The organism is Nonomuraea bangladeshensis (assembly GCF_039529455.1).
In the GTDB taxonomy this organism is placed as follows: Bacteria; Actinomycetota; Actinomycetes; order Streptosporangiales; family Streptosporangiaceae; genus Nonomuraea; species Nonomuraea bangladeshensis.
Window position 1 is genome coordinate 1 of record NZ_BAAAMV010000003.1, and the last position, 112,373, is coordinate 112,373.

Sequence of the window (112,373 nt, forward strand, 5' to 3'; positions counted from 1 at the left end):
TCCGCCAGTGGCAGACGCTCTTCTACGACCAGCGTTACTCCAACACCGACCTGCAGGCGACGCGCCGCATCCCGGACTTCGTCAAACTGGCGGACGCCTATGGTTGTGTTGGTCTCAGGTGCGAGCGTCCGGAGGACGTGGACGCCGTGATCAAGAAGGCCATGGAGATCAACGACGTGCCCGTCGTGATCGACTTCGTCGTCCACCAGGACGCGATGGTCTGGCCCATGGTCGCTGCGGGCACCAGCAACGACGACATCAAGATCGCCCGGGACATGGCGCCGAAGTGGGAGAACGAAGATGAGTAGGCACACGCTGTCCGTGCTCGTCGAGAACAAGCCGGGCGTGCTGGCACGCGTGTCCGCGTTGTTCAGCCGGCGCGGCTTCAACATCGACTCGCTGGCCGTCGGGCCCACCGAGCACAACGACATCTCACGCATGACCATCGTCGTGAGCGTCGAGGAGCTGCCGCTCGAACAGGTCACCAAGCAGCTCAACAAGCTCGTCAACGTGCTCAAGATCGTCGAGCTGGACCCGGCGCAGTCCGTGCAGCGCGAGCTGACGCTCATCAAGGTCAAGGCCGACGCCGAGAGCCGCTCGCACGTGCTGGAGCTCGTCCAGCTCTTCCGTGCCCGCTGCGTGGACGTGGCCGCCGACGCGGTGACGATCGAGGTCACCGGCACTCCCGACAAGCTCGACGCCTTCGTGAAGGTCCTTGAGCCGTTCGGGATCAAAGAACTCGTCCAGTCGGGCATGGTGGCTGTTGGCCGCGGTGCCCGTTCCATTACCGACCGGTCCCTCAGGGCACTGGACCGTACCGCCTGAATTCCGCCTGAAAGGTTCTAAGCAAGTGACCGAGATCTACTACGACGACCAGGCCGACCTGTCGATCATCCAGGGACGCCACGTGGCCGTGCTGGGGTACGGCAGCCAGGGCCACGCCCACGCGCTCTCCCTGCGTGACTCCGGCGTCGACGTGCGCGTCGGCCTGCCCGAGGGCTCCAAGAGCCGCGAGAAGGCGGAGAACGACGGCCTGCGCGTCCTCACCCCGGCCGAGGCCGTCGAGGAGGCCAACCTCACGATGATCCTCGCGCCGGACCACATCCAGCGCGACCTCTACGCCCAGCACGTGGCCCCCAACCTGGTCGAGGGCGACGCCCTCTTCTTCGGCCACGGCCTCAACATCCGCTACGGCCTCATCGAGGCCCCCGAGGGCGTCGACGTCTGCATGGTCGCCCCCAAGGGCCCGGGCCACCTGGTGCGCCGCCAGTTCGAGGCCGGCCGCGGCGTGCCCTGTCTCGTCGCCGTCGAGAAGGACGCCTCCGGCAAGGCGCTGGACCTGGCGCTGTCGTACGCCAAGGGCATCGGCGGCACCCGCGCCGGCGCGCTGCGCACCACGTTCAAGGAGGAGACGGAGACCGACCTGTTCGGCGAGCAGGCCGTGCTCTGCGGCGGCGTGTCCGAGCTCATCAAGGCGGGCTTCGACACCCTCATCGAGGCGGGCTACCAGCCCGAGGTCGCCTACTTCGAGTGCCTGCACGAGATGAAGCTCATCGTCGACCTCATGTACGAGGGCGGCGTCTCCAAGATGTACTGGTCGGTCTCCGACACCGCCGAGTACGGCGGCTACACCCGCGGCCCGCGCGTCGTCACCGAGGAGACCCGGCAGGAGATGCGCCGCATCCTCGGCGAGATCCAGGACGGGTCGTTCGCGCGCGAGCTGGTCGAGGAGTTCGACAGCGGGCAGAAGAAGTTCCAGCAGTACCGCGACGAGCTGGCCGAGGACGCCATCGAGAAGACGGGCGCCAAGCTCCGTCCGATGATGAGCTGGCTCAAGGGCTGAGCTCTCTCCGGCGTGAGACGCCCCCGGCGAAGCGGTCTTCGCCGGGGGCGTCTCGTGCGTAGGATGCCGATCATGGCAAGTCGCATATCCGAATTGATCATTCCTTGTCAGGACGCGAACGGGCTGGCCGCGTTCTGGTGTGAGGTGCTGGACTTCGTGGTGCTCGACACCGAGGACGACGGCTCGGTGGAGATCGGCCCGCGGGAAGGGTTCGGCGGGCTGCAGCCGACCCTGGTCTTCAGCCCCACCACCGAGCCCAAGACCGGCCCGCTGCGGATGCACTTCGACGTCAACGCCACCGACCGCGACCAGGACGCCGAGCTCGAACGCCTGCTGAGCCTCGGGGCGCGCCCGGCCGACGTCGGCCAGACCGGCGAGGAGTCCTGGCACGTCCTGGCCGACCCCGAGGGCAACGAGTTCTGCCTGCTGCGCGCCCGCCTGAGCTGAGGGCCGGGGTCAAGGGGCCGGCGAGCTGCATAACCATGCAGTGAACCGACTTGACTGGTGATCTTGCATGCACCAGATTGTTCGCGTTCCCGGAAAATCCCCCCTCAAGGAAACCATCAACCCATGAAGCGAACCATCGTCGGTGTCGCCGTGGTCGCCGGTGCGCTGCAGCTCGCCGTCGCCGCGCCCGCGCAGGCGGCGCAGAACATCGATCCGGTGAAGGTGCTCAAGTCCGAGCTGGCGCGGGGCAAGGGCGTCAACGTACGGGCCACGGCGAAGGTGACGTACTCGGCGGGCGAGTACATCTCCTCGACGCTCGACGGGACCGTCGAGTTCGACGCGCGCGGCGCGCGGGCGGCCGACACGAGCCAGAACCTGAGCTACAGCAAGAGCCTGCTCGCCAAGATGGCGAAGGTGAGCCCGCGCGAGACCGAGACGCTGCAGCACTCGCCGGTGCGGGTGCTCTCCTCCGGCCGGGTCAGCTACGTCTCCGGCGCGGTGGTCCAGGACGCCCTGCCCGAGGGGACGAGCTGGGTGCGCTACGGCGGCACCGACGTCCCGTCCGGCAACCTGCTGCTCGACGTCTTCGAGCCCGCCACGCTCAAGGCGCTCATGGACCACCGCGCGTCCTGGAGCGGCGGCGTGGTGAAGGGCACGATCAAGCCGCACGAGCTGGCCAGGGCGTCGGCCTCGTTCGTCGCCCGCTACGGCGAGCAGTGGATGAAGAGCCGTCCCGGCAAAATCTCCTACGCGCTGCGCCTCAGCGCGGGCGGCCGGGTGGAGCGCGTGTCGGTGACGGGTGAGCTGCCCTACGACAAGGGCTCGGTCCGGGTCCAGTCGGACACGACCTACACCGAGTGGGGCCGCCAGGTGACGGTCCTGCTGCCGCTGCGCGGCGAGGTCATCGACCAGCCGGAGGTCAAGGACGAGGTGCCGGCGCAGGCCCCCGCCCTCTGGAGCTGACGCTGCCGGTGCGCCCGGGGGCGCGGGACCCGCACCCCCGGGTTTTTTCTGTACGAAGATATATCGTTCGATATAGCATCCGACTCATGATGATGAACGCGCGCCGCGCCTCCGGCGGGTACGGACCCACCGGGCGCTTCTTCGGACCCGGCGAGCTGCGCCTCGCCGTGCTCGCGCTGATCGCCGAACGGCCCGGCCACGGCTACGACGTCATGAGCCGCCTGTCCGACCGCTTCAACGGCACCTACGAGCCGAGCGCCGGCTCCATCTACCCCACGCTCCAGCTCCTGGAGGACGAGGGCCTGGTCCGCGTCGAGCAGGACGAGGGCCGCAAGGTCCACCACGTCACCGACGACGGCCGCAGGGCCGTCGAGGAGCAGGCCGACGAGATCGAGCGGCTGTGGGGCCGGGCGGCCAGCAGGGGCGAGTGGGGCATGTTCCGCGACCCCCAGGCCGCCGAGATCGTCGCCCCCGCTCTGCGCCTGGTGAAGGCCGCGGTCAAGGCGCTGGCCCACACCCACGGCGATCCGCAGGTGGTCGAGCGCATCCAGCAGATCTTCGTGGAGGCCCGTCACCGCGTCGAGGAGCTGGACCCGAGGAGGGGGCGATGACCACGGCCAGGAAGAGCGTGGCCAGGCGGCTGCTCGGCCGCGTGTTCGTGGAGGGCGAGATCCTGGAGGTCGAGGAGGTGGCCCCGCGCATGCGCCGGATCAGGATCGGCGGCGAGGGGCTGGCCGCCCTCGCGTACGTGCCGGGCCAGCACGTACGCGTGCTCATCGGCGACGGCGGCGGCCTGGTGGGCGGGGTGCTGCGGACGTACTCGGTGTGGTGGTACGACCCGAGCTGGGAGTCCCTGGACCTGATCGGGCTCGACCACGGCGGCGACGCCCCCGGCGCCGTCTGGGTGCGCGGCGCCGCGCCCGGCCAGGAGGTCGTCTTCATGCGCCCCGAGGGCGGCTTCGTGCTGCGCGAGGACGCCCCCTACCACCTGTTCGCGGGGGAGGAGACGGCGTCGGTCGCGTTCGGGGCGATGCTGCGGGCCCTGCCGCCGGAGGCGGCCGCGTACGGCGCCGTGGAGGCCGAGCGGCCCGGCGACCACCTGGGCCTGCCGCGGGAGCTGACCCGGGTGTGCCGCGAGGGTGCCCCGGCGGCCGGCTCGCGGGTCCTGGTCGACGCCGTACGGGCGCTGGACCTGCCGGACGAGCCGGGCTTCGCCTACCTGGCGGGGGAGGCCCGCACGATCCAGGCGGTCCGCGCCCATCTGGTGGACGAGCGCGGCTGGAGCCGCAGGGACGTACGGACGAAGCCGTTCTGGACGCCGGGCCGCCGCGGCCTCGACTGACGGCGCCCCTGGCTCTCTCCTCGATAAAAATACCGGTATAGTTATCGCCACGCCGACCGGTGAACGACGAGGAGGGGCCCATGATCGAGCTGAAGAGCGCCGGGGAGATCGACGCGATGCGCGAGGCGGGACGGGTGGTGGCCGCCGTGCACGCGGCGGTGCGCGACCAGGCCGCCGTGGGCGTGACGCTCAGGCGACTCGACGAGGTGGCGCGGACCGTCATCGAGGAGGCCAAGGCCGGGGCGTCGTTCCTGGGCTACCACCCGTCGTTCGGCGCGACGCCGTACCCGGGGGTCATCTGCACCTCGGTCAACGGAACCATGCTGCACGGGCTGCCGACGGCCTACCGGCTGCGCGACGGCGACCTCATCAGCGTGGACTGCGGCGCGATCGTGGACGGCTGGCACGCCGACGGCACCGTGAGCTTCACCGTCGGCACGCCGCGCGCCGAGGACCTCAAGCTCATCCAGGTCGCCGAGGAGACGCTGGCCGCCGGCATCAGGGCGGCCGTGCCCGGCGGCCGGATGGGCGACATCGGCCACGCGATGTCCACCGTCGGGCGCGGCGCCGGCTACGGCATGCAGAACGACTTCGCCGGCCACGGCATCGGCCGGGCCATGCACGAGACGCCGTTCGTGCCGAACGAGGCCCGCGCGGGGCGGGGGCTGCGGCTGCGCCCGGGGCTGGTGATCGCGATCGAGCCGAGCCTGATGGCGGGCGGCGGCGACGACTACTACATGGCCGAGGACGGCTGGTCGGTGTGCTCGGGGGACGGCAGCCGCAGCGTCCACGTGGAGCACACCGTGGCCGTGACGGCCGACGGGCCCGTGGTCCTGACCCTTCCCTAAGCGGGGGTCAGCGAAGGGCCTGATGTCTCTCCGTAGCGCGCATGGTCGCGTCAAGGACGGCAGGGATCGGCATCGCTTCGCCCGGAGCGGGTGTTTGCCCTGGTCAAGGGTGAGATCGCTGGCGTTTGGTGCAAGAGGCCGTAGGGCAGATCTCTTCCCGGCAGCTACGGAGAGTAGTCGATAGGCATCAGAGGAGATACAAATGTACAGAGCAGGACTTGTCCTTGCCGGCCTCGTCGGCGGGATGGTTGTGTTCGGCGGCTCCGCGCTGGCGGCAACCAGTGGCTATGGCCCCGGCGGCTACGGCCCCGGCCACGGCCCCAGCTATGAGTGGGAGAGCGGCCAGTTCAACAACTTCGGCGACGACCGTGACCTCCTCGACCTGGACCTCCTGAACGGCCTCCTGGGCCAGGCGCTCAGCTGACGCCCTACGAGTCGTAAGCAGGGGCCCATCCTGAGGATGGGCCCCTTCGCTTTGTCCTGGGCCGGTGGGCGGGCCCGGCCGCGGTCCTATGCGGGGGGAGGCGCGGCCGAGCCCGCAGGGAGGGGAGCGCCGTGGGCGTGCGGTGGGTAACCGGCTCAAGGGTGAGGCCGGTGAAGGCCCGGGCGCTCCCGTGGTCCTCGGTGGGCTGTCCTGAGAAGGGATTCTGGTTCTCCGATGTCGGTCATGTCCTGAAAAGTCGGCCGATATCTGGAGCTCCAGGTAAACCCGCGTGCCCCCCTGGGCGTCAGGGGATCAGCACTGGACGGGCTTCAGCCACGAGCACTCCAGGTCGCCCGCCTGCCCCTCGGCCGCCGAGCGGAGCTGGGCCGGGGCATCGACGGCGGCGGCGCGGGTGAACTGCGCGAGCCGTACCGCGATCTTGTCCTCGATGTCCTTCGGCGAGCCCGACAGGTACTGGTTCAGCATGATCGAGAAGACCAGCGGCTCGCCGTCGGCGCTGGTGACGTAGCCCGACAGGGACGTCACGCCGGTCAGGGAGCCGGTCTTCGCGTGCACGTTGCCCGCGGCGGGGGTGCCCCGCATCCGGCTGCGCAGGGTGCCGCCCACGAAGCGGTCGGCGTCGCCGGCGATGGGCAGGGCCGCGTACCAGGTGGGGAACCACGGCTTGCCGCGTACGGAGGTCAGGAGCTGGACGATCGAGCCGGGCGAGAACCCGTCGCGGCGCGAGAGCCCGGAGCCGTCCCGCATGTTGATGACCTGCACGCCGTTCGCCTTGGCGAAGTCGGTCGCGACCTTGAGCCCGGCCGACCACGTGCCCTGGCCGGCGGCCTTGCGGCCCATGGCCTTGGTGAGGATCTCGGCGTGGATGTTGTTGCTCAGCTTCATGAAGGGCACCAGCAGCTCGCCCAGCGTCATGGACTCGTGCCGGGCCAGCTCCTTGGCCCCGTCGGGCGCGGCCCCCGTGGCGGTCGCGCCGAGCACCTTCACGCCGTGCTTGGCGAGCGACGCGCGGAACAGCGTCGAGACGTAGGCGGTCGGGTCGTCCACGGCCACCCACTCCTGGTACGGGTCCGCCACCGTGCCGGTGATGACGACCGTACGGGTGCCGTGCTGGCGCTCGATGAGCACGTCGGTCTCGGCGCCCGCCGTGGCCTTGTTGACGATCTTCAGGTAGTCGGTCTCGGGCGTCGTGGAGACCTTGACCTTGCCGCCGTCGGCGGCCACGGAGACGATCACCGATCCGGCGTCGTAGTCGCGGTCGGGCGAGGCGGTCAGCGCGGAGATCGGGGCCGCGTAGTAGGCGGTCTCGTCGTCCCAGGTCCAGTCGTTGCCGAGCCGCTGGGAGTCGAACCAGGTGTCGTCGGCCACGAGGCGGCCGGTGACGACCTTGACGCCGGCCGCGGCGACCTTGGCGGCGAGGGCGTCGTAGTCCTCGGCCAGCATGGTCGGGTCGCCGGTGCCGCGCAGCACGAGGTCGCCGGCGAGGACCGAGCCCGCCTTGCGTCCCGTGTTCAGCACGGTGGTCGGGAAGCGGTAGTCGAGGCCGAGGGTCTCCACCGCTGCGGCCGAGGTGAACAGCTTGGTGTTGGACGCCGGGATGAGCTGCTTGCCGGCGTCGGTGGCGTACAGCTCCTCGCCGGTGGAGGCGCTCTTCACCACGACGCCCGCGCGGGCGATGGTGAGCCGGGAGTCGCTGAGTATCTGGTTGAGGTCCTGGGTGAGGTCGGCCACGCCGGCCGTGGGATCCAGGGCGACGGCGGGTGAGGACGGGCTGGACGCCCACGCGAGGGACGCGACGAGCGCGCCCGCGACGAGGGAGGCTGAGGTGCGCCGCATGGGGTCTCCAAAGAAGACTGGGGGATCGCCTGAGAGCATGGATCAGCGCAGACAGCCTGTAATCCGCAAAATTCCGTATTTATTGGCCGGTCGGCACGCCGGACGTCAGCAGGAAACCGCAGTCCCCGAAGGACACCTCGTCGCCCGGCGTCACCCGCGCCGGCCCCACCAGCCGCCAGCCGTTGAGCCGGGTGCCGTTCAGCGACCCGAGGTCGACCAGCACCCACCGGCCCTTGTCGTCGCGCCGCAGCTCGGCGTGGACCCGGGAGACGGTCAGGTCGGACAGCACGAGGTCGCAGGCCGAGCCCCGCCCCACGACGTAACGCACCCGCTCGTCGTCGGGCAGCGCGAGCCGGGGCAGCCGGGGCCGCCGCCAGGCGGACTGCAGCTTGGTGGTGAACTCCGACACCGACGACACCGCGTCGGTCAGCCGCTGCCGTAACGTGGGCCGCTTCGGCAGGTCGGCCACCAGCTCGTCGAGCTCGTGCTGACTGCGGGCGCGCAGCGCCTGGTCGACGCGGCCGACGAAGGTGTCGTGGGAGATGCGGCCCTCCACCGCGCGGACCTTGAGCTCGTCGATCGCACGGTCGCGTTCCCCGTCGGAGGCGCGGAAGGGTGGATGGGTCGAGCTCATGTAGCGAGTATCGGCCTCAACCTCGGTTCGTGTCCAGAATACGCCGAATCGGGTGCCGCGCTCGGGTTCACGCGTCCGCGGGCGGCGCGACGGGTGGCGTGAGCCGGTACTTCAGCGTCACCAGCACCGACGCGAAGATGATCAGCGCGGGGATGGCGGTCTGCCCGATCAGCACGGCCGTCACGGCGCTGTCCGGCTGCCGTACGGGCGTGTCCGGCTGGGACTCGACGAAGCCGCCGATCGACAGGACGACACCGAAGATCAGCGCGCCGAACGAGCTGACCCCGCTCTCGATGGCCGTCCAGAGCCCGGTGAGCACGCCCGCGCGCCGCTTGCCGGTCTCCGCGGCGTCCATGGCGATGACGTCGGCCAGCATGGAGAACTGCAGCAGCTGCAGCCCGGCGTAGCCGACGCCGACGAACAGGATCGTCACGTGCGCCCACAACGCCCCGAACAGCGGCGTGGCCATGGCCGCTGCAGTCCCCGCGGCGAACAGCGAGGCCGCCAGCACCATCGCCCCGCGCTTGTCGAACCGCCTGGCGAGGCGCACCCACAGCGGCATGGTCAGCAGGATCGGCCCCACGAGCGCGGCGAAGAGCGTCTGCGTGGCCTTGGGATCGCCGATCGTGTACGTGGCGAAGTACGGCGCGGCGGCCAGCATCATGCTCACCGCCAGCATCTGCGTGCAGGCCAGCACGGTCAGCCAGAGGAACGGCCGGTTGCCCTTGATCGCGGCGAGCTGTTCGCGCCAGTCGCCCCGGTCGGCCTCCGGAGCGCCGGTCATGGGGGCGCGGGCGGTGCCGAAGAAGGAGCCGAGCATGGCGAGCAGCAGGATGACCGCGATGGTGAGCGCCATCGCCCGGTAGCTGCCCAGCGTCCCGTGCTCGCCCTCGCCGGTGGCGATGGCGGGGGCGAGCACGCCGCTGATCGCGGTGGCCACGCCGATGAAGACCATGCGCCACTGCAGCAGCGAGGTGCGCTCGTGGTAGTCGTGCGTCATCTCGCCGGGCATGGCCTTGTACGGCACCTCGAACAGCGCGTACGCCGTCGCCGTGGCGAGGAAGCACACCGCGACGTAGGCGGCGGCGGGCACCCCCGTCAGCGGCGGCCCCGCGAAGACCAGGAAGAACGCGACCGGCAGCGTGCAGGCCCCGGCGAGCAGCCACGGCCGGCGCGGGCCCCAGCGCGAGACGGTCCGATCGGACCACCGCCCGACCAGCGGGTTGATGACCAGGTCCCAGACCTTGGGCGCGGTCACCACCACGCCGGCCAGCCACGCGGGCACGGCCAGGAAGTTGGTCATGTAGTAGAGCAGCAACAACCCCGGCACGGCGTTGACCGTGGCCGTGCAGAAGGAGCCGACCCCGTAGCCGAGGCGCACGCCCCGGGGAACCGTGGCCGCGACCGGTGTGATCATCCCCACATTAGAGCCGAGCAACGGCTTGTTTGGGGAGACCCATTCGGCCGGCGGCGGCAGGATAATCCCGCCGCCGCAGGTCAGTCGTGCGCGTCGGCGCACACAGGTGAGTCATGCACGTCGGCGCGCACAGGTCAGTCGCGTACGTCGGCGCACACCACGTGCGCGCCGATCTCGATCATCCGGCGCTCGCTGCGCGCGTCGGCCACCCGGGCCATGAGGATCGGCGCGCCGCTGGCCGCGAACTGCGGCAGCCGGGCCCGCACCAGGCGGTGCAGGTCGCGTACGACGTCCTCGGCGGCCGACATGTGGACCTTGACGTGCAGCATGATCCCGGTGGCCCCGGAGGCGGTGCTCGCCTCGGAGATCCACACGTGGTGCACGAGCGGGAAGTCCATGAGCAACTGCGCGATCGCCTGCCGCAGCGCGGGCAGGATGGGATGGGTGCACCGGCGGTAGCCGGGGTCCACCTGCTGCATCGGGCCCGACAGGTGCGGCCTCGGCGCGGGCACCCACGGGAACGATGGCGCCTGCGGAGCCGGCGGGGCGACCTGGGCCAGCGCGGCACCCCGCGACACGGTGGCCATCGCGCCCGTCGCGTAGGCGGCGGGGGCCGCCCCCGACAGGACGGGCGTGGGCCCGGTCCGCGTCGTGGTGAGGAAGCGCTGGAGATCGTCGATGGGCACGGCCGCGGCGGCTGGTCCGGCCGCGTCGATCACGATCTCCCGCACGCCCGTGACGCGCTGGATGTCCAGGATGGTGTCGGCGTCGCACGCCGACAGGGAATGGCTGCCACGGTGCCGGGCGTAGGTGGTCGCGCTGGTGTAGCCGAGCAACACGCGGTCGCCGGCCTGGGTCGTCCCGAGGACGACCGAACGGTCAGGGCGCACTGCCACCAGGACGCCACCGTCGGCGAGGGCGCCCAGCAGCCGGTGGGGCGTGCCATGCTGGGCGAGAACGTCGGCAAGCGCAGGATTCCCGATGCTCATATGACGAACCATAGGTAGTCGGCCACGGCTTATCAGGCTAATGGCGAATAAATCTCCCGATCAAGACGAAGATGGCCCCGGAGTGGGTGACTTTGTCCTCTACCGGGTAGCCGCCCGTCCGTCTCACATCGTGGGTCCTTCGTGAATGCGTTCACAAGCGCCGGTTAGACTCGGTAGGACCGCCGGGGGATCCATGGACGTGTCCCCCTCATGACTCGCCGGAAGCCCCTAAGGATTCACCTGTGAACAAGCCCGTCGTACTGGTCGCTGAGGAGCTGTCCGAGGCCGGCCTCGCCGTTCTCGGCGCCGATTTCGAGGTCCGCCACACCGACGGCGCCGACCGTTCCCAGCTCCTGCCCGCCCTCGCCGACGTGGACGCCCTCATCGTGCGCTCCGCGACGCAGGTCGACGCCGAGGCCATCGCCGCGGCGCCCAAGCTGCGCGTGGTCGCCCGCGCGGGCGTCGGGCTCGACAACGTCGACGTCGAGGCGGCCACCAAGGCCGGTGTCATGGTCGTCAACGCGCCGACCTCCAACATCACCAGCGCCGCCGAGCAGACCGTCGCCCTCATCCTGGCCAGCGCGCGCAACACCGCCCAGGCGCACGCCGCGCTGAAGAACGGGGAGTGGAAGCGGTCCAAGTACACCGGCGTCGAGCTGGACGAGAAGGTCGTCGGCATCCTCGGATTCGGCAAGATCGGCCAGCTCGTGGCGCAGCGGCTGGCGCCGTTCGGCGTCGAGATCATCGCCTACGACCCCTACCTGCCGCCGGCCCGCGCCGCGCAGCTCGGCGTCAAGCTGGTGAGCCTCGACGAGGTGTTCAAGCAGGCCGACTTCATCACCGTGCACCTGCCGAAGACCAAGGAGACCCTCGGGCTCATCGGCGACGAGGCGCTGCACAAGGTCAAGCCGAGCGTGCGCATCGTCAACGTCGCCCGCGGCGGCATCGTGGACGAGGCCGCGCTCTACTCCGCGATCAAGGAGGGCCGCGTCGCGGGCGCCGGCCTCGACGTCTTCGCCAAGGAGCCCTGCACCGACAGCCCGCTGTTCGAGCTCGACCAGGTCGTCGTCACGCCGCACCTCGGCGCCTCCACCCACGAGGCCCAGGAGAAGGCCGGCACCCAGGTCGCGCGGAGCGTGAAGCTGGCGCTCGCGGGCGAGTTCGTGCCGGACGCGGTCAACGTCCAGGGCGGCGCCGTGGCCGAGGACGTCAAGCCGGGCCTGCCGCTGGCCGAGAAGCTGGGCCGGGTGTTCACCGCGCTGGCCGGCGAGGTCGCCACCAAGCTCGACGTCGAGGTGCGCGGCGAGATCGCCTCCCAGGACGTGCGGGTCATCGAGCTGGCCGCGCTCAAGGGCGTCTTCGCCGACGTCATCGAGGAGCAGGTCACCTACGTCAACGCGCCGCTGCTGGCCAAGGACCGCGGCGTCGCCGTCGAGCTGATCACCAGCTCCGAGAGCCCCGACTGGCGCAACGTGGTGACCGTCCGTGGCGTGCTGGCCGACGGCCGCCAGGTCTCGGTGTCGGGCACGCTGTCCGGTCCCCGCCAGATCACCAAGATCGTCGAGGTCAACGGCTACGAGATGGAGATCGAGCCGACGGCGCACCTCGCGTTCTTCACCTACGCCGACCGTCCCGGCATCGTCGGCGTGGTCGGCCGCCTGCTCGGCGAGCACGGCGTCAACATCGCCTCCATGCAGGTGGCCCGCGACGTCAAGGGCGGCAAGGCGCTCATCGCGCTGACCGTCGACTCGGCGATCCCGGCCGACATCGTCGACCAGATCGTGGCCGAGATCGGCGCCGAGAGCGGCCGTTCTGTGGACCTGGAGGACTGACACTCCCCGCCTCGCGCGAAAGGCCGCCGCCCGGATCGGGCGGCGGCCTTTTCGTCGTCTCAGCTGTCTCAGCATGCGGGATGCTAGGACATCCAACGAGATTCCTCGGTTAACGTGGAAGCACATGCGCCAGGTGCTCGTACTCATTACCTGCCGCGGCGAGGCCTGTTAGGGCAGGTCGGCGACTCGCCGCGGTGAACGGCGTCGCGTCGGCCGGTAAGTCCCTCCCGTCAGTAACGCCTCCTCGCGAAACGAGTTGACGATCATGTACGAGATGTACGCCTGGAACCGTGCGGAAGACCACAAGGACGAGGCCGCCGAGGCCCTGCAGACCGCGCTGGACCGCCGCGACAACGGCGGCGCCCCGCAGGAGTCCGGCCGGTAGGGCCCCGGCTCGCACATCAGGGACGTCGGTCAGAGCACCGACGCGACGGGCATGGGCGGTGCCGGCTCCTCCTGCCGCTCCGCCCACTCCCGCACGCCCTTGCGGTCGGGCCGGACGCCGCCGACGAAGACGCTTCTGCGCCAGCTCGACAGCTTCTCCTCCTTGATGACGTCGCCGGTGCGGGGCGCGTGCACCATGTAGCCGGGCCGGGAGATCATCCCGACGTGGCCGAGGTTGCTGAAGAAGACCAGGTCGCCGGGCTTGAGGTGGTTCCAGGAGACCTTCTTGTCGAATGCCGCGTACTGGTCGGCGGCGACGCGGGGCAGCTGGATCCCCGCCTTCTGGTACGCCCGGAGCATGAGGCCCGAGCAGTCGTAACCGCCCCTGCCGGTCCCGCCCCATAGGTACGGGATGCCCTGTTTTTTCAGGGCGAAGTTCAGTGCGATCTTCCAGGCGGGCCTGCTCTGCCGATCCCGGATCTTCTTGAGTTCCGGACCGGTGAGCGTGGTGGTGAGTGCGCGCTGGTCGAGGGTTTCGGCCTTGGGCGCGCGGCCGGGGTTGTTCTCGTCGGGGGTGGATGCCTGGGCGGGGGAGGCGAGCACGGCGAGGCCGGTCGCGCCCGCCGCCACGAGAATGGCGATGCGAGACAGGGGACTGTCCTTCCATACGGCCGACCGGGTTAGCTGACGGGCTCGGGCTTGGAAGCAGCCCTACGGCGCATGCCGATTCGCCCCTGGGGGAGAGTGGGTCCCCGGCTCCACGCGAACCGCCGCGTGGATTAGGCAGGGCACGGACGCTAACGAATCAGTCAAAAGATCGCAAACCTTCACAAATCGGACTTTTCTGGAACAGTCCGAAAAATGAGACCGAGTGTTCGTCAGGCGAGACGAGCCGGTAAGGTACCGGCATGGAGTCGCGTAACATCCGCTTGGCCGTCATCCCCGGCGATGGCATCGGCACCGAGGTCGTCACCGAAGGGCTCAAGGTCCTCGAAGCCGTCGGCACGAAGATCGAGCCCACGCACTACGACCTGGGCGCGGCGCGATACCACCGCACCGGCGAGACGCTGCCCGACTCGGTGCTGCAGGAGCTGCGCGGCTACGACGCGATCCTGCTCGGTGCGGTGGGCGACCCCAGCGTGCCGCCGGGCATCCTGGAGCGCGACCTGCTGCTGCGGCTGCGCTTCGAGTTCGACCACTACGTCAACCTGCGCCCGGTCAAGCTCTTCCCCGGCGTCGAGACCCCGCTGGCCGACACCACGGCCGAGGACATCGACATGATCGTGGTCCGCGAGGGCACCGAGGGCCTCTACGCGGGCACCGGCGGCGCCATGCGGCGCGGCACGCCGCACGAGATCGCCACCCAGGAGTCGCTCAACACCGCCCACGGCGTCGAGCGCGTCGTCCGCTACGCCTTCGACAAGGCCCAGAGCCGCCCGCGCAAGAAGCTGACGCTGGTCCACAAGACCAACGTCCTCACCTACGCCGGCGACCTGTGGCAGCGCACGGTCAACCGGGTGGCCGAGGAATACCCCGAGGTCAGCACCGACTACTGCCACATCGACGCGGCGTCGATGTTCTTCGTGACCCAGCCGGGGCGCTTCGACGTCGTCGTCACCGACAACCTGTTCGGCGACATCATCACCGACCTCGGCGCGGCCATCGCGGGCGGCATCGGCCTGGCCGCGAGCGGCAACATCAACCCCGAGCGCACGGCGCCCAGCATGTTCGAGCCGGTGCACGGCAGCGCCCCCGACATCGCGGGCCAGGGCAAGGCCGACCCGACCGCCACCATCCTGTCGGTCGCCATGCTCCTCGACCACCTCGGCCTGAGCGCCGAGGCGGCCAAGGTCGAGCAGGCGGTCGCCGACGACATCGTCGAGCGGCTGACCGGCTGGACCGGCCGCACCACCTCGCAGATCGGCGACGACATCACCGCGCGAGTATCCGGCTAGGGCCGCCTAGCCTCCCCACGCGCCTGGCGGTCCGCACCCGGATCGCCAGGCGCTTTTTGCTGTCCGAAGTGGCCGAATCGCCCAACGGCAGCTTGTCATCCCATATGGCGAGACAATAGGAAGTACTAGCTGCCTTCGGGCAGCACTGCCGCGCTGTAGCGGGTCCACGGACCCTCAGGATTCGGTAGATTTTCGCGAAATCGCAGAGAGAAGGACCATCGTCATGACCATCGCTCAGAAGCTCAGCTTCGACGTGCAGCTATCCGACCACGCTCGCACCGCGGCCGAGCGGGAGCAGGTACTGACGAACCCCGGATTCGGGCAGTCCTTCACCGACCACATGATCATCATCGACTACACCGAGGGGCGCGGCTGGCACGACGCCCGGCTGGCGCCGTACGGGCCGCTCTCGCTCGACCCGGCCACCGCGGTCTTCCACTACGCGCAGGAGCTGTTCGAGGGCCTGAAGGCGTACCGGCAGGCCAACGGCTCCATCGTGATGTTCCGCCCGTACGCCAACGCCGCCCGCTTCAACCGCTCGGCCGCCCGCATGGCCATGCCCGAGCTGCCCGAGGAGACGTTCGTCGAGTCGCTCGAACTCCTCGTCCGCACCGACGAGGAGTGGGTGCCGACCACCGAGGGGCACAGCCTCTACCTGCGGCCCTTCATGATCGCCACGCAGGCGGGGCTCGGGGTCAACTACCCGTCCAGGACCTACTCGTACATGGTCATCGCCTCGCCGGCGGCGTCGTACTTCAGCGGCGGCGTCAAGCCCGTCTCGGTGTGGCTGTCCACCGAGTACACCCGGGCCGCCCCCGGCGGCACCGGCTTCGCCAAGTGCGGCGGCAACTACGCCGCCGCCTTCGTCGCCCAGCGCCAGGCCGTCGAGAACGGCTGCGACCAGGTCGTGTGGCTGGACGCCCAGTCCCACGAGTACGTCGAGGAGATGGGCGGGATGAACCTGTTCTTCGTCTTCGGCAACAAGCTCGTCACGCCCGCGCTGACCGGCACCCTGCTCCCCGGCATCACCCGCGAGTCGATCCTGGAGCTGGCCGGCGACCTCGGCCTGGAGACCGAGGAGCGGCTCATCTCGGTCGACGAGTGGCAGTCGGCGTGCGAGTCGGGCGAGCTGACCGAGGTCTTCGCCTGCGGCACGGCCGCCGTGGTGACCCCGGTCGGCTCGGTCAAGGGCGCCGACCGGGCCTGGACGGTCGCCGACGGCACGCCCGGCCCGGTGACCATGCGGGTGCGCGAGGAGCTGGTCGGCATCCAGTACGGCGCCCGCCCCGACGCCCACGGCTGGGTCCACAAGATCGCCTGACCTCGGGGACCCGCGCCCGTCTCAGTGCTTGGTGATCAGCGTCATGCCGTCGGCGACCGGCAGCATGAGCACGCTCACCCGCGGGTCCTCGATCACCAGGTCGTTGAACTGGCGGATCTCCACCGTGGTCGGCTCGTCGTGGGACGGGTCGGCCACGTGCCCGCGGCGCAGCGTGTTGTCGGCGATCAGCAGCCCACCCGGCCGCATGCGCTCGATCAGCAGCTCGTAGTAGCCGGGGTAGTTGCCCTTGTCGGCGTCCACGAAGGCCAGGTCGACGGTCTGGTCGAAAGCGGCGAGGGTGTCCAGCGCCGGGCCCAGGGTGAGCGTCACCCGGTCGGCCACCCCGGCCTCCGCCCAGTAGCGGCGCGCGATCGAGGTCCACTCCTCGCTCACGTCGAAGCAGTGCAGCCGGCCGCCCCGCAGGCCCCGGGCGATGCAGACCGACGAGTAGCCGGTGAACGTGCCCACCTCCACGGCCACCTGGGGGGCCATGAGCTGGGTGATCATCGTGAGGAACGTGCCCTGGTCGGGGGAGATCTGCATCCCCGCGCTGTCGCCCGTGACCTCCATGGTCTCCTGGGCCAGTCGCTCCAGCAGGGGGTCGGGCTTGGTCGAGTGCTCGTACACGTAACGCGCCACGGCCGGGGTCAGGAGGTCTGCCTTCATACGGACATTGTTTCCGTTCCGGTAGGGTCTGCGCGATCGACAAGCTGAGAGTGGGCGAATGATGAAGCGGTTGGTGGCGGTCGCGGTCGCGTGCGCGGTGATCGCGGTGCTCGGTGTGCTGGCCTTTTCCGAGCCGGGGGAGAGCTCGGCCGAGGTGCGGCTGACCCGTCAGCTCGACGGGTCCATGGTGCTGGCGGACCGCGGCGGCGATGCTCCCGTCCTGGACGTTTACGAAGATTTTGACTGCCCGGTCTGCAAGGACATGCACGCCAAGGTGGATCCGACGATCCAGCGGCTGGCGCGTGAGGGCAAGGTCAAGGTCGTCTTCCACGCCGTGACCATCTTCCGCGACGAGCCCATGCGCTCCAACTCCATCCGCGCCGCCGCGGCCGCGCGCTGCGTCCCCGAGTCGAGCTGGCTGGCCTTCCGCGACGAGCTGTACGCCATCCAGCCGGCCCCGCACGGCGTCGCCTCGGGCTTCACCGTCGAGGAGCTGGTCGGGGCGGCCAGGAAGGCGGGCGCGCAGGTGGACAGCTGCGTACGCGACCAGTCGTACGCCGACGCGCACCTGGCCGAGACCGCGAAGGTCCGGCTGGAGGGCACCCCCACGCTGCTGCTGGACGGCAAGCTGCTGGGCGGCGAGGCGTTCGACCCGCAGGCCCTGGAGCGTGCCGTCACGGGCGGTGGCGGCGTCACCGTGTAGGCGTCCGAGCAGTGAGATCCTTGTGCCGAATGGTGGAAACGTATGGCAGACTGATGAGCACCATGTTCTACGGTCTGCTCATTATCGGCAGGCGCGCTGGCTGACACAGGGACACCGCCAGCGCGCAGACCTCTCACGTCCGTGAGGGGTCTTTTTGTTTTCCAGGGATCTCCAGAAGGAAGAAGCTCATGGCCGATGACCGGTTCCACGTATATGACACGACACTGCGTGACGGCGCGCAGCAGGAAGGGCTCAACCTGACCGTCGCCGACAAGCTGGCCGTCGCGCGTCACCTGGACGGACTGGGCGTCGGTTTCATCGAGGGCGGCTGGCCCGGAGCCAATCCCAAGGACACCGAGTTCTTCAGGCGTGCTCGCACCGAGCTCGACCTGAAGCACGCGCAGCTCGCCGCGTTCGGCGCGACCCGCCGGGCCGGGGTGAAGGCCGCCGACGACCCCTTGGTGGCCGCATTGCGCGAATCCGGCGCGCCCGTCGTGACCCTTGTCGCCAAGAGTCACGACCGGCATGTCGAACTGGCCCTCCGCACCACGCTGGAGGAGAACCTCGCGATGATCCGCGACACGGTCTCCCACCTGCGTGCGGAGGGCCAGCGGGTCTTCCTGGACGCCGAGCACTTCTTCGACGGCTACAAGTCCAACCCCGCGTACGCGCTGGAGGTGCTGCGCACCGCCGCCGAGGCGGGCGCCGACGTCATCGCGCTGTGCGACACCAACGGCGGCATGCTCCCCGACGAGCTGGCCGACATCGTCCACGAGGCCGTCCAGGCCGGGGCCAGGGTCGGCATCCACTGCCACGACGACACCGGCTGCGCGGTCGCCAACACGCTCGCCGCGGTCCGTGCCGGCGCCACCCACGTGCAGGGCTGCGCCAACGGCTACGGCGAGCGCTCGGGCAACGCCAACCTCTTCACCGTCGTCGCCAACCTGCAGCTCAAGCGCGGCTTCGACCTGGTGCCGCAGGCCGCGCTCGCCGACATGACGCGCATCGCCCACGCCATCACCGAGGTGACCAACGTCACCCCCAACTCGCACGCCCCCTACGTCGGCATGTCCGCCTTCGCGCACAAGGCCGGCCTGCACGCCAGCGCCATCAAGGTCGACCCCAACCTCTACCAGCACATCGACCCCGCCGCCGTCGGCAACGACATGCGCATGCTGGTCTCCGACATGGCCGGTCGCGCCTCCGTCGAGCTCAAGGGCCGCGAGCTGGGCTACGAGCTGACGGGCGAGCACACCAAGGCGCTGGTCGAGCGGGTGAAGGAGCTGGAGTCGCGGGGCTTCACCTTCGAGGCCGCCGACGCCTCCTTCGAGCTGCTGCTGCGCGACACCGTCCACGGCGAGCGCAAGCGCCACTTCGAGGTGGAGTCCTGGCGGGTCATCGTCGAGCGCACCAAGGGTGGTGAGCTGGTCAGCGAGGCCACCGTGAAGGTGCACGCCAAGGGCGAGCGCATCGTGGCGACCGGCGAGGGCAACGGCCCCGTCAACGCCCTCGACAAGGCCGTCCGGCTGGCGCTGGAGCAGCTCTACCCCGAGCTGGCCAAGGTGCAGCTGGTCGACTTCAAGGTCCGCATCCTGGAGGACACCCACGGCACCGACGCGGTCACCCGCGTGCTCATCACCAGCAGCGACGACACCGGCGAGTGGGCCACGGTCGGCGTCGCCGAGAACATCATCGACGCCTCCTGGCAGGCCCTGGAGCAGGCGGTCACGTACGGCCTGCTGCGCGCCGGCCGCGACTGCTGAGCCAGGGAGTCCGAGGTCAGAGCAGGCGGGCGGAGAAGGAGACCCCTTCGACCGTCACCTTGCCGCCGGAGCACGACACCTTCGGTGCGTCCGTCCCAGGCACGACCACCGTCAGCAGGGACTTCGCCGCAGGCGAGACCACCACCGTGGCCGCCTGCCTCGACAGGTAGGTCGGCGACACCCAGCCGAGCTTCCCGCCGCGCTCCACCCGCTGCCCGCCCACCTTCGCGCACGACGGCGACAGCTGCAGCAGCGTGACCTTGAACTTGCCGTCGGCCAGCACGACCTTGCCGCCGCCGTTCGAGACGACCTTGAGCGACGGGGCGAACCGCCACAGGTTCCGCACCTGCTTGCCGCCCCCGGCGGTGTCGAGCACCGCCATCAGGTCCTCGCCGTGGTCGACCAGCACCGACCGCGTACGGCTCACGCCGTAGGCGTCGTCCGTCACCCGGAACGCCTGCCGGTCGTCGCCGAGCGAGGACTTCGTCAGCCGCGAGGAGGTGCGCGGCCGGAACTTCGCCCCGACCACCGTCGGCACGTTGTGCGCCTCGGGGGAGAGCGTCCAGTAGCGGTAGGCGCTCTTCTCGTAGGAGTGGAAGCCGGCGTCCACGAGGATGTCGCGGCCCTGCGCGTAGTAGGTGACGCCCAGGTGGTCCTCGTGGCCGTGGAACTTCATCCCGGGCCCGAACCTGATCGAGTAGTACGCCGAGTCCTGCTTGTCGAAGGCCGTCCGGCCGAACACGTAGCCGGCCCGGTAGACCTTGACCTTCTGCTTCGGCGTGCCGGTCTCCATCTTCGGCTCGGTCTCGGCGCTGCCGTCGCCGAGCGGCGCCATGTAGCCGTTCGGCATGGTGGCGTGCGCGATGAAGTCCTTCAGCGCCTCGGCGCGCTTGGCGATCTCGCCGGGGACCTTGCGGCCGCAGGACTTCATGTTCGTCATCGCGACCTGGAGGCGGCCGTAGACGTAGACGGCGTAGCGGGGCGCCTGCTCCATCAGCGCGCCCTGGGCGTCCACGTCCAGCTTGACGGTGCCGGTCAGGCGCCTGGACGCCAGGTCGGCCCAGTCCTTGCGGCCGTAGCGGCAGCCGATGCCCATGAGCGCGATGTCCTGGTCGATGCCGTGGTTGTGGCCCTTCTTGTACAGGGCCGGGTTCGCGAGGAGCTTGGCGTGCACGGCCAGGCTGTCCTTCAGCCAGGAGTCCTTGACGTGCTCGCTCAGGCACAGCAGCGGCTGGGTGCGCAGCGAGACCGGGTGGTCCTTCCAGACGTAGGGCTTGGTGCCGCGGGCGCCGTACTTGTTGTTCGCCACCCAGTCCTTGGCGAGCTCGGTCGCGCGGTCGAGGTAGCGCCGCTCGCCGGTGTTCTCGTACTCGACGACGAGCGTGCCGAGCCAGCGCAGCGACTGGAAGACGAACTCCCAGGAGCGGTTCTTGTACGGGCTCGCGGCCCAGTCGACCTTCTCACCCAGTTTGTACGCCGGCAGCCCCACCAGCGAGATCTCGCCGCCCATGACGTCCGCGGCGGTCGGCGTGCCGGGCAGCCAGTCGCCCTGGCACGCCGCGGTGCGCGCCACCTTGCCGTCCCCGTCCGCGTACGCGGGGGTCCCCGCGAGGCCGCCGAGCGCGAGCGTGAGGGCAAGAGGGATCGCGAGGCGGCGCACGCCAGTTCCTTTCAGCACGAACCAGGACACACAAGCTTGAGGCGGGACATGCTTTCGCGTGCGCGATCATCCGGTCAAGCCGAGTGCCCGATTCGTTAACCGCCCGCTACGCCTTGGGGGTGGCGCTCTCGACCACCTCGAACGTCCACAACTCGGACCCGCTCGCGGCCGGACCCTGACCGTGCCCGTGGCCCTGGCCCTGGCCCTGCTGGGCGGCCTCGCCGGCGGCCCGCGCGTGACCGCGGGCGAACTCCTGGCTCTGCTGCCACGCCTCGAAGTCCGCCTCGCTCCGCCAACGCGTGTAGACGAGGTAGCGCTCGGTCCCGTCCACCGGCCGCAGCAGCTCGAACCACTCGAACCCGTCCGCGGACTCCACCATCCCCGCCCGCCCGGCGAACCGCCGTTCGAGCTCCTCCCGCATGGCGGCCGGCACGGTCAGCACGTTGATCTTCACGACGGACATGGGAAACCCCTCTCGTCAGCGCACCTGCGCAGGTCAGGGGTCCAGGCTAACCCGTCGTACGTGACCCGCGCGGGCCAGGTGAACGGACTCCCACGGCGGCGGCGATAGCCTGGACAGGTGCGTATAGCGAGGTTCTCCACAGGCGAAGGCGTGTCGTTCGGTGTGGTCGAAGGCGGTCCCGGCGAGGAGTTCATCTCCACCGTCGCCGGTCACCCGTTCAGCCAGGTGCAGTTCACCGGCGAGCGCCAGCCGCTCAGCCAGGTCAAGCTGCTGGCCCCGATGCTGCCGAGCAAGGTCGTCGCCATCGGCAGGAACTACGCCGAGCACGCCCAGGAGATGGGCAACGAGGTGCCGGAGGAGCCGCTCATCTTCATGAAGCCGTCCACCTCGGTGATCGGCCACGGCGAGCAGATCGCCTACCCGGTCCACCTGTCCGACCGCGTCGACTACGAGGGCGAGCTGGCCGTGGTCATCGGCCGGCTGTGCCGCGAGGTCCCGGTCGAGCGGGTCAAGGACGTCATCTTCGGCTACACCTGCGCCAACGATGTGACCGCGCGCGACCTGCAGAAGAAGGACGTGCAGTTCACCCGGGCCAAGAGCTTCGACACCTTCTGCCCGCTCGGGCCGTGGATCCAGACCGACCTCGACCCGAGCGACCTGGCCCTCACGACCACGGTCAACGGCGAGGTGCGCCAGAGCGGCCGCACCACCCAGCTCATCCACGACATCCCCGCGCTGGTCGCCTACGTCAGCGCGGTCATGACGCTCATCCCCGGCGACGTCATCCTGACCGGCACGCCGGCCGGCGTCGGCCCGCTCCAGGTCGGCGACGAGGTCAGCGTCGGCATCGAAGGCATCGGCACACTCACGAACAAGGTGGTCTCCCGTGACTGACGTACGGGTCAGGTTCGCCCCGTCCCCCACCGGCATGTTCCACGTCGGCGGCGCCCGCACGGCGCTGTTCAACTGGGCGCTGGCCGAGCAGTCCGGCGGCCGGTTCGTGCTGCGCGTCGAGGACACCGACGCCACGCGCAACCGCCCGGAGTGGACCGAGGGCATCATCTCCGCGCTCGACTGGATCGGTGTCAACGGCACCAACCCGGCCTTCGAGGGCCCCTACTTCCAGTCGGCGTACGAGCCGCAGCACCGCGAGGCCGTGGCCAAGCTGCTCGCCGACGGCCGGGCCTACTACTGCGACTGCACCCGCGAGGCGCTGGTCGCCCGCACCGGTTCCGAGCACCGCGGCTACGACGGCCACTGCCGCGAGCGCGGCCTGACCGAGGGCGCGGTCCGCTTCCGCACCCCCGACGAGGGCGTGACCATCGTGTCCGACCTCATCCGCGGCGACGTCGAGTTCCCCAACGAGGCCCAGGAGGACTTCGTCATCGCCCGCACAGACGGCTCGCCGCTCTACGTGCTGGCCAACGCGGTCGACGACATCACCCAGAACATCACCCACGTCGTACGCGGCGAGGAGCACCTGGGCAACGCGGCCAAGCAGATGCTGCTCTGGCCGGCCCTCGGCGCCAACCCGCCGGTGTGGGCGCACCTGCCGGTGATCGTCAACGAGCAGCGCAAGAAGCTGTCCAAGCGCCGCGACAAGGTGGCCCTGGAGGACTACCGCGCCGAGGGCTACCTCGCCGAGGCCATGGTCAACTACCTCATGCTGCTCGGCTGGGGTCCCGGCGAGGACCGCGAGATCATGCCGTGGTCGGAGATGGTGCCGCTGTTCCGGCTGGAGGACGTCAACTCCTCCAGCGCGTTCTTCGACGAGAAGAAGCTGCGGGCCTTCAACGGCGAGTACATCCGGGCGCTGCCGCTGGAGACGTTCGAGGAGCGCTGCGCCCCCTACCTGGAGGAAGGCTGGGACCGCGAGCTGTTCAGCAAGGTCGCGCCGCTCGCCCAGACCCGCATCGGGGTGCTGTCGGAGATCCGGCAGAACGTCGACTTCCTCTTCCTCGACGAGCCGGTGTTCGACCAGGCGTCCTGGGACAAGGCGATGAAGAACTCCCCGGTGGAGATCATCTCCGGCTACCTGGCGCGCCTGGAGCTCGTGAGCTGGGACCCCGAGTCGCTGAAGGAGGCCCTGGAGGAGGTCGGCGCGGCCCACGGGCTCAAGCTGGGCAAGGCCCAGGCGCCGGTGCGGGTGGCCGTCACCGGCCGCACGGTGGGCCTGCCGCTGTTCGAATCGATCGAGGTGCTCGGCCGCGAGCGCACCCAGGACCGCCTGCGCGCCGCCCTGGCCCGCCTCGGCGCCGTCGGCGTCTGACGTGCCCGCCGGGCGGCCCGCTCTCGTGGCGGGCCGCCCCGGCCGGGCCGTTTGTCAGTCCAGGCCGCGCCGCTTCAGCAGCGGCTCGATGCGCGGCTCGCGCCCCCGGAAGTTGCGGAAGGCGCTCAGCGGGTCGAGGCTGCCGCCCCGCGACAGCAGCTCACGGCGGAAGTGCTCGCCGTTCTCCCTGCGCAATCCGCCGTTCTCCTTGAACCACTCGACGCTCTCGGCGTCCAGCACCTCGCTCCAGATGTAGGAGTAGTAGCCGGCGCTGTAGCCGCCGGCGAAGATGTGCGCGAAGTAGTTGGTGCGGTAGCGCGGCCGCACCTGCGGCACGGCGATCCCGGCCCGCTCCAGCGCCGCCGCCTCGAACGCCTCGGCGTCGGCCACCTCCTCGCCCGGCGCGAGCCGGTGCCAGGCCCAGTCGAGCAGCGTGGCGGCGAGATATTCGACGGTCTTGAAGCCCTGGTTGAACGTCTCGGCCGCGGTCAGCTTCTCCACCAGCTCGGCCGGCATCGGCTCGCCCGTCTCGTGGTGCCTGGCGTAGTTGGCCAGCACCTCGGGCCAGGTCACCCACATCTCGTTGACCTGCGAGGGGTACTCGACGAAGTCGCGCGGCACCGAGGTGCCGGACACGCGCGGGAAGCGCACCTTCGAGAACAGGCCGTGCAGGGCGTGCCCGAACTCGTGGAAGGCGGTCGTGACCTCGTCGTAGGTGAGCAGCGTCGGCCCCGAGGCGGGCTTGGTGACGTTGAGGTTGTTCAGCACCACCGGCCGCAGCCCGAACAGCAGCGACTGGTCCACCAGGTTGTTCATCCACGCCCCGCCGCGCTTGTTCGCCCGCGCGTACGGGTCCAGCAGGAACAGCCCGAGCGCGGAGCCGTCCTCCTCGAACACCTCGAACACCTTCACGTCCGGGTGGTAGCCGGCCAGGTCGGTCCGCTCCTCGAAGGTGACGCCGTACAGCTTGCCGGCCGCGAAGAAGATGCCGTCGCGGTAGACCCGCTCCAGCTCGAAGTACGGCCGCACCGCGCTGTCGTCGAAGTCGTAGCGGGCCTTGCGCACCTGCTCGGAGTAGTAGGGCCAGTCCCACGGCTCGATCGGGAACCCGGCCTGCGCGGCCAGCTCCTCGGCCTCCCGCCCGGCGTTGCGCACGGCCGGGCCGACGAGCTGGCCGAGCATCTCCTCGACCGCCTCGACGGTCTTGGCCGTCTGGTCGGCCACCACGTAGGAGGCGTGGTCGGGGAAGCCGAGCAGCGCCGCCCGCTCGGCGCGCAGCGCCGCCATCCTGGCCGCGATCGCGAAGTTGCCCGGCGCGCGGCCGACGCTCAGCTCGAACAGGCGGCGGCGCACGTCGCGGTTCGTGAGCTGGGAGAGCGCGGGCTGGGCGGTGAAGTTGAGCAGCGGCAGCGCGTACGTGCCGTCGTCCTGCCGCAGCGAGTCGATCCTGGCCTGGTCGAAGCCGTCCAGCTCGGCCGGGTCCTTGACCACCAGCGCGGCCTCGGTGGCCGCCTTCAGCAGCGCCTGCGCGAACTCGGTGGACAGCCGCGACAGCTCCTCGTTGAGCTCGCGCAGCCGGGCCTGCTCGGTCTCCGACAGGTCGGCGCCGGCCCTGATGAAGTCCTCGCGGTATTTCTGCAGCAGCCACGCCTCCTCCGGGTCGGAGGTGGTGACCTGCTTGATGCGCGCCCACAGCGCCCGGTTGAGCCGGATGCTGTCGCTGTGCCGGGTCAGCTCGGGAGAGATCTCCTTCTCGATCTCCATGATGCCGTCGCTGGAGTTGGAGGAGGCGATGCTGAAGAAGGCCGTGGCCGTGCGGTCGAGGACGCGCCCCGACCGTTCGAGCGCGGCGATCGTGTCGTCGAACGTCGGCGGCTCGGTGCTGCCGGCGATCGCCTCGACCTCCGCCAGCTGCTCCGCCATGCCGCGCCGGAAGGCGGGCAGGTAGTGCTCCTCGCGGATCTCGGCGAAGGGCGGCAGCTCGTACGGCAGGTCACTGGGGGCGAAGAAGGGGTTCTCTGCCAAAGCTCGGGCTCCTCCACGTGGTGTTTTGTCCCCCACAGCTTGGCACGGCCACGCCCCCGCCGCGCCCGCCGGTCACCCCGTCCGGCAATCGTTTTGGTCTTACCCCCGGAGCTGGGCTATTCTTTCGGACGTCGCCAAGCGCGCTCCACGGAGCTCGTGACAGCGGTGGGGTATGGTGTAATTGGCAGCACGACTGATTCTGGTTCAGTTAGTCTAGGTTCGAGTCCTGGTACCCCAGCAAGGCGCCATCTGCGGCGGGAGTCTCATCGAGACCCCCGCTTTTTTGTTTTCCGCCCGCGGGTCAGCGTGCCAGCTTGTCCAGGATGTCGGTGATCTGGCGGTAGTCCTCCGGGGTCGGGGCGTGGGAGGTGTCCACGGTGAAGACCTCGAACCGGTTGCCCGGCGTGGCGGCGTCCGCCTCCCTGATCATGCGGTCCTGGAGCGCGAGCGGGATCACCCGGTCACGGGAGTGCCGGATGTAGACGCGCGGCACCCGCCCCCAGGCGTACGGGCGGCCACGGGAGTCCGCGCCGGACACCAGCAGGCTCTCGTCGGGCAGCAGCGTGTTCAGCATGGCCAGCAGCTCGCCGTCGGTCCCGCCGGCCATGTACGCGGCCTTGGCGGCCGCCAGGAACGCCGGGTCGTTCGTCCGCCAGTTCACCCGGATCGCGCCCAGCTCGCGGGGGTCGCCGACGATCGCGCCGAGCACGCTGCCCGCCAGGCTGCCCGCGTTCTCCGGCGTCTCCATGTACTCCGCCGGGGAACGCAGCTCCGTGCAGCAGAAGGCGGCGTCGTAGACCAGCAGGTCGACCAGGTCGGGCACGGCGTCGGCGGCCTTCGTCACGGTGGAGCCGCCGAGGCTGCCGCCCACCAGCACCACCCTGCCGTGCCGCGCGGCCCGGCGTACGGTGTCCACCGTGGCCGCCACGTAGTCGTCCAGCGTCACCCGCGCCACCGGCGAGGGCAGCGCCGCCAGCGCCGCAAGGTCCTGCGGCGCCTGGTAGGCGACGTGGAACTGCTCGGCGGGGCCGTGCCCCGGCAGGCTCACGCCCACCGAGCGGTGCCCGCGCAGGGTGAGCTCGGCGTCGGCGGAGGCCACGCCGTTCGAGCCGGTCACGAAGACGAACGTGGTCACCTCCCTGCCCCGCCGGGGAGGCCCGCCCGTCATGGCGGCCGCCTGGACGCCGAGCGCGCCCGCGGCCGTGGCCAGCTGGATCGTCTTCCTTCGTGTGGGATCGCTCATGTCCCCGATCGTCGCCCGCGCGGACCCGGCGCCGCTTCGCCCGGCCGGCTCCGCGATCGGTGGAGGCCGCGTATCCACCGATCGGTGGATGCCGTGCCAGGCTGGAGGGCATGAGCCGGCTTGACGGGCGCGAACGGTGGGTCTTCCTGGGGCTCGCGTACGCGCTGCTCGCGACCTCCGCGACCGCCGCCGCCCTCACGGGCACGAACGGCGGCGACGCGGAGCCGTCGTCGTGGCCGCTCCCGTGGTCGTTCTCGGGGTCGTCCGGCGGCGCGGGGTGGCCCGTGCTCGCCGTGGCCGCCGCCGTGTGGGTCGCGCCGCTCGCCTGGCTGCACCCGCGCCGCGACCGGCGTCGCGTGCTCGTCGTCGGCCACTACCTCGTCCTCGTGGCCCTCGCCGGAGCGCTGACGGCCGCGCACGCCGCCTTCGCGGTGTTCGCCGCGGTCGGTTATCCGCTCGCCCTCGCGCTGCTCCCGTCCCGGCTGGTGATGGCCGGGGTGACGGTCACCGCCGTCGTCGTCGTGGCCGCCCAGGCGGCCCCCGGCGACCGCGCCGCACTGCTCACCGTGATCGCCGGCGTCGCCCTGCCCCTGGCCGTCGCCGGCTGGTACGTCGCCGCCGAGCACGACAAGCGCCGCCGCCTCGTCGTACGCCTGCGCGCCGCCATGGACGAGAACGCCTCCCTGCACGCCAGGCTGCTGGACCAGGCCAGGCACGCGGGCGTACGCGACGAGCGGCACCGGGTGGCCGGCGAGCTGCACGACACCCTGACCCAGGACCTCGTCGCGCTGATCCGCCAGCTCGACGCCGCCGCCGGCGCCACCGGCGAGGAAGCCGGCCGCCACCTCGGCCAGGCCGCCACGCTGGCCCGGCGCGGGCTGGCCGAGGCCCGCCGGTCGGTGAACGCGCTGCGTCCCGGCCCGCTGGAGCGGTCGAGCCTGCCGGAGGCGCTGGAGCGCATGGCCGCGTCCTGGTCGCGGATGTCGAGGGTGCCGCTGGCCTGCGAGGTCACCGGATGGCCGGTCGCGCTGTCCGCCGACCTGGAGGCCACCCTGTTCCGCGTCGCCCAGGAGGCCCTGGCGAACGTCGCCAGGCACGCGGAAGCCACCAGGGCGGCTCTCACCCTGTCGTACACGGACGATCTCGTGCTCCTGGACATCCGGGATGACGGAGCCGGGTTCGATCCGCAGGCGGCCACTGACGGCTTCGGGCTCGACGGCATGCGGCAGCGGGTCCGGGCCGCCGGCGGCACCCTGGAGATCGAGTCACAGCCGGGCGCGGGCACCGCGATCGCGGCCGCCGTCCCAGCCCTGCCTACTGCCGTTCCCCCCTCTCCAGCCGATGAGACGATGGCGGGCGGAGGGGAGGACTCATGACGCCACCCGTGCGGGTGCTGGTCGCCGACGACCACCCCATCGTGCGCGACGGCCTGCGTGCCGCCCTCGGCCCCGGCTCCGGCGTGGAGCTCGCCGGCGAGGCGGCCGACGGGGAGCAGGCCGTGCGCCTGGCCGCCGAGCTGCGTCCCGACGTCGTGCTGATGGACCTGCGCATGCCCGGCCTGGACGGCGTCGCCGCCATCAGGCGCATCGCCGGCACCGGCCCCCGGGTGCTGGTGCTGACCACGTTCGACACCGACGTGCTGCCCGCGCTGGAGGCGGGCGCCCACGGCTACCTGCTCAAGGACGCCCCGCCCGGCGAGCTGGTCCGCGCGGTGCTGGCCGTCCACCGGGGCGAGACCGTGATCGCGCCCGCCGTCGCCGGCCGGCTGGCCGAGCAGGTACGCAGGCCGTCCAGAGGCGCCCTGAGCAGGCGCGAGCTGGAGGTGCTGCGGCTGGTGGCCGGGGGAGCGACCAACAAGGAGGCGGCGGCCGCGCTGTTCATCAGCGAGGCCAGCGTCAAGACGCACCTGCTGCACGTGTACGCCAAGCTCGACGTCCGCGACCGGGCCGCGGCCGTGAGCGAGGGCTACCGGCGCGGCCTGCTCACCGCCTGACCGCCGGTAAGGGCGTACGGAGCGCTGTTAAGCGGTTTGGTTGTGGTCTGCGGGGTGCGGTAGAGTTACCTGCGTCGCCGGGGAGATCCGGCGACGAAAGCTTGTGGACAGGGTCCCGTCGTCTAGTGGCCCAGGACGCCGCCCTCTCAAGGCGGTAGCGCCGGTTCGAATCCGGTCGGGACTACCACTTGTCACAAGCTCGCGAAGGTCCCGTCGTCTAGTGGCCCAGGACGCCGCCCTCTCAAGGCGGTAGCGCCGGTTCGAATCCGGTCGGGACTACGTCTGCTCCATCAACGCTCCGGCGCCTCTGGCCCGGGGCGTTTTCGCGTTTCACGGGGCCGTACCGCAAGCGGAAAGCCCCCGCCGCGAACGGCGAGGGCTTTCCGCGACGTCACACCGAGCGGGCCTTGAACAGCGCCCGCCGGGCCGCCTTCGCGATCTGCTTGTCCGGGTGGACCTGGGAGATGAGGTCCAGCAGCTCCTCGACGTGCGCGTGCGGGATCTTCCAGATGACCTCGAGCAGCTCGGTGACCATCTCGGGGCCGATGTCCTGGAGGCTGCTCACGAACTCCGACCGGCCGAGCCCGGCCGAGATCGTCCACATGTCGAGAATCAGCCAGCGGGTGTCGTCCTGCGTCGGCTCGGGAGCGCCCTCCACCTTGAGCTGGCTGAGATGCGTGGCCGCGTAGGGCCGCAGCGACGGCTGCTTGAGCGCCTCCTGCCAGGCGGGAAGCGCGGCCTCGCCCAGCGTGCCGACGACGCTGGCCGCCTGCACCCGGATGAGCGCGTCGCTCTCGTCCTCGGCCGCGGCCTCCAGCAGCTCCTCGGCGGCCTTGGCCGGCTCGCGCAGCCGCATCCAGGCGGCGAACTCGGCGTCGGCCTCCTCCTCGGGCAGCTCGGCGCTGAGCGCCAGCAGCTCGTGGGCGCTCATCGACTCGATGGCGGGCCGGGCGTCCACCTCGATGTCGGCGTCGTCCACCAGGTGGACGACCCCCTCGGTGCCGAGCGGCGTGAGCTTGAGCGTGCGGCCCTCGACCTCCACCATGCCGTAGCCGACCAGCCAGTCGACTGCGGGGGCGAGCGGGTCGCCTGCGGCCTCCCAGGCGTCGGCGCCGAGCTCCTCGTCCAGCTCGGCGGCGGCCTCGGACAGCTCGCGCGCCAGCTCGTCGAGGTCGCGCGAGCCGCCGGCCAGCAGCAGCCTGACCAGCACGCCGCGGGTCAGGCCGGCCAGCGCCATGGTCAGGTCGTCGTCGGACAGCTCGGGGTCGCCGTAGTCGACCGAGTGGAGCCCGAGCATCCAGGCGTCGAGGACGTCCTCGTCGTCGTCGAACGGCCACTCGGCCGTGTCGTCCTGGACCGCGACCGTGTTGCCCTCGCCCGGCTCCAGGAACTCGAGGTCCACGGCGAGGTTCCAGATGTTCCACAGGTAGGGCACGGCCTCGGCGATCGGGCCCTCGACCTCGGGCCTGGGCAGCCCGACGGCGGCCAGCGCCTCCTCCACCTCGGTGTCGCTGAGCAGGGTGTCCTCGCCCACGCGGCGGCCGGAGCCGACCCAGAGGGCCAGGTCGCGGGCCTTGGCGATGAGCGGGGCCTGCCGGGCGGCCGCGGCCAGCTCGGAGTCGGGCCGCAGCCGGATCGTGTCGAGGTCGGCGAGCTCGTCGGCGAACGGCTCGAAGTCGCCGAGGTCGCCGGTCTCCTCCTCGCCGTCCGCCTCGTCGGCGTCGTCGCCGTCCTCGACGAGCTCGTCCATCAGCTCGACGAACTCGTCCTCGACGTCGTCGAGCTCGGCCTGCAGATCGGCGAGGGAGTCGGAGCGCTTGGTCAGCCTGCCGGTCTGCGAGAGGAACGTGAGGTAGGCGTCCACGGCCGGGAGCATCCCGTCGGCGGCGGCGTCGGGATCCTCCACCACCTCCGGCATGCGGTCGAGCAGCAGGTTGCGCAGGTCGGCGCGCTTCCAGGTGCCCGGGTCCGGCGAGAAGGCGAGACGGTGCCACAGGGCGGCGGGCCCCACGAGCTCGGGGTCGCTGTCGGGCGCGTTGACGCGCGCCCACATGATGAACTCTTCGAGCAGGGGTCGCAGCTCAGTGGCGGCTACCTCGATGCGATCTGTCACGCACTCAGGCTAGTGCGCTCCCGACGTTGACGGCTCCCGAAATACATCCTTTTGCTGATCATGACGTGCGCCGCATGGCCTCGGTGATGCGTTCGGCGGCGGCCATGACCGGCACCGCGTGCAGCCGGCCGGGGGCCCGGGTCAGCCGTTCGATGGGGCCGGAGACCGACACGGCCGCGATCACCTTGCCGCCGCTGCCCCTTATGGGCGCCGAGACGCTCGCCACACCCTGCTCGCGCTCGCCGACGCTGTGGGCCCAGCCGCGCCGCCGTACGGAGGCCAGGGTCGCGGCGGTGAACTTGGCGCCGCGCAGGCCGCGGTGCAGCCGGTCGGGCTCCTCCCAGGCGAGCAGGATCTGGGCCGCCGAGCCGGCCGTCATGGGCAGCGCCGAGCCCACCGGGACGGTGTCGCGCAGGCCGCTGGCCCGCTCGGCCGCGGCCACGCAGACCCGCTCATCGCCCTGCCGGCGGTAAAGTTGCGCACTCTCCCCGGTCAGGTCCCTGAGCTGCATGAGGACGGGGGAGGCCACGGCGAGCAGCCGGTCCTCGCCGGCGGCGGTGGACAACTCCGACAGCCGCGGCCCCAGCACGAAACGGCCCTGTGTGTCCCGGCTGACGATGCGGTGATGCTCCAGTGCGACGGCCAGACGGTGGGCCGTGGGGCGGGCCAGACCGGTGGCCTGGACGAGCTGCGCCAGTGAAGCGGGTCCCGCTTCTAGGGCATTGAGTACAAGAACGGCCTTGTCGAGTACTCCGACTCCGCTAGAGTTGTCCATGTACCGATACTGCAGTCTCGACATATGAGAAGGCAAGTCGGAGGCAAACTCCCGCAAAGATGCACCGGGACCCGGAGCGGCAGACGGGGGCGGGCCTTGAGCGGGCGATGCGACGGCGCATCGCGAAGACACAGGAGGAGATCATGGGCCGCACACTGGCCGAGAAGGTCTGGGAGCAGCACGTCGTGAGGCGTGCCGAGGGCGAACCTGACCTGCTCTACATCGACCTGCACCTCATTCACGAGGTGACCAGTCCGCAGGCGTTCGACGGGCTCCGCCTCGCCGGCCGCAAGGTGCGCCGCCCCGACCTCACCATCGCCACCGAGGACCACAACGTGCCGACCGTGCTCGGCCCGATCTCCGACCCCGTGTCCAAGACGCAGGTCGAGACGCTGCGCAAGAACGCCGCCGAGTTCGGCATCCGGCTGCACCCGATGGGCGACGCCGGGCAGGGCGTGGTGCACATCATCGGCCCGCAGTTCGGCCTGACCCAGCCGGGCATGACGATCGTCTGCGGCGACTCGCACACCTCCACGCACGGCGCGTTCGGCGGCATCGCCTTCGGCATCGGCACCTCCGAGGTCGAGCACGTGCTCGCCACCCAGACGCTGCCCGCCTACCGGCCGAAGACGATGGCCGTCGAGGTCAGCGGCGAGCTGCCCGCCGGCGTCACCGCCAAGGACCTGATCCTGGCCATCATCGCCAAGATCGGCACCGGCGGCGGCCAGGGCCACATCATCGAGTACCGCGGCGAGGCCGTGCGCAAGCTCTCCATGGAGGGCCGCATGACCGTCTGCAACATGTCGATCGAGGCCGGCGCGCGGGCGGGCATGATCGCCCCCGACGAGACCACGTTCGCCTACCTCAAGGGCCGCCCGCACGCGCCCGAGGGCGAGGCGTGGGACCAGGCCGTCGCGTACTGGAAGTCGCTGCGCACCGACGACGACGCCGTCTTCGACCAGGTCGTGGAGATCGACGCGACGACGCTGACCCCCTACGTCACGTGGGGCACCAACCCCGGCCAGGGCCTGCCGCTGGGCGAGTCCGTCCCGAGCCCCGAGTCCTTCGCCGACCCGGTCGCGCGGGCCGCCGCCGAGCGGGCGCTGGAGTACATGGGCCTGTCGGCCGGCACGCCGCTGCGTGAGATCGAGGTCGACACCGTCTTCGTCGGCTCGTGCACCAACGGCCGCATCGAGGACCTGCGCTCGGCCGCCGAGATCCTGAAGGGCCGCCAGGTCAAGACCCGCACGCTCATCGTGCCCGGCTCGATGCTGGTCAAGCTCCAGGCCGAGCAGGAGGGCCTGCACGAGGTGTTCAAGGCCGCGGGCGCCGAGTGGCGCGAGGCCGGCTGCTCGATGTGCCTCGGCATGAACCCCGACACGCTCCAGCCGGGCGAGCGCAGCGCCTCGACCTCCAACCGCAACTTCGAGGGCCGCCAGGGCAAGGGTGGCCGCACCCACCTGGTGTCGCCGCAGGTCGCCGCCGCGACCGCGGTCACCGGCCGCCTGACCGCCCCCGCCGACCTGTAAGGAGTCACGACCGATGGAAGCCTTCACCACCCACACCGGTACGGCGGTGCCGCTGCGCCGCAGCAACGTCGACACCGACCAGATCATCCCGGCCGTCTGGCTCAAGCAGGTCAGCCGCACCGGTTTCGAGAAGGGCCTGTTCGCCGCCTGGCGCGAGGACCCCACGTTCGTGCTGAACGACCCCGCCTACGAGGGCGGCTCGATCCTCGTCTCCGGCCCCGACTTCGGCACCGGCTCCTCCCGCGAGCACGCGGTGTGGGCCCTGCAGCAGTACGGGTTCCGCGCCGTGATCGCCGCCCGCTTCGGTGACATCTTCCGCAACAACTCCACCAAGATGGGCCTGCTGCCGGTCGTCCTGCCCGGCGACAAGGTCGAGGCCCTGCAGGCCGCCGTCGAGGCGGACCCCAAGCTGGAGATCACCGTTGACCTGGCCGAACGCCAGGTCCGCTGGGCGGACGAGGTCGTCGCGTTCGAGATCGACGACTACACCCGCTGGCGGCTGATGGAGGGCCTGGACGACATCGGACTGACCCTGCGTCACGCCGAGGACATCACGGCGTACGAGAATGGTCGGCAGCCATGGCTGCCGACGACCGTCTAGAGGACGACGAACTGGCGCGGCGGTTGCGCGAGGCGCACCGCCGCGTCCGCCTGCTGCCCGCCGCCGATCCCGCCGTGGACAAGGCGCGGCTGGCCCGCCGCTATCTCGCCATCTGCGACCTCGCCAAGCGTGACCCCGAGCGGGCGGCGGCCCGGCTGGAGGCGTTCCTGTCCGCGCTCGACACGCCACGTAATGACGAAAACACCGTCGGTGATTGAGTTCCCCCGCGATCCCGCCTACTTTCGACTCGCGTAAGGGGTTTCTACGTCGAACTCGTGTGCTGGAACCCTGACCATAACTGGGGGAGCAGGACTTTCATGAACAAGCGAGAACTCGTCGAGGCCATTTCGGACCGGGTGGGCGACAAGAGGACGGCCACCGAGGCCGTGAACGCGGTCATCGACACCATCCAGAAGGCCGTGGCGAGCGGCGACAAGGTCTCGATCACGGGCTTCGGCGCGTTCGAGATGGTGAACAAGCCGGCGCGCACGGCCAGGAACCCGTCCACGGGTGCCGAGATCAACGTCGCGGAGAGCTGGGCTCCCAAGTTCCGCCCCGGTTCGGAGTTCAAGGACCTCGTGAACGAGGGCGGCAAGAAGAGCGGCAAGAAGAAGTAGCCGCAGCAGATCGTCAGCGGACCGTCACGCCCGGGCTCCTCGCCCGGGCGTCGCGCGTTGTGCGGCCTCCTAGGGCAGCGGGAACGTGGACAGCGTGATGTACGTGACCCGCTCCCCGGTCAGCGCCAGGTTGACCCGCTGCCCGGTGCGCAGCAGCCGCAGCGGGCCCGCGTCGAAGGCGGGGGCGTCGAACTCCAGCACGGTCCCGTCGTCAAGGAAGACCGTGCCCGACCTGGTGGCCTCGTCGAAGCTGCGTACCGTGCCCTGCACGCCACCAGCGTAATCCGTGCGCCGGGGGCGCGGCGAGCGGTCAGGCCCCGGAGCCCGGCCACAGCTCGGCGACCAGCGCCGCCGTGTGCGGCCCCAGCCCCAGCGCGATCGCCGCCGCCAGGTCGGCGGGGGTGTCCACGTCGCGCCGGACCGATTCGATGCCCGGCACGCACAGCTCCTTCGCGCCGCCCGCCAGATGTCTGGCCCGCGACTCCCCGCCGAAGCGCGGCGTGAACGGGACCCCCGGCCGTACCCCGTAGAACGTGGTGCCGACGTCGAGCGCGTCGGGCACGAACGCCTGGTCGAACTCGGCCGCCGCCTCCAGCGCCGTCGCCAGCTCGGCCGGGCGCAGCGCCGGCAGGTCGGCCTGCAGCGCCCCCACCGCCTCGCCCGGCGCGACGGCCACGGCGTGCGCGGCGCCCGTGCGGAGCGCGGTGTTCAGCCCGCGGTCGGGGTCGTGCACCACCTCCGCGCCCAGCGCCGCGAGCGGGCCCGCCGCCGCGGGATCGGCGGTCACCACGATCACCCGCGCCACCGCCGGGCAGGACAACGCGGCCGCCACGGTGTCGCTCGCCACCGCCACGGCGAACCTCGTGCGGTGCGGTCCCGTCGCGTCGGCCAGCCGGGTCTTCGCGGCGACCAGCGTCTTGACCGGAATGACCAGGGACCACCGAGAGCTCATACCCTTAAGCATCGCGCCTCGACATCCTCGGCGGGCAACCGGGAGACTTGGGGCGCATACCCGAGGAGGAGTCCATGAGCCGCCGCACGCGACCGTCGCGTTTCTGGGAGACCCTGGCAGTCGTCGTCGTGAAACCACTCTCCCGGCTCCTGGTCAAGCGGGACTGGCGGCACGGCGAGCGCCTCCCGCGCACCGGCGGCATCATCATCGCGGCCAACCACCTCTCCTGGACGGACCCCGTCCTGCTCGCGCACTTCCTCTTCAACAACGGGCGCTGGCCGGTCGTCCTCGCCAAGTCCGCGCTGTTCCGCGTCCCTCTGCTCCGCCAGGCCCTGATCGGGCTGCTGGCCATCCCCGTCGAACGCGGCAGCGCCGAGGCCGCGCGCTCGCTGCGGATCTCCTCCGAACGGCTCCGGGACGGCTGCGCGATCCTGTTCTATCCCGAGGGCACCTGCACCCGTGACCCGGCCCTCTGGCCGATGGTGGGCAAGACCGGCGCGGCCCGGCTGGCGCTGGAGAGCGGCGTCCCGGTCATCCCGATCGCCCACTGGGGCGCGCACGAGCTGCTGCCGTACGGCGAGAAGAAGCCGCGGCTCTTCCCCCGCAAGACCTTCCGCGTGTCGGTGGGCCCGCCGGTCGACCTGTCCGCATACGCCGGCCGGCCGCCGCAGGGCGACGTCCTGCGCGAGGCCACGGCCGACATCATGGCGGCGATCACCGCGCAGCTCGCCGAGCTGCGCGGCGAGAAGGCCCCCGAGGCCCCCTACGACCCCGCGAGGCGGTGACCGCATGACGAGAGTCGCCGTGTTCGGCCCCGGCTCGTGGGGCACCACGTTCGCGATGATCCTCGCGGAGGCGGGCAACGAGGTCACGCTGTGGGGGCGCAGGCCCGAGCAGATGGAGGCCATCGAGCGCACCCACGAGAACGCCGACTACCTCCCCGGCATCCCCCTGCCGCCCACGCTGCGCGCCACCACCGACCCCGAGCGGGCCCTCGACGGCGCCGACTTCGTGGTGTTGTGCGTGCCTTCGCAGACCCTGCGGGCCAATCTGGCCGCCTGGCGCGAGCACATCCCGCGCGGAGCGGTCCTGGTCAGCCTCATGAAGGGCATCGAGCTCGGCACCACCAAGCGGATGAGCGAGGTGATCCGCGAGGTGGCCGAGGTGCCGGAGGAGCGGGTGGCCGTCGTCTCCGGACCCAACCTGGCCAAGGAGATCGCCCAGCGCCAGCCCGCCGCCACCGTCGTGGCCTGCGCCGACGAGTCCGTCGCCGAGAAACTGCAGGCGATCTGCCACCTGCCGCCGTGGTTCCGCCCGTACACCAACCCCGACGTCGTCGGCGTCGAGCTGGGCGGCGCGGTCAAGAACGTCATCGCGCTCGCCGTCGGCGTCTCGGCCGGCATGGGCATGGGCGACAACGTCAGCGCCATGCTCATCACCCGCGGGCTGGCCGAGATGCAGCGGCTCGGCGCGGCGCTGGGCGCCGACCCGCACACCTTCGCCGGGCTCGCCGGCATGGGCGACCTCGTCGCCACCTGCAACTCGCCGCTGTCGCGCAACCGCACCTTCGGCGAGAACCTCGGGCGCGGCATGACCCTCGCCGAGGTGGTCGCCGCCACCCGGCAGACCGCCGAGGGCGTCAAGTCCTGCGAGTCGGTGCTGGCGCTCGCCCGCAAGCACGACGTCGAGATGCCGATCACCGAGGTCGTGGTCGGAGTGGTGCACGACGGCATGTCGCCGGCCGAGGCCGGCATGCTGCTCATGTCCCGCTCGCCCAAACCGGAACGGTACGGCGTCTGACCGGGCGCGCCGTGCGCCGGGGCTGACTCGCTGTACAGGGGACACCCCGGTAGATTCGGACACCATGAGCAAGCCACGCGTCGCCGTCGTTTTCGGAGGTCGCAATTCCGAGCATGCCGTGTCCCTGATGGGCGCGGGCAGCGTGCTGGATGTGATCGACAGGAGCAAGTACGAGGTGATCCCGATCGGGATCGCCCAGGACGGCAGGTGGGTGCTGGCCGCGTCCGACCAGCGGTTCGCCATCGAGGAAGGCGAGCTGCCGGTCGTCGACACCTCGGGGGCGGCGCTCGCGCTGCCCTCCGGCGGCAGCTCCCTCGTGGCCTACGACCCCGGTGCCATCCCCGTCGAGCTCGGGACGGTCGACGTGGTGTTCCCCGTGATGCACGGCCCGTTCGCCGAGGACGGCACCATCCAGGGCCTCCTGGAGATGGCCGGCGTCCGCTATGTCGGCTCCGGCGTGCTGGCCAGCGCCGTCGGCATGGACAAGGCGTACATGAAGACCGTCCTCGCCGCGGCCGGGCTGCCCACCGGCGAGTTCGTCGCCGTACGCGACCGCGACTGGCGGCTCAACCGCGAGCTGGTGCTCAAGGAGGCCGAGGAGCGGCTCGGCTACCCGGTCTTCGTCAAGCCCGCGCGGGCCGGCTCCTCCCAGGGCATCTCCAAGGCCGCCGACCGGGCCCAGCTCGAACAGGCCGTGGAGTTCGCCCGGCAGCACGACCCCAAGGTGCTCATCGAGGCCGCCATCGAGGGCCGCGAGATCGAGTGCGCGGTGCTGGAGTCGCCCGGCGACGAGCCGGCCGCCGCGTCCGTGCCCGGCGAGGTCAAGGTCGAGGGCGGGCAGGAGTTCTTCGACTTCGAGGCCAAGTACTACCCCGACCAGATGTCGCTCACCGTCCCCGCCGACATCCCCGCCGAGACGGCCGAGGAGCTGCGGGCCCTCGCGGTGCGGGCGTTCGAGGCGCTCGACTGCGAAGGGCTCTCGCGGGTCGACTTCTTCTACACGCCCGACGGGCGGCTGATACTCAACGAGATCAACACCATGCCGGGCTTCACCTCGCTGTCGGTGGCGCCGCAGCTCTGGGCCGCCACCGGGGTGTCGTACGCGGAGCTCGTGGACCGGCTCATCCAGCTCGCGCTCAACCGGCCGGCCGGGCTGCGATGAGCGTCATCCCGCCATCCGGCCCACCGGGCCGGACAGCTCGGCGAGCACGTCGCCGGGCGTGTGGCCGCCGCCGATCGTGACCTCCACGTACGCGGTGTCCGTCACGGCGGTGTACAACGCGGGCCGCTCGGGGTCGGCGAACCAGCCGACGCCGTTGATCTCCTGGAGCTGGTCCGTCGGCGCCATCCGCACCGGGCGGGGCACGCCGCAGCGCAGCGCGATCGCGCCGTCCCCCCAGACGGCGACGTACGGCGAAGGCGGCTCCGACGTGCCGCGCTCGGCACCGTCGAGGGACGCGGGCAGCAGCGTGGCCAGCTTGTCGCAGGCGGCGACCGCCGGGCCCGCGGGCACCGGCGGCTCCACCTGGACGGTGCCGCCGCAACCGGCGAGCGCTAGGAGAACGAGCAGGACGGCGGCGGCACGCATGCGACGACTACCTTCGGAACGGGACGGCTCAGATGTGGACGATCGGACACGTCAGCGTACGCGTGATCCCTTCCACCGCCTGAATCTGGGCCACCACCAGCTTGCCCAGCTCGTCCACGTTACGGGCCTCCGCGCGGACGATCACGTCGTAGGGACCGGTCACGTCCTCCGCCTGCGTCACACCGGGGATCCCGGAGATCTCCCCGGCCACTGCGGCGGCCTTGCCGACCTCGGTCTGAATAAGGATGTAGGCCTGCACCATCACGTCCTCCCGGGCGATTGGATCACGCCGAAGGGCCACCGTACCCTGTGTGCGTCAGGAGGTGCGTCATCACAGTCGGGGATCTCGGCGAATTCGGCGTGGTAAATCGTATTACCGGCCGTCTTCCCCAGGGAGCGGCAGTAATGCTGGGTCCGGGGGACGACGCGGCGCTCGTCGCCGCCCCCGACGGGCGGGTCGTGGTCTCCACCGATCTGCTGCTGGAGGGCCGGCACTTCCGGCGCGACTGGTCCAGCCCGTACGACGTGGGCCGCAAGGCCGCCGCCCAGAACCTCGCCGACGTCGCCGCCATGGGCGCTGCCCCGACCGCGCTGGTGATCGGCCTCGGCATCCCCGCCGACCTGCCCGTGACCTGGCTGGACGGGCTGACCGACGGCTTTCGCGACGAGTGCGCGGTCGTCGGCGCGAGCGTGGCCGGGGGCGACGTGACCCGGTGCGACCTGGTGGTCCTCGGGGTCACCGCGCTGGGCGACCTGGGCGGGCGGGCCCCCGTCCGGCGGGACGGCGCACGGCCGGGGCAGGTCGTGGCGGTGGCGGGGCGGCTCGGGCACGCGGCGGCCGGGCTCGCGCTGCTCGACGCCGGGGTGCCGGCCCGTACCGAGGCGCTGGAACGGGCGGTGGCGGCGCACCGGCGGCCCTGCCCGCCGTACGAGGAGGGGCCGCGCGCCGCCGAGCTGGGCGCGAGCGCGATGCTGGACGTCAGCGACGGGCTGCTGCAGGACCTCGGGCACGTGGCCACGGCGAGCGGGGTGCGGATCGAGCTGGATCCGCAGGCGTTCACGGTGGGCGAGCCGGTGCTGGCGGCGGCCAAGGAGCTGGGGGCCGATCCCTTGGAATGGGTGCTCACGGGTGGCGAGGATCACGCGCTCGCGGCGGTCTTTCCCGCCGGGGTGCGGTTGCCCGCGGAGTGGCAGGTCATGGGGCGGGTGGTCGAAGGTGAAGGGATTCTCGTGTACGGGCGAGAAATGGGACGTGGCGGCTGGGATCACTTTCGGTAGTGATCTGTCCCGATTTTTGGGATATTTTCCCGGTTTGGGGTACGACTAGTGGGATTGCTGTGACAACGGCGTAGCAAAGGTGTTATGAAGATTGGCGGCCAACTGTAACCGGCAGAAAGGGCAGCCATGGGCCGCCACGGCACAGGTGGATCCGACGACGGGGATGAACGGGGGAGCAGTAGCGCATTCTGGGGTCCTGACGAGGAGGCCGAGCCGCCGGGCTGGCCGTCCCTGCCGGACCGGCCCGAGGTCACGGGGCAGTGGGCCCCGATGCGGCGCCGCGAGGGCGAGCCGCCGCGCGGGCCGGGGGCCGAGCCGTTCGAGGTCACCGGAGCTTTCGCGCTGCCCACCGACTCCGCCGGCGGACCCGCGAGTGCCTTCCCGCCGCCCCCTGGCGACCAGGCCGGCCCCTTCGAGGTGACGGGCGCCTTCGCCCGCCCCGCAGATTGGGACGCCCCCTCTCCCGGCACCCCCGCCCTCCCTGGCGACCCCGCCTTCGGGCCTGGAGCCCCTGGTTCCGCCTTCCCCGGCGACCCCGCTTCCGGCCCTCGGCCCGCCGGCTCCGGCTTCCCCGGCGATCCCGCCGGCTCCCGCGGCCCTGGGGCCGGCTTGCCTGGCGATCCCGCCGGCGGTCCGCGGACTCCGGGCGGAGCCGCCTCGTTCGGCGGGCCCGCCACAGGTGACTTCGACGTACCAGGGCCGGTTGACAGGGCTCCGGGACGTGGCGACGGCCCCCGGCCTGGTGGCGGCTTCTTCGACGCCCCCGCCGAGCGCACCGCCGCATTCCCCGGCCCGTCCGGCCCGCAGGACGCCCAGAGCGGCGCCCCCTTCGGCCCCGGCTCGTTCGGCGCCCCCACCGGCCCCGGCGGCACCGGCCCCTTCGACCGGCCCGGCGGCACTGGCCCCTTCGACCAGGTCGGCGGCCCCAGCTCCGGTCGTCCCGGCGGTACTGGCCCGTTCGACCAGCCCGGCGGCACTGGCCCCTTCGACCAGGTCGGCGGTCCTGGCTCTGCCGACCGATCCGGCGGCACCGGCCCCTTCGACCGGCCCGGTGGCACCGGCCCCTTCGACCAGCCCACCGGGACTGGTCCTTTCGGCCGGCCGAGTGGGACCGGTCCCTTTGACCAGCCCGGCGCGACCGGGCCCGGGAGTGACCCCTTCGCGCGGCCGATGCGCGGTGAAGGGTTCTTCGACGATCAGGAAGGGCAGGCCGGAGGCGCGTTCGACGGCCCGGCCGACCGTACCGCCAGGTTCGACGCGCCCCCTGCGGGCCCGCCCATGCCCGGCGACATCAAGGTGGCCGGCGAGCCCACGGCGGCGGTCAGGACCCCGGCGTGGGCGGAGGCCGAGACCGGCTTCCTCACCTCCGGCTGGTCCGCCGACTCGGGCCTCGACGACCTCGACGACCAGGACGAGCCCAAGGGCCGCCGCGGCCGCCGCAAGGACCGCGACGGCGACAAGGACCGCGACAGCGACAGCGGCCGGGGCGGTGGCCGCGGCGGCAGGGGCAGGGGCGACGACCTGGCCGCCCCGTCGTCGTCCGGCGGCGGCAAGGGCCGCATGGCGTTGCTGTCCGTCGCCGCCGTGGCCGTGGTGCTCGGCGGCACGGTGGCGGGCGTGAAGCTGATGAGCTCCGGCGACCCGGCCAAGTGCGAGGGCGCGACCTGCGCGGCCGTACAGAAGACCCCGGCCGCCCCCGGCCCCTCCGTCGCCGACCCGGCGGCGGAGGAAGAGGAGAGCGAGCCCGAGGAGGAGCCGACGGCGGACGAGGAGAAGACCACGCCGTCCGGCCGTCCGACGCCCACCGCCTCGTACGTCGCCCGCGCCCCCCGCCGCACCACCTCGCCCACGCCGAAGCCCACCAGGACCAGGGTGAAGGCGTCCGCGCAGCCGACCAAGCGGGTGACGGAGGAGCCGACGGGCGCGGAGGAGAGCGACACGCTCACCCCCAACCCGAACCCCGAGCCCTCCTCGGACGGCGGCGCGACCGAGGCCCCTTCGCAGCCGACTCCCGTCGACACCGACCGCCCCGGCCCGTTCGGGCAGGGCGGCGCCGCCGGCGGCTCGATCAACGTCCAGCAGACGATCAAGCAGCGCGTCGGCTCCTACTCGGCGAGCCTCAAGGTCGCGAACACCTCGACGCGGGCGCTGGCCGCCCCCACGGTCTCGGTGCCGGTCGAGGGCAAGGTGCTGAGCGTGCGCGGCGCGACCTGGACGCAGGACGGAGACCTGCTGATCCTGGACGTGCCGAGCACCCTGGCGGCCGGTGACTCGGCGGAGGTCACGTTCACCGCTACGGGCAAGGGCGAGCAGGCGGAGACCTGCGGCATGGTCAGCGGGGAGTGCGCCGTCACCTGACCGGGTCAAATGGTTGGATGGGGGACATGACGGTTTCGACCCCTCCACGCGTGCTCACCGTCGCCGGCTCCGACTCCGGGGGAGGCGCGGGCATCCAGGCCGACCTGAAGACCATGATGGCCATGGGCGTCCACGGCATGAGCGTCATCGCGGCGGTGACCGCGCAGAACTCGCTCGGCGTCCAGGGCTACTGGGAGCTGCCGCCCGAGGCTGTACGGGCGCAGCTCGACTCCGTGCTCGGCGACATCGGCACGCAGGCGGTCAAGACCGGCATGCTGGCCTCGCCCGTCCTGGTCGAGGTGGTCGCCGAAGTCCTCGGCCGGTACGGCGCGCCGGTCGTCGTCGATCCCGTCGGGGTGTCCAAGCACGGCGATTCGCTGCTCGCGGAGGAGGCCGTGGAGACGATGCGCACCCGGCTGCTCCCGGTGGCCACGGTGGCGACGCCGAACCTGTGGGAGGTCGAGCAGCTCACCTCGGTCAAGGTCGAGGACGAGAACGGCCTGCGCCGCGCGGCCGACGCCGTCCTCGCGCTGGGCCCCAAGTGGGCGCTGATCAAGGGCGGCCACCTGCCGGGCGCGCCGGTGGACCTGCTGACCGACGGCGCCGAGGAGCACCGCTTCGCCGCTGAGCGCCACGACAACCGCCACACTCATGGCACCGGCTGCACGCTGGCCTCGGCCATCGCCTCCCGCCTCGCGCTGGGCGACGACGTGCCGGAGGCGGTGCGGGCGGCCAAGGAGTACGTGACCGGCGCCATCGCCCACGGCTTCCCTCTGGGCGAGGGCATCGGCCCCGTGGACCACGCCTGGCGCTGGCGCTGACCCGCCGCCGCAACGCGGGCGAAGGCCCAACGACGGGCCCAATGACGGATCCATTGAAGGGCCAACGACGGACCCAACGACGGGGACGCCTGCACTCGTGCCTGACGGCGGGTCTGGCCGCGCGGGCCCGGACGACGGGCCTAACGACGGGCACAACGACGGGGACGCCTGCGCGCGTGCCTGACGGCGGGTCTGGCGGCGTGGGCCCGGACGACGGGCCCGACCAAGGCCCGACCGTGGGCCGACCAAGGGCCCGGAGGCGGGCATGACAAAGGCCCGCTGCTCCCGAAAGGGCGGCGGGCCTTCGCGCGGTGAAAGAACTTAGCGGGTGACCTTGCCCGCCTTGATGCACGAGGTGCACACGTTCAGCTTCTTCGGCGTGCCGCCGACGACCGCGCGCACCGTCTGGATGTTGGGGTTCCAACGACGGCGGGTGCGGCGGTGGGAGTGGGACACGTTGTTACCGAAGGTCGGCCCCTTGCGGCAGACATCGCAGACGGAAGCCACGGTATCGCTCCTTAAAACAGTCGATGTAGCCCTGTCCGCTGATGCTTTCCGGGCGGAGGGCATGCCGGGACAACCGGCCAGCCAGACGAGAATATCCGATCCATACCGCTGGGCGCGAACTGGAGCACTGGCCGGGAGACCTGATCAGCCCCGGCACGGAGATATTCTCCATCGACAACGGTAGCGCACGCGGGAGCACGGAGGCGCCGGATGGAGATCCTCGACCCGCCCGCGGTGCGCCGCTGGGCGCGGCTGGCGGCCGACGCGCTCGGCCGGGCCAGGACGGACATCGACGCGCTCAACGTGTTCCCGGTGGCCGACGGAGACACCGGCACCAACCTGCACCTGACCCTGCTGTCCGCGGCCGAGGCCGTCGAGTCCCTGCCCGACGACGTGGACGTGGCCGTGGTGTGGCAGACGCTGTCGTACGGCGCCCTGGTGGGCGCGCGGGGCAACTCCGGCGTGATCGTCAGCCAGGCCCTGCGCGGCCTGGCCGAGGTGCTGAAGGACGGCCACGACCTGCGGGCCGCGCTGCACCGGGCCGCCGCGCTGGCCAGGGAGGCCGTGGCCAGGCCCGTGGAGGGCACGGTGCTGAGCGTGCTGGAGTCGGCCGCGCTGGCCGTACAGGAGCTGGACGGCGACCTGGCCGAGGTGGCGCGGCGGGCGGCGGGCGAGGCCAGGGCGGCGCTCGGGCGCACCACGCGCCAGCTCGACGTGCTGGCCCGCAGCGGCGTCGTGGACGCGGGCGGCGCCGGTGCGGCGATCGTCCTGGAGACCCTGGCCGCGGTCGTCACCGGCTCCTACGACGGCCACTACGACGTGCCCGCCCCGGCAGCCCGGCTCAAGCCGATGACCGAGGCCGGGGGAGGCTACGAGGTGATGTACCTGCTGGACGCCGACGACGACGCCGTGGCGGCGCTGCGCGCGGAGCTGGACGCGATGGGCGACTCGCTGGTCGTGGTCGGCGGCGACGGCCTCTGGAACGTGCACGTCCACGTGCCGGAGGCCGGCCCCGCCGTGGAGGCGGGGATGCGGGCGGGGCGGCCGCACCGGATCCGGATCACCTATCTGGCCGAGCGCGCCCGCCACGCCGAGGCGGGTCGGGGCGTGGTGGCCGTGGCCGCGGGCGACGGCATCGCCGCGCTGTTCGAGGAGTGCGGAGCCGTCGTGGTGCGCCGCGAGCCCGGCTCGCGGCCGCCGCTGCCCGCCCTGCTGGCGGCGATCCGCCAGGCGGGCAGCGAGGTCGTGGTCCTGCCCAACGACGAGGGCGTCGGCGACGTGGCCGCCGCGGCGGCCGAGATCGCCCGTCAGGACGGGCAGGCGGTCAGCGTGCTGCCCACGCGGGCGACCGTGCAGGGCCTCGCCGCGCTCGCCGTGCACGATCCGCTGCGCCGCTTCGCCGACGACGTGGTGGCGATGGCGGACGCGGCCGGCCAGACCCGCTGCGGCCACGTGACGGTGGCCGGCGAGGAGGCGTTCACCAGCGCCGGGGTGTGCCGCACCGGCGACGTGCTCGGCCTCATCGAGGGCGACGTGGCGGTGATCGGCGGCGCGCTCGATCAGGTGGCGGCCCTGGTCGTGGACCGCCTGGTGGCGGCCGGCGGCGAGCTGGTCACCCTGATCACGGGCGCCGGCGCCCCGCCGGGCCTCGCCGAGGGCGTGGAGGAGCACCTGCGGCTCACCCGGCCGGACGTCGACCTCGCCGTGTACGCGGGCGGCCAGGGCGGCTACCCCCTGCTCATCGGAGTCGAGTGACGCGCCGGGGGATGGCGGGATTCCTGTCGGCCGCAGGCGGTAGAACTTAATGCCGTGAGCCGTTTCGACGAGCCTCTGACGAAGGCGCTCGACCCGAAGACCGCCAAGCTGCTGCACAGCGTGCTCGGCCTGGAGACGGTCGGCGACCTGCTGCGCCACTATCCACGCCGCTACGCCGAGCGCGGCGAGCTGACCTCGCTCGCCGACCTGGAGGTGGACGAGCACGTCACGGTGGTGGGCGAGGTCACCCGGCTGATGCGCAAGCCGATGCGCAACCGGGGCGGCACCTGGCTGGAGGTCGAGGTCGCCGACGGCAGCGGCGACAAGATCTACCTGTCGTTCTTCGGCAAGGGCTCCCATGCGGCCGAGTCGCGGCTCAAGCCGGGGCGGCGCGGCATGTTCGCCGGCAAGGTGGGGCTGTTCGGGGCGCGCGGCCGGCCGCGCTGGCAGCTCGCGCATCCGGAGTTCGAGCTGTTCGAGGAGGAGGACGAGGGCGGCGCGGCGGAGTTCGCGGCCGCGCCGGTGCCGATCTACCCGGCGGGCAAGGACCTCACGCCGTGGGCCATCCGGCGGGCGATCGGCGTCGTGCTCGACACCCTCGGCCCGCTCGACGATCCGCTGCCCGCCGAGCTGCGGGCCCGTCACAAGCTGCAGCCGCTGGCCGAGGCGCTGGCGGGCATCCACCGGCCGAAGGACTTCGCCGAGATGGGGCGGGCACGGCAGCGGCTGAAGTTCGACGAGGCGTTCGTGCTCCAGTCGGTGCTGCTCCAGCGCCGCCAGGCGGCCACCGCCTGGCCCGCGCGGCCCCGGCCGCGGCGCGAAGACGGCCTGCTGGCCTCGTTCGACGAGCGGCTGCCGTTCGCGCTGACGGAGGGGCAGGCCGCGGTCGGCGAGGAGATCGCCGACGACCTCGCCCGCGAGCACCCGATGCACCGCCTGCTCCAGGGCGAGGTGGGCGCGGGCAAGACCGTGGTGGCGCTGCGCGCGATGCTCCAGGTCGTCGACGCGGGCGGCCAGGCCGCGCTGCTGGCGCCCACCGAGGTGCTGGCCCAGCAGCACCACCGCTCGATCACGGCCATGCTGGGCGACCTCGCGCAGGGCGGCATGTTCGGCGGCACGGCGGTCACGCTGCTGACCGGCTCGATGGGCGCGCCCGCCCGCCGCGCGGCCCTGCTCGACGCCGCCTCGGGCAACGCCGGGATCGTGGTCGGCACGCACGCGCTGCTCCAGGAGCACGTGCAGTTCGCCGATCTCGGGCTGGTGGTGGTGGACGAGCAGCACCGGTTCGGGGTGGAGCAGCGTGACGCGCTGCGCGAGAAGGCCGGTGACGCCCGGCCGCACGTGCTGGTCATGACAGCGACGCCGATCCCGCGCACGGTCGCGATGACGGTCTTCGGCGACCTGGAGGTCTCCACGCTGTCGCAGCTCCCGTCCGGGCGGGCGCCGATCACCACGCACGTCGTCCCGGCCGCCGAGAAGCCCCACTACCTGGAGCGCACCTGGGAGCGGGTGCGGGAGGAGGTGGCGCTGGGCCGGCAGGCCTACATCGTGTGCCCGCGCATCGGCGACCTGGAGGGCGACGAGGGCGACCTGCAGGTGGCGGCGGCCTCGGGCGACGACGAGCGGCGCCCGCCGCTGGCCGTGCTCGACGTGGCCGAGCTGCTGACCCAGGGGCCCTTCCACGACCTGCGGGTGGGCGTCCTGCACGGCAAGCTGCCGCCGGAGGAGAAGGACGCGATCATGCGCTCGTTCTCGCGCGGCGAGCTCGACGTGCTGATCGCGACCACGGTGATCGAGGTCGGCGTCGACGTCCCCAACTCCTCGGTGATGATCATCATGGACGCCGACCGCTTCGGCGTCTCCCAGCTCCACCAGCTCCGCGGCCGGGTGGGCCGGGGTGGCCTGCCCGGCCTGTGCCTGCTGGTCTCCGACTTCCCCGCGGGCACCCCCGCCCGCGCCAGGCTCGACGCGGTGGCCGCCACGCTCGACGGTTTCGAGCTGTCCCGGGTCGACCTGGAGCAGCGCCGCGAGGGCGACGTCCTGGGGGCCGCCCAGTCGGGCAAGCGCAGCTCGCTGAAGCTGCTGCAGCTCCTGCGCGACGAGGACGTGATCGCCGCGGCCCGTGAGGAGGCCGCCGCGCTGCTCGCCGAGGACGCCGACCTCGCCGGCCACCCGGCCCTGCGGGCCGAGATCGACCGGCTGCTGCAGGACGAACGGGCCGAATACCTGGAGAAGACCTGAGCGGGCGGCGCAGGAGAGCCGGAGCAAGAGCGCTGGAAGAGAGCACGGGAGCAACAGCGCTGGGAGAGAGCGCGGGAGTAACAGCGCGGAAGCAGAGGAAGCAACAGCACGGAAGCAGCAGCGGGGAAGAAAGAAGAAACCCAGCCGCGGGGACGGCCTCCCCCCGAATGCCGTCCCCGGCTGGGCCCACCCTCGGGTCAGGTGCCGAGGGAACCGGCGTGCGGAAGGGCTCACGATCACGCCGGTCGGCCTTCATGTGGGTCATCTTGAAGGCCGCAGACTCATCATGCGTGCCGTCCCGGCCGAAGCCAACGACCCTTGCTCAGCCGAGGCCGACACTTGTCCACTCTTGACCTGCGGGAACATGCGAAAGAATGGGGCACATGACTCGGATCATCGCGGGGAGCGCAGGTGGCAGGCGGCTGGCGGTGCCGCCGGGGCGTGGCACGAGGCCGACCAGCGACAGGGCCAGAGAAGGCATCTTCTTGACGCTCGGCTCCCTGTACGGCCTCGACGAGGTCCGTTTCCTCGACCTCTACGCGGGCTCCGGCGCGATCGGCCTGGAGGCGCTGTCGCGCGGGGCCGCCGAGGCGGTGCTGGTCGAGTCCGACCCGAAGGCGGTGCGGACGATCAAGGACAACGTCCGCACGCTGGGCCTGGAGGGCGCGCGGGTGGTCGCGGACAAGGTCACCCGGCTGCTCGCCAAGCCGCCCGAGGGCGGCCCGTTCGACGTCGTCTTCGCCGATCCCCCTTACGCGGTGCCGGACGCGGAAGTGACGACCGTGCTTGAGCTGCTGCGGGACCACGGCTGGCTGGTTGACGACGGGCTGGTGGCTTTCGAGCGGGAAAGCAGGGGAAAAGCCCTTGTGTGGCCTGACGGGTACGTTGAGGAGAGGGTCCGTCGTTATGGCGAAGCGTCCGTTTGGTACGGTCGCGCCGCCGGGAACCCGTAGACCTGGGAGGCGTCTTGCGCCGCGTAGTCTGCCCGGGGTCGTTCGACCCCATCACCAATGGCCATCTCGACATCATCGGACGTGCGGCCCGCCTGTACGACGAGGTGACCGTGGCGGTCCTCATCAACGTCGAGAAGAGCAGCCTGTTCACCGTCGACGAACGCATCGAGATCCTGCAGACGGTCACGAAGGATTTCGCGAACGTCACCGTCAGGAAGTTCCACGGCCTGCTCGTGGACTTCTGCAAGCAGAACGACATCCCCGCCATCGTCAAGGGCATCAGGGTGGTCAGCGACTTCGACTACGAACTGCAGATGGCCCAGCTCAACTACCGCCTGTCGGGGGTGGAGACGCTGTTCATGCCGACCAACCCCGAATACTCGTTCCTGTCCTCCAGCAGGGTCAAGGAGATCGCCCGCTATGGTGGAGACGTGTCGGGCCTGGTGCCCGACCTCGTGCACAAGCTCCTCGTCGAGCGGCTCAGGGGCTGAACGCGACCTGCTATCCTTTCATTTCGGCCTTGTACGACGGCGAGCATCTTCGCCATGCCTAGCGAGATCAGGATGACTCAGCACCTCGACCCCCGCTCCCCGTGGGTGATCTCCACTCATGACCTGGGCAAGCGGCCGGGCACGATGCGGCAGATGACCCTGACGCTCCCGGCACCGGCAGACCTCGGCGTCGACATGATCGGTGTCCCCAAGGACGCCGAAGTCGAGCTGGATCTCCGGTTCGAAGCAGTGATGGAAGGCGTGCTCGTGTCCGGCACGGCGCGCGCCCCGCTCGCCGGGGAGTGCGCCCGCTGCCTCGACCCGATGTCCTCGGACATCGAGGTCGATCTGCAGGAGCTGTTCTTCTACTCCGACGAGGACGCCTCGGAGGACGACTCGCTGCTCGACGGCGAGCTGCTCGACCTCGAGCCGACGTTCCGCGACGCGGTGGTGCTCGCACTGCCGCTGAGCCCCGTGTGCCGCGAGGACTGCGAAGGGCTCTGCGCGGAGTGCGGGGTCAAGCTGGCCGAGGCCGGCGACGACCACCGGCACGAGGTGATCGATGCCCGCTGGGCGTCGTTGCAAGGTCTGATTTCCGACAAAGATAACGATCAGGAGAAGTGACGTGGCCGTCCCGAAGCGAAAGATGTCGCGGAGCAACACCCGCGCCCGTCGCTCCCAGTGGAAGACGACTGCCGTCGCCCTGGTGAGCTGCCCGCAGTGCCGTTCGCCGAAGCAGCCGCACATCGCGTGCCCCACCTGCGGCACCTACAACCGCCGTCAGGTCATCGAGCCGTCCGCCTGATCCGCCGGCACGACCGGACCTCTGCCGGATGGACCGCCGCCGCCTTTCGTGCTTGGTTGAAAGCGTGGCGGCAGTCACACGGCAGGTTTCTCGTCAGCAGTTGACGTGATGCCGACCGAGTGCCATTGTGCCTCGGTCGGCGTTACCGTCTCAGATGCGTGCGGCGGCGGTTCGCCCGCGGCCGTGGTGGACGCCGGGGCCAACGCGATCACCCCGACGCCCACCACGTTTTCGGGCATCTTCCCGCCAGTCGGCGCGCCATCGCCATAGGAAGATGTCCGAGGAGGAAGCACGTGGGCGCAGGTCCTAAGCCCGTGGCCGTCGAAGTAGCCAGGGACGAGCTGGAGCGGGTTCTGTCGGTCGGGCTCGACCACGACATTCTTGAGCGGGCGCTGACGCACCGCTCCTACGCGTACGAGAACGGCGGCCTGCCGACCAACGAGCGCCTGGAGTTCCTCGGCGACTCGGTGCTCGGCCTGGTGGTCACCGACACCCTCTACCGCAACCACCCTGACCTGCCCGAAGGGCAGCTCGCCAAACTGCGCGCGGCCGTGGTCAACATGCGCGCGCTGGCCGACGTGGCCCGCAACCTCGGCCTCGGCCGCTTCCTGCGGCTCGGCAGGGGCGAGGAGGGCACCGGCGGGCGCGACAAGTCCTCGATCCTGGCCGACACGCTGGAGGCCCTGATCGGCGCGATCTACGTCGACAAAGGGCTCGGCGAGGCGTTCCGCGTGGTCCACCTGCTGTTCGACCCGCTGATCGTGCGCTCGGCGTCGCTGGGCGCCGGGCTCGACTGGAAGACCTCGCTGCAGGAGCTCACCGCCTCCGAGGCGCTCGGCGTGCCCGAATACCACGTCGAGGAGAGCGGGCCCGACCACGCCAAGTCGTTCACCGCCATGGTGCGGGTCGGCGGCGAGTCCTACGGATCGGGCACCGGCCGCAGCAAGAAGGAGGCCGAGCAGCAGGCCGCCGAGGCGGCGTGGACCCGCATCAGGGCCCGCCGCGACGAGCGCGAGAAGCAGCGCGAGAGCCAGCCCGCCGCGGGCTGACCCGCGCGAGGAGCGGAGTCCCTGTGCCGGAGTTGCCGGAGGTCGAGGTCGTCAGGCGCGGCCTCGCCCAGTGGGTCGTCGGCCGTGAGATCGCCGACGCCGAGGTGCTGCACCCGCGCGCCGTCCGGCGGCACGCGCCCGGCGCCGACGAGTTCGCGGCCCGGCTGAAGGGCCGCACGGTCCTGTCGGCCGAGCGCCGCGGCAAATACCTGTGGCTGCCGCTGTCGGGCGCCCAGGAGGCGCTGCTGGCGCATCTGGGGATGAGCGGCCAGCTCCTGGTCGTCGATCCGCAGGCGCCGCCGGAGAAGCACCTGCGGGTCCGCCTCCGCTTCGAGGACGGCGGCCCCGACCTGCGCTTCGTCGACCAGCGCACGTTCGGGCACGTCATGCTCACCGCCCTGGTGGACGGGGTGCCCGAGCCGATCGCGCACATCGCGCCCGACCCGTTCGAGCCGGCCTTCGACGACGAGGAGTTCGCCAGGCGGCTGCGGGCCAGGCGCACCGAGGTCAAGCGGGCCCTGCTGGACCAGTCGCTGATCAGCGGCGTCGGCAACATCTACGCCGACGAGGCCCTCTGGATCTCCCGGCTGCACTGGGCCCGCCCGACGCAGACCCTCAGCAAGCCGAAGATCGCCGAGCTGCTGGCGGCGGTCCGCACCGTGATGGCCGCCGCGCTGCGGCAGGGCGGCACGTCCTTCGACAGCCTGTACGTCAACGTCAACGGCGAGAGCGGCTACTTCGAGCGCTCGCTGGAGGTCTACGGGCGGCGCGACCTGCCCTGCTCCCGGTGCGGCGCGGCGATCCGGCGGGAGGCGTTCATGAACCGCTCGTCCTACTCCTGCCCCAGATGCCAGCGGCGGCAGCGGCCAGCAGGCTGAGTGCGGCGGCCGGCCACATCGCGGCGGTGATCGACACCCCGTCCACCACCCGGCCGCCGGCCAGGGCGCCGAGCGCGATCGACAGGTTGAACGCGCTCACGAACAGCGCCGTCCCCAGCTCGCCGCCGCCTGAGCGCATGATCCACAGTTGCAGCGTCACGCCGACGCCGCCGTAGCCGAGCCCCCACACGACGACCGCGGCCAGGGGAGGGGCGGCGAGCGCCAGGGCGGCCGTGGCCAGGGCGATGAGGACGGCCAGCACGACGAGGACGGCCCTGGGGCTCCTGGCCGCACGGGCCCCCGCCGCGAAGTTGCCGGCCACGCCGGCGGCGCCGTACAGCAGGAGGGCGGCGCTGACCAGGCCGGGACCGGCCTGCCCGACCTGCTCCATGAACGGCCGCAGGTAGGTGTAGGCGGCGAAGTGGCCGCTGATGATCAGCACGGTCAGCACGACCACGAGGACGAGCGCCCGCGACATCCGGAACCCCGCCTTCGCGCCGGCCTCCGGCGCGGCGCCGGGCAGGGCCGGGAGGGTGGCGGCGAGCAGCGCGAGCAGGGCCAGGGCCACGACGCCCAGGGCGGCGAAGGCCGCCCGCCACCCGGCCGAGGAGGACACCAGCGCCGCCGCGGGCACCCCCAGCACCGACGCCACGGACACCCCGCCCAGAATGACCGACGTGGCCCGCCCGACCTGCCGCTCGGGCACCAGCCGCGCCCCGAGCCCGGCCGCGAACGCCCAGAACCCGCCGATGCTCACCCCGGTCGCCACCCGGGCCGCCAGCATGACCGCGTAGCCGGGCGCGAGCGCCGCCGCGAGATTGGCCACCGCCAGCAGCGCCATCAGCCCCATCAGCAGGGTCCTGCGGTCGGCCCGGCGGGCGGCCAAGGCCAGCGCCGGCGCGACCACGGCGGCCACCAGCCCCGGCGCGGACATGGTGAGGCCCGCCGTCCCCGGCGAGATCCCGAGGTCCGCGGCGATCGAGGTGAGCAGGCCGACGGGAAGCATCTCGCTGGTCACGATGGTGAAGGTGCCGAGGGCGACCGAGGCCACGGCGAGCGGGCGCGCCCGTACGGGGCCCGCGTCAAGGGTTGTCGTCATGCCCCTCAGCCTTCTTCCGGCCCCGTGTCGGGAACAACGGCGAAGTCCGAAGGCTTCGTTCAGTCAGGCTTAATGATCCACAGGAGGCGGACCAACCTGCCGTACGCGGACGAATATCGTGGACGAGGCCGTCACCACCAGGCGGATATGATCGCGACGCAGCGGGGGAAGCGGAGGACATGAACCGGGCGCCAGGCATGGTCGACGTGGCACGCGAGGCGGGCGTCTCGCACGTCACCGTGTCCCGCGTGCTCAACAACCACCCGTCCGTGCGCCCCGAGACGCGCGCCAGGGTCGAGGCCGCGATCGAGAAGCTCGGCTACCGCCGCAACAGCGTCGCCCGCGCACTGAAGAGCCGCCGCTCCTCGACGGTCGGCGTGGTGCTGGCCGGCACCGAGCTGTACGAGCTGCCCCGCATCCTGCGCGGCGTGCAGACGGCGGCGCAGCGCGCCGGCTACTGGGTCAACCTGGCGAGCTGGCAGGGCGGCACCACCACCGACCTGGCCGAGACGCTGCAGCGGCTCACCGACCAGGCGGTCGAGGCGATCGCCGTCATCGCCGACCGGCCGATGGTGATGGACGCGCTGACCGGCGTCGTCACGGGCGTCCCGATCTCGGTGATCATGTCCGGCAACGTGCCCAACCCGGACATCGGCTTCGTCGAGCTGGACCAGGAGCTGGGCGCGCGGCTGGCCGTCCGGCACCTGCTGGAGCTGGGGCACCGCCGCATCGTGCACCTGACGGGGTCGCTGCGGACGTTCGACGCCCGGGCCCGCGTGGAGGGCTGGCGGGCCGCGCTGAAGGACGCGCCCGAGGCTCAGGGGGAGCTGCTGGAGGGCGACTTCACCGGCAACAGCGGCTACCGGCTGGCCCACTACCTGGTCACCAGGCCCGGCGGCGAGCGGCCGACCGCGATCTTCGCGGGCAACGACCAGATGGCGATGGGCGTGCTCGCGGCCTTCGCCGAGCTGGGCGTCAAGGTGCCTGGTGACGTGTCGCTGGTCGGGTTCGACGACATCGCGGGGGCGGCCTACCTGGTGCCCGCGCTGACGACCGTCCGGCAGGACTTCTTCACGCTGGGGGAGCGCTCGATCGAGCAGGTGCTGCGGATGATGCGCGGCGAGCCGGCCTCCTCGGAGCGGATCCCGCCGGAGCTGGTAGTCCGCCGCAGCACCGCCCCGCCGAGACCGACCTCCTAGTGCTGGAGCGGCCGGTAGTCGAACCAGCGCACCAGGGCGCGGCGGCCGTCGCCCCGCCCTTGCGCGTAGAGGCCGAGGTGGACGCCGACGAACCCGCCCGCCCGCTCGGTGCTGAGCAGGGCCCGTTCGACGTCGCCGAGCCGGGTCCACTGGTCGCCGATCCGGACGCGGAAGGCGTACGCGCGCTCGTCGCCCTCGACGGCGAGCACCACCTCCTCCCCTGGAGGCAGCGGGACGGCCGCCAGGCGGGTGCCGGCCCCGGCCTCGCGGACGGTCAGCACGGCGTGCGGCGCACCGGCGGCGTCCGCGGTGAGGGCGAGGCCGGCGTGCTGGTCCTGGCTCTGGAAGACGGCGAGCCCGGCCTCCTCGTCCGGGCCGGACGCCGCGAAGCGGACGCGCGCGGCGGCGTGGAAGCGGACGTGCTGCTGCCGCCGCCCGACGAAGGCCGGCACGCCGGTGCCGCTCAGCGGCTCGGGGGCCGCCTCGATCTCCAGGCCGTCGGCGCCCGGGCGGACGAGGTGGTCGACGGGCCCGCGCAGGCTGCTCCACTCCAGGCCGGGCCCGGCGCCCTCGAAGGACGTCAGGGCGGGCGCCGGCGGGTCGTGCGGCGCGGCGGGGAGCGCGGGCAGCCGCTCGCTCAGCCGGACGCCGCCCGTCTCGGGCGCGAACACGGGCCCGGCGGGGGTCCAGGCGACGGGCACGAGGAAGACCTCGCGGCCCAGCGTGTGGGTGCCGTCGACGGGACGCACGCCGAGCGCCACGGCCCACGTCTCGCCGCCGGGCGTGTCGACCAGGTCGACGTGGCCGACGTTGTGGACGGGCTCGTCCGGGCCGCGGTGCCGGTGGGTCAGCAGGGGGCTGCGCGGGTCGGTGACGTACGGGCCGGTGACGTGGGCGGCGCGGGCGGCGGTGACGCTGTGGTTGCGCTCGGTGCCGCCCTCGGCGGCGATCAGGTGGTAGACGCCGTCGCGCTTGTACAGGTGCGGCGCCTCCACCCAGGCGCCGCGCACCGCGCCGTTCCAGAGCACGTGGGTGGGCCCGACGAGCTTGAGCCGTTCGAGGTCCAGCTCGCGCATCCACAGCTCGCCGGGGCCGCCCTCGCCCGGCGCGTCGCGGCAGGCGGTGAACCAGCAGCGGCCGTCGTCGTCGAAGAACAGCGACGGGTCGATGCCCTCGGCCTCCAGCGGCACGGGGTCCGACCACGGCCCGGCCGGGTCGGTGGCGGTGACGACGAACGTGCGGCTGCCCCGCCTGTTCACCGCCAGCGTGGAGACGACGTAGAAGGTGCCCTCGTGGTGGCGGATGGTCGGCGCCCACACCCCGTCGGAGACGTCGAGCCCGTGTAGCGGGAGCTGCCCCGGCCGGTTCAGCACGTGCGTGAGCTGCCGCCATCGCACCAGGTCACGGCTGTGGAAGAGGGGAAGCCCCGGATAGTACGCGAAGGAGGAGGTCACCAGGTAGAAGTCCGCGCCGACCCGGCAGACGGATGGGTCGGGATGGCAGCCGGGCAGGACGGGGTTGCGGAAGGTGGGCACGGGGACGGGCTCCGAAACGTTTTGCGGCTCTGTTACGAGCGGGGGGCTTGACAGCATGACAACGTTAACATCAGGTTAGATCCCAACGCACGACCCGGTATCCGCCGCGGGACGCATCACCTTGCCGAGGAGCTCGTCATGACCTCACCCACCCTCCCCCAGCCCCGACGAGGGGGACGCCGCCGCGTCCTGCTGGGCGCCGCGCTCGCGCTCGCCCTGACGGGCTCGCTGACCGCCTGCTCGTCCGCCGACGCGCCCTCCCCCTCGCGGAGCGCGGGCGAGAGCGGGCCGGTCACGCTGGAGTTCTGGACCTGGAGCCTCAAGGGCAGCGACCCGGCGGCCAAGGCGATCGTCGACAAGTACCACCAGGAGCACCCGAACGTCACCGTCAAGCTGTCGGAGGTCGGCGGCACCACCGAGACCGCCTCCAAGCTGCTGGCCGCCGACCAGGCCGGCGGCACCCCCGACGTGGTGCAGATCGAGTACCGCGGCCTGCCCGCCCTGGTGGTGGCCGGCGCGGTCAAGGACATCACCGCCGACCTGGCCGGCGTGAAGGCGAACGTCGACCCCAACATCTGGGCCCAGACCACCTTCAACAACCAGGTGTACGGCGTCCCGCAGGACATCGGCCCGATGGTGCTCACCTACCGCAAGGACCTGTTCGACAAGTTCGGCATCAAGGTGCCGACCACCTGGGACGAGTACGCGAAGGCCGCCGAGCAGATCCGCAAGAAGGACAAGGACGCCTACATCGCCAGCTTCGCCGCCAACCAGCTCGAGTTCTTCGCCGCGCAGGCCGCACAGGCCGGCGCGCAGTGGTGGAGCACCGACGGCAACGCGTGGAAGGTCGGCATCGACAGCGAGCCCTCGCTCAAGACCGCCGACTTCTGGCAGGACCTCGTGGAGCGCGACCTGGTGAAGGTCGAGCCGCTGCTCACCCCGGAGTGGAACGCGAAGGTCAACGACGGCAAGATCCTGAGCTGGGCCGCCGCGGCCTGGGCGCCCAGCGTGATCTACTCGGTGGCGCCGGACACGGCCGGCAAGTGGGAGTCGGCGCCGCTGCCGCAGTGGACGGCGGGCCAGGCGGCCGTGCCGTTCCTGGGCGGGTCGGCGTACCTCGTGCCGGAGAAGTCGAAGCACGCGAAGGAGGCGGCGGCCTTCGCCGCGTGGCTGGGCGCGTCGGAGGAGGGCTCGAAGCTGCTGCTCGGCCTCGACCTCTTCCCCGGCGCGAACGCCGGCCGCCAGGCGACGCTGAGCCACGAGCCGCCGAAGCTGATGCCGCAGCAGAAGGACTTCTACCAGGTCACCGACCAGGTGATCAGGAACACCACGATCCCGGTCACCTGGGGGCCCAACGTGAACGTCGCGCAGACCGCCTTCGGTGACGCGCTCAACAAGGCCGCCCTCGACCAGACCTCCTTCCGCGCCGTGTACCAGGCCACGCAGCAGGCCGTCGTCGCCGACCTGCAGAAGACCGGCTACACCGTCACCAAGTAGCCGCCGGGGGCCCCGCGCGGGCCCCCGGCTCCGACCCCAGCTCTGGATGTCCTCATGCCCGCTGCATCCGCAGGACGGCGGCCGCGCCTGCGCGCCGCCGCCACCCCGTGGCTGTTCGCCACGCCCGCGATCGTGTTCTTCGCCCTGTTCCTGATCATCCCGATCGGCTACGCCGTCTACCTGAGCTTCCGCGGCTTCCGCATCGAGGGCGGCGGCGCGTTCGGGCGGCGGACGCAGACCTTCGTCGGCCTCGACAACTACACGGCCGCGCTGACCGACCCGGAGTACGTCGCCGGGCTCGGCCGGGTGCTGCTCTACGGCGTCATCGCCATCCCCAGCGTGCTCGGCCTGGCGCTGCTGTTCGCGCTGCTGCTCGACACCCCGCGGGTGCGGGCGCGCGGCTTCTCCCGCACCGCGATCTTCCTGCCGTACGCGGTGCCCGGCGTGATCGCCAGCCTGCTGTGGGGCTTTCTGTACCTGCCGAGCACCAGCCCGATCAGCTACGTGGCCCGCGAGCTGAACGCGGGGCCGCTGGACTTCTTCTCCTTCCCCGCGCTGTACTTCTCGCTGGCCAACATCGCGCTGTGGTCGGGCGTCGGCTTCAACATGATCATCATCTTCACGTCGCTGCGCGCGATCCCGACCAGCGTGTACGAGGCCGCCCGCATCGACGGCGCGAGCGAGCTGCAGATCGCCTGGCGCATCAAGATCCCGCTGGTCGCGCCCGCGCTGGTGCTGACCGGGCTGTTCTCCGTGATCGGCACCCTGCAGCTCTACAGCGAGCCCGCCACGCTGCGGCCGATGACCACCACCATCAGCTTCACCTGGGTGCCGCTGATGAAGATCTACCAAGAGGCATTCGTGAACGACAACCTGGGCGGGGCGGCCGCCGCCTCCGTCGTGCTGGCGGTCGGCATCCTCGCCCTGTCGCTGCTCCTGCTGCGTTTCTTCCAGCGCCGCACGTTCGGGGACAACGCATGACCGCCGTCACGCGCACCGGCGACCGCCAGTTCCGCCAGGTGCGCCGCCGGCCGCGCGCCGGGCGGCGGCCGCGGCTGCCGCTGGTCGTGCTGCTGCTCGGCGCGCTGTACTGCCTGACGCCGGTGGCGTGGGTGGTGCTGGCCGCGTCGAAGACGCCGCGCGAGCTGTTCACCACCTTCTCCTTCGCGCCGGGCAGCGGCCTGCTGGACAACCTGGCGAGCCTCAGCGCGTACGGCGACGGCCAGTTCTGGCGGTGGGGGCTCAACTCGCTGCTGTACGCCGGGCTCGGCGCGGTGCTGTCCACGCTGGTGTCGGCCATGGCCGGGTACGCGCTGGCCAAGTTCCGCTTCCGCGGGCGCGAGGTGCTGTTCTCGGTGATCCTGGCCGGCGTGCTGATGCCCGGCATCGTGCTGGCCGTCCCGCAGTACCTGCTGCTGGCGAGCGTCGGCCTGGCCGGGACGCACTGGTCGGTGCTGCTGCCGGTGATCATCAACCCGTTCGGCATCTTCCTGTGCCGGGTCTTCGCCACCGCCGCGATCCCGGAGAGCACGCTGGAGGCGGCCCGCCTGGACGGGGCGGGCGAGCTGCGCATCTTCGCCACGATCGTGCTGCCGATGATGGTGCAGGGGCTGGTCACGGTGTTCCTGCTGCAGTTCGTCGGCATCTGGAACAACTTCCTGCTGCCCTTCATCATGCTCTCCGACCAGGAGAAGTATCCGATCACCCTGGGCCTGTACACGTTCCTGTCGAAGGGCGCGGGCGACAGCGACCTCTACCCGCTGGTCATCATGGGTTCGGCCGTGTCGGTGATCCCGCTCATCGCGCTCGTCCTGGTGCTGCAGCGTTTCTGGCGTGCCGACCTGCTGGCCGGCGGACTGAAGGGATGACTCCGCAGTGAAGTTCACCGACGGGCTCTGGCAGCTCCGGCCCGGCGTGACCGCGCTGTACGCGGCCGAGGCGTACGACCTCGACGCCGCCGAGGGCGAGCTGACCGTCACCGCGCCCACCACCGTGATCGGCCGCCGCGGCGACACGCTCAACCGGCCGGTCCTCACGCTGCGGCTGTCGTCGCCCCTGGAGAACGTGATCCGCGTCCGCGTGGAGCACCACGCGCGCGGCGGGCGCGGCTTCGACCTGCCCGGCGCCGAAGACGGGGGTGGGCACGGCGTGGTCAAGACCGCGGCCGGCGGCGGCGCGACGCTGACCAGCGGCGCGCTCGCCGCGACCATGGCGCCGGGAGCGCCGTGGGAGCTGAGCTTCCACGCCGGCGGCCGGACGCTGACCTCCAGCGGCCACAAGTCGGTCGGCTACTTCCGGCTCGCCGCCGACGCGCAGACCGACCCCGGACCGGTCGGCAAGCCCAGGACGGGCCCGGCCTCGTACCTCGCGCAGCAGCTCTCGCTCGGCGTGGGCGAGGTGGTCTACGGGCTGGGCGAGCGCTTCGGCCCGCTGGCCAAGAACGGCCAGACGGTCGAGATCTGGAACGCCGACGGCGGCACGTCCTCCGAGCAGGCGTACAAGAACGTGCCGTTCTACCTGACCAACCGGGGCTACGGGGTGCTCGTCAACCATCCCGGGCACGTCTCGTTCGAGGTGGGGTCGGAGGCCGTGCAGCAGGTGCAGTTCTCGGTCGAGGACGAGAGCCTGGAGTACCTCGTGATCTACGGGCCTGAGCCGAAGCAGATCCTGGAACGGTACACGGCGCTGACCGGCCGTCCCGCGCGGCTGCCCGCCTGGTCCTACGGCCTGTGGCTGTCCACCTCGTTCACCACCGACTACGACGAGCGGACCGTGACGTCGTTCATCGACGGCATGGCCGAACGCGACCTGCCGCTGTCGGTGTTCCACTTCGACTGCTTCTGGATGCGCGAGTTCAACTGGTGCGACTTCGAGTGGGACCCGCGCGTCTTCCCCGACCCCGAGGGCATGCTGGCCCGGCTGCGCGCGAAGGGCCTGCGCGTCTGCGTGTGGATCAACCCCTACATCGCGCAGCGCTCGCCGCTGTTCGCCGAGGCGGCCGCGCGCGGCTTCCTGCTCAGGCGGCCGGACGGCACGGTCTGGCAGTGGGACCTCTGGCAGGCCGGCATGGGGCTGGTCGACTTCACCAACCCCGATGCCACCGCGTGGTTCCAGTCGAAGCTGCGCGCGCTGCTGGACCAGGGCGTGGACGCGTTCAAGACCGACTTCGGCGAGCGCGTGCCGCTCGACGTCGCCTACTTCGACGGCGGCGACCCCGAGCGCCTGCACAACCTCTACACGCATCTGTACAACCAGGCCGTGTTCGAGGTGCTGGAGGAGCGGCGCGGGCGGGGCGAGGCCGTGGTGTTCGCCCGGTCGGCGACCGCCGGCGGGCAGCGGATGCCGGTGCACTGGGGCGGCGACACGGGCTCGACGTACGAGTCGATGGCGGAGACCCTGCGCGGCGGCCTGTCGCTCGCGTTCTCCGGGTTCTCCTTCTGGAGCCACGACATCGGCGGCTTCGAGGGCACCCCGGACCCGGGCGTGTTCAAGCGGTGGGTGGCGTTCGGGCTGATGTCGTCGCACTCGCGGCTGCACGGCTCGTCGTCGTACCGGGTGCCGTGGGCGTTCGACGAGGAGGCCGTGACGGTCACGCGGTTGTTCACCAAGCTCAAGCTGCGCCTGATGCCGTACCTGTACCAGGCGGGCCTGCGGGCGCACGAGAGCGGGACGCCGGTGATGCGGCCGATGGCGATGGAGTTCCCCGGCGACCGCAACGCCGCCCACCTCGACACCCAGTACATGCTGGGCCCCGACCTGCTGGTCGCGCCGGTCTTCACGGCGGACGGCACCGTGGAGTTCTACCTGCCAGAAGGCACGTGGACGAACTACCTGACGGGCGAGCGGGCCGAGGGCGGGCGCTGGCGCACCGAGCGGCACGGCTTCACCTCGATGCCGATCTACGTGCGCGAGGGCGCCGTGCTGCCGGTCGGCGCGCGCGACGACCGGCCGGACTACGACTACCTGGACGGGCTCACGCTGCGCGTCTACCCGGGGCCGGACGGCGAGAAGACGATCACCGTCACCGACCAGGCGACCGGCCTGCCGGCCCGCTTCACGGTCACCCGCTCCGGTGACGAGGTCTCCGTGTCCTCGGACCTCGCCTTCGGATGGTCGTACGAGATGGCCTGATCAGCGAGCCGGCCGGCGGATCGGGAACAACGGCGACGTCCGGAGGCTTGGTTCAGTCAGGCTCGGTGATCCACGGGAGGCGGACATGGATTTCAGGGAGCTGGAGTGCTTCCTGGCGCTCAGCGAGGAGTTGCACTTCGCCCGTACGGCCGAACGCCTCTACCTGTCACCCGCCCGGGTCAGCCAGCTCCTGCGCGCGCTGGAGACCAGGATCGGCGGCCGGCTGGTCGAGCGGACGAGCCGGCGGGTGCGCCTGACGCCGCTCGGCGAGCGTTTCCTGGCCGACCTGAGGCCCGCCTACGAGGGCGTGACGGGCGCCGTGGGCCGCGCCAGGGCCGCCGCGCGGGCGGTGACGGAAGTGCTGCGGGTCGGCTTCCTCGCGACGCCCACGGAGGTCGTGACGGGCAGCGTACGGGCTTTCGAGCGCCGCAATCCGGGCAGCACGGCCGAGCTGGTGGAGATCCCGCTCGCCGACCCCTTCACCCGGCTGCGCTCCGGCGAGGTGGACGTCGTCTTCACCCTGCTGCCGGTGGACGAGCCCGACCTCGCGACCGGGCCGGCGCTCAACAGGGTCCCCTATCGGCTCGGGCTCCCCGCCGGCCACCCGCTGGCGGCGCGGGCGGCCGTCACGGCGGAGGAGCTGGCCGGGGTGCCGCTGCTCGGCCTGGCGGGGCCGGCGCCGCGCTGGTGGAGCGAGCGGACGGCACCCTCCGTGACGCCTTCCGGTCGTCCGATACCCCGGGCCGGCGCGGTCGCCACCCTTCAGGAGGGCTTGACACAGGTGGCCCTGGGGCGGGGAGGAATGCTTTTGTGCGCCCCCACCGCGGAGGTCGCCGAGCGGGCCGACGTAAGCTTCGTCCCGGTCAGCGGGCTGATGCCGTCGATCTTGGGACTGGCCTGGGTGAGGACGGCGGAGAGCGCCGCGGTCAGGGCGTTCGTGACGGCGGCTGACGGTTGGGCGTCCCTCGGGGAAGGGCGCTCGGACCGCCTGAGAACGGCCTGAGGGGGAGGGGAAAGATGACGGAAAATCAGGAAAACGCCAGGTTGACGGCTTGGGTCCGGGGGAGGGTGCAAGGTGTCGGCTTCCGCTGGTGGACCCGTGCCAGGGCACTGGAGCTGGGCCTCACCGGATGGGCGCGTAACACCGACGACGGCCGGGTCGAGGTCGTCGCGGAGGGCCCTCGCGCGAGCTGCGTCAAGCTGCTGGAGCTGCTCAGAGGTTGCGACACGCCGGGCAGGGTCGATGGAGTAGTGGAACGTTGGAGCGAACCCCGAGGTAGTTTGGGCGGTTTTGTAGAGAGGTAGCCGCTTTTGTCTAACCGCCCAAATAGGGTATAGTTGTATGTCGGGAGTGCCCATCAGTAGGGCGCAGCGGTTTGTTCGACTTGACCGCCCACACTGCCGGTGCGACTCTTGTTAGGTACCACGCGCACCCCTCCCGCGGAATAAGAAGTGCGCGAACCAGTCTGGTCACTCAGCGTGGAGGACCCTTTACCATGGCGAAGGCTCTACTCGGCCACGTCGGCGGTCCTGACCCTCGTATGGTCTCGGAGATGCGCCGCCTGCAGCAGCGCATCCGTGACCTGGAGGCAGAACTCATCCGACTTCAGGCCACGAACGACGCTCTTGCGGCGCAAACCCGCGACGAGGCGCTCAGCCGCATGCAAGAGCGCGAGCCGGCACTCACCTGAGAGTGATCGGAGCGCAAGACCCAGGGACGTCTCGACGAGGCGTCCCTTGCTATTTGCCCTTGTCCCACCCGGTGCCGCCTGCGCCGGGTGGCCAGGACCAGTAGGCTTTTCCGAAGGTCCGGGTCAGGGAGAAGGGGGTCGTGCTTTTGTACCTGAAGACCCTCACCCTGCGCGGATTCAAGTCCTTCGCCTCCGCCACCGCCCTGCGCTTCGAGCCGGGCATCACCTGCGTGGTCGGCCCCAACGGCTCGGGCAAGTCCAACGTGGTGGACGCCCTCGCCTGGGTCATGGGCGAGCACAGCGCCAAGTCGCTGCGCGGCGGCAAGATGGAGGACGTCATCTTCGCCGGCACCTCCTCCCGGCCGCCGCTCGGCCGCGCCGAGGTCACGCTGACCATCGACAACACCGACGGCGCGCTGCCGATCGACTACACCGAGGTCACCATCAGCCGGCTGATGTTCCGGTCCGGGCAGAGCGAATACGCGATCAACGGCGACACCTGCCGCCTGCTCGACATCCAGGAGCTGCTGTCCGACTCGGGCATCGGCCGCGAGATGCACGTCATCGTCGGCCAGGGCCAGCTCGACGCCGTGCTGCACGCGGGTCCCGAGGACCGCAGGGCCTTCATCGAAGAGGCCGCCGGCGTGCTCAAGCACCGCAAGCGCAAGGAGAAGGCGCTGCGCAAGCTGGACGCCATGCAGGCCAACCTGACCCGCGTCCAGGACCTCGCGACCGAGCTGCGCCGCCAGCTCAAGCCACTCGGCAGGCAGGCCGAGATCGCCCGCAAGGCCGCCGTCATCCAGGCCGACCTGCGCGACGCCCGGCTGCGGCTGCTCGCCGACGACGTCGGCACGCTGCGCGCCACCCTGGAGCGCGAGGCCGCCGACGAGGCCGCGATCATGGCCAGGCGGGCCCAGGTCGAGGCCGAGCTGTCCGAGGCCCAGCAGCGGGAGGCCGCGCTGGAGGCCGCCGAGGCCGAGGCCCAGCCCCGGCTGGCCGCCGCCCAGGAGACCTACTTCCGGCTGTCCTCGCTCCGCGAGCGCACCACCGGCCTGGAGCAGCTCGCCGCCGAGCGGCACCGCCACGCGCTCGACGCCGCCTCCATCGAGCGGCGCGGCCGCGACCCGGAAGACCTCGAACGCGAGGCGGCCGAGGCGCGCGAGCGCGAGCTCGTGTTGCGGGCCGAGCTGGAGCAGGCACGCGAGCTGCTGGAGGAGGCCGTCGAGGCGCGGGCCGGGCACGAGGCCGAGCTGAGCGCCGAGGAGCGGCGGCTCGCGCTGGCCGCCAGGGCCGCCGCCGACCGCCGCGAGGGCCTGGCCAAGCTGCGCGGCCAGGTCGACTCCGTACGCAGCAGGGCCCGCGCCGCCGAGGAGGAGATCGGCCGGCTCCAGCAGGCCGTGGCCGAGGCCGCCGAGCGCGCCAGGCAGGCCGGCGAGGACCTGGAGACCCAGCGGCTGGAGGAGCCCGCGGTCGATCCCGCGCTGGCCGAGGAGCTGGCCACGGCGCAGGCCCTGGTCGAGGAGGCCCGCGCGGTCGCCGACGCGGCCAGGGCGGCGGCCGAGGAGGCCAAGGCCGCGCTCGACGGGCCGCGTTCCGCGCTGCAGGCCGCCCGTGCGGCGGTCGCCACCGCGCGCTCCGCCGACCAGGAGGCACAGCGGTCGGTGGCCGCGCTGGCCGCCCGCCGCGACGCCCTGGAGCTGGGCCTGGCGAGGGGCGACGGCGGGGCCGCGCTGCTGGAGGCCGACCTCGCCGGGGTGCTCGGGCCGCTGGCCGTCGCCCTGCAGGTCACGCCGAGCGCCGAGGCGGCGGTCGCCGCCGTGCTCGGCCCGGTCGCCGAGGCGATCGCCGTCAAGACCATCGACACCGCCGTGGAGGCGCTCGCCCTGCTGCGCGAGCACGACTCCGGCCAGGCCACCCTGCTGGTCGCACGCCCCGACAGGCCCGGCGGCCACGGCGGACCGGGCGGCCACGGCGCGCCGGGCGGCCCCGGCGTGCCGGACGGCCCTGGCGATCCAGGTGGCTCCGGTGGGCCGGACGGCCACAGCGGGCCGGACGGCCCTGGCGATCCGGGTGGCTCCGGTGGGCCGGGCGGCCCCGGCGGGCCTGACAGGGCGCGGGCCGGGAGCGCGCGCGGGGCCGCGCCCGCGGGGGCGCGGTGGGCCGCCGAGCTGGTCACCGTCCCCGATCACCTGCGGCCGGCGCTCGACCACGTGCTCGACGGCGTCGCCGTGGTCGCCGACCTGGAGGCGGCGCGGGAGCTGGTCGAGCTGCACCCGCGGCTCAGGGCCGTCACCATGGCGGGAGACGTCGTGGGCGCGCGGGTGGCGAGCGGCGGGGCCGCGGGCGGGCAGTCCGTGCTCCAGGTCCGCGCCGCGTTCGACGAGGCCGTCAGAGACCTGGAGGAGGCCGAGGCGCGGGCCGAGGAGACCGCGGCGGCGCTGGACGAGGCGATCGCCGGGGAGCAGCGCGCGCAGGCCGCGCTGGAGGCCGCCCAGGCCGGGGTCAACGAGGCCCAGACCGCCGTCACCACCGCCCAGTCCAGCGTGAGCGCCGCCCAGGGCGCGCTCGACCAGGTCAGGGGCCGCCAGCGGGAGGCCGACCAGCGCACGGCCGCCGCCGCCCGGCGGCTCGCCCAGCTGGAGGCCGCCGAGGGCGCGGCCCGCGCCGAGGCCGAGCGCCTGACCGCCAGCGTGACCAAGGCCGAGGCGGCCCGCGCCGAGGGCCTGGAGGAGCTGGCCGAGCTGGAGATCCGCCTGGCCGAAGCCGAATACGCCCAGGAGCTGGAGACCGAGCCCACCACCGACCTGCGCGACGAGCTGGCCGCCGCCTGCGAGGCGGCCAGGCAACGCGAGATGGACACCCGCCTCCAGGTCCGCACGGCCGAGGAGCGCGTCAAGGGTGTCGAGGGCCGCGCCGACGGCCTGCTGCGGGCCGCCCGCCGCGAGCGCGAGGAGCGCGCCCAGGCCGCGGCCCAGCGGGCCAGGCGGCGGCGTCAGGCGGCGCTGGCCGAGGCCGTGAGCAAGGGCGCCCAGCGGGTGCTGGCGGCCCTCGCCGAGTCGGTGGCGCTGGCCTCCAGGGAGCGCGACGAGGCCGACCTCGCCCGCGTCGCGATCGACGCCGAGCTCAAGCAGGTGCGCCTGCGGGTGCGCGAGCTCGGCCAGGAGCTCGACAAGCTGGTCAACCGCGTCCACGGCAGCGAGGTCGCGCGCACCGAGCAGCGGCTGCGGCTGGAGCAGATGGAGCAGCGGGCGCTGGAGGAGTTCGGCGTCGAGGTCGAGTCGCTGCTCGCCGAGTACGGCCCCGACGCTCCGGTCCCCGGCGACCCGCCCGTCCCCTACGTACGCGAGGAGCAGGAGAAGCGGGCGCGGGCCGCCGAGCGGCAGATGAACCAGCTCGGCAAGGTCAACCCCCTCGCCCTGGAGGAGTTCGCGGCGCTGGAGGAGCGGCACGCGTTCCTGACCTCGCAGCTGGAGGACCTGAAGAAGACCCGGCGCGACCTGCTGACCGTGGTCAAGGAGGTCGACGACCGGGTGGAGCAGATGTTCGCCTCCGCCTACGAGGACGTCGCCCGCGAGTTCGAGCAGATCTTCACCCGCGTCTTCCCCGGCGGCGAGGGCCGGCTGGTCCTCACCGAGCCGGACGACATGCTGACCACCGGCATCGAGGTCGAGGCCCGCCCGCCGGGCAAGAAGGTCAAGCGGCTGTCGCTGCTGTCCGGCGGCGAGCGCTCGCTCACGGCGGTGGCGTTCCTGATCTCGATCTTCAAGGCGCGGCCGTCGCCGTTCTACGTGATGGACGAGGTCGAGGCGGCCCTCGACGACACCAACACGCAGCGGCTGCTCACGCTCTTCGAGGAGCTGCGGCAGAGCTCGCAGCTGATCGTCATCACGCACAACAAGCGCACGATGGAGATCGCCGACGCCCTCTACGGCGTGTCGATGCGCGGCGACGGGGTGACGCAGGTCGTCAGCCAGCGGCTCAGAGAGCGCGAGTCGGCCTGAACGGTGTGGCCCTGGGCGTGACCATGACAGTCGATCTGGAAAACTGACATGTTGTGGAGAGTTACCTCGGCGTCATCGTGATCGTGGCCGTCGTCGCCCTGCTGGCGGCCGGCGGTCTCTTCCTGCTGCTGCGGCCGAGCCGTAAGGCCCCGCCGGTCAAGCCGCCCGAGACCCTCCCGATCCCGGAGGAGAAGGAGCAGCCGCCCGCGGCGGGCGAGGAGCGCGAGGGTGGCGCCACCACCACGCTGCCGCCGCCCGCCCCGCCCGCGGAGCCCATGGTCGTCGCCCCCGCGATCGAGGTGCCGCCGCCGTCCGCCGGCCGCATGGTGCGGCTGCGCTCGCGGCTGGCCCGTTCGCAGAGCGCGCTCGGGCGCGGCCTGCTGGAGCTGCTGTCCCGCGACCGGCTCGACGACGAGGTGTGGGACGAGATCGAGGAGCGTCTCATCACCGCCGACGTCGGCATCGCGCCGACGCAGGTGATCGTCGAGGAGCTGCGCACCCGCGTCAAGGTGCTGGGCACCCGCACGCCCGCGGAGGTGCGGGAGCTGCTGCGTGAGCAGCTGCTCGCCCAGATCGACCCCGATCTCGACCGCACCCTGCACGTGCAGAAGCACGGCGAGCGGCCGGCCGTGGTGCTCGTCGTCGGCGTCAACGGCACCGGCAAGACCACCACCACGGGCAAGCTCGCGCGGGTGCTGGTCGGCGACGGCAAGAAGGTCATGCTCGGCGCCGCCGACACCTTCCGCGCCGCCGCGGCCGACCAGCTCCAGACGTGGGGCGAGCGCGTGGGCGCCGACACCGTGCGCGGCCCCGAGGGCGCCGACCCGGCCTCGGTGGCCTTCGACGCGGTCGCCAAGGGCATGGAGGAGCACGTCGACACGGTCATCGTCGACACCGCCGGCCGCCTGCACACCAAGACCGGCCTGATGGACGAGCTGGGCAAGGTCAAGCGGGTCATCGAGAAGAAGGCCACGGTCGACGAGGTGCTGCTCGTCCTCGACGCGACCACCGGGCAGAACGGCATGCGCCAGGCCCAGGTGTTCGCCGAGGTCGTCAACATCACCGGCATCGCGCTGACCAAGCTCGACGGCACCGCCAAGGGCGGCATCGTGATCTCGGTGCAGAGGGAGCTGGGCGTCCCGGTCAAGCTCGTCGGGCTCGGCGAGGGCCCCGACGACCTGGCGCCGTTCGACGCGGAGGTCTTCGTGGACGCGATTCTGGGTGAGTGATCGATTACGGTCAGGACCTATCAGGTCATGTAAGGGCCCTTACCAGAAGATGCCTTGATGGGTGAGTTTTGCGTGTGCTGACATGTACCGGTCATCAATGATCCTCTGGTCATGAGCACGTGAAAGGGCGCCACCATGAAGAAGATCGTCGTTCACCGGCCAGGAACCATGAAGGTCACGGCCGCGGCCGCGCCGAGGCACATGTCCTGAGCCGACCGCGCCGGCGCCTCCCCGCACAGAGGCGCCGGCCGCACCGGAAGAGGTCGCGTGAACACGATCGTCATCGACGCGGACCGCCGCGTCGCAGGCCCCTACACCTTCGCCGCCGCGCTCCTCGGCCGCCTCGTCCCTGAGGCGCTGGAGAGCGGGTCCGGGCTGCCCGCCGCGTACGACATCGAGATCAGGGCGGCGGCGCCCGCCCTGCGGCCCCTCGTGCCGGCCCGCAGGCGCTCGCTGGCCGACGCGCTGCCCCGGTCCCAGCGGGTGCTGGTTCCCGGGGCGCGGCGTACGCTCCGGCTGGCCAACGGGCTCGCCGAGTTCGTCCGCGACCACCTGGTGAGGACGGGCCCGCTCGCGGTCACCGTCACGAACCTGGCCGAGGCCGACCCCACCGACGCCGAGCTGGTCGCGGTGCTGCGCCGCCGGCTCGACCCCGCGTTGCTGCGGATCGAGGAGGGCCCGTCCGCGCCGTCGGCGGGGCCGCTGCCCGAGGACTTCGACCGCTACCGCGACGAGGGCTTCCACCACGCCATGGCGGAGTCGGGGCTGGCGAGGCTGCGCGCGACGGCGTACGAGGACGACCCCGGCGGCTGGGAGCGGCTGCTGCAACGGGTCGCCGGCGCGCTGGAGGCCGTCGAGCGCGAGGACGAGGCCCGTGCGCTCTACGACGAGGCCCGCCGCCGGGTCACCGACCCGAGGCACCGCGCCACGATGGCCTACGCCACGGCCATGATCCTCGTCCGGCACCACGACCCGGCCCGGCGCGACCCCGAGGAGGCGCTGGCCTGGGTCAACGAGGCCGTCACCATCACCTCCCTGCTGCCCGACCCGCGCGAGCGCGCCTTCCACCTGGGCTTCGACCTCAACGGCAAGGCCCTCGTCGAGGTGCGCAGGGGCCGTGCGGAGGCCGCCATGGAGCTCGTCGAGCGGGCGATCGACCTGGCCGAGACCGACCTCGCCGGCGAGCACCCGATCCACCGGCTCGTGCTGTACGCCAACCGCGCCCAGCTCCACGCCATGGCCGGTCGGCATGAGGAGGCGCTGGCCGACTACGGGCGGGCGATCGCCGCCGATCCCGGCTACCCCGACTACTACCTCGACCGGGGCAACCTGCTGCACAGGCTCGGCCGCCCGGCGGAGGCGCTGGCCGACTACGAGGCCGTCTTGCGGCTCAGCCCGCCCTTCCCCGAGGCGTACTACAACCGTTCCGAGCTGCGTTACGCGGCGGGCGATCTGGCGGGCGCCCGCGCCGACCTGGACCACACGCTGGAGCTGGACCCGGCCTTCGCCCCCGCCTACGTCAACCGGGCCGGGATCCACGCGGCGACCGGGGCGTACGCGCTGGCCAGGAAGGACGCGCAGGCCGGGCTGGCGGCCGCGCCGCGCGACCCGCACCTGTTGTGCGTGCTCGGCCAGGTCGAGCAGGCCGAGGGCCACCCCGAGCAGGCGCGGGCCGCCTACGACCGGGCGCTGGAGCTGGACCCGCGCCTGGTGGCGGCGTGGGCCGGCCGCGCCGAGCTGGCCCATGAGCGCGGCGACCACGAGGGCGCCCTGGCCGACCTGGACCGCGCGCTCGCCGTGGAGGAGAGCGCGGAGCTGCTGTTCAACCGGTCGGTGGTGCTGCGGGCGGCGGGCCTGCCCGAGCGGGCGCGCCGGGATCTGCTGCGCGCCGCCGACCTGGCGCCGGGCGACGAGGACGTGGGACGCGCGCTGACCGAGGTGTGAGTCGGCGTCCGCACGGGGTACGTGGCGGCGATGGGCAAGATCCTCGTCGGCACCGCGTCGTGGACGGACAAGTCGCTGCTCGCCTCCGGCTGGTATCCGCCGGAGGCCAGGACCCCTGAGGCCAGGCTGGCCCACTACGCGAGCCGCTTCCCCCTCGTCGAGGTGGACGCCACCTACTACCACCCGCCCGCGCGGCGCACCGCCGAGCTGTGGCGCGAGCGCACGCCGGACGGGTTCACCTTCAACGTCAAGGCGTTCTCCCTGCTCACCCAGCACCCGACCCGGCCGGACGCGCTGCACAAGGACTTACGCGCGGCGCTCGGCGACAGCCCCAAGCGCACCCTCTACCAGCGCGACCTGCCGCCGGAGATTGTGGAGGAGGTGTGGGACCGGTTCCTGAGCGCGCTCACGCCGCTGCACGAGGCGGGGCGGCTGGGCGCTTTACTGTTCCAGTTCCCGCCGTGGTTCCCGCCGGGGGAGAGCAACCGCCGCTATCTGCTGCGCTGCCGCGACCGGTGCCGGCCGATGCGGATCTGCGTCGAGTTCCGCAACGCCGCCTGGATGGACGACGCGCACCGGGAGGACACGCTCGACTTCCTGGCCGCGCACGACCTGCCGTACGTGTGCGTGGACATGCCGCAGGGGCACCCGTCGTCCGTGCCGCCCGTGCTCGCCGCCACCTCGGACCTCGCCGTCGTCCGCCTGCACGGGCACTCCGAGCGGTGGACGAGCAAGGTCATCGAGGAGCGGTTCGGCTACCTGTACGACGAGGACGAGCTGCGCGACTGGGCGCAGCGCATCGCCGGGCTGTCGGAGCGGGCGGCCGTGACGCACGTGCTCACCAACAACTGCTGCGGCGACAACTCCCAGCGCAACGCCGCCCGGCTGGCGGAGCTGCTGGGCGCGGACCGCTGAGCGGCGCTACTGGTCCAGCCAGGCGCTATTGGTCCAGCCAGCGCTATTGGTCCAGCCAGGCGCGCAGCTCGGCGAGGTGCGGCTCGATGTCGAGCGACTGCGCGGCGAGCCAGTCGGGGTTGCCGTAGGTGCCCTTGTAGCGGTCGCCGCTGTCGCAGACGAGCGTGACGACGCTGCCGCGCTCGCCCGCCTGGCGCATCTCGTCGACGAGCTGTACGCAGGCTGCCAGGTTGGTGCCCGTGGAGCCGCCGACGTCGAGCCCCGTGACCTCGCGGGTCCAGTGCATGGCGGCGATGGAGCGGGCGTCGGGCACCGCGATCATGCGGTCGATGACCGACGGCTGGAACGACGGCTCGACGCGCGGCCGGCCGATGCCCTCGATCCGCGAGCCGGGCGCGGTGAGCGTGGCGTCGCCGGTGGTCCAGCTCGGGTAGAAGGCCGAGCCCTCGGGGTCCACCACGGCGAGGCGCGTGGGGTGGCGGCGGTAGCGGATGTAGCGGCCGATGGTGGAGGAGGTGCCGCCGGTGCCCGCCCCGACGACGATCCAGGCCGGCTCGGGGTGCGGCTCCATCGCCATCTGGGAATAGATGGACTCGGCGATGTTGTTGTTGCCGCGCCAGTCGGTGGCGCGTTCGGCGTAGGTGAACTGGTCCATGAAATGGCCGCCGGTCTCGGCGGCCAGGCGGTGAGATTCGTCATAGATCGTGGCGGGGTCGCGTACGAGATGACATTTGCCGCCGTAGAACTCGATGAGGTGGATCTTCTCCGGCGAGGTGGTGGCGGGCATCACCGCGATGAAGGGCAGGCCCAGCAGCCTGGCGAAGTAGGCCTCGCTGACCGCCGTGGAGCCGCTGGAGGCCTCGACGACGGTGGTCGTGGGCCCGATCCAGCCGTTGGCCAGACCGTAGAGGAACAGAGAGCGAGCGAGTCGGTGTTTGAGTGAACCTGTAGGGTGCACCGACTCGTCTTTCAAGTAGAGGTTTACTCCCCAGTGCGAGGGCAGCGGAAAGACGTGAAGGTGTGTGTCGCAACTCCGGTTGGCATCGGCCTCCACCTTGAGTATGGCCTCCGCCACCCAGCGGCGCGTACGCGAGTCGTGACGGTCTACGAAAATCATGCTCTTACGCTATCCCCTGTGATGCTGGCCACTATTACTGCGGAATTGGGTGGGTAGTGTTATGATAACGAGACTTGTCCGGCCGTGGACGTGATGATGCACGCCGCGAGCAGATGGACGGAAACCCCTTCTGACCTTGGCGGACTCTCGCTAACGCGTCCCTTAGCAGGGACTTGCCATGATGAGAACGTCGGCAGACGGCCTTTGCCGAGACGGGGGACAGCGCAAGGGGGAATGAAACTTTGATCACCATGACCGATGAGCAGCGCCAGGACTGGTTCGAGCGCGATGTCGTGCCCGTGACGTCGCAGCTTTTCGCGTCCGCCATGCGCTTGACCCGGAACGCCGCCGACGCGGAGGACCTCGTCCAGGAGACGGTGGCCAAGGCGTACACGTCCTACCACCAGTTCCGTGAGGGCACCAACCTCAAGGCGTGGCTGCACCGCATCCTCACGAACAACTTCATCAACGACTATCGCAAGAAGCAGCGTTCGCCGAAGCTGTCCGCGGCCGAGGAGATCGAGGACTGGCAGCTCCACGCCGCCGAGTCGCACAGCTCGACGGGTCTGCGCTCGGCCGAGACCGAGGCGCTCGACCGGCTGCCCGACAGCGTGGTGATGAACGCGCTCCGTTCCCTGCCGGAGGACTTCCGGGTGGCCGTCTACCTGGCCGACGTGGAGGGGTTCGCGTACAAGGAGATCGCCGAGCGGATGGGCACGCCCATCGGCACCGTCATGTCCCGCCTGCACCGGGGCCGCCGCCAGCTCCGCGGCATGCTGGAGGACTACGCCCGCGAGGAGGGCGCGCTGCGCGTGCCCAGCCCGCGTGCCGCCTGAGCACTCACGCGCCCAGGGACAGATGAAGGCGGACGCGCAGCACGCCGCCTTCCGCGCGCAGCTCCACCAGGTCGCAGAGCTGCCTGCTGATCCAGAGCCCGTATCCCCTGGGGGACTCGGGCTCGGGTGGTATGTAGCCGGGTAAGGGGTCGTCCAGAGCCCCGCCGGGGTCGGCGATCTCACAGATCAGCTCACCGCCGTCGTTCCACATCGTGATCGTGCCGAACCCGGCGCCGTGCTCCACGCTGTTCGCGGCGATCTCCGAGACGCTGATGACCAGCGACGTCACCAGTGCGTCGACCATCCCGGCGGTCCGCGCCCACTCGCCGACGCTGTGGCGCAGCCGTCTCAGCTCACGGGCGGTGAAGCGGATCGTCACCGCGCCGGGCCCCGGGTCGGGCAGCGGCGCGCGGTCGCCGCTCAGCACCAGCTCTCCCGGCGGGACGAAACCGGCGCTCGGCGTCTCACCCGCCGCGTCGAGCAGCAGCGGATGGTTGGCCTCGCGGTACTCCAGCGCGGCCGGGGGAGCCCGGCGCAGGTCGTACATGCAGAACAGCAGCGCCGCGTAGGGGGCGAGCGCCGCGTTGAGCACCGACTCGTGGCGGATCAGCTCGCGGACCTCGCGCTCGCTTCTGCCCTCCCAGACCGGCTCGCCGACGACGAGCGTGCGCCGGCCCCGGGTGTAGTCGTGCAGGGCGGCCACGGTGCGGTAGGGGTGCGCGTACCAGGAGGCCGCCACCCGCCGGTCCACGTGCCCGGCGTCGCGGCCCAGGGCGTCGGTCAGCCGGTCCAGGTTGTCGGGGCAGGCGATCACCAGGACGCGCCGGCCCTCGGTCAGGGCGGTCCGCACGCGCGGCACCACGAGCCGGACATAGGCGTCCTCGGAGTCGTACGGCACGCCGACGTGCCTCAGACCCTCGCCATTGATCCGTGCCCGGTCGGGCCGCACGGGCGAAACGTAACAAGCGCGCCGGGGCTACGCAACGGCTATCAGGGCCACCGCGCCGAGCGCGCATGCCACGCCCGTCACCTGGATGCCGTTCAGCCGCTCCCCGAGCACCCGCCTCGCCAGCAGCAGCGTGCTGGCCGGGTAGAGCGAGACGAGCACGGCCACGAGACTGAGCAGCCCCTGCCGCTGCGCCAGCAGGTAGAGGACGTTGGCGACCATGTCCAGGACGCCCGCCGCCACGATCACGCGCAGTGCCCCCGCCCCCGCCCGAGGCCGCAGCGCGCGCCCCGTGGCGAGCGCCACCAGCGTCACCGCCGTCACCGACGACAGGCGCGCCCCGACCAGCGGCCACAGCCCGGCGTCCGAGGGGGCCATGGCGAGCAGGATGAAGAACCCGCCGAACCCGGCGCCGGCCAGCAGCGCGGTCGCGAGCCCGCCGGAGGGTCTCTTTTCTCCGCCGGCCGAGCGGTCCTGGCTGACCAGCAGCACCGAGCCGAGCGCCAGCGCCACGCCCACCAGCGCCCAGAACTCCGGCCGCTCGCCGGTCGCCAGCCCGAACAGCACCGGCAGCGCCGCCGAGGTCACCGCCGTGGTCGGCGCGACCACCGACATCACGCCCGTGGCGAGCGCCCGGTAGAACAGCGCCAGCCCGGCCGCGCCCGACAGCCCGGCGGCCAGGCCCCACAGCAGCGCCGGCCCGCCGGGCGTGCCGGGCAGCACCGGCAGCAGGACGAGGATCAGCGCCAGCCCGGCGAGCTGCGAGAGCACGACGACCGCGAGGACCTGGGTGCGCCGGGTGGCCAGGCCGCCGAAGAAGTCGGCGGTGCCGTACACCACCGCGCAGGCGGTCGCGAGGATCACCGCGGTCATCCGTCAGCTCCTTCCGGGAGTCCAATGTGTTGCTCATCCAGTACAACACATTGAGTGCAGTGCGTTGTCCCTGAATATCACTACACTGCACTGCATGGAAGACCCCGAGCTCATGAACCAGGCCATCGCCAGCAACGTCCGCTACCTGCGCTCCTACCGGGGGCTCACGCTGGACCAGCTCGCCGCCCGGTCAGGCGTGAGCCGGGGCATGCTCGTCCAGGTCGAGCAGGGCCGGACGAACCCCAGCGTGTCCACGCTCACCAGGATCGCCTCCGCCCTCGGCGTGACCGTGGCCCGGCTGGTCGAGGTCGGCGACGCGCCCGTGGTGCGCATCGTCGACAAGTCCGACGTGGTCACCTTCACCCAGGACGGGGTGCAGGCGCGGCTGCTCGTCGGCGCCGACTCGCCGATGATCCTGGAGCTGTGGGACTGGCGCATCGCCCCCGGCGACCACCACGACGGCGACGCCCACCCGCCCGGCACCCGCGAGATGGTGACCGTCCTGGAGGGCGAGCTGACCCTCACCGTGTACGGCAAGAGCCACGTCGTCGGCAAGGACGACGCCGTGCTGTTCACCGCCGACCGCCCCCACCGCTACGCCAATCAGGGCACCGCCGAGCTGCGCATCGTCATGGTCGTCGCCGAGCCGCGCGAGACGCATGACCAATAACGTCGAACGGCCTGCGGATCACCCGCCGGAGTTTCATGATTACCCCGTGTCCTGGACGAGCCGCAGGTAGGAGGTGGCGTATGAGTGAGGCCCGAGCGGCGACGGAGAAGCTGCACGCCGAGCTTCATGGCCGGGGCGTCGTCAGCGCGTACGAACTGGGCGACGACGAGACCATCCCCGTGTGGATCGGACTGGTCGTGCGCTATAGAGATGGTTTTTACCGATGGCAGGAAGGACTGGTGAAACGTCGGCATCTGGGTACGGATCCGGTCGGATGTGCCATACGCGTGGCGCGCCGCTACCAGGAATTGCAGGCCGATATCCCACTCTGGTGGGACGACCTGGCCAGGGAGCTGCGGGGGACGCCGGCCCGGGACTATCCATGATGTGAGCCCCCCGCCTGTGGCGCCTCGGGGGGAATCATGCGTGTATGGGCCTTGCCGCTGGCCCTGCTCGCCCTGGTGGCCTGCGTCACCCAGTCGGCGGCGCACCGGCGCGCGGCCAGGCCGCCCGCGATCGTGCCGATGCGGGCGGCCCACGTCGATCCCGAGCGGCTCGCCAAGCGGCTGGCGGCCATCCAGCCCGGCTGGCCGCGCACCCGCTCGTACGACTGCGGGCGGATCAAGTGCGTGGCCCTCACCTTCGACGACGGGCCGGGCGAGCACACCGGCCGGCTGCTGGACATGCTCAGGCGGCGCGGCGTCCTGGCCACCTTCTTCGTGCTCGGCCAGATGGTGGCCGCCGACCACGGCCCGCACCTCGCCCGGCGCATCGTGCGGGAGGGCCACGAGATCGGCAACCACTCCTGGAGCCATCCGGCGCTGACCGGGCTGTCCGACGATGGGGTGCGGCGCGAGCTGCGGCGCACCGGGGAGCTGGTGCGGCGGCTCACGGGGGTGCGGATGCGGCTCATGCGGCCGCCGTACGGGGCCACCGACGCGCACGTGGCCAGGGAGGCGCGCCGCGAGGGCCTGGCGCAGATCCTGTGGAACCTCGACACCCTCGACTGGCGCGACCGCGTCTCCGAGATCGTGGCCCGGCGGGCGGGGCGGGCCAAGGCCGGCTCGATCGTCCTCATGCACGACATCCACCCCACGACCGTCCGGGCCGTGCCCCACCTGCTGGACACGCTCGCCCGCAGGGGGTTCACCTTCGTCACGGTCTCCGAGCTTTACGGCCGCCCGCCCGTGCCCGGCAGGGAGTACACCGAGCGCCGGTGATCGGATTGCCGCCCTGTCGGTGCGACGTGGCACTCTGGCGGCATGGGTTTCACCGGTTTTCCCGACGAGGCGTTCCTGTTCTACGAGGGACTTGAGGCCGACAACTCCAAGACCTACTTCGCCGAGCACAGACGCGGTTACGAGGAGGCCGTGCGGGCGCCCATGCTCGCGCTCACCGACGAGCTGGCCGCCGAATTCGGGCCGGCCCACCTGTTCCGGCCGTACCGGGACGTGCGGTTCGCCAAGGACAAGTCGCCGTACAAGACGCATCAAGGGGCGTTCGTCGAACGCCTGCCCGGCATCGGGCTCTACGTGGAGATCAGCGCGGCGGGCCTGTACGTCGCAGGCGGCTGCTACACGCAGGCGTCCGACCAGGTCGCCCGCTACCGGGCGGCCGTGGACGAGGACCTGTCGGGAAAGCCGCTCGCGGCCCTCGCCGACGCCCTCACGGCGGCCGGCTACGCCGTGGAGGGCGCGCGGCTGAAGACCCGGCCGCGCGGCTTCGACGACGACCATCCCCGCATCGGGCTGCTGCGCCACAAGTCGCTGTACGCGGGCATCCGCTTCGACCCCGAGCCCTGGGTGTCCACGGCCGGGGCGCGGGAGCGGGTGGCGGCGGCGTGGCGCGACTTCGCGCCGCTGGTCGACTGGCTCTGCGCCCACGTGCGGGGCAGCGAACTGCCCCGCCGATGAGCGTCGGGCCCGTTGTGCGGGCACTCAGCCCTGCGCGCGGGCACTGAGCGCTGCGCGCGAGCGACAGGCCCGCTGACGTGCGGCTCAGGCCCGCTGTGCGCGGGCGTCAGGCGCGCTTGGCGCGGGCCGCGGCGCGGGCGCGGGAGGAGGCGTCGAGCACGACCTTGCGGATGCGCACCGCGTCGGGGGTGATCTCCACGCACTCGTCCTCGCGGATGAACTCGAGCGCCTGCTCCAGCGACAGCACGCGCGGCGGGATCACCTTCTCGGTCTCCTCCGAGGTGGAGGAGCGCATGTTGGTGAGCTTCTTCTCCTTGGTGATGTTGACGTCCATGTCGTCGGAGCGGGAGTTCTCCCCGACGATCATGCCTTCGTAGACGTCGGTGCCGGGGGAGACGAACAGCGCGCCGCGCTCCTGCAGGTTGAGCATCGCGAACGCCGTCACCGGGCCGGAGCGGTCGGCCACCAGCGAACCGCTCGCGCGGGTGCGCAGCTCGCCGAACCACGGCTCGTACGAGTCGAACACGTGGTGCACCAGGCCGGTGCCGCGGGTCTCGGTGAGGAACTCGGTGCGGAAGCCGATCAGGCCACGCGCCGGCACCACGAACTCCATCCGGATCCAGCCGGTGCCGTGGTTGGTCATGTGCTCCATGCGGCCCTTGCGCACCGCCAGGAGCTGGGTGATCGCGCCGAGGTATTCCTCGGGGCAGTCGACCGTCAGCCGCTCGACCGGCTCGTGCACCTTGCCGTCGATCTCCTTGGTGACCACCTGCGGCTTGCCGACGGTCAGCTCGTAGCCCTCGCGGCGCATCTGCTCGACCAGGATGGCCAGCGCCAGCTCGCCGCGGCCCTGCACCTCCCAGGCGTCGGGCCGGTCGGTCGGCAGCACGCGCAGCGACACGTTGCCGACGAGCTCCTTCTCCAGGCGGTCCTTCACCATGCGGGCGGTGACCTTCGTGCCCTTGGCCTTGCCGACCAGCGGCGAGGTGTTGGTGCCGATCGTCATCGAGATGGCCGGCTCGTCGACCGTGATCAGCGGCAGCGGGCGCGGGTCCTCGGGGTCGGCCAGCGTCTCACCGATCATGATGTCGGGGATGCCGGCGATGGCGATGATGTCGCCGGGGCCCGCCTCCTCGGCCGGCTTGCGCTCCAGCGCCTCCGTCATCATCAGCTCGGTGATCTTGACGCGCTGGATCGAGCCGTCGGTGCGGCACCAGGCCACCTGCTGGCCCTTGCGGATCTGGCCCTGGTGGACGCGGCAGAGCGCGATACGGCCGAGGTAGGAGGAGGCGTCGAGGTTGGTGACGTGGGCCTGCAGCGGGGCGCTCGGGTCGTAGGTGGGCGCCGGGATCGTCGACTTGATGATGTCGAACAGAGGCTCCAGGTCCTCGGAGTCGGGCATGCCGCCGTCGTCGGGACGGTTCATGGAGGCCCGGCCGGCCTTCGCCGAGGCGTAGACGATCGGGAAGTCGATCTGCTCCTCGGTGGCGTCGAGGTCCATGAACAGCTCGTAGACCTCGTCCACGACCTCCCTGATGCGGGCGTCGGGACGGTCGACCTTGTTGATGCAGAGGATGACCGGCATCTTCGCGCCCAGCGCCTTGCGCAGCACGAAGCGGGTCTGCGGCAGCGGCCCCTCGGAGGCGTCGACCAGCAGCACCACGCCGTCCACCATCGACAGGCCGCGCTCGACCTCGCCGCCGAAGTCGGCGTGGCCGGGGGTGTCGATGATGTTGATGGTCATGCCGCCGTGCTGCACGGCGGTGTTCTTCGCGAGAATGGTGATGCCCTTCTCGCGCTCAAGGTCGTTGGAGTCCATGACGCGGTCGTCGACGTCCTGGTTGGCGCGGAAGGCCCCGGACTGCCAGAGCATCGCGTCGACCAGTGTGGTCTTGCCGTGGTCGACGTGCGCGATGATCGCGATGTTCCGCAGGTCGTCGCGGCTGTTCAGAGGCATGATGACTTCTCGCTCTTTGTCGTGGGGGCGGCCGCGCGAACTCGCGACCCACCAATTCTAGTTGATTCCCTTCTGTGGGCAGGTTCGGTCGCCCGTCCCTCCGGGGACGCACCTACATACCCGGCTGCACATTTGTACGCATGGCAAGCGCGGGCCCGCTCCCTAAATTGGCGGGCATGACGTGGACAGAGCTGGTGACGGCGTCGGCGCCGATCAAGGGCGACGATCCGGCGGTGAGCGACGTCAGGACCGGCGAGGTGCTGTCGTACGCGGGGTTCGTGCGGCGGGTGACGCGGGCCGCGGCCGGGCTGCGTCACCACGGCCTGCGGACCGGCGACCACGTGCTCGTCGACGTGCCGCTCGGGGCCACGCTGCCGGTCGCCGTCCACGCCGTGGCCTGGGCCGGCGGCGTCACCGTGCTCGGCAACGCAGGCAAGGCCCGCATGATGATCACCCAGGGCTTCCACGACCCGTCCGCCGTACAGGTCGAGCAGGTCTTCTCCTTCCAACGCGCGCCGGGCGCCCGGCCGTTCGGCGACCTGCTGACCGCCGGGGCCGTCGAGTTCGGGCCGCTGGCGGGGCCGGCCGTCGCGTTCGACGGGGGGCGGGTGCTCGACCACCTGCAGCTCGCGGGCGATCTGCGGCGGCTGGCCACCCGGCTCGTCATCGACAAGGACGACGTCGTCGTCAGCGCGGTCAGCGAGCCCTTCCGCGGCCTGCGGGTCATCGATCTGGCCATGATGGCGGGGGCCCACGTCGTGGTCGCCCACGACCCCAGCTTCGTCGGGTGCCGCGTGCTCGCCGAGGAACGGCGGGCGACGGTGGTCGTGGCGCCGTACGACATGGCCAGGCGGCTGCTCGGCGATCCGCTGCTGCGGGTCGTGGACGAACGCGCGATCGTGAGCTCACTCGGCCTGTGAAAGTGCGACACTGCTGTGGGAGAGTGTGATCCTTCCGCGACACAGGGTGACCGCATGCCAGAGCCCCCCAGGCACAACCTGCCGGCAGAGCCCAACCGGTTCGTCGGGCGTGAGCGTGACCTCGACGACCTGCGCGGGCTGTTCGGGCGGACGCGGGTCGTCACCCTGTGCGGGGTGGGGGGCATCGGCAAGACGCGGCTGGCGCTGCGGGTCGCGGCGGGGTTGACGGGCGCGTACCCGGACGGCGTCTGGCTGGTCGAGCTGGCCCGGCTCGGGCGGGGTGAGCTGGTCGTCCCCGAGATCGCCCGCGTGCTGGGTGTGCGGGCCGAGACAGGGCGGCCGCTGCTCGACACCGTGACGGCCCGGCTGCGCGATCTGCGGTGTCTGCTGCTGCTCGACAACTGCGAGCACCTGGTGGACGCCTGCGCCGAGGTGACGGCGGGGCTGGTGGCCGCCTGCCCGCGCCTGAGCGTGCTCGCCACCAGCCGGGAGCCGCTGCGCATCGCCAGCGAGCTGATCTGGCGCGTCCCCCCACTCGACCTTCCCGACCCGGACCTCGCCCTGGACGCTGACCCGGAAGCCGGCCCGGACCTCGCCCTGGATCCTGACCTGGAAGCTGACCCGGACCCCCACCCTCATCCCGTCCCGGGTTCTGCCGCCGCCCTCGCCTGCCAACACGTCCCCGCCGCCCCGCCCCCTGCATGGCCCCTACCCGAGCGGGAACCCGGCTCCGCCGGTGCGGGCGACCGCGGTCAGGCACCACCGGGCAAGGCGCCCCCTGAGGCAGCCGGGGCCGCTGCCGGCGACGGCGGGAGCTTAGGAAGAGGAGGGCCGGCCGGCGGGGGGCCGGGCGCGGCGGCTCGTGGTGGGGAGGCCGCGAGCGGTGCGGAACAGGACGTGGGCGGTGGGACGCGGAGCAGGGCGGGCAACCTCGGCGGCGAGGTGCTGGGCGCCGGTGGTGGTGCGGCGCGCGAGGCGAAAGACGGCGGGAGCACGGCGCGCGGTGGGGTGGGCGCTGACGCCGGCGAAGGCGCGGCCGCTGAGGTGATGGGGCGGAGGGACGGGGTTGAGGAGGAGGGGGGTGATGGGGGGTGGGGGAGGTGGGGTGGGGTGGTGGAGGTGGAGTCGGTGCAGTTGTTTCTTGATCGGGCGGCGGCCGTGGGGACGCGGCTGGGGCCGGAGAGCATCGCCGACGTCGTACGCCTGTGCCGGGCGTTGGACGGGCTTCCGCTGGCCTTGGAGCTGGCCGCGGCGCGTACGAGTCTGCTCAGTCCCGGTCAGATCGCCGACCGCATCGACGACCGTTTCTCGCTGCTCACCACGGGTGGGCGGACGGCGCCCGCGCGGCAGCGCACGCTGCGCGCGGCCGTCGAGTGGAGTTACGACCTGCTGTCGTACAAGGAGCAGGTGGTGCTGCGGCGGCTGGCGGTGTTCGCGGGCGGGTTCGATCTCGGGCTGGCCGAGCGGGTGTGCGCCGTGCGGCCCGTCGCCGAGGCGGAGATCGTCGATCTGCTCGGCGGCCTGGTCGACAAGTCGCTCGTGCTGTGCGACGAGAACCGCACCCGCTACCGGCTGCTGGAGACCATCAAGCGTTACGCGCTGGAGCGGCTGCGGCAGGCGGGTGAGCACGAGCTGCTGCGCGAGCGGCACCTCGGCGTGATGTGCGAGCTGCAGGAACGTCTGTTCGCCACCGAGATGATGGACCCCGGCGTGCCCTGGCCGGAGCGGCTGCGGGCGCTGACCGCGAGCCGGAGCCTGCTGGACGACCAGCGGGCGGCGCTCGACTGGGCCGTCGAGTCCGGCGACGTGGCGCCGGGCCTGCGGCTGTGCACCGTGAGCACGGCCCTGCTGCCGCTGGGCGGCAATCCCGCGGAGATCGTCGGCTGGATCGAGCGGCTGCTGTCGCTGGACGTGTCGGCGGTGTCCCCGGAGCAGGTCGCCCACGCGAAGGCATACCTGGCCTACGGTCTGGAGGCGCGTGACGAGCTGAGCCGGTCGCTGGAGGCGGCCGAGGAGAGCCTGGCGGGCCTCGCGCCGGACAACGTGTTCCCGCGCTGCGTCATGCACAGCCTCGTCGTCGTGGTGCTGCTGCGCATGGGCCGCGCCGACGAGGCCGTGCGCCACGCGGAGGAGGGGCTGGCCGCGGCCACCCGTACCGGCGATCCGTGGAACCAGGCGGCGGGCCTCGCCGGGCTGTCGGCGGTGGCGCTGACCCGCGGCCGGCTGCGGGAGGCGCAGCGGCACGGCGAGGAGGCGCTGGCCCGCGCCCGCGAGCACGGCCACCGGTGGATCATGGCCCGTGCCGCCGCCCAGCTCGGCGCGGTGGCCGAGGCGCGCGGCGACCTGGTGACGGCCAAGGCCAGGTACGAGATGGCCGTCCCCTGGCTGCGCGAGGTGGGCACCGACGCCGACCTGGCCCGCTGCCTGGCCCACGGCGGGCGGGTGGCGGCGATGCTGGGCGAGTTCGCCGTCGCGCGGGCGCGGCTGGCCGCGAGCCTCGCGCTGAGCAGGGAGACCGGCCAGCGCCAGGGCGTGGCCCGCTGTCTGATGGGGCTGTCGGTGCTGGCGGAGTGCGAGGGCGACCTGGAGGGCGCGCTGCCGGCCGCCGCCGCGGCCGCGGCGCTGCGCGAGTCCATCGGCCAGCAGCACGCCACGCTCCGCATCGAGGAGCTGCTCGGCCGGGCGCGCGCCCGGCTCGGCGAGGGTCGTACGGCCGCTCTGTGGTCGCGCGGCCGGGTCATGGGCCCCGACGACGCCGCCCGCCGCGTCCTGGAGGGCGAGCGGCGGCCGCGCCGGGAGCCGCCGGTGCCGGTCGAGCCGGTCGAGCCGGTACGCCGCCCGCTGCTCACCGCCCGCGAGCAGGAGATCGCCGGCCTGCTCACCCGTGGCCTGTCCAACCGGGCGATCGCCGGGGAGCTGGTCATCAGCCCCGCCACGGTGGCCCGACATATCGCCAACATCATGGAGAAACTTGGCTATACCTCCCGCGCCCAGATCGCAGTGTGGGCGGCCGAGCAGGCGTCAGGTCCTTCTGCATAGGGATCTGCATATTCCGCCCCATGTACGCACGAGACGCCCTCCCTACGGTGGTCGGCATGGATGAGCGCTACGTGATCGTGGACGCGGACACCGGAGTGAAGTTCACCGAGGAGCAGCTCGACGAGCGGTCGGCCGTCGCGATCGTCCAGCTCCGCCGCCGTGGCGTGCGGACGGGCGACACCGTGCTCATCTGCCTGCCCGTCGGGCCCGACCTGCTGGTGGCGACCGACGCGGTGATCGCCGCGGGCGGCGTGGCCTACCCGGTGCCCGCCGACCTTCCCGCCGCCACGCTGAGGGACCGCGTACGCGCCAGCCGCGCCCGCGTGCTGATCTCCGACGTGCCGCACGCCATCAGGGCCGCCGAGGAGTCGTGGGTGCGGATCGTGCTGGGCGTGGCGGACCTGGGCGTGCCCCGCAGGGACGACACGGCGGGGGAGGGGGACGCCGGTCGCGGGCAGGGCGCGGGCCGCGCCTAAGCTCGCATCCATGCCTTTCGCGCCCAGTTTCCCCGTCATGCTCAGGACCGAGGACGGCGTCCGCATCGACGCCGCCCACACCCCGCACCGTCACAACGGCGGCGCGCCTGGGAACGGGGTCGGGATCGTGGTGGCGCACGGCTTCACGGGCTCGTGGCGGGAGCGCAGCGCGCGCCGCATCGTGCACGTGCTGAGCGGCTACGGCGGCGTGCTCGCCTTCGACTTCCGCGGCCACGGGCGCTCCGGCGGCGAGACCACCGTGGGCGACGCGGAGATCCTGGACGTCGAGGCGGCCGTCCGGCACGCGCGGACGATCGGCTACGAGAAGGTGGCGGTGGTCGGCTTCTCGATGGGCGCGGCGGTGGCCGTGCGCCACGCCGGGCTGCTCAAGGGCGTGGACGCGGTGGTGGCGGTGAGCGGCCCCGCTCGCTGGTACTACCGGGGCACCAAGCCGATGCGCCAGGTCCACTGGGCGATCGAGCAGCCGGTGGGCCGGTTCGCGGCGCGGCTGGTCAAGCGGACCAGGATCCGCCGCGGCCCGTGGGACCCGGTCCCGCTGCCGCCGTACGAGGCCGCCGCGCTCATCGCGCCGGTGCCGCTGCTGGTCGTCCACGGGGACGCCGACACGTTCTTCCCCCTGGAGCACGCGCACCAGATCTACGCCGGGGCGCGCGAGCCGAAGGAGCTCTGGATCGAGCCGGGCTACGGACACGCGGAGGCCGCGGCGACCCCCGATCTCGTCCGCCGGATCGGCAAATGGATCTCCTCGAACTTTTCCTGAGTAATACACGTCGTACTGAGGCGTATGGAAGGAAACCGCCGGGAGAAAGTCCCTGGGGATGAAATCCGGCTACAGGCCGGACATGGGACATACTTCGGTAGTCAGGCGGTTGCCCAGCGTCGCGGGGGCGCGCTGGGTGGCCTTCGGCACGGGAACGGCCCCGCACTCGACGGGTGCGGGGCCGCTTCTCACGCGCGGGCTCAGCCCAGGCGGGCGATGCTCTTGTACTCCAGGTAGCCGGACAGGCCCTCGGGGCCGAGCTCCCGGCCGATGCCGCTGGCCTTGAACCCGCCGAAGGGCGTGTTCGCGCCGAGCATGTAGCAGTTGACGCCGTAGGTGCCGGTGCGGACCTGGCGGGCGATGTCCATGCCGTGCTCGGTGTCGGCGGTCCACACCGTGCCGGCCAGGCCGTAGTCGCTGTCGTTGGCGATGCGGACGGCGTCGGCCTCGTCCTCGTACGGGATCACCGCCAGGACCGGGCCGAAGATCTCCTCGCGGGCGATGCGCATGTCGTTGGTGACGCCGGAGAAGACGGTGGGGGCGACGTACCAGCCGCGGTCCTGGGGCCGGTCGAGGCCGCCGAGCACGACCTTGGCGCCCTCGTCCATGCCGATCCTGATGTAGCCCTCGACCCGCTCCTGCTGCCGCTTGGCGACCAGCGGGCCGATGCCGGTCGTGGGGTCGGCCGGGTCGCCGACCTGCTGGGAGGCGACCATGCCGGCGACGGCGTCCACGACCTCGTCGTAGCGGTTGCGGGAGGCGAGGATGCGGGTCTGAGCCACGCACGCCTGGCCGTTGTTCATGAGCGAGGCCATGGACAGGAAGCCCATGCTGGAGGCGAGGTCGGCGTCGTCCAGGATGATGGCCGCGGACTTGCCGCCGAGCTCCAGGCTGACCCGCTTGAGCTGCTCGCCGCAGATGGAGGCGATGCGGCGGCCGGCGGCGGTGGAGCCGGTGAAGGCGACCTTGTCCACGCCGGGGTGCGAGACCAGGTGCTCGCCGACCTCGCGCCCGGCGGGCACGATGTTGAGCACGCCGGCCGGGATGCCGGCCTCGACGACCCACTCGGCCAGCAGGTACGCGTCCAGCGGCGTCTCGGGAGCGGGCTTGAGCACGACCGTGCAGCCGGCCAGCAGGGCGGGCGCGAGCTTGGTCATGGTGACGAACTGCGGGACGTTCCACGGCACGACGGCGGCCACGACGCCGACGGGCTCGCGGCGCACGGTGACCGGCCCGAACAGGCCGGGCCGCTGCTCCTCCTGCTCGAACGTCCGGCCGAGCTCGGCGTAGAAGTTGAGCATCTCCAGCGGCTGCGGCGCCTGCGCGAGGTTGGAGAAGGTGATCGGCGAGCCCATCTCCTCGGTGATGAGCTGGGCCATCTCGCTCTGCCGCTCGTTGTAGATCGCCGCGAGCCTGGCGATGACCTCGGCCCGCTCGGCGAACGTCATGCGCGGCCAGGGCCCGTGGTCGAACGCCTCGCGGGCGGCGGCGACGGCGCGGTCCACGTCCGCGGCGGTGCTGTCGGGCACCCGGCCGACGACCTCCTCGGTGTGGGGCGAGATGACGTCGATGGTGCCGGTGCCCGCGGGGGCCACCCATTCGCCCCCGATGAAAAGCGTGTCGTGCTGGCGCATGTCGAGAGCCTCCTGCTGGACGGGATGGGTGTATGCCTCAAAGGCGACCGAATCATGTTCTGCTCGCGCACGCAAGAGGGGCGCGGCCCGCGCCGCGCCCCTCCGCTTCGCGTCCGCTAGCGCCGGTCGCCGAGCAGGTGCCGCATGGACCGCTTGACGAGGTCCGTACGCGCCGCCTGGTCGGTCACGCTCTCGACGCCGAACCCGAGGTAGACGGTGTCCTTGGTGACGATGCCGCCGCCCTCCTCGAAGACCTGGTCCGTACGGAACCAGTTGTTGATGGAGACCGAGGTGCCGGCGGGCGGCGCACCGACGGCCCAGCCGCCGAGATCGCTCTCGAAGGAGGTCTCCGCGGCCGTCGCGCCGTCCAGCGTCACCTTGGCGTCGTCCAGGAAGACGCCCGCGCCCTGGGTGGCCCAGTCGCTGATGTAGGAGATGGACAGCTCGACCCGCTTGCCCGCGTACGGGGTCAGGTCGATCCGCCACTGCTGCCAGCCGGCCGAGTTGCCCGAGGCCGCGTGCCAGGCGCCGGAGGAGCCGGTCGGCTCACAGGCCGGGCCCTGGTAGCGCTGCGTGAACGGGTGGATCACGCGCCAGCCGCCGCTGTTGGCGGTCTGGCAGCTCTCGCCGGTGCTCTGGCTGGTGTGCCCGTTGGCGTCGGGCAGCGTGGTCCAGTCGTCGCCGCCCGCCGTCCTCGCCTCCACGGTCAGGAAGTCCCAGTCGGCCTCGGTGTCGTACGACGTCCAGAACGTCAGCTCGCCGCTGCTCCTCCCGGTGAGGTCCACGGTCGTCGTCAGCCGCTTCCACGCCACGTCGGCGATGCCGCTGTAGACGTCCCAGGAGCCGGTGTGCGGGTCGAACGGGCCGCCGGGGCGTACCCACTTGACCTGGGCGGAGCTGGCGAACAGCGGGAACTGCGCGGCCGGCAGGATGGCCGAGGCGGCCACGAACGAGTTGGTGTGACTCGGCTCCAGGGTCGCCTGGAAGCCCTCGAACGCGCCGCCCTGGCCCCGCAGCGGGAACGGCTGGCCGGTGTCGTGGTCGGTGCCGGCGTCGTCGAAGAAGACGTAGGCGCCGAGGTAGTACTGCTGGAAGTCGTTGAAGACGGGGATGCACGGCGGGTCGTCGGGCACCGTGCACTCGGGCTGGCCGGCGTCCGGCTCGTAGTAGTAGGCGCCGTTGTTGTTGGCCGCGTACGACGGGTACTTGCCGGCGTGCAGCAGCTTGCCGCCCTCGTTGAGGTAGTCGCGCACGGCGAGCTCGGTCTGCACCCCGCCCTTGGACGTGGTGCCGGGGACCTGGCCCTGCGACCTCGGGATGACGTCGTCGCCGGTCTCCCAGACCACCGCCTTGTAGTGGCTGAGCACGCCGAGCGGATGTGGCGGCACCCGGCCCATCTTGTCCATGTCGTAGACGTCGGAGGTGTATCCGGCGGCCGTGAGCGCGGCGGTGTAGGCGGCGGCGTACTTGGCCTCGGTGGCGCCCTGGGCGGGGCTGAGGCCGGTGACGTCCTCGGTGGCGAGCACGAGCACCTTGCCGCCGATGTCGGAGGCGACGGTGTAGGTGAAGTCGGCGCTCTTCTTGCCGATCGCGCTGAACCAGACCTTCACCCGGTCACCCGGCCTGGTCCCGGTGATCTTGCCGCGCATCCAGTGGTAGTAGCGGTCGTAGCCCTTGCCGTAGCGCTCGCCGCCCTTCCACTCGCCGGTGAGCGCGGTCTTCGTACGCCCGCCGTTGACCTGCCAGTTGAGCAGCACCGGGCCGAGCTTGCGCTTGGCGTTGACCTGCACGACCTGGTCCTTGCCGTGGCTGACCTGGAACGGGTCGAGCACGAAGTCGGGAGTGGTGTTGCCCAGGTGGTTGACCGGCTCGACCGGGTTGACCGCCGAGTTCGCCACGTCGAGCGCGAACGGCAGGTTCTTCTCGAACTCCGCCTGCACCAGGGCCTCGTCGTCGGGGAAGACGAAGCCGCAGCCGTCGCAGCCCTCGTCGAGCTCCGGCGTCCAGGACAGCGTGCCGTACGTGTAGTGCGCGTGGTCGGTGGTCTCGCCGTTGGTGGTGTAGAGCTCGGCGCCGAGGTCGGGGTCGAAGCCGGGGACGGCCGGGTGCTCGTCGTCACCCGTGATCGCCTCGTAGATCGGGTTGTCGGCCGTGGGCGTGGCGATCTGGAAGCCGGCGGGGTAGAGCAGCAGCGGCCCGAAGGAGTGGTAGTTGAGCTGCATCTCGAACCCGACCCGCTTGAGCAGCCCGTCCAGCGCCCGGGTCTCCGGCTCGCTGGCCGGGCCGGAGCCGCGGTAGGTCTCGCTGCTCGGGATGCTGGAGGAGCCCTCCTCGTCGTAGTGGAAGTTCGTGGGGTAGTTGCGGTTGGGGTCCACGCCGTCGCCCACGGTGATCTGGCCGTCGCCGTTCACGTCGCGCAGGTTCTTGCGCCACAGGCGGTTGCCCTCGGTGAAGGTGAAGTCGTAGCCGTCGGGGTTGGCGACCGGGACGAACCACAGCTCGGTCCTGTTGAGCAGGTCGCGCAGCCGGCCCTTGTTGGCGAGGACGTACTTCAGCAGCCGCATGTCCACCTCGGTGGCGATCCACTCGCGGGCGTGCTGGGTGGCGGAGTAGAGCGTGGCCGGCTTGAGGCCGTCAGGCAGCAGCCTGGCCCCGGTGCTCACCTTGGCGGCGAGGATGTCCTGGCCCCGCAGGGTCTTGCCGATGGACTGGAGCTTGACCACGTCCTTGTTGGCGCTCGCCAGCGCCTTGAGCTGGTCGGCGATGCCGCCGGGCTCGGAGTAGGACCGCCAGACGGTGTAGCCGCCTGACGCCTGCGACTTGGCGGCTTCGAGCTGGGTCTGGCCCTGCGGGTTGCGTACCGGCTCGGGTTTGTAGCCGAGCTTCCTGAGCCCCGCGAGCCCGGCCGCGGCGGCGGTCAGCTCGACGTGCTCCTTGCCCCCCTCGACCTGCTGATGGACGACGTCGAAGCCCTTCTCCCTGAGCGTCTGCCCGGTGCCCGGCGCGCTGTCGAGCTCGTAGAGCTCGATGCGGTCCGAGGGCGGGAGCGGCGCCGCGGAGACCTGGGCCGGCAGGGCCACGACGGCCGTGGCCACGCCCAGCACGACGGCCGAGGCGAGGGTCGTTAATCGAGTCACGCTTGTTGCCCCCCTTGCGAGACGGATTCGACCGCCATCTCAGACCGTTGGAGCGATCCCTACAAGGCCCAACTTTTTACGTCCTCCTTAATTCCGACAAATCACCGGAACCTCGCTAAAGGTGCAGCAGTTCGGTCGTTCGGATGACAGATATCAAGATCATCTTCTATAGTTTCGGACCGACCATGAAGGAGGGGACGGGTGTGAGAACCGGGCGCGTCGCCGTTCTGGTCGCCGTCCTCGCCGTGCTGCTCACCCTCCCCGGCGCGCCGCCCGCCTCCGCCGCCCCGAGCCCCGCCGAGCTGCGCAGGCTCACCAAGCAGGCGGCCCAGCTCAACGAGCTCTACCGTGGTCAGATCCAGAGCCTGGAGGAGATCAGGATCCAGGCCAAGAAGGCCACCGACACGAGCGGCGACCTGGAGGCGCAGCTGCGCGCCGCCCAGGCCGACGTGGGCCGGATCGCCCAGAGCTCCTACATCCTGGGCCCGCTCGACACCACCAAGCTCTTCGGCCTGCGCGCCCAGCCCCACCAGATCCTGGGCCAGGCCGCCAACCTCTCCTACATGGCCGCCGAGCGCACCGAGAAGGTCAAGAGCATCCAGCGCCTGATCAAGAAGTCGAAAGAGGCGAAGCTCAACGCCAACGACAAGATCCAGAAGATGAAGAGGGAGATCAAGCGGCTGCAGAGCAAGCGCGACGAGATCCAGCGCCTGCTCAACAAGTTCGGCTTCCAGCAGCCCGGCGGCGCCGACGGCCTGACCCCCCGCATGGTCGCGGTCCGCGCCGAGATCATGGCGAACTTCCCCATGAAGTATGGTGTCGGCTGCCTGCGCCCCGGCGACCCCGGCGAGCACGGCAAGGGCCGGGCCTGCGACTTCATGATGTCACGCGGCGGCACCATGGCCACGGGCGCCGACGCGGCCAACGGCGACGCCCTGGCCGCCTGGCTGATCAGCAACGGCGCCCGCATCGGCGTCATGTACATCATCTGGAAGCAGCGCTACTACGACATCCGCTCGGGCGGCGGCTGGGACATGATGTCCGACCGCGGCGGCATCACGGCCAACCACTACGACCACGTTCACGTGTCGGTGTTCTGACTCCTCACGAACTCCGCGTACCACCGGTAGGACGCCTTCGGGGTGCGCCGCAGCGTCGCGTAGTCCACGTGCACCAGGCCGAACCGCTGGTGGTAGCCCTCGGCCCACTCGAAGTTGTCCAGCAGCGACCAGACGAAGTAGCCGCGCACGTCCACGCCCTCGTCCATGGCCCGGCGCATCGCCGCTATGTGGTCGCGGAGGAAGGCGATGCGGCCCTCGTCCTCGATCGTGCCGCGCGCGGTGAGCGCGTCCTCCTGCGAGCAGCCGTTCTCGGTGACGTGGATCGGCGGGAGCGCCGCGCCGTAGCGAGCCTTGAGCCCGGTGAGCAGCTCGCGCAGGCCGTCGGGGACGACCGGCCAGCCGAAGGCCGTCGTGGGGTGGCCGGGCAGGCCGGCGTCGGCGAAGGGCAGCCCGGCCCCGGCCTCCGGCGCGGCGATCCTGGTGGGGTTGTAGTAGTTGACGCCGAGCGCGTCGATCGGCGAGGCGATGACCTCCAGGTCGCCGTCCCGCACGCAGTCCAGCCCCGGCGGGTACGCCGACAGGTCCGGGTACGCGCCCAGCAGCACCGGGTCGAGGAACAGCCGGTTGTGCAGGATGTCGTACGCCTCGGCCGCCCGCAGGTCGGGCTCCTCCCGCGAGGCGGGCCGCACGGGGGTGCAGTTGTTGGTGATCGCCACCTCGCGCGCCCCGGCCGCGCGCAGCGCCCGCACCGCGAGGCCGTGCCCCAGCAGCTGGTGGTGCGCGGCCGGCAGGGCCTCGGTGAGCAGCGCCCGGCCGGGGGCGTGCACGCCCATGGCGTAGCCGTAGGCCATGTGCACGAACGGCTCGTTCAGCGTGATCCACAGCGGCGCCCGGTCGGCCAGCCGCGCGGCGACGACGGCCGCGTAGTCGGCGAAGCGCGCGGCCGTGTCGCGGCTCAGCCAGCCGCCGCGCTCCTCCAGCGCCTGCGGCAGGTCCCAGTGGAACAGCGTCGGCACCGGCTGGACGCCCTTCTCCAGCAGGGCGTCCACCAGCCGCTCGTAGAAGTCGAGTCCCTTGGCGTTCACCTCGCCCGCGCCGCTCGGCAGCACCCGGGGCCAGGAGACGGAGAAGCGGTAGGCGTTGACGCCGAGGCCGGCCATGAGGGCGACGTCCTCGGGCCAGCGGTGGTAGTGGTCGCAGGCCACGTCGCCGGTGTGGCCGTCGCGTACCCGGCCGGGCTCGTGGGCGAAGACGTCCCAGACGGACGGGCCGCGGCCGTCCTCGTCGGCGGCCCCCTCGATCTGGTAGGCGGCCGTGGCGGTGCCCCACAGGAACATGCGCGCTCCTCAGTCGGTGCGAGTGTGGCTCATGTTAACGCCGTCACGGCGGATTCCCTTTACTTGCAGGTAATAGGCAAGGATGGAGGCATGACGAGTGTGTTGCGCCGCCGTCCCGCCCAACGTCGCAGCGCGGTCCGCGTGGAGCGCATGCTCGACGAGTGCGCGCTGCTGCTCGACGAGGTGGGCTACGAAGCGCTCACCACCAAGGAGGTCGCGCGCCGCGCCGAGGTGCCGATCGGCACCTTCTACCAGTTCTTCCGCGACAAGCAGGCCCTGGTGCGGGCGCTCGCGCTGCGCAACCTCGACGCGTTCCTCGATCGGATCACGCAGCGCGTCGCCGGCGCCGACCTCGGCCACTGGACCGACCTCGTCGAGCTCGCGGTCGACGAGTTCGTCCACATGAAGCGCACCACCCCGGGCTTCGGCGTCGTCGACTTCGGCGAGGTGCTCATCACCCCCGGCGGGCCCGCGCTCGCCGGCACCCACCGGGCGCTCGACGAGGCCAGGGACAACAACGAGATCGTCGCCGACCGGCTGCGCCTGCTCACCAAGGAGCTGCTGGACGCGCCCGCCGGGTCCGGCCTCGACCGCGCGCTGCTGGTCGCGGTGGAGGCCACCGACGCGGTGCTCAAGCTTGCCTTCCGCGCCGACCCGGCGGGCGACCCGCAGCTCATCGCCGAGTGCAAGCAGCTCGTCCGCCGCTACCTCGCCGACCACCTGCCCTGAGGCGTCAGCGGGGCGCGTCCAGGCGGGCCTTCAGCTCCGCGTCCAGCTTGAGCCCGGCCCCGCCGATCGCCTCGTCGAGCTGAGCCATCGTCGACACCCCCACGATCGGCACGATCCCGTCGGCCATCAGCCACGCCAGCACCACCTGGTTCGGGGTGGCGCCCAGCTCCCCGGCCACCTCGCGCAGCGTGGCCAGCCTGGCCGTGGTGCCGGGGTGGTCGTAGATCTCCGGGATCGGCCGGTCGGCCCGCGTGTAGGCGCCGAACATCAGCGTGTTGTACGCCCACAGCGTCACGTCAGGCTCGGCGGCCAGATAGTCGAGCAGGTCGTCCGTGACCAGCCGGTGCCCGGCCTCGGCGGGGCTGGTGAGCGGCCGCGGGCGCAGATAGGTGTGGCGGAGCTGCACGTACGTGTACGGCAGCCAGCCCCGCGCCGCCGACACGCTCCGCGCCCGCTCCAGCCGCCAGGCCGCCGTGTTGCTGGCCCCGATGGCCCCGACCTTGCCGGCCCGCGCCAGCTCGTCGAAGGCCCCCAGCGTCTCCTCCAACGGCACCGAATGATCCTCGATGTGCGCCCAGTACAGATCGACCCGGTCGGTGCCGAGCCGGCGCAGGCTGCCCTCCGCCGCCCGCGCCACGGCGGCGGCCGACAGGCCCTCGGCCGAGTCCAGGGTGGTGTCGCCGGGCACGGTGGGCCGCGCCCCCGCCTTGGTGCTGATGAAAACCTGGTCGCGGTTGCCGCGGGCGGCCAGCCAGGCCCCGATGGCCTGCTCGCTCTCGTCGCCGGTGCGGCCCTCGACCCAGAACGGGTAGTTGTTGGCGGTGTCCAGCATCGTGCCGCCCGCCTCGTGGAAGCGGTCGAGGAGGGCGAAGGTGTCCTCCAGGCCGACGCTGGTGCCGAAGGGGATCGTCCCGAGTGCGAATCTCATGGCTCAGACTCTCGGACCTGGAGCGCGCTCCATGTCAAACGGTTGACCTGGAGCACGCTCCAGGTGAAATCCTGGAGGGGTGAGCGTGTACACCCCCGCCGAAGCCGTCGAGGAGACCGGCTTCTCCCTCGACACCTTGCGTTACTACGAGAAGATCGGGCTGCTGGAGCGCGTCGACAGGAACGCCGCCGGGCAGCGCAGGTTCAGTGAGGAGGACATCGGCTGGCTGGGCACGTTGCGCTGCCTGCGCGAGACCGGCATGCCCATCGCCACCATGCTCCGCTTCGCCGAGCTCGTCCGGGCCGGCGACCACACCGTGCCGGACCGGATCAAACTGCTGGAGGAGCACGACCGGCAGGTCCAGGAGCAGATCGCCAACCTCGCCGAACGGCAGGACTACATCCACAACAAGATCTCCTACTACCGCAGCCTGCTCTAGCCCGCCCTTTGCGCTCCGGCTGTTAAACGAGAGCTATGGCGGGAGCGCGGGCCGGGAGGATCAACGAGTCGGTGGGCCGCGTGGCCCTGTTGTGCGGCGGCCTGCTGTTCGCGCTGCTGGGGCAGGTCACCGTGATCCAGGCGTTCGGCACGTCCGCGCTCAACTCCGACCGCAGGAACGAGCGGCCGCTCATCGAGCGTTACTCCCACCCGCGCGGCGACATCCTCACCTACGAGGGCACGCCCGTCGCCGTGAGCCGCCCGTCCGGCGGCGGCCCCTACCGGTTCCGGCGGGTCTACCCGCACGGGCCGGTCTACGCGGCCGTCACCGGCCATCTGTCGTTGCAGCGGGCCACCGGCATGGAGCAGGCCGAGGACGGCGTGCTGTCCGGCGCCGACGCCCGGGTCAAGGTGCGCTCGCTGGTGCGGGCGGGCGAGGTCGAGGGGGCCGACGTCCGGCTCACGATCAGCGACCGGGCGCAGCGAGCGGCGTACGAGGGGCTGCGGGCGGCCGGGGTGCCGGGGGCGGTGGTGGCGCTGCACCCGGCGACGGGGGCGGTGCTGGCGCTGGCGTCGTACCCGTCGTACGACCCGAACGCCTTCACCACCTTCGACCGGGACCTGCTCGACGCGACCGGCCGGCGGCTCAGGGAGGACCCCGGCCGGCCGCTGCTGAACCGGGCGCTGAACCGGCCCTATCCGCCGGGGGCCACGTTCAAGCTGGTCACCACGGCGGCGGCGCTGTCCTCGGGCGAGTACACCCCCTCCAGCCTGCTCGACGCGCCGGCGCTGCTGTCCCTTCCGGGCGGGCGGCAGACCGTGCGCAACAGTCCCACCTGCGGCGACGCCCACCCGACCCTCATCTACGCCTTCCAGGTCTCCTGCGAGACCGCCTTCGCCGGCATCGGGCTGCAGCTCGGCCAGGACCTGCTGCGCGACCAGGCGGAGGCGTTCGGCTTCAACGCGGGGCCGCTCGCGATCCCGCTGCCGGCCACGCCCAGCAGGTATCCGCTGAGCATGGACCGGGCGCAGACGGCGCTCGCCGCCATCGGGCACCACGACAACCGGGCCACGCCGCTCATGATCGCCATGCTGTCGGCGGCGGTGGCCAACGGCGGGGTGCTCATGCGGCCGTACCTGGTGGAGGAGGTACGGCTGCCGGACGGCTCGGTGATCAACCAGTCCGCGCCCGCGCCGTGGCGGGTGGCGATGCCGCCGGCGCTGGCCAGGCACCTGGCCGCGATGATGACGACGGTGACGCGGGCGGGCGGCACGGGGACGAGCGCGGCGCCGGCAGCGGTCCAGGTGGCCGCCAGGACGGCGAAGTCCGCGGCCCCGGATCAGGAGCAGGCGCTCGTCACCGCGTTCGCGCCCGCGGACCGGCCCGAGGTGGCCGTCGGGGTGGTGCTGGAGCGGCCGGGCGCGCGGGCCGCCGCCGTGGCGACGATCGCGCGGGCGGTCATCCAGGCCGCCCTCTCATGATCACCGGTAGGCGGTGGCCTGGAGGCTGTAGAGGTCGGCGTAGAGCCCGCCCCTGGCCATGAGCGCGTCGTGGTCGCCCTCCTCGGTGACCCGGCCGTGCTCCAGCACGTAGATGCGGTCGGCGTAGCGGACGCTGGCCAGGCGGTGGGTGATGAGCAGCACCGTGCGGCCGTCGGCGTGGCCGCGGATGCGCTCGAACAGCGCGTGCTCGGCGCGGGCGTCGAGCGCGGCGGTGGGCTCGTCGCAGATGAGCAGGTCGGCGTCGCGGTGGAAGCCGCGGGCCACGGCGATGCGCTGCCACTGGCCGCCGGACAGCTCGTGGCCGTCCTTGAACCGGCGGTCGAGCAGGGTGCGGTAGCCGTGCGGCAGCCCGGCGATCACCTCGTCGGCCCCGGCCACCCTCGCCGCCGAGTGCAGGGCCCGCTCGCCCTTGTCGGTGCCCATCGTGATGTTGTAGCGGGCGGCGAGCGGCCAGCGGGTGTGGTCCTGGGCGATCACGGCGGTGCGCAGGCGCAGCTCGTCGGGGTCCACCAGGCGCAGGTCGGTGTCGTCCCAGTGGACGGTGCCGGAGTCGGGCTCGTACAGGCCGGCCAGGATCTTGGACAGGGTGGTCTTGCCCGAGCCGTTCTCGCCGACGAACGCGATGATCTCGCCCCGCTTGATCTCGACGGAGACCTCGCGCAGCGCGGGCTCCTCGGCGCCGGGGTAGGTGAAGGTGATGTTCGCGGCGGTGATGCGCTGGAAGCCGGCCGGCATCGGGGTGGCCCGGCTGCCCGGCACCCGGCGCTCGGCGTCGGCGCAGAACTCCAGGAAGTCGGTGAAGTACAGGCCCTCCTCGTAGAGGCGGTTGGTGGCGTACATCAGGGTGGCCAGTGACTGCTGGGCCGACCGGATGGCGAGGACGGCGGTGCCCGCCACGGCCAGCGGGATGGCGCCGATCGCGAGCAGCACGCCGAGCGCGACGTAGACCGCGCCGGCGCCGAGGCCGCTCAGCGCCTCGCCCGCGACCCGCGCGTACGTCTGCCGCCGGGCCAGCCCGAGCATCACGTCCTGCTCGACCTTGGCGACCGCGTCGTACATGCGCAGCAGGAAGCCGCGCATGGTGAACGCGCGCACCTCGGCCGCGGGGTCGCGGTCGGCCAGCAGCTCGCCGATGATCCACTTGCGGCGGGCGGCGGGGATGAGGGCGTACAGGGTGGCGTAGCGCATCTTGGCGCTGCGGACCATGGCCCAGGCGTCCGGCAGCACCGCCAGCAGGAGCAGCGGCAGCAGCGCCGGGTGCAGCACGCCGAGCACGCCGGCCACGGCGGCGATGCCGACGGCGGCGGTCAGCACGTCCACGGTCGCCGACACCACCGAGTCGGCCATGGCCACGCCGCGCAGCCGGGCCCGCTGGAGCGCGTCGTGGAAGTCGGGGTCGTCGTAGGCGGCCAGCTCGACGCGGCTGGTCAGCCCGTACAGCCGCTCCTCGGTGAGCCGGCTGACCTGCGGGTCGAGGCGGGCCTGCGCCCAGCCCGCGCCGGCCTGCACGGCCGCGCGCAGCGCCGCCGCCGCGCCCACCAGGGCCAGGCTGGGCAGCGCGGCCATCACCCGGTCGGCGGTCGGGCCCGCGCTGAACAGCGCGGTGAGCACGCCGGTCGTGGCGAGCAGCCCGAACGCGGTGAACACCCCGCCGAGCAGGTTGAGCGTGATCGCCAGCGCGGTGTCGCGCGGGCTCGCCCGCCAGGCGATGCTCATGGCCTGGGACACCAGCGACGGCAGCCGCCTGGCGATGGTGAGGAAGCCGACCTCGGCCAGTTTGCCGGTGTGGGCGTGCCAGTCCGAGAAGGAGATCTCGCCGAGTTCCAGGGGCTCGTCGGGCATGCCAGGAAGTGTGCCCAGCGTGAGCGCCGCGCCCCCCGGAGTGACAAGGAACAAGCGCCCGCGTCAGGGGGAGTATGCGGAGCTGTTACCACCTCATCCCTTGACGTCCCGTTGGGGGAAGTGGGTTGATAGCCCCGTTGACAACGTTGTCAAGAACCACCTGCTTCGGGGGACTTCGAAGGGATGGTGTGCGATGCGACGGTGGTTGGCAGCCGCCTCGATCATGATGGCGGGCGTCCTGGGATTAGCCGCGTGCGGCGGCGGTGGCGGCGGAGGAGAGACCTCCGAACCGCCCGCGGCCGGCGGCGGCAAGCAGCAGGTCGAGGTCTTCTCCTGGTGGACCGGGCCCGGTGAGGCGGACGGCCTCGCCGAGATGCGCAAGATCTTCGAGCAGCAGAACTCCGCCTACTCCTTCTTCGACGCCGCCGTGGCGGGCGGCTCCGGCGACAAGGCCAAGGCGCTGCTGGAGTCCAAGCTCCAGGCCGGCCAGCCGCCGGACACCTTCCAGGGCCACGCGGGCGCCGAGCTGCAGGGCTACATCAAGGCGGGCAACCTGGAGGACCTCACCTTCCTCTACGACGAGCTGAAGCTCAAGGACGTCTTCCCGCAGCAGCTCGTGGACCAGATCAGCGTGGACGGCAAGATCTACTCGGTGCCGGTGAACATCCACCGCTCCAACGTGCTCTGGTTCAACCCGGCCGTGCTCAAGGAGGCGGGCGTCGCGGCCGCGCCGAAGACGATCGACGAGTTCATCGCGGCGCTGGAGAAGGTCAAGGCCACGGGCAAGATCCCCCTGTCCATCGGCTCGGAGTGGACCGTCACCCACCTGCTGGAGAACGTCCTGCTCGGCAGCCTCGGCACCGACGCCTACAACGCGCTGTTCAAGCCGGGCGGCAACTGGGCCGGGCCCGAGGTGGACAAGGCCCTGGAGAGCTTCAACAAGATCATGTCGTACGCGGGCGACCCGCAGGACGACTGGCAGCCCGCGGCCAAGCAGGTGGCCGACGGCCAGGCCGCGTTCAACATCATGGGCGACTGGGCCTACGGCTACTTCCACAACCCGCCCGAGGGCGGCCTCGGCAAGACCTCGAAGACGGACTTCGACTGGGCGCCGGCCCCCGGCACCGAGGGCACCTACCTCTGGCTGTCCGACAGCTTCACCCTGCCCAAGGGCGCCAAGCACCGCGACGGGGCCATCGCCTGGCTCAAGGTCGCGGCCAGCAAGGAGGGACAGGACGCCTTCAACCCGAAGAAGGGCTCCATCCCGGCGCGCACCGACGCCGACAAGTCCCTCTACACCGACTACCTGGCCGACGCGCTGAAGGACTGGTCGGGCAACAAGCTGGCCGGCTCGGTCCAGCACGGCGTCTCGGTGAACCAGCCGTGGCTGGCCGCCATCACCGAGGCGGTCGGGCTCTACATCAGCAGCAAGGACGTCAAGGCCCTCCAGCAGGGGCTCGCCGACGCGGCCACGGCCAACGCCCAATAACTCTCATCGGCGTATCGAGCGGGACGCGGCGGCCCGGCCGGCCGTCGCGTCCCTGGAGGGAAGAATCGTGAGGCGGGCGCGTACGTGGCTGCCCGGGCTGCTCCTCGTCACCCCGTCGATCATCCTGATCGGCGTCTTCGTGTACGGCCTGCTGGGCTGGAACTTCCAGCTCGCCATGACCGACAAGCACAGCCAGGTGGCCGAGGGCGAGTTCGTGGGGCTGAAGAACTTCGTCGACATCTGGGACCAGCCCCGCTGGCACCTGTCCGTGAACCACACGATCCAGTTCACGATCGTGTTCGTGCTGGGGGCGCTGCTGCTCGGCTGGCTGCTGGCGTTCCTCATGGAGAAGGGGATCAGGGGCGAGGGGACGTTCCGGGCGATCTACCTGTTCCCCATGGCGATCTCGTTCGTGGCCACCGGCATCGTGTGGCGGTGGCTGATGAACTCGGGGACGGGGGAGCGGGCCGTCGGGCTCAACCGGCTGTTCGGCTACCTGGGGCTGCCGGAGTGGCAGTGGTTCCGTGACCAGGACTGGGGCATGGCCGCGATGGCGCTGCCGGCGATCTGGCAGATGTCCGGATACATCATGGCGTTGTTCCTCGCCGGCTTCCGCGGCGTGCCCGAGGAGCTGCGCGAGGCGGCACGGGTGGACGGCTGCACCGAGTGGGGCGTCTACCGCCACGTCGTGCTGCCGCTGCTGCGGCCGGTGCTGCTGTCGGCGCTGATCATCCTGGGGCACATCTCGCTCAAGGTCTTCGACCTGATCGTGGCGGTGTCCGGCAAGCAGATCATCACCGACGTGCCGGCGGTGTTCATGTGGGTGGCGGTCTTCGACTCCCACGACCCGGCCAAGGGGGCCACGATCGCGGCCTACATCGTGGTGAGCGTGGCGATCTTCGTGATCCCGTACCTCATCTGGTCCGTACGCAAGGAGAGGACGTCATGACGGCGGTGGCCGGGCGGCGGGGAGCGGTGTTCCGGTGGACGCGGTTCGGCGTGCTGTGCCTGTTCGTGGTGGTCTTCCTCATCCCGATCTACGTGCTGCTGGTCACCAGCTTCAAGCCGCTCACCGAGGCGGACCCGAGCCAGGCGTGGAACCTGCCGCGGACGTGGACGGTCGAGGCGTGGCGGGTGGCGTGGGAGAAGCTCGCCCCTGGGCTGTGGAACAGCGTGCTGCTGGCCGTGCCGGGCTCGCTGCTGTCGTGCGCGCTCGGCTCCATGAACGGCTACGTGCTGTCGAAGTGGCGCTTCCCCGGGGCGGACGTGCTGTTCACGCTGTTCCTGTTCGGGATGTTCATCCCGTACCAGGGGGTGATGATCCCGCTGGTGCAGCTCCTCGTCGGGCTCAACGACCTGACCGGGCTGGACGGCGTGTTCTACGGCGGCATCCCCGGCCTGGTGCTCGCCCACGTCGTCTACGGCATCCCGATCTGCACGCTGATCTTCCGCAACTACTACGTGACGATCCCCACCACGCTCATCGAGGCCGCGCGGGTGGACGGGGCCGGGATGCTGCGGGCGTACCGGTCGGTGGTGCTGCCGGTGTCCGGGCCCGCGATCGCGGTGGTCGTCATCTGGCAGTTCACCTCGCTGTGGAACGACTTCCTGTTCGCCGTCTTCCTCACCGGGCCGACGAGCTGGCCGACGACCGTGATGCTCAACAACATCGCGGGCGCGCAGGCCACCCCGTACAGCCAGCAGATGGCGGCGGCGATCCTGGCGTCGATCCCCACGATGGTGATCTACGTCCTGCTGGGCCGGTTCTTCATGCGCGGGCTCATGGCGGGGGCGCTCAAGGGTTAGCTCAGGGATTGGCGACGTGGAGGAGGGGTTCGCCGCGGACGTAGCGGGCCACGTCGGCCGCGACGATCGCGGCGGCCTTCGCCGCCGTCTCCTTGCTCGCCCCGGCCAGGTGCGGGGTCATGACCAGGTTCGGCGCCGTGAGCAGGCGCGAGCCCTCGGGGATCGGCTCCTCGGGGAAGACGTCCATCGCGGCGCCGAACAGGTGGCCGGACTCCAGCGCGTCGCAGAGCGCGTCGTAGTCGAGCAGCGCGCCGCGCGCGCAGTTGACCAGCACCGACCCCGGCGGCATGGCGGCGATCTCGGCCGCGCCGATCAGGCCGGCGGTCTCGGCGGTGGCGCGGGCGTGCAGGGAGACGAAGCGCGAGCGGCGCAGCAGCTCCGGCAGCTCCACCTTGCCGGGGACGTCCACGTACGGGTCGTGCACCAGCACCTCGGCCCCGAACCCTGCCAGCATCCTGGCCACCCGGCGGCCGATCGCGCCGTAGCCGATCAGGCCGACCGTGCCGCCCTCCAGCTCGGGCCCCACGTTGTCGTAGGTGTAGTAGTCGCCGCGCCACACGCCCCCCGCCAGGTCGGCGTGGGTCCGGGGGATGCGGCGGGTCGCGGCGAGCAGCATGGCGAGCGTGTGCTCGGCGGTGGCCACCGCGTTGCGGCCCGGCGCGAACGTCACCCGGACCCCGGCCCGCGCCGCCGCCTCCAGGTTGGCGTTCACAGGACCACCCCTGCTGACGCAGAACAGCCGCAGGGCGGGGGAGGCGTCGAGGACGCGCTTGGTCAGCGGGGCCATCTGGGTCACGCAGACCTCGACGTCGCGCAGCGCCTCGATCAGCTCGTCCTCGACGTCCGACGCCTCGTCCACCTCGCCGACGCGGCCGAACGGCACCACCGGCCACGGCAGCGTCAGCTCGCGGACGTCCACCTCGCCGGGGACCTCGCGCCGCAGCGCGTCCACCAGCAGGCGGTTGGTGACGAAGTGGTCACCTGCGGCAAGGACTCGGATGGTCAACGAACGGCTCCCATCGGGCAGTTGTAGTGAAGCAGTGCGGGCCGTCCGTCGTCGCGGAGCCGCAACTCGGTCAGTGCGCAGTTGTCCAGGCGCGGGAACAGCCGCCGGTACTCGCCGAGCGGCACCCCGATCAGCGCGCAGAGCGCCAGCCTGATCGCCGTCGTGTGCGCCACGACCAGCACCCGCCCGCCGGGGTGCGCCGCCGCGGCGTCCCGCAGTGCGGCCACGAACCGTTCGGCGGCGGCGCGCGGGTCCTCGCCGCCGGGCAGCGGATGCGCGGCCGGGTCGGCCTCGAACGCGGCCCGCGCCTCGGGGAAGCGCGCCGCCATCTCCGCCGAGGTCAGCCCCTCGCCCTGGCCGAAGTCCAGCTCCACGAGGCGCGCGTCGGTGCGCAGCTCGCGGCCGGCCCGTTCGGCGGCGGCGGTGGCGGTGATCACGGCGCGGCTGAGCGTGGAGGCGAGGACGGCCGTCAGCCCCGCGTCCGCGGCCCACTCGGCGAGCGCGGCCGCCTGCTCGTGGCCGCGCGGGGTCAGCTCGACGTCGCTGACGCCCGCGTAGCGGTTCTCGGCGTGCCAGACGGTCTCGCCGTGGCGGACGAGCACGAGGTCGGTCATCGGGTGGTCCTCTCGCGGGCGTGTGCGGCGACGTGGGGGTCCAGCCAGCCGCGCCGTTCGAGCTCGGCGACGAACCGCAGGTAGAGCTCCGGCCGCCCGGCCCCGGACGGCTCGACCACGGCCCTGGTCCTGATCATGCGGGCCGGGTCGCCGCCGGCCAGCACGGCCATGCCGAGCGCGGGCTCGGCGTTCTCGCGCAGCGTCACGGGACGTCCGAGGACGTCCGCGCGCAGCCGGGTCCAGTGGTCGCTGCGCGTGGCTCCGCCGGTGAGGATGATCTCGCCGTCCACGGGCGCGCCGAGCAGGTCCAGGTAGTCGAAGCACAGCCGTTCGACGAACGCCGCGCCGAGCAGGATCGCGGCGTACCGTTCGACGTCGTCGGCGGGCTCGCCCAGCGTGAACGCCTCGGCGGCGGGCGCGTCGAACGGGAAGCGCTCCCCGCGCGAGACGAGCGGGTAGGTCACGGCGGCGACCGGCTCTCTGCGGGCGGCCGCCGCGCTGAGCGCGTCGAGGTCGCGCCCCGGCAGGTCGCGGGAAAGGACGCCGGCGCCCGTGCTGGACGCGCCGCCAGGCAGCCAGGAGCCGTCGGGGGCGCGGTGGGAGTAGACGACGCCGAGCGGGTCGTGGATCAGCTCCTCGGTCACGCCCTTCAGCACCAGCGTGGTGCCGAGCACCGAGTTCCAGCTCCCGACGCGGGTCGCGCCCGCGCCGAGCTGGGCCGCGCAGCCGTCCGTGGAGCCCGCGACCACCGGCGTGCCGGACGGGATGCCGGTCTCTGCGGCGGCCTCGGCGCAGACCGTGCCGAGGAGCGCGCCGGGCCGGACCACTTCGGGCAGCACGCCCGCGGGCAGCAGGTCCAGCACCTCGTCCGGCCAGCGTTCGGCTTCGAGGTCCACGCCGGTCTTGAGCGCGTTGCCGAGGTCGGTGGCGACCTCGTGGCCGACCAGCCGCCGGTTGACGAAGTCGCTCTGGTGGGCGGCGCGGGCGCCCGCCGGGGCGTCGCGGAGCAGCCAGAGCAGCTTCGGCAGCGCCCAGTTGGGCTGCATGCGCCGGTAGCCCAGGCGCTCCCACACGGCCGCGCCCGCCTCGTTGGCGCGCTCGGCGGAGGCGCGGCGGTCGTCGTACATGAGGGCGGGTGTCAGCGGGCGGCCGGCCGCGTCGGTGAGCAGGATCGTCCCGCTGGTCGCGGCGACCGCGACGCCCCGCACCCGCTCCGGGGCCACGCCGGCCAGCGCCTCGCGGGTGGCGGCGGCCAGCTCGCGCCACCACTGCTCGGGGTCCTGCTCGTGGCGGGGTCCTTCGCGCCGGCTGGTGAGCGGGCGGGCGGCGGCGCCGGCCACCTCGCCGTCGCCGCCGGCGACCAGGGCGCGCACGCTCTGCGTGCCGAGGTCGACGCCGATCCACACGCTCATGCCCGGCCCCGCATCTCGGCCAGCAGCGGCCAGGCGTCCGCCTGGCCCGCGCGGAGCGTCAGGAAGTCCTCGAACAACCGGTCGTAGCGGGCGCGGCGGTCCGGGTGGGGCTCAACGGCGTCGCGCAGGCGTACGTGCTCGGCCGCCGCCGCGGCGAGCGACGGGGCCGCTCCCGTGGCCGCCAGCGCCGCCACGTACGCGCCCCGCGCCCCCACCTCGGCGTCGGCCGGCCGCCGCACGGGCAGCCCGGTGACGTCGGCGATCAGGCCGAGCCAGGTGGCGCTGGCCGAGCCGCCGCCGCACACCCGCAGCTCGCCGGGGTCCGTGCCGGTGGCGGCCAGGCAGTCGCGGATGACCAGGGTGAGCCCTTCGAGCGCGGCCCGCGCGATCTGCTCGGGCCCGTGCTCGAACGACAGGCCCAGCAGCGCGCCGCGCGCCAGCGGGTCGGAGAACGGCGCCCGCTCCCCGGCCGGCGACAGGTAGGGCAGGAACGCGAGCCCGCCCGCGCCGGGCTCGCTCCGCCCGGCCAGCTCGCCCAGCTCCTCGGGGCCGCCGAGGCCCAGCAGGCGGCAGGTCCACTGCACCACCTCGGTCCCGGCGAACGTGGGGAAGGCCCGCAGGTAGCCGCCGGGCAGCGCGATCGTGATGCCGGTCGGCTCGCCGTCCAGCGCCGGGGACTCGGCGACGACCTCGGTGCACAGGGTGGTGCCGAGGATGGCGCACGCCTGACCCGGAGCGACCGCGCCCGCGCCGAGCGCGGTCGTGACGATGTCGTACGGGGCCATCACCACGGGAACGCCGGCACGCAGGCCGAGCGCGTCGGCGGCCCGCCGCGTGAGCCCGGCGACCGGGCAGGAGCGCACCGGCGGCAGCAGCCGTCCGGCCCACTCCATGCCGAACAGGCGCAGCAGCTCCGGCGCGTACGCCCGCGCCCGCAGGTCCATGAACGGCGCCGAGGCGTCGGACTCCTCGGCCGCGAGCTCCCCGGTGAGCCGCGACCAGATCCAGCCGCCGCAGGTGAGCAGGGCGGCCGACCGGTCGAGCCTGGCCGGGTCGTGGGCGCGCAGCCAGGACAGGACGGCGTGCGGCAGCCCGGAGGCGGCCGAGGAGCCGTTGATCTTGAAGGCCGCGGCGGCCAGGCCGTCGCGGGTCCAGGCGTCGACCGTGGCGGCGGCGCGGGCGTCGTTCCAGAGGACGGCGGGTCCCGTCGGCTCGCCGCCCGCGTCCACGAGCCAGCAGCCGTCGCCCTGGGCGGTGACGGCGACCAGCTCGACCGGCTCGGCGACGGCGGCGGCCACCTCGCGCACCGTGGCCGCGACCGCGTCCCAGACCGCGCCCATGTCCTGCTCGGCGTGGCCGGGGGCGGGGCGGGAGACGGCGGTGGCGCGGCGGGCGAGCGCCGACTCCGCGCCGGTGTGGTCGTAGGCGACCGCCTTGATGACCGTGGTGCCGGCGTCCACGCAGACGACCGCCATCAGGTCCTGCCCTCGCTGCTCACGCGACGACGTTAGCGTGCAGTCAGAAACTTTGTCCAGCACACATGTTCAGCGCCTAGAGCTGGTGGGCGGCGGCCACGAGCCCTTCGGCCGTCGGGGTGTCCGTGACGAGCTCGTTGAAGTAGCCGCCCCTGGCGCCGGCCACGATCGACAGGACCTTCTCCGCGCCCACCGCGACCGCGATGACGGACGGGATGCGGCGCAGCTCCTCGGGCTTGGCGGCCACCAGCCGCTCGCTCCCCGGGTACGTCACCGGCTCGCCGTCGCGGTCGTAGACCCGCATGCACACGTCGCCCACGGCCCGGCGCAGGCTCTCGGCGTCGCGCGGCATGAGCGAGGGCACCATCTGCCGCATGAGCGGCGCCGAGCCGACCCCGACCAGCGCGCACTTGGCCCGCGCCCACAGATCCATCACCCGGCGCACGGACGGCTCGTGCTGCAGCGAGTAGAACAGCTCGGGGCCGGGCAGCGCGGGCGCGTAGAGGTAGGCGGGCACGCCGCCGACGCGCTCGGCCAGGATGCGGGTGGTCTCGTTGGTCTGGAACCAGGGCTGCGGCTCCTCCTGGCCGCCGACGGCCGGGGCGATCGTGACGCCGGGGAACTGGCCGAGCCCTTCGCGGGCGCACTCGTACACGGTGGTGCCGGAGGCGACCAGCACGACGTCGCCCGACTCCAGCCCCACGCCGGCGAGGGCGCGGGCCACCCCGGGCGCGAGCCACGGGCCGAGCGCCGGGCCGCTGACCTTGGGCACCAGGTGGACCCGGCGCAGGTCGAGCGCCTGAGCCACCTCGTCGGCCAGCGGGCCGTCGGCCATGGTGTCGGGGCGGTGCACCCTGATCTCGACGATGCCCTGCCTGCGGGCCTCGGTGAGCAGCCGGCTCACGGTCGCGCGGGAGACGCCGAGCCGCTTGGCGATGTCGCCCTGGGTGGCGTCCTCCAGGTAGTACTGCTGCGCCGCCGCGTACATCAGCTCGTGCGGGAACCTGGCCTGCTGGGTGTCGGGGGCGGCGTCGGCGGCGTTCATGCGCCCTCCTTGAACAGGTTTGCAGAACTGATGCTCAACGAGCATACCTTTGATGTCCCAGGCTAGCCGTTGATCAAAGCGTCGCCGAGCGGCGTTCGGGTGTAGAGGACCCCGCGGCCCACGCGGGCCCCCGCGATCAGGCCGGTGCGGCGCAGTGCCGCGATGTGCTCGCCCGTCGTGCCGGGGCTCTGGCCCAGCAGCGCGGCGAGCTGCGTGGTCGTCGCGGGCTCGGCCAGCTCGGCGAGGATGCGGGCCCGGCTGCGGCCGATCAGCAGCGCCAGGCCGGCGTCGGCCCGGGGCGGTGCCGCGCCCAGCCCGCGCGCGGGATAGAGCAGCGCGTACGGCCACGACTCGTCCAGATAGGTGGCGATGGACGTCATGAACGCCGACGGCAGGAACAGCAGGCCCCTGCCCCCGAGGTCGTGCCGCTCCTCGCGCCCGGAGAGCATCCGCACCTCGATGTGCCCGCTCCGCCGCCACCGGACCCGGGGGCTGAGGTCGTCCAGGGCCGCCGCCCAGCCGTAGGCGGCCAGCCGGCCCGCCCGATAGGCCACGTCCCGCTGCAGGATCGCGTGGAGGCGCGCCCAGTCGTGGACGAGGATGTCGGTCCACAGCGCCTCGTACGCCTCCGCGAACAGCTCCACCACCTCCGGGCCGAGCAGCAGGTGCCGTACCCAGCCGGTGACCGGCGGGCGCTGGGCCAGCACCCGCTCGATCTCGGCGTGCGCCCGCGCGACCGGGGTGGCGCGCACGGCGGCCAGCTCGTCGGCGAAGGCGACGTCCACGGCGGTCGGGGGAGGGGCGATGAAGTCGACGTTCGCCGCCCCGATGTTGCCGCTGACCGCGGCGGCGGCCCGCAGCGCCGGGTAGCGGGCGGCGAGCCGCGCGTACGTGCCCCGCCACCGCTCCACCCACTCCGCGTGCGGGCCCGCCTGGACGCGCCCGGCCAGCATCCACTGGGCGTGCATGGTCTCGATCAGCGGGGAGATGGCGAACCTGCTGGCCATCAGGTCCTGCGAGGTCACGTCGATGCGCACCGGCACCTTTCGGTTATATCCGAAGAAGTCGCGCGAGTGGGGGTGCGGTCCGCACCATCGGTCGGGTGAAGGGCGCGACGTTCGGCGAGGTGTTCGCCGTCAAGGAGTTCCGGGTGCTGTTCGGCAGCTTCGTGCTGCTCATCGCCGGGGACGTGGTCAAGATGCTGGCGCTGTCCGTGCTGGTGTACGCGCGGACCGGGTCGGCGGGGTTGTCGGCGGCGGCGTACATGGCGGGGTGGCTGCCGTTCATCGTGGGCGGGCTGTTCCTGCTGTCGCTGGCCGACCGGGTCGCGCCGCGGGCGCTGATGATCGCCGGCGAGGTGGTGCGGGCGGTGACCTGCCTGGTGCTGGCGTACGCGGAGCTGCCGGTGTGGGCGCTGCTGGCGCTCGTGCTGGCCACCGGGCTGTTCTCGCCGGTGTTCATGGCGGCGCGGGCGGCCATGCTGCCGGAGGTGCTGCCCGGGGACGCGTTCGTGCTGGGGCGGTCGGTGCTCAACGTGGCCTCGGCGAGCGCGCAGATCGTGGGGCTCGCGGCCGGGGGCGCGTTCCTGGCGGTCACCGGGCCGTCCGGGGGGCTGGCCGTCACGTCGGCGCTGTCCGTCGTGGCGGCCGTGGTGCTGCGCGTGGGCCTGCCGCACCGGCCGGCCCGGGTCGTCCGGGAGGCCGGGCGGGTGCTGTCCGGGTGGGGCGACGCGGTGCGCGAGACGCTGCGGGTGAACCGGCGGCTGGTCGGCGACCGGCGGGTACGGGGACTGCTGCTCGCCCAATGGCTGCCGTGCGTGTGCGTGGCCGGGGCCGAGGCCATGGTCGTGCCCTACCTCGACGGCGAGGGCCGAGCCGGGATGGTGCTGGCGGCGGCCGCGGGCGGGATGGCGGTGAGCGAGTTCGTGGTGGGCCGCTTCGCCCGTCCCGAGCTGCGTGAACGGCTGTCGCTGCCGCTCGCGGTGCTGCTCGGGGCGCCCTGGGTGGGCTTCGCGCTCGCGCCCGGCGTGGGCTGGGCCGCGGTGCTGGCCGCGCTGGGGGCGGCGGGGCTGGCGTACCAGCTCGGGCTGCAGCGGCGGTTCGTGGACGTGGTGCCGGAGGAGACGCGCGGGCAGGCGTTCGGGCTGCAGTCGGCGGGGCTGATGACGGGGCAGGCACTGGGCGCGGCGGTCGTCGGCGCGCTCGGCGAGGCCGCCGGCCCGGCGACGGCCATCGCGGTCGCGGGCGTCGCGGGCATCCTGGTGGCCCTGGCCCTCACCGGCATCCTGCGCCCGCCGGCACTCACGGCGGAACCCCGCCCGAGTCGCGCGCGCTGAGCACTCATGAGGGAAGCTCGCCCGAGTCACGCGGGCTGAGCACTCATGGGGAAAGCTCGCCCGAGTCACGCGGGCTGAGCACTCATGGGGAAAGCTCGCCCGAGTCATGCGGGCTGAGCACTCACGGCGGAAGCTCGCCCGAGCCGCGTGGGATGAGGCGGACCGGGAGCCGGATGTGCTCCGGCGGGCCCTCGTCGCCGAGCAGGCGGCGGAACAGGAGCTCGGCCGCCACCCGTCCCATCCACGCCGGGTCCTGCGCCACGACCGTCACCCCTGGCCGCAGCAGGTCGGCCAGCTCGAAATCGTCGAAGCCCACCAGCGCCACCTTCCGCCCGGCGAGCGCCCGTAGCGCCGTCACCGTGCAGCGCCCGTTGCCGGTGAAGAGCGCGGTGGGCGGCCGGTCCAGGGCGAACATGCGCTCCAGGTCCGCCCGCATCGCCTCCTCGGCGGGCGGCCGCATCGCGACCAGGCGGGGGTCGTACCGGTCGCCCAGCGCGTCCCGGTAGCCGCGGTGGCGCTCGGCGGCGGTGTAGATGGCCGGGGCGTCCCCGACGAACGCGACCCGCTCGTGCCCCTGCCCGAGCAGGTGGCGTACGGCCCGCCCGGCCCCGCCCGCGTTGTCGGCGAGCACGGTGTCGGCGTCGAGTCCCGCCCCCGGCGGCCGGTCGGCGAAGACCACCTTGGTGCCCGCGTCCAGCTCCGGCCGCAGATAGCCGTGGTCGGCCCCGGCCGGCACGACGACGATCCCGTCCACCCGCCGCGCGCAGAACGTCTCGACCAGCTCGCGCTCGCGCCCCGGCTCCTCCCCGGACGAGCCGCTGAGCAGCAGGCAGTCGTGCGCGATCGCGACGTCCTCGACGGCCCGGCTGAGTCCCGCGTAGAACGGGTCGGCGACGTCCTCGATGACCAGCCCGATCGTCGCGGTCCTGCCCCTGCGCAGCACCCGCGCGCTCTCGTTGCGGCGGTAACCCAGCCGGTCGATGGCCGCGCGCACCCGCTCGGCCGTGGCCGGATGGACGCCGGGCTCGCCGTTGACCACCCGCGACACGGTCTTCAGCGCCACCCCCGCCGCCGTGGCGACGTCCTTCATCGTCGGTCTCACGCCTGGATCATGTCTCACCGTACGGGGGCGGACAACGCTGTCAGGGCGTGTGCCAGAGTGGACGCTTATGTCGTTGCGATCTGTGGTGCTCGTGGCCGGGTTCGTGCTGGCCGCGCTCAACCTGCGCCCGGCCATCGCGGGCGTCTCCCCCCTCCTCGACGAGATCATGGGCGACGTGGGCCTCTCGCCCGCGGGCGGCGGCGCGATCACCACGGTGATGGTGGTCTGCCTGGGCGTGTTCGGCTCGGTGGCGCCCGTGCTGGCGCGGCGGATCGGGCTCGACCGCACGCTGCTGGCGGGCCTGCTCGTGATCGCCTGCGGCGTGACGCTGCGCGGGCTCGACGGCGCGCCGATGCTCTACCTCGGCTCGGCGCTGGCCGCCACCGCGATCGCCGTCATGAACGTCTCCATGCCCGGCGTCGTCAAGCAGCACTTCCCGACCCGGATCAACGTGATGACCGGCGTCTACGTCTCCGCCGTGGTGGCCGGCGCGGCCATCGCCTCGGCGGCGGTGATCCCGGTCGAGCGGCTCACCGGGTTCAGCTGGCGCGGGGTGACGGCGCTGCTGGCCGTGCCCGCCCTGCTGGCGGCGCTGCTCTGGCTGCCGCAGGCGCTGCGCGCGCAGCCCCCTCAGCCGAGCGGCCCCCGCCCCTTCCGCACGGTGCTGCGCAGCCGCGTCACCTGGTACGTCACCGCGCTCATGGGATTGCAGTCCCTCACCTTCTACGTCGTCCTGGCCTGGCTGCCGACGATCTTCATGGAGCGGGGCGTGCCCGCCGAGCAGGCCGGCTACCTGCTCAGCCTGACGAACCTGGTGCAGGTCGCCGCCTCGCTCGCGGTCCCCGTGCTGGCCGGGCGGCGGGCCTCGCAGGTGCCGTACGTGGTGGCTTCGGGCGTGCTGACCGTGCTCGGCTACCTCGGCGTGCTGCTGGCGCCGACGACCCTCCCGTGGCTGTGGATGATCGTCCTCGGGCTCGGGCAGGGCGCGTCGTTCGCGCTCGCGCTGCTCATCATCGCGCTGCGTCCGGCGGACCCGGCCGCGGTGACGGCGCTGTCGGCCGTGGCCCAGTCGGTCGGGTACGTGATCGCCGCGCTCGGCCCGCTGCTCTTCGGCTACCTGCGCGAGCTGTCCGGCGGCTGGAACGTGCCGCTCATGGTGGCGCTGGGGGTGCTGGCGGTGCAGATCGTGGCCGGCTGGTTCGCCGGCCGCCCTGCTACGTTGGGGCCGGGCCGACCGTGAAGAGTACGGAAAGGGGTTTCGGGGTGCTGACCGACGTGCTCCAGCGCATGGCCGACGACCGCGGCGGCGTGCTCGGGGTCGAGCCCGGCCTGGTCATCGAGCCGGACGACACCTGGACACCGGTCACGGAGCTGATGCGGGAGCCTCACACGCTGCTGGACGAGCTGATCGACGAGACGGCCCGGCGCTGGAACGCGCCGCACCACGTCGGCGCGGCGCTGTTCTGGAAGACGTACGGCTACTGGCACACGCTGCCGATGGCGCTCGGCTGGGCGCTCGACGGACGGGTGCCGATCATGCGGCCCGCCGAGACGTGGTTCAAGGTCTCCGAGGCCGGCGTGACGATCGCGGCCACCCGCGTCATCTGGACCGAGGGCACGGACGCCATCGGCGAGTCGCTGGCCGAGGCCCAGCAGCCGCTGGTCGCCGCCATCAGCCGCCGGGCCAGGGTGGGCGAGCGCACGCTGTGGGGCTCGACGGCCGAGGCGTTCGCGCAGCCGCTGACCTCCGTCGTGCCCGGCGACTACATGGAGCTGCTCAGGCGGATCGGCCCGCCGGTCGACGGCCTGATCGAGCCGGCGGGCGACGGCTACTTCCGCAGGACCTGCTGCCTGTGGATCACGCTCCCCGGCGTGGAGCCCTGCGCGAGCTGCTGCGTGCTGCGCCCGCGCTGACGTCAGGCCACCCCGACGGCCACCTCGGCGGCCACCCCCACGTCGTCCAGGGGCCGCAGCTCGTCGGCGTAGCTCACGGACACGCGCCGCATCACCCCGGTGCCGTCGATCGAGTACTGCCCGAGCCGCCAGAGCGGCGGCGAGTAGGCGTGGATGGAGACGCTGCGCTCCACCGCCCCCGTCAGCCGGTGGATGTGGTCGGGCCCGAACGAGAACGACTGCCCCTCCGTGACCACCGTCTCCAGGTGCTCGCCGCCGATGCGCGGATTGCACTCGCGCAGCGCCCCCTGCACCACGCGCACCGCCCCCGAGGAGATGTCGTGGTCGTGCCACCCTGTGTCGTCCTCGGGACGCCAGCACAGGACCCATACGTCCACGTACGCGTCGCGGTGCAGCGAGGCGTAGTGCCGCCCGCCGTCCTCGGGGAAGTCCACCAGTTCCTCCCACTCCTGCGGGCTGGCGGCCAGCCGGTCCACCAGGTCGCGCAGCTCGCGCCGGTCGAGCGTGCGCTCGGGGAGGGCGTGGCAGGTCCCCCCGTCCTGCTGGATCTGGTCGGTGCTCACGTACGTGTCTCCTCTCTGGACGATGGAACGGTCGCCCCGGGACGGATGCCCAGCAGGCGGCGGGGATTGGTGACGCGGATGG

Annotated in this window: 104 protein-coding genes, 3 tRNA genes and 1 riboswitch (1 of these 108 running past the window's edge); of the genes, 70 read left to right on the forward strand and 37 right to left on the reverse strand. The window is 72.0% G+C overall.

All coding sequences use genetic code 11. The features are described from left to right. From ABD292_RS08160 to ABD292_RS08200, 9 genes are all read left to right on the forward strand, one after another. The coding region (locus tag ABD292_RS08160) for a thiamine pyrophosphate-dependent enzyme (protein ID WP_344206452.1) at positions 1-308 on the forward strand (308 nt) is incomplete at its 5' end. Then, positions 301-825 (forward strand): acetolactate synthase small subunit, encoded by a 525-nt coding sequence (ilvN, locus tag ABD292_RS08165; protein ID WP_344206453.1) that lies wholly within the window; start codon positions 301-303, stop codon positions 823-825. The genes ABD292_RS08160 and ilvN, both read left to right, overlap by 8 nt. Positions 826-859: 34 nt before the next feature. Beyond that, positions 860-1,843 carry a ketol-acid reductoisomerase gene (gene ilvC / locus ABD292_RS08170; protein WP_344207143.1) on the forward strand — a complete coding sequence of 328 codons (984 nt, stop codon included), beginning with the start codon at positions 860-862 and terminating at the stop codon, positions 1,841-1,843. A gap of 72 nt (positions 1,844-1,915) precedes the next feature. Further along, the gene (locus ABD292_RS08175; protein WP_344206454.1) at positions 1,916-2,290 is read left to right on the forward strand and encodes a VOC family protein; all 375 of its coding nucleotides are present in this window, start codon (positions 1,916-1,918) and stop codon (positions 2,288-2,290) included. Between the two features lie 123 nt (positions 2,291-2,413). Then, a complete protein-coding gene (locus ABD292_RS08180) occupies positions 2,414-3,253 on the forward strand; it encodes a hypothetical protein (RefSeq protein WP_344206455.1) in 840 nt (279 codons plus the stop codon). A gap of 86 nt (positions 3,254-3,339) precedes the next feature. Beyond that, on the forward strand, positions 3,340-3,864 hold the full coding sequence (locus ABD292_RS08185) for a PadR family transcriptional regulator (protein ID WP_344206456.1): 525 nt from the start codon (positions 3,340-3,342) through the stop codon (positions 3,862-3,864). Further along, positions 3,861-4,595 (forward strand): siderophore-interacting protein, encoded by a 735-nt coding sequence (locus ABD292_RS08190; RefSeq protein ID WP_344206457.1) that lies wholly within the window; start codon positions 3,861-3,863, stop codon positions 4,593-4,595. Before ABD292_RS08185 ends, ABD292_RS08190 begins: the two co-directional genes overlap by 4 nt. 80 nt (positions 4,596-4,675) lie before the next feature. Beyond that, a complete protein-coding gene (map, locus tag ABD292_RS08195; RefSeq protein WP_344206458.1) occupies positions 4,676-5,443 on the forward strand; it encodes a type I methionyl aminopeptidase in 768 nt (255 codons plus the stop codon). Positions 5,444-5,645: 202 nt separating this feature from the next. Next, positions 5,646-5,867: a hypothetical protein gene (locus ABD292_RS08200; RefSeq protein WP_329590521.1), complete on the forward strand. Its 222-nt coding sequence runs from the start codon at positions 5,646-5,648 to the stop codon at positions 5,865-5,867. A gap of 312 nt (positions 5,868-6,179) precedes the next feature. On the opposite strand, the gene dacB is transcribed toward ABD292_RS08200, so the two are convergent. The 4 genes from dacB to ABD292_RS08220 form a co-directional block, all read right to left on the reverse strand. Beyond that, positions 6,180-7,724, reverse strand: a complete 1,545-nt coding sequence (dacB, locus tag ABD292_RS08205) for a D-alanyl-D-alanine carboxypeptidase/D-alanyl-D-alanine endopeptidase (protein WP_344206459.1) — start codon at positions 7,722-7,724, stop codon at positions 6,180-6,182. 79 nt (positions 7,725-7,803) lie between these two features. Next, on the reverse strand, positions 7,804-8,358 hold the full coding sequence (locus tag ABD292_RS08210; protein WP_344206460.1) for an FHA domain-containing protein: 555 nt from the start codon (positions 8,356-8,358) through the stop codon (positions 7,804-7,806). A gap of 67 nt (positions 8,359-8,425) precedes the next feature. Then, positions 8,426-9,775, reverse strand: a complete 1,350-nt coding sequence (locus tag ABD292_RS08215) for an MFS transporter (RefSeq protein ID WP_344206461.1) — start codon at positions 9,773-9,775, stop codon at positions 8,426-8,428. 134 nt (positions 9,776-9,909) lie between these two features. Further along, positions 9,910-10,764 carry a hypothetical protein gene (locus tag ABD292_RS08220; RefSeq protein ID WP_344206462.1) on the reverse strand — a complete coding sequence of 285 codons (855 nt, stop codon included), beginning with the start codon at positions 10,762-10,764 and terminating at the stop codon, positions 9,910-9,912. A gap of 242 nt (positions 10,765-11,006) precedes the next feature. Here ABD292_RS08220 and serA point away from each other — a divergent pair, with 242 nt between their 5' ends. Then, the gene (gene serA, locus ABD292_RS08225) at positions 11,007-12,596 is read left to right on the forward strand and encodes a phosphoglycerate dehydrogenase (RefSeq protein WP_344206463.1); all 1,590 of its coding nucleotides are present in this window, start codon (positions 11,007-11,009) and stop codon (positions 12,594-12,596) included. A gap of 414 nt (positions 12,597-13,010) precedes the next feature. Here the strand turns inward: serA and ABD292_RS08230 are convergent, their stop codons facing one another. Next, positions 13,011-13,610, reverse strand: a complete 600-nt coding sequence (locus ABD292_RS08230; RefSeq protein WP_344206464.1) for a C40 family peptidase — start codon at positions 13,608-13,610, stop codon at positions 13,011-13,013. A 24-nt stretch (positions 13,611-13,634) separates the two neighbouring features. After that, positions 13,635-13,776, reverse strand: a riboswitch (cyclic di-AMP (ydaO/yuaA leader). A gap of 112 nt (positions 13,777-13,888) precedes the next feature. Between ABD292_RS08230 and ABD292_RS08235 the strand changes: the two genes are divergently transcribed. Further along, positions 13,889-14,935, forward strand: coding sequence for a 3-isopropylmalate dehydrogenase (locus ABD292_RS08235; protein ID WP_344206465.1), 1,047 nt, complete (start codon positions 13,889-13,891; stop codon positions 14,933-14,935). A gap of 223 nt (positions 14,936-15,158) precedes the next feature. Further along, a complete protein-coding gene (locus ABD292_RS08240) occupies positions 15,159-16,256 on the forward strand; it encodes a branched-chain amino acid aminotransferase (RefSeq protein ID WP_344206466.1) in 1,098 nt (365 codons plus the stop codon). A 21-nt stretch (positions 16,257-16,277) separates the two neighbouring features. Here ABD292_RS08240 and ABD292_RS08245 read toward each other — a convergent pair whose 3' ends face one another. After that, the gene (locus ABD292_RS08245; RefSeq protein WP_344206467.1) at positions 16,278-16,922 is read right to left on the reverse strand and encodes an O-methyltransferase; all 645 of its coding nucleotides are present in this window, start codon (positions 16,920-16,922) and stop codon (positions 16,278-16,280) included. A gap of 58 nt (positions 16,923-16,980) precedes the next feature. Here ABD292_RS08245 and ABD292_RS08250 point away from each other — a divergent pair, with 58 nt between their 5' ends. Next, complete coding sequence (locus ABD292_RS08250; RefSeq protein ID WP_344206468.1) at positions 16,981-17,625, forward strand: DsbA family protein; 645 nt, start codon at positions 16,981-16,983, stop codon at positions 17,623-17,625. A 188-nt stretch (positions 17,626-17,813) separates the two neighbouring features. Next, positions 17,814-19,388 (forward strand): citramalate synthase, encoded by a 1,575-nt coding sequence (gene cimA / locus ABD292_RS08255; RefSeq protein WP_344206469.1) that lies wholly within the window; start codon positions 17,814-17,816, stop codon positions 19,386-19,388. Between the two features lie 16 nt (positions 19,389-19,404). Here cimA and ABD292_RS08260 read toward each other — a convergent pair whose 3' ends face one another. Both ABD292_RS08260 and ABD292_RS08265 read right to left on the reverse strand, forming a co-directional pair. Continuing rightward, on the reverse strand, positions 19,405-21,048 hold the full coding sequence (locus tag ABD292_RS08260; protein WP_344206470.1) for a heparinase II/III domain-containing protein: 1,644 nt from the start codon (positions 21,046-21,048) through the stop codon (positions 19,405-19,407). A 106-nt stretch (positions 21,049-21,154) separates the two neighbouring features. Then, positions 21,155-21,511 (reverse strand): antibiotic biosynthesis monooxygenase family protein, encoded by a 357-nt coding sequence (locus ABD292_RS08265; protein ID WP_344206471.1) that lies wholly within the window; start codon positions 21,509-21,511, stop codon positions 21,155-21,157. Between the two features lie 117 nt (positions 21,512-21,628). Here ABD292_RS08265 and ABD292_RS08270 point away from each other — a divergent pair, with 117 nt between their 5' ends. After that, positions 21,629-22,405, forward strand: coding sequence for a fumarylacetoacetate hydrolase family protein (locus ABD292_RS08270; RefSeq protein WP_344206472.1), 777 nt, complete (start codon positions 21,629-21,631; stop codon positions 22,403-22,405). A gap of 34 nt (positions 22,406-22,439) precedes the next feature. Next, positions 22,440-23,780, forward strand: coding sequence for a glutamate--tRNA ligase (gltX, locus tag ABD292_RS08275; RefSeq protein ID WP_371251672.1), 1,341 nt, complete (start codon positions 22,440-22,442; stop codon positions 23,778-23,780). Between the two features lie 54 nt (positions 23,781-23,834). On the opposite strand, the gene ABD292_RS08280 is transcribed toward gltX, so the two are convergent. Beyond that, the gene (locus ABD292_RS08280; RefSeq protein WP_344206474.1) at positions 23,835-25,805 is read right to left on the reverse strand and encodes a M3 family metallopeptidase; all 1,971 of its coding nucleotides are present in this window, start codon (positions 25,803-25,805) and stop codon (positions 23,835-23,837) included. A 166-nt stretch (positions 25,806-25,971) separates the two neighbouring features. On the opposite strand from ABD292_RS08280, the gene ABD292_RS08285 reads away from it, so the two are divergent. Further along, positions 25,972-26,043: transfer RNA gene (locus ABD292_RS08285), tRNA-Gln, on the forward strand. Between the two features lie 63 nt (positions 26,044-26,106). On the opposite strand, the gene ABD292_RS08290 is transcribed toward ABD292_RS08285, so the two are convergent. After that, positions 26,107-27,048, reverse strand: coding sequence for an alpha/beta fold hydrolase (locus tag ABD292_RS08290; RefSeq protein WP_344206475.1), 942 nt, complete (start codon positions 27,046-27,048; stop codon positions 26,107-26,109). Positions 27,049-27,158: 110 nt separating this feature from the next. Between ABD292_RS08290 and ABD292_RS08295 the strand changes: the two genes are divergently transcribed. The 4 genes from ABD292_RS08295 (at position 27,159) to ABD292_RS08310 (ending at position 29,320) form a co-directional block, all read left to right on the forward strand. After that, entirely contained in the window at positions 27,159-28,424 is a 1,266-nt protein-coding gene (locus tag ABD292_RS08295) for a sensor histidine kinase (protein WP_344206476.1), read from the forward strand. Then, positions 28,421-29,041: a response regulator gene (locus tag ABD292_RS08300; protein ID WP_344206477.1), complete on the forward strand. Its 621-nt coding sequence runs from the start codon at positions 28,421-28,423 to the stop codon at positions 29,039-29,041. The genes ABD292_RS08295 and ABD292_RS08300 overlap by 4 nt, the downstream gene beginning before the upstream one ends. 111 nt (positions 29,042-29,152) lie before the next feature. Next, positions 29,153-29,228: transfer RNA gene (locus tag ABD292_RS08305), tRNA-Glu, on the forward strand. Positions 29,229-29,247: 19 nt separating this feature from the next. Beyond that, positions 29,248-29,320 (forward strand) — tRNA-Glu (locus ABD292_RS08310). Between the two features lie 112 nt (positions 29,321-29,432). Here ABD292_RS08310 and ABD292_RS08315 read toward each other — a convergent pair. Together ABD292_RS08315 and ABD292_RS08320 are read right to left on the reverse strand one after the other, a co-directional pair. Next, positions 29,433-31,154 carry a hypothetical protein gene (locus tag ABD292_RS08315; RefSeq protein WP_344206478.1) on the reverse strand — a complete coding sequence of 574 codons (1,722 nt, stop codon included), beginning with the start codon at positions 31,152-31,154 and terminating at the stop codon, positions 29,433-29,435. A 58-nt stretch (positions 31,155-31,212) separates the two neighbouring features. Next, entirely contained in the window at positions 31,213-31,929 is a 717-nt protein-coding gene (locus ABD292_RS08320) for an IclR family transcriptional regulator (RefSeq protein WP_020543978.1), read from the reverse strand. A 143-nt stretch (positions 31,930-32,072) separates the two neighbouring features. On the opposite strand from ABD292_RS08320, the gene leuC reads away from it, so the two are divergent. The 4 genes from leuC (at position 32,073) to ABD292_RS08340 (ending at position 34,676) form a co-directional block, all read left to right on the forward strand. Beyond that, positions 32,073-33,458 carry a 3-isopropylmalate dehydratase large subunit gene (gene leuC, locus ABD292_RS08325; protein WP_344206479.1) on the forward strand — a complete coding sequence of 462 codons (1,386 nt, stop codon included), beginning with the start codon at positions 32,073-32,075 and terminating at the stop codon, positions 33,456-33,458. 13 nt (positions 33,459-33,471) lie between these two features. Then, positions 33,472-34,059: a 3-isopropylmalate dehydratase small subunit gene (gene leuD / locus ABD292_RS08330; protein WP_344206480.1), complete on the forward strand. Its 588-nt coding sequence runs from the start codon at positions 33,472-33,474 to the stop codon at positions 34,057-34,059. After that, positions 34,038-34,277 carry an SCO5555 family protein gene (locus ABD292_RS08335; RefSeq protein ID WP_329590566.1) on the forward strand — a complete coding sequence of 80 codons (240 nt, stop codon included), beginning with the start codon at positions 34,038-34,040 and terminating at the stop codon, positions 34,275-34,277. Before leuD ends, ABD292_RS08335 begins: the two co-directional genes overlap by 22 nt. Before the next feature lie 99 nt (positions 34,278-34,376). Continuing rightward, the gene (locus ABD292_RS08340; RefSeq protein WP_020543974.1) at positions 34,377-34,676 is read left to right on the forward strand and encodes an HU family DNA-binding protein; all 300 of its coding nucleotides are present in this window, start codon (positions 34,377-34,379) and stop codon (positions 34,674-34,676) included. 69 nt (positions 34,677-34,745) lie between these two features. Here ABD292_RS08340 and ABD292_RS08345 read toward each other — a convergent pair whose 3' ends face one another. Both ABD292_RS08345 and cofC read right to left on the reverse strand, forming a co-directional pair. Beyond that, positions 34,746-34,946: a hypothetical protein gene (locus tag ABD292_RS08345; RefSeq protein ID WP_344206481.1), complete on the reverse strand. Its 201-nt coding sequence runs from the start codon at positions 34,944-34,946 to the stop codon at positions 34,746-34,748. Between the two features lie 40 nt (positions 34,947-34,986). After that, positions 34,987-35,628, reverse strand: a complete 642-nt coding sequence (gene cofC / locus ABD292_RS08350) for a 2-phospho-L-lactate guanylyltransferase (protein WP_344206482.1) — start codon at positions 35,626-35,628, stop codon at positions 34,987-34,989. 74 nt (positions 35,629-35,702) lie between these two features. Between cofC and ABD292_RS08355 the strand changes: the two genes are divergently transcribed. The 3 genes from ABD292_RS08355 to ABD292_RS08365 all read left to right on the forward strand — a co-directional run bounded on the left by ABD292_RS08355 (position 35,703) and on the right by ABD292_RS08365 (position 38,590). Next, positions 35,703-36,413 (forward strand): lysophospholipid acyltransferase family protein, encoded by a 711-nt coding sequence (locus ABD292_RS08355; RefSeq protein ID WP_344206483.1) that lies wholly within the window; start codon positions 35,703-35,705, stop codon positions 36,411-36,413. A gap of 4 nt (positions 36,414-36,417) precedes the next feature. Next, positions 36,418-37,428 carry an NAD(P)H-dependent glycerol-3-phosphate dehydrogenase gene (locus ABD292_RS08360; protein ID WP_344206484.1) on the forward strand — a complete coding sequence of 337 codons (1,011 nt, stop codon included), beginning with the start codon at positions 36,418-36,420 and terminating at the stop codon, positions 37,426-37,428. Positions 37,429-37,492: 64 nt separating this feature from the next. Further along, positions 37,493-38,590 (forward strand): D-alanine--D-alanine ligase family protein, encoded by a 1,098-nt coding sequence (locus ABD292_RS08365; protein ID WP_344206485.1) that lies wholly within the window; start codon positions 37,493-37,495, stop codon positions 38,588-38,590. 3 nt (positions 38,591-38,593) lie between these two features. Here the strand turns inward: ABD292_RS08365 and ABD292_RS08370 are convergent, their stop codons facing one another. Both ABD292_RS08370 and ABD292_RS08375 read right to left on the reverse strand, forming a co-directional pair. Continuing rightward, positions 38,594-39,016 carry a DUF3515 domain-containing protein gene (locus ABD292_RS08370; RefSeq protein WP_344206486.1) on the reverse strand — a complete coding sequence of 141 codons (423 nt, stop codon included), beginning with the start codon at positions 39,014-39,016 and terminating at the stop codon, positions 38,594-38,596. Positions 39,017-39,044: 28 nt separating this feature from the next. Beyond that, a complete protein-coding gene (locus ABD292_RS08375; RefSeq protein WP_242379215.1) occupies positions 39,045-39,278 on the reverse strand; it encodes an Lrp/AsnC family transcriptional regulator in 234 nt (77 codons plus the stop codon). Positions 39,279-39,325: 47 nt separating this feature from the next. On the opposite strand from ABD292_RS08375, the gene ABD292_RS08380 reads away from it, so the two are divergent. The 3 genes from ABD292_RS08380 to thiD all read left to right on the forward strand — a co-directional run bounded on the left by ABD292_RS08380 (position 39,326) and on the right by thiD (position 43,473). Next, positions 39,326-40,294 carry a thiamine-phosphate kinase gene (locus tag ABD292_RS08380; RefSeq protein WP_344206488.1) on the forward strand — a complete coding sequence of 323 codons (969 nt, stop codon included), beginning with the start codon at positions 39,326-39,328 and terminating at the stop codon, positions 40,292-40,294. Between the two features lie 270 nt (positions 40,295-40,564). Further along, positions 40,565-42,652 carry a hypothetical protein gene (locus tag ABD292_RS08385; protein ID WP_344206489.1) on the forward strand — a complete coding sequence of 696 codons (2,088 nt, stop codon included), beginning with the start codon at positions 40,565-40,567 and terminating at the stop codon, positions 42,650-42,652. Between the two features lie 17 nt (positions 42,653-42,669). Continuing rightward, a complete protein-coding gene (gene thiD, locus ABD292_RS08390) occupies positions 42,670-43,473 on the forward strand; it encodes a bifunctional hydroxymethylpyrimidine kinase/phosphomethylpyrimidine kinase (RefSeq protein ID WP_344206490.1) in 804 nt (267 codons plus the stop codon). A 321-nt stretch (positions 43,474-43,794) separates the two neighbouring features. Here thiD and rpmB read toward each other — a convergent pair whose 3' ends face one another. Beyond that, entirely contained in the window at positions 43,795-43,980 is a 186-nt protein-coding gene (gene rpmB, locus ABD292_RS08395) for a 50S ribosomal protein L28 (RefSeq protein ID WP_043618345.1), read from the reverse strand. Between the two features lie 210 nt (positions 43,981-44,190). Here rpmB and ABD292_RS08400 point away from each other — a divergent pair, with 210 nt between their 5' ends. The 8 genes from ABD292_RS08400 to mutM all read left to right on the forward strand — a co-directional run bounded on the left by ABD292_RS08400 (position 44,191) and on the right by mutM (position 52,152). Continuing rightward, positions 44,191-45,735 (forward strand): DAK2 domain-containing protein, encoded by a 1,545-nt coding sequence (locus ABD292_RS08400; protein ID WP_344206491.1) that lies wholly within the window; start codon positions 44,191-44,193, stop codon positions 45,733-45,735. A 54-nt stretch (positions 45,736-45,789) separates the two neighbouring features. Next, positions 45,790-47,976 carry an ATP-dependent DNA helicase RecG gene (gene recG / locus ABD292_RS08405; protein WP_344206492.1) on the forward strand — a complete coding sequence of 729 codons (2,187 nt, stop codon included), beginning with the start codon at positions 45,790-45,792 and terminating at the stop codon, positions 47,974-47,976. A gap of 383 nt (positions 47,977-48,359) precedes the next feature. Beyond that, positions 48,360-48,929 (forward strand): 16S rRNA (guanine(966)-N(2))-methyltransferase RsmD, encoded by a 570-nt coding sequence (gene rsmD, locus ABD292_RS08410; RefSeq protein ID WP_344206493.1) that lies wholly within the window; start codon positions 48,360-48,362, stop codon positions 48,927-48,929. Positions 48,930-48,943: 14 nt separating this feature from the next. Then, complete coding sequence (gene coaD, locus ABD292_RS08415; RefSeq protein ID WP_344206494.1) at positions 48,944-49,420, forward strand: pantetheine-phosphate adenylyltransferase; 477 nt, start codon at positions 48,944-48,946, stop codon at positions 49,418-49,420. 54 nt (positions 49,421-49,474) lie between these two features. Continuing rightward, complete coding sequence (locus ABD292_RS08420; protein WP_371251570.1) at positions 49,475-50,044, forward strand: YceD family protein; 570 nt, start codon at positions 49,475-49,477, stop codon at positions 50,042-50,044. Between the two features lies 1 nt (position 50,045). Continuing rightward, complete coding sequence (gene rpmF / locus ABD292_RS08425) at positions 50,046-50,225, forward strand: 50S ribosomal protein L32 (protein WP_033409409.1); 180 nt, start codon at positions 50,046-50,048, stop codon at positions 50,223-50,225. A gap of 314 nt (positions 50,226-50,539) precedes the next feature. Beyond that, the gene (rnc, locus tag ABD292_RS08430; protein WP_020543958.1) at positions 50,540-51,274 is read left to right on the forward strand and encodes a ribonuclease III; all 735 of its coding nucleotides are present in this window, start codon (positions 50,540-50,542) and stop codon (positions 51,272-51,274) included. 23 nt (positions 51,275-51,297) lie between these two features. Next, complete coding sequence (gene mutM / locus ABD292_RS08435; RefSeq protein WP_344206495.1) at positions 51,298-52,152, forward strand: bifunctional DNA-formamidopyrimidine glycosylase/DNA-(apurinic or apyrimidinic site) lyase; 855 nt, start codon at positions 51,298-51,300, stop codon at positions 52,150-52,152. Here mutM and ABD292_RS08440 read toward each other — a convergent pair. Continuing rightward, positions 52,091-53,251 carry an MFS transporter gene (locus ABD292_RS08440; protein WP_344206496.1) on the reverse strand — a complete coding sequence of 387 codons (1,161 nt, stop codon included), beginning with the start codon at positions 53,249-53,251 and terminating at the stop codon, positions 52,091-52,093. The two genes, mutM and ABD292_RS08440, sit on opposite strands and share 62 nt — an antisense overlap. A gap of 179 nt (positions 53,252-53,430) precedes the next feature. Between ABD292_RS08440 and ABD292_RS08445 the strand changes: the two genes are divergently transcribed. Then, positions 53,431-54,450, forward strand: a complete 1,020-nt coding sequence (locus ABD292_RS08445) for a LacI family DNA-binding transcriptional regulator (RefSeq protein ID WP_344206497.1) — start codon at positions 53,431-53,433, stop codon at positions 54,448-54,450. Here the strand turns inward: ABD292_RS08445 and ABD292_RS08450 are convergent. Further along, positions 54,447-55,985, reverse strand: a complete 1,539-nt coding sequence (locus ABD292_RS08450) for a glycoside hydrolase family 43 protein (protein ID WP_344206498.1) — start codon at positions 55,983-55,985, stop codon at positions 54,447-54,449. The genes ABD292_RS08445 and ABD292_RS08450 overlap by 4 nt on opposite strands. 138 nt (positions 55,986-56,123) lie before the next feature. Between ABD292_RS08450 and ABD292_RS08455 the strand changes: the two genes are divergently transcribed. From ABD292_RS08455 to ABD292_RS08505, 11 genes are all read left to right on the forward strand, one after another. Beyond that, positions 56,124-57,482, forward strand: coding sequence for an ABC transporter substrate-binding protein (locus ABD292_RS08455; RefSeq protein WP_344206499.1), 1,359 nt, complete (start codon positions 56,124-56,126; stop codon positions 57,480-57,482). 54 nt (positions 57,483-57,536) lie between these two features. After that, the gene (locus ABD292_RS08460) at positions 57,537-58,463 is read left to right on the forward strand and encodes a carbohydrate ABC transporter permease (RefSeq protein ID WP_344206500.1); all 927 of its coding nucleotides are present in this window, start codon (positions 57,537-57,539) and stop codon (positions 58,461-58,463) included. Next, on the forward strand, positions 58,460-59,350 hold the full coding sequence (locus tag ABD292_RS08465) for a carbohydrate ABC transporter permease (RefSeq protein WP_344206501.1): 891 nt from the start codon (positions 58,460-58,462) through the stop codon (positions 59,348-59,350). Before ABD292_RS08460 ends, ABD292_RS08465 begins: the two co-directional genes overlap by 4 nt. Positions 59,351-59,357: 7 nt before the next feature. Next, on the forward strand, positions 59,358-61,613 hold the full coding sequence (gene yicI, locus ABD292_RS08470; protein WP_344206502.1) for an alpha-xylosidase: 2,256 nt from the start codon (positions 59,358-59,360) through the stop codon (positions 61,611-61,613). An 85-nt stretch (positions 61,614-61,698) separates the two neighbouring features. Next, entirely contained in the window at positions 61,699-62,616 is a 918-nt protein-coding gene (locus ABD292_RS08475; protein WP_344206503.1) for a LysR family transcriptional regulator, read from the forward strand. Positions 62,617-62,630: 14 nt separating this feature from the next. Then, complete coding sequence (locus tag ABD292_RS08480) at positions 62,631-62,918, forward strand: acylphosphatase (protein WP_329590605.1); 288 nt, start codon at positions 62,631-62,633, stop codon at positions 62,916-62,918. A 191-nt stretch (positions 62,919-63,109) separates the two neighbouring features. Further along, on the forward strand, positions 63,110-63,304 hold the full coding sequence (locus ABD292_RS08485) for a hypothetical protein (protein ID WP_090938435.1): 195 nt from the start codon (positions 63,110-63,112) through the stop codon (positions 63,302-63,304). Between the two features lie 146 nt (positions 63,305-63,450). After that, entirely contained in the window at positions 63,451-67,305 is a 3,855-nt protein-coding gene (locus tag ABD292_RS08490) for an AAA family ATPase (protein WP_344207145.1), read from the forward strand. Between the two features lie 53 nt (positions 67,306-67,358). Next, positions 67,359-68,534, forward strand: coding sequence for a signal recognition particle-docking protein FtsY (ftsY, locus tag ABD292_RS08495; RefSeq protein ID WP_344206504.1), 1,176 nt, complete (start codon positions 67,359-67,361; stop codon positions 68,532-68,534). A 267-nt stretch (positions 68,535-68,801) separates the two neighbouring features. Then, positions 68,802-70,478 (forward strand): tetratricopeptide repeat protein, encoded by a 1,677-nt coding sequence (locus ABD292_RS08500; protein WP_344206505.1) that lies wholly within the window; start codon positions 68,802-68,804, stop codon positions 70,476-70,478. A gap of 30 nt (positions 70,479-70,508) precedes the next feature. Next, complete coding sequence (locus ABD292_RS08505; protein WP_344206506.1) at positions 70,509-71,393, forward strand: DUF72 domain-containing protein; 885 nt, start codon at positions 70,509-70,511, stop codon at positions 71,391-71,393. Positions 71,394-71,436: 43 nt separating this feature from the next. On the opposite strand, the gene ABD292_RS08510 is transcribed toward ABD292_RS08505, so the two are convergent. Next, entirely contained in the window at positions 71,437-72,510 is a 1,074-nt protein-coding gene (locus ABD292_RS08510; RefSeq protein WP_344206507.1) for a PLP-dependent cysteine synthase family protein, read from the reverse strand. A gap of 251 nt (positions 72,511-72,761) precedes the next feature. Between ABD292_RS08510 and ABD292_RS08515 the strand changes: the two genes are divergently transcribed. Next, positions 72,762-73,346, forward strand: coding sequence for a sigma-70 family RNA polymerase sigma factor (locus ABD292_RS08515; protein WP_344206508.1), 585 nt, complete (start codon positions 72,762-72,764; stop codon positions 73,344-73,346). A 4-nt stretch (positions 73,347-73,350) separates the two neighbouring features. On the opposite strand, the gene ABD292_RS08520 is transcribed toward ABD292_RS08515, so the two are convergent. Both ABD292_RS08520 and ABD292_RS08525 read right to left on the reverse strand, forming a co-directional pair. Then, on the reverse strand, positions 73,351-74,295 hold the full coding sequence (locus ABD292_RS08520) for an anti-sigma factor RsbA family regulatory protein (RefSeq protein ID WP_344206509.1): 945 nt from the start codon (positions 74,293-74,295) through the stop codon (positions 73,351-73,353). Positions 74,296-74,322: 27 nt separating this feature from the next. Continuing rightward, positions 74,323-75,165: an EamA family transporter gene (locus ABD292_RS08525; RefSeq protein ID WP_344206510.1), complete on the reverse strand. Its 843-nt coding sequence runs from the start codon at positions 75,163-75,165 to the stop codon at positions 74,323-74,325. A gap of 94 nt (positions 75,166-75,259) precedes the next feature. Between ABD292_RS08525 and ABD292_RS08530 the strand changes: the two genes are divergently transcribed. The 4 genes from ABD292_RS08530 (at position 75,260) to ABD292_RS08545 (ending at position 77,748) form a co-directional block, all read left to right on the forward strand. Then, complete coding sequence (locus ABD292_RS08530) at positions 75,260-75,835, forward strand: helix-turn-helix domain-containing protein (RefSeq protein ID WP_344206511.1); 576 nt, start codon at positions 75,260-75,262, stop codon at positions 75,833-75,835. An 80-nt stretch (positions 75,836-75,915) separates the two neighbouring features. After that, positions 75,916-76,221 (forward strand): hypothetical protein, encoded by a 306-nt coding sequence (locus tag ABD292_RS08535; protein ID WP_344206512.1) that lies wholly within the window; start codon positions 75,916-75,918, stop codon positions 76,219-76,221. A 36-nt stretch (positions 76,222-76,257) separates the two neighbouring features. Next, positions 76,258-77,055, forward strand: a complete 798-nt coding sequence (locus tag ABD292_RS08540) for a polysaccharide deacetylase family protein (protein ID WP_344206513.1) — start codon at positions 76,258-76,260, stop codon at positions 77,053-77,055. A 42-nt stretch (positions 77,056-77,097) separates the two neighbouring features. Beyond that, complete coding sequence (locus ABD292_RS08545; RefSeq protein ID WP_344206514.1) at positions 77,098-77,748, forward strand: DUF2461 domain-containing protein; 651 nt, start codon at positions 77,098-77,100, stop codon at positions 77,746-77,748. A 106-nt stretch (positions 77,749-77,854) separates the two neighbouring features. Here the strand turns inward: ABD292_RS08545 and typA are convergent, their stop codons facing one another. After that, positions 77,855-79,705: a translational GTPase TypA gene (gene typA / locus ABD292_RS08550; protein WP_344206515.1), complete on the reverse strand. Its 1,851-nt coding sequence runs from the start codon at positions 79,703-79,705 to the stop codon at positions 77,855-77,857. A 176-nt stretch (positions 79,706-79,881) separates the two neighbouring features. Between typA and ABD292_RS08555 the strand changes: the two genes are divergently transcribed. Genes ABD292_RS08555 through ABD292_RS08570 form a run of 4 tightly spaced genes read left to right on the forward strand, consistent with a single transcriptional unit; the run spans position 79,882 to position 84,921 of the window. After that, the gene (locus ABD292_RS08555) at positions 79,882-80,625 is read left to right on the forward strand and encodes an AMP-binding protein (protein WP_344206516.1); all 744 of its coding nucleotides are present in this window, start codon (positions 79,882-79,884) and stop codon (positions 80,623-80,625) included. Between the two features lie 54 nt (positions 80,626-80,679). Continuing rightward, on the forward strand, positions 80,680-83,664 hold the full coding sequence (locus ABD292_RS08560; protein WP_344206517.1) for an ATP-binding protein: 2,985 nt from the start codon (positions 80,680-80,682) through the stop codon (positions 83,662-83,664). A gap of 56 nt (positions 83,665-83,720) precedes the next feature. Beyond that, positions 83,721-84,140 (forward strand): AMP-binding protein, encoded by a 420-nt coding sequence (locus tag ABD292_RS08565; protein WP_344206518.1) that lies wholly within the window; start codon positions 83,721-83,723, stop codon positions 84,138-84,140. A gap of 10 nt (positions 84,141-84,150) precedes the next feature. Further along, positions 84,151-84,921 carry an alpha/beta hydrolase gene (locus ABD292_RS08570; RefSeq protein WP_344206519.1) on the forward strand — a complete coding sequence of 257 codons (771 nt, stop codon included), beginning with the start codon at positions 84,151-84,153 and terminating at the stop codon, positions 84,919-84,921. A 200-nt stretch (positions 84,922-85,121) separates the two neighbouring features. Here ABD292_RS08570 and ABD292_RS08575 read toward each other — a convergent pair whose 3' ends face one another. After that, entirely contained in the window at positions 85,122-86,555 is a 1,434-nt protein-coding gene (locus ABD292_RS08575) for an aldehyde dehydrogenase (protein WP_344206520.1), read from the reverse strand. A 116-nt stretch (positions 86,556-86,671) separates the two neighbouring features. Next, the gene (locus ABD292_RS08580) at positions 86,672-89,692 is read right to left on the reverse strand and encodes a M14 family metallopeptidase (RefSeq protein ID WP_344206521.1); all 3,021 of its coding nucleotides are present in this window, start codon (positions 89,690-89,692) and stop codon (positions 86,672-86,674) included. A 203-nt stretch (positions 89,693-89,895) separates the two neighbouring features. Here ABD292_RS08580 and ABD292_RS08585 point away from each other — a divergent pair, with 203 nt between their 5' ends. Further along, entirely contained in the window at positions 89,896-90,792 is an 897-nt protein-coding gene (locus ABD292_RS08585) for a coiled-coil domain-containing protein (protein WP_344206522.1), read from the forward strand. On the opposite strand, the gene ABD292_RS08590 is transcribed toward ABD292_RS08585, so the two are convergent. Further along, positions 90,774-92,090 carry a GH1 family beta-glucosidase gene (locus ABD292_RS08590; protein WP_344206523.1) on the reverse strand — a complete coding sequence of 439 codons (1,317 nt, stop codon included), beginning with the start codon at positions 92,088-92,090 and terminating at the stop codon, positions 90,774-90,776. The genes ABD292_RS08585 and ABD292_RS08590 overlap by 19 nt on opposite strands. A gap of 90 nt (positions 92,091-92,180) precedes the next feature. Between ABD292_RS08590 and ABD292_RS08595 the strand changes: the two genes are divergently transcribed. Further along, entirely contained in the window at positions 92,181-92,819 is a 639-nt protein-coding gene (locus ABD292_RS08595) for a TetR/AcrR family transcriptional regulator (RefSeq protein ID WP_344206524.1), read from the forward strand. A gap of 4 nt (positions 92,820-92,823) precedes the next feature. On the opposite strand, the gene ABD292_RS08600 is transcribed toward ABD292_RS08595, so the two are convergent. Further along, positions 92,824-93,747 (reverse strand): aldo/keto reductase, encoded by a 924-nt coding sequence (locus ABD292_RS08600; protein WP_344206525.1) that lies wholly within the window; start codon positions 93,745-93,747, stop codon positions 92,824-92,826. Between the two features lie 79 nt (positions 93,748-93,826). Between ABD292_RS08600 and ABD292_RS08605 the strand changes: the two genes are divergently transcribed. Further along, a complete protein-coding gene (locus ABD292_RS08605; protein ID WP_344206526.1) occupies positions 93,827-94,186 on the forward strand; it encodes a MerR family transcriptional regulator in 360 nt (119 codons plus the stop codon). Between the two features lie 35 nt (positions 94,187-94,221). Further along, positions 94,222-95,667 carry a penicillin-binding transpeptidase domain-containing protein gene (locus ABD292_RS08610; protein ID WP_344206527.1) on the forward strand — a complete coding sequence of 482 codons (1,446 nt, stop codon included), beginning with the start codon at positions 94,222-94,224 and terminating at the stop codon, positions 95,665-95,667. On the opposite strand, the gene ABD292_RS08615 is transcribed toward ABD292_RS08610, so the two are convergent. Beyond that, positions 95,668-97,530: an ABC transporter ATP-binding protein gene (locus tag ABD292_RS08615; RefSeq protein ID WP_344206528.1), complete on the reverse strand. Its 1,863-nt coding sequence runs from the start codon at positions 97,528-97,530 to the stop codon at positions 95,668-95,670. Positions 97,531-97,723: 193 nt separating this feature from the next. Between ABD292_RS08615 and ABD292_RS08620 the strand changes: the two genes are divergently transcribed. The 3 genes from ABD292_RS08620 to ABD292_RS08630 all read left to right on the forward strand — a co-directional run bounded on the left by ABD292_RS08620 (position 97,724) and on the right by ABD292_RS08630 (position 100,825). Next, positions 97,724-99,019: an extracellular solute-binding protein gene (locus ABD292_RS08620; RefSeq protein ID WP_344206529.1), complete on the forward strand. Its 1,296-nt coding sequence runs from the start codon at positions 97,724-97,726 to the stop codon at positions 99,017-99,019. 67 nt (positions 99,020-99,086) lie between these two features. Further along, positions 99,087-99,968 (forward strand): carbohydrate ABC transporter permease, encoded by an 882-nt coding sequence (locus ABD292_RS08625; RefSeq protein WP_344206530.1) that lies wholly within the window; start codon positions 99,087-99,089, stop codon positions 99,966-99,968. After that, complete coding sequence (locus tag ABD292_RS08630; RefSeq protein ID WP_344206531.1) at positions 99,965-100,825, forward strand: carbohydrate ABC transporter permease; 861 nt, start codon at positions 99,965-99,967, stop codon at positions 100,823-100,825. Before ABD292_RS08625 ends, ABD292_RS08630 begins: the two co-directional genes overlap by 4 nt. Position 100,826: 1 nt before the next feature. Here ABD292_RS08630 and ABD292_RS08635 read toward each other — a convergent pair whose 3' ends face one another. The 6 genes from ABD292_RS08635 to ABD292_RS08660 form a co-directional block, all read right to left on the reverse strand. Further along, positions 100,827-101,831: a 2-hydroxyacid dehydrogenase gene (locus ABD292_RS08635; protein ID WP_344206532.1), complete on the reverse strand. Its 1,005-nt coding sequence runs from the start codon at positions 101,829-101,831 to the stop codon at positions 100,827-100,829. Beyond that, a complete protein-coding gene (locus ABD292_RS08640; RefSeq protein WP_344206533.1) occupies positions 101,828-102,445 on the reverse strand; it encodes a histidine phosphatase family protein in 618 nt (205 codons plus the stop codon). Before ABD292_RS08640 ends, ABD292_RS08635 begins: the two co-directional genes overlap by 4 nt. Next, on the reverse strand, positions 102,442-103,857 hold the full coding sequence (locus ABD292_RS08645) for an FGGY-family carbohydrate kinase (protein ID WP_344206534.1): 1,416 nt from the start codon (positions 103,855-103,857) through the stop codon (positions 102,442-102,444). The genes ABD292_RS08640 and ABD292_RS08645 overlap by 4 nt, the downstream gene beginning before the upstream one ends. Further along, positions 103,854-105,332: an FGGY family carbohydrate kinase gene (locus ABD292_RS08650; protein WP_344206535.1), complete on the reverse strand. Its 1,479-nt coding sequence runs from the start codon at positions 105,330-105,332 to the stop codon at positions 103,854-103,856. Before ABD292_RS08650 ends, ABD292_RS08645 begins: the two co-directional genes overlap by 4 nt. Positions 105,333-105,408: 76 nt before the next feature. Beyond that, complete coding sequence (locus tag ABD292_RS08655) at positions 105,409-106,377, reverse strand: sugar-binding transcriptional regulator (protein ID WP_344206536.1); 969 nt, start codon at positions 106,375-106,377, stop codon at positions 105,409-105,411. Positions 106,378-106,439: 62 nt separating this feature from the next. Next, entirely contained in the window at positions 106,440-107,414 is a 975-nt protein-coding gene (locus ABD292_RS08660) for a DUF5937 family protein (RefSeq protein WP_344206537.1), read from the reverse strand. Positions 107,415-107,479: 65 nt separating this feature from the next. Between ABD292_RS08660 and ABD292_RS08665 the strand changes: the two genes are divergently transcribed. Beyond that, complete coding sequence (locus tag ABD292_RS08665) at positions 107,480-108,712, forward strand: MFS transporter (RefSeq protein ID WP_344206538.1); 1,233 nt, start codon at positions 107,480-107,482, stop codon at positions 108,710-108,712. Between the two features lie 121 nt (positions 108,713-108,833). Here ABD292_RS08665 and ABD292_RS08670 read toward each other — a convergent pair whose 3' ends face one another. Next, positions 108,834-109,814: a LacI family DNA-binding transcriptional regulator gene (locus tag ABD292_RS08670; RefSeq protein ID WP_423446356.1), complete on the reverse strand. Its 981-nt coding sequence runs from the start codon at positions 109,812-109,814 to the stop codon at positions 108,834-108,836. A 67-nt stretch (positions 109,815-109,881) separates the two neighbouring features. Between ABD292_RS08670 and ABD292_RS08675 the strand changes: the two genes are divergently transcribed. Further along, on the forward strand, positions 109,882-111,054 hold the full coding sequence (locus tag ABD292_RS08675; RefSeq protein ID WP_344206539.1) for a CynX/NimT family MFS transporter: 1,173 nt from the start codon (positions 109,882-109,884) through the stop codon (positions 111,052-111,054). 23 nt (positions 111,055-111,077) lie between these two features. Beyond that, positions 111,078-111,728, forward strand: a complete 651-nt coding sequence (locus ABD292_RS08680) for a (2Fe-2S)-binding protein (protein WP_344206540.1) — start codon at positions 111,078-111,080, stop codon at positions 111,726-111,728. 2 nt (positions 111,729-111,730) lie between these two features. Here ABD292_RS08680 and ABD292_RS08685 read toward each other — a convergent pair whose 3' ends face one another. Then, on the reverse strand, positions 111,731-112,291 hold the full coding sequence (locus ABD292_RS08685; RefSeq protein WP_344206541.1) for a cysteine dioxygenase: 561 nt from the start codon (positions 112,289-112,291) through the stop codon (positions 111,731-111,733). After that, on the reverse strand, positions 112,288-112,373 hold the final stretch of the coding sequence (locus tag ABD292_RS08690) for an amidohydrolase family protein (protein ID WP_344206542.1). The gene runs 811 nt beyond the window's last position; only the last 86 of its 897 coding nucleotides appear in the window; the start codon falls outside the window, past its right edge; it ends in the stop codon at positions 112,288-112,290. The genes ABD292_RS08685 and ABD292_RS08690 overlap by 4 nt, the downstream gene beginning before the upstream one ends.

What these genes read in the sequence shown, in the direction of transcription:
- ilvN (WP_344206453.1), top strand. Translation starts at nt 301, where the DNA reads ATGAGTAGGCACACGCTGTCCGTGCTCGTCGAGAACAAGCCGGGCGTG.
- ABD292_RS08175 (WP_344206454.1), top strand. Translation starts at nt 1,916, where the DNA reads ATGGCAAGTCGCATATCCGAATTGATCATTCCTTGTCAGGACGCGAAC.
- ABD292_RS08180 (WP_344206455.1), top strand. Translation starts at nt 2,414, where the DNA reads ATGAAGCGAACCATCGTCGGTGTCGCCGTGGTCGCCGGTGCGCTGCAG.
- ABD292_RS08185 (WP_344206456.1), top strand. Translation starts at nt 3,340, where the DNA reads ATGATGATGAACGCGCGCCGCGCCTCCGGCGGGTACGGACCCACCGGG.
- ABD292_RS08190 (WP_344206457.1), top strand. Translation starts at nt 3,861, where the DNA reads ATGACCACGGCCAGGAAGAGCGTGGCCAGGCGGCTGCTCGGCCGCGTG.
- map (WP_344206458.1), top strand. Translation starts at nt 4,676, where the DNA reads ATGATCGAGCTGAAGAGCGCCGGGGAGATCGACGCGATGCGCGAGGCG.
- ABD292_RS08200 (WP_329590521.1), top strand. Translation starts at nt 5,646, where the DNA reads ATGTACAGAGCAGGACTTGTCCTTGCCGGCCTCGTCGGCGGGATGGTT.
- dacB (WP_344206459.1), bottom strand. Translation starts at nt 7,724, where the DNA reads ATGCGGCGCACCTCAGCCTCCCTCGTCGCGGGCGCGCTCGTCGCGTCC.
- ABD292_RS08210 (WP_344206460.1), bottom strand. Translation starts at nt 8,358, where the DNA reads ATGAGCTCGACCCATCCACCCTTCCGCGCCTCCGACGGGGAACGCGAC.
- ABD292_RS08215 (WP_344206461.1), bottom strand. Translation starts at nt 9,775, where the DNA reads ATGATCACACCGGTCGCGGCCACGGTTCCCCGGGGCGTGCGCCTCGGC.
- ABD292_RS08220 (WP_344206462.1), bottom strand. Translation starts at nt 10,764, where the DNA reads ATGAGCATCGGGAATCCTGCGCTTGCCGACGTTCTCGCCCAGCATGGC.
- ABD292_RS08235 (WP_344206465.1), top strand. Translation starts at nt 13,889, where the DNA reads ATGGAGTCGCGTAACATCCGCTTGGCCGTCATCCCCGGCGATGGCATC.
- ABD292_RS08240 (WP_344206466.1), top strand. Translation starts at nt 15,159, where the DNA reads ATGACCATCGCTCAGAAGCTCAGCTTCGACGTGCAGCTATCCGACCAC.
- ABD292_RS08245 (WP_344206467.1), bottom strand. Translation starts at nt 16,922, where the DNA reads ATGAAGGCAGACCTCCTGACCCCGGCCGTGGCGCGTTACGTGTACGAG.
- ABD292_RS08250 (WP_344206468.1), top strand. Translation starts at nt 16,981, where the DNA reads ATGATGAAGCGGTTGGTGGCGGTCGCGGTCGCGTGCGCGGTGATCGCG.
- cimA (WP_344206469.1), top strand. Translation starts at nt 17,814, where the DNA reads ATGGCCGATGACCGGTTCCACGTATATGACACGACACTGCGTGACGGC.
- ABD292_RS08265 (WP_344206471.1), bottom strand. Translation starts at nt 21,511, where the DNA reads ATGTCCGTCGTGAAGATCAACGTGCTGACCGTGCCGGCCGCCATGCGG.
- gltX (WP_371251672.1), top strand. Translation starts at nt 22,440, where the DNA reads ATGTTCCACGTCGGCGGCGCCCGCACGGCGCTGTTCAACTGGGCGCTG.
- ABD292_RS08290 (WP_344206475.1), bottom strand. Translation starts at nt 27,048, where the DNA reads ATGAGCGATCCCACACGAAGGAAGACGATCCAGCTGGCCACGGCCGCG.
- ABD292_RS08295 (WP_344206476.1), top strand. Translation starts at nt 27,159, where the DNA reads ATGAGCCGGCTTGACGGGCGCGAACGGTGGGTCTTCCTGGGGCTCGCG.
- ABD292_RS08300 (WP_344206477.1), top strand. Translation starts at nt 28,421, where the DNA reads ATGACGCCACCCGTGCGGGTGCTGGTCGCCGACGACCACCCCATCGTG.
- ABD292_RS08320 (WP_020543978.1), bottom strand. Translation starts at nt 31,929, where the DNA reads ATGGACAACTCTAGCGGAGTCGGAGTACTCGACAAGGCCGTTCTTGTA.
- leuC (WP_344206479.1), top strand. Translation starts at nt 32,073, where the DNA reads ATGGGCCGCACACTGGCCGAGAAGGTCTGGGAGCAGCACGTCGTGAGG.
- leuD (WP_344206480.1), top strand. Translation starts at nt 33,472, where the DNA reads ATGGAAGCCTTCACCACCCACACCGGTACGGCGGTGCCGCTGCGCCGC.
- ABD292_RS08335 (WP_329590566.1), top strand. Translation starts at nt 34,038, where the DNA reads ATGGCTGCCGACGACCGTCTAGAGGACGACGAACTGGCGCGGCGGTTG.
- ABD292_RS08340 (WP_020543974.1), top strand. Translation starts at nt 34,377, where the DNA reads ATGAACAAGCGAGAACTCGTCGAGGCCATTTCGGACCGGGTGGGCGAC.
- cofC (WP_344206482.1), bottom strand. Translation starts at nt 35,628, where the DNA reads ATGAGCTCTCGGTGGTCCCTGGTCATTCCGGTCAAGACGCTGGTCGCC.
- ABD292_RS08355 (WP_344206483.1), top strand. Translation starts at nt 35,703, where the DNA reads ATGAGCCGCCGCACGCGACCGTCGCGTTTCTGGGAGACCCTGGCAGTC.
- ABD292_RS08360 (WP_344206484.1), top strand. Translation starts at nt 36,418, where the DNA reads ATGACGAGAGTCGCCGTGTTCGGCCCCGGCTCGTGGGGCACCACGTTC.
- ABD292_RS08365 (WP_344206485.1), top strand. Translation starts at nt 37,493, where the DNA reads ATGAGCAAGCCACGCGTCGCCGTCGTTTTCGGAGGTCGCAATTCCGAG.
- ABD292_RS08370 (WP_344206486.1), bottom strand. Translation starts at nt 39,016, where the DNA reads ATGCGTGCCGCCGCCGTCCTGCTCGTTCTCCTAGCGCTCGCCGGTTGC.
- ABD292_RS08375 (WP_242379215.1), bottom strand. Translation starts at nt 39,278, where the DNA reads ATGGTGCAGGCCTACATCCTTATTCAGACCGAGGTCGGCAAGGCCGCC.
- ABD292_RS08385 (WP_344206489.1), top strand. Translation starts at nt 40,565, where the DNA reads ATGCGGCGCCGCGAGGGCGAGCCGCCGCGCGGGCCGGGGGCCGAGCCG.
- thiD (WP_344206490.1), top strand. Translation starts at nt 42,670, where the DNA reads ATGGGGGACATGACGGTTTCGACCCCTCCACGCGTGCTCACCGTCGCC.
- ABD292_RS08400 (WP_344206491.1), top strand. Translation starts at nt 44,191, where the DNA reads ATGGAGATCCTCGACCCGCCCGCGGTGCGCCGCTGGGCGCGGCTGGCG.
- rsmD (WP_344206493.1), top strand. Translation starts at nt 48,360, where the DNA reads ATGACTCGGATCATCGCGGGGAGCGCAGGTGGCAGGCGGCTGGCGGTG.
- ABD292_RS08420 (WP_371251570.1), top strand. Translation starts at nt 49,475, where the DNA reads ATGCCTAGCGAGATCAGGATGACTCAGCACCTCGACCCCCGCTCCCCG.
- ABD292_RS08440 (WP_344206496.1), bottom strand. Translation starts at nt 53,251, where the DNA reads ATGACGACAACCCTTGACGCGGGCCCCGTACGGGCGCGCCCGCTCGCC.
- ABD292_RS08445 (WP_344206497.1), top strand. Translation starts at nt 53,431, where the DNA reads ATGAACCGGGCGCCAGGCATGGTCGACGTGGCACGCGAGGCGGGCGTC.
- ABD292_RS08455 (WP_344206499.1), top strand. Translation starts at nt 56,124, where the DNA reads ATGACCTCACCCACCCTCCCCCAGCCCCGACGAGGGGGACGCCGCCGC.
- ABD292_RS08460 (WP_344206500.1), top strand. Translation starts at nt 57,537, where the DNA reads ATGCCCGCTGCATCCGCAGGACGGCGGCCGCGCCTGCGCGCCGCCGCC.
- ABD292_RS08465 (WP_344206501.1), top strand. Translation starts at nt 58,460, where the DNA reads ATGACCGCCGTCACGCGCACCGGCGACCGCCAGTTCCGCCAGGTGCGC.
- ABD292_RS08475 (WP_344206503.1), top strand. Translation starts at nt 61,699, where the DNA reads ATGGATTTCAGGGAGCTGGAGTGCTTCCTGGCGCTCAGCGAGGAGTTG.
- ABD292_RS08480 (WP_329590605.1), top strand. Translation starts at nt 62,631, where the DNA reads ATGACGGAAAATCAGGAAAACGCCAGGTTGACGGCTTGGGTCCGGGGG.
- ABD292_RS08485 (WP_090938435.1), top strand. Translation starts at nt 63,110, where the DNA reads ATGGCGAAGGCTCTACTCGGCCACGTCGGCGGTCCTGACCCTCGTATG.
- ABD292_RS08505 (WP_344206506.1), top strand. Translation starts at nt 70,509, where the DNA reads ATGGGCAAGATCCTCGTCGGCACCGCGTCGTGGACGGACAAGTCGCTG.
- ABD292_RS08510 (WP_344206507.1), bottom strand. Translation starts at nt 72,510, where the DNA reads ATGATTTTCGTAGACCGTCACGACTCGCGTACGCGCCGCTGGGTGGCG.
- ABD292_RS08515 (WP_344206508.1), top strand. Translation starts at nt 72,762, where the DNA reads ATGACCGATGAGCAGCGCCAGGACTGGTTCGAGCGCGATGTCGTGCCC.
- ABD292_RS08525 (WP_344206510.1), bottom strand. Translation starts at nt 75,165, where the DNA reads ATGACCGCGGTGATCCTCGCGACCGCCTGCGCGGTGGTGTACGGCACC.
- ABD292_RS08530 (WP_344206511.1), top strand. Translation starts at nt 75,260, where the DNA reads ATGGAAGACCCCGAGCTCATGAACCAGGCCATCGCCAGCAACGTCCGC.
- ABD292_RS08535 (WP_344206512.1), top strand. Translation starts at nt 75,916, where the DNA reads ATGAGTGAGGCCCGAGCGGCGACGGAGAAGCTGCACGCCGAGCTTCAT.
- ABD292_RS08540 (WP_344206513.1), top strand. Translation starts at nt 76,258, where the DNA reads ATGCGTGTATGGGCCTTGCCGCTGGCCCTGCTCGCCCTGGTGGCCTGC.
- ABD292_RS08545 (WP_344206514.1), top strand. Translation starts at nt 77,098, where the DNA reads ATGGGTTTCACCGGTTTTCCCGACGAGGCGTTCCTGTTCTACGAGGGA.
- typA (WP_344206515.1), bottom strand. Translation starts at nt 79,705, where the DNA reads ATGCCTCTGAACAGCCGCGACGACCTGCGGAACATCGCGATCATCGCG.
- ABD292_RS08555 (WP_344206516.1), top strand. Translation starts at nt 79,882, where the DNA reads ATGACGTGGACAGAGCTGGTGACGGCGTCGGCGCCGATCAAGGGCGAC.
- ABD292_RS08560 (WP_344206517.1), top strand. Translation starts at nt 80,680, where the DNA reads ATGCCAGAGCCCCCCAGGCACAACCTGCCGGCAGAGCCCAACCGGTTC.
- ABD292_RS08565 (WP_344206518.1), top strand. Translation starts at nt 83,721, where the DNA reads ATGGATGAGCGCTACGTGATCGTGGACGCGGACACCGGAGTGAAGTTC.
- ABD292_RS08570 (WP_344206519.1), top strand. Translation starts at nt 84,151, where the DNA reads ATGCCTTTCGCGCCCAGTTTCCCCGTCATGCTCAGGACCGAGGACGGC.
- ABD292_RS08575 (WP_344206520.1), bottom strand. Translation starts at nt 86,555, where the DNA reads ATGCGCCAGCACGACACGCTTTTCATCGGGGGCGAATGGGTGGCCCCC.
- ABD292_RS08590 (WP_344206523.1), bottom strand. Translation starts at nt 92,090, where the DNA reads ATGTTCCTGTGGGGCACCGCCACGGCCGCCTACCAGATCGAGGGGGCC.
- ABD292_RS08595 (WP_344206524.1), top strand. Translation starts at nt 92,181, where the DNA reads ATGACGAGTGTGTTGCGCCGCCGTCCCGCCCAACGTCGCAGCGCGGTC.
- ABD292_RS08600 (WP_344206525.1), bottom strand. Translation starts at nt 93,747, where the DNA reads ATGAGATTCGCACTCGGGACGATCCCCTTCGGCACCAGCGTCGGCCTG.
- ABD292_RS08610 (WP_344206527.1), top strand. Translation starts at nt 94,222, where the DNA reads ATGGCGGGAGCGCGGGCCGGGAGGATCAACGAGTCGGTGGGCCGCGTG.
- ABD292_RS08615 (WP_344206528.1), bottom strand. Translation starts at nt 97,530, where the DNA reads ATGCCCGACGAGCCCCTGGAACTCGGCGAGATCTCCTTCTCGGACTGG.
- ABD292_RS08620 (WP_344206529.1), top strand. Translation starts at nt 97,724, where the DNA reads ATGCGACGGTGGTTGGCAGCCGCCTCGATCATGATGGCGGGCGTCCTG.
- ABD292_RS08630 (WP_344206531.1), top strand. Translation starts at nt 99,965, where the DNA reads ATGACGGCGGTGGCCGGGCGGCGGGGAGCGGTGTTCCGGTGGACGCGG.
- ABD292_RS08640 (WP_344206533.1), bottom strand. Translation starts at nt 102,445, where the DNA reads ATGACCGACCTCGTGCTCGTCCGCCACGGCGAGACCGTCTGGCACGCC.
- ABD292_RS08645 (WP_344206534.1), bottom strand. Translation starts at nt 103,857, where the DNA reads ATGAGCGTGTGGATCGGCGTCGACCTCGGCACGCAGAGCGTGCGCGCC.
- ABD292_RS08650 (WP_344206535.1), bottom strand. Translation starts at nt 105,332, where the DNA reads ATGGCGGTCGTCTGCGTGGACGCCGGCACCACGGTCATCAAGGCGGTC.
- ABD292_RS08655 (WP_344206536.1), bottom strand. Translation starts at nt 106,377, where the DNA reads ATGAACGCCGCCGACGCCGCCCCCGACACCCAGCAGGCCAGGTTCCCG.
- ABD292_RS08675 (WP_344206539.1), top strand. Translation starts at nt 109,882, where the DNA reads ATGTCGTTGCGATCTGTGGTGCTCGTGGCCGGGTTCGTGCTGGCCGCG.